Annotated in this window: 108 protein-coding genes and 2 pseudogenes (2 of these 110 only partly in view); 66 read left to right on the top strand and 44 right to left on the bottom strand. The window is 39.0% G+C overall.

What is annotated here, in order from left to right:
- On the top strand, positions 1–263 hold the 3' end of the coding sequence (pepE, locus tag HCN54_RS11855; protein ID WP_167597955.1) for a dipeptidase PepE. Its footprint begins 442 nt before the window's first position; the window shows 263 of its 705 coding nt (coding positions 443–705); the start codon falls outside the window, past its left edge; it ends in the stop codon at positions 261–263.
- Here pepE and HCN54_RS11860 read toward each other — a convergent pair.
- Complete coding sequence (locus HCN54_RS11860) at positions 260–688, bottom strand: GNAT family N-acetyltransferase (RefSeq protein WP_167597956.1); 429 nt, start codon at positions 686–688, stop codon at positions 260–262. The two genes, pepE and HCN54_RS11860, sit on opposite strands and share 4 nt — an antisense overlap.
- Before the next feature lie 205 nt (positions 689–893).
- Between HCN54_RS11860 and HCN54_RS11865 the strand changes: the two genes are divergently transcribed.
- From HCN54_RS11865 to HCN54_RS11930, 14 genes and pseudogenes are all read left to right on the top strand, one after another.
- A complete protein-coding gene (locus HCN54_RS11865; RefSeq protein WP_240924878.1) occupies positions 894–1139 on the top strand; it encodes a GNAT family N-acetyltransferase in 246 nt (81 codons plus the stop codon).
- A 15-nt stretch (positions 1140–1154) separates the two neighbouring features.
- Positions 1155–1601, top strand: coding sequence for a GNAT family N-acetyltransferase (locus HCN54_RS11870; RefSeq protein WP_167597958.1), 447 nt, complete (start codon positions 1155–1157; stop codon positions 1599–1601).
- Complete coding sequence (locus tag HCN54_RS11875; RefSeq protein WP_167597959.1) at positions 1598–2335, top strand: M15 family metallopeptidase; 738 nt, start codon at positions 1598–1600, stop codon at positions 2333–2335. The genes HCN54_RS11870 and HCN54_RS11875 overlap by 4 nt, the downstream gene beginning before the upstream one ends.
- Positions 2336–2347: 12 nt before the next feature.
- Positions 2348–3112: pseudogene (locus tag HCN54_RS11880) on the top strand (M48 family metalloprotease).
- Between the two features lie 122 nt (positions 3113–3234).
- A complete protein-coding gene (gene gpmI, locus HCN54_RS11885; RefSeq protein WP_167597960.1) occupies positions 3235–4752 on the top strand; it encodes a 2,3-bisphosphoglycerate-independent phosphoglycerate mutase in 1518 nt (505 codons plus the stop codon).
- 12 nt (positions 4753–4764) lie between these two features.
- A complete protein-coding gene (locus HCN54_RS11890; RefSeq protein ID WP_167597961.1) occupies positions 4765–5352 on the top strand; it encodes a thioredoxin family protein in 588 nt (195 codons plus the stop codon).
- A gap of 161 nt (positions 5353–5513) precedes the next feature.
- Positions 5514–5900: a hypothetical protein gene (locus HCN54_RS11895; protein WP_167597962.1), complete on the top strand. Its 387-nt coding sequence runs from the start codon at positions 5514–5516 to the stop codon at positions 5898–5900.
- Positions 5893–7227, top strand: a complete 1335-nt coding sequence (locus tag HCN54_RS11900; protein WP_167597963.1) for a hypothetical protein — start codon at positions 5893–5895, stop codon at positions 7225–7227. Before HCN54_RS11895 ends, HCN54_RS11900 begins: the two co-directional genes overlap by 8 nt.
- Before the next feature lie 192 nt (positions 7228–7419).
- The gene (locus tag HCN54_RS11905) at positions 7420–7650 is read left to right on the top strand and encodes an NAD-dependent dehydratase (RefSeq protein WP_167597964.1); all 231 of its coding nucleotides are present in this window, start codon (positions 7420–7422) and stop codon (positions 7648–7650) included.
- 280 nt (positions 7651–7930) lie between these two features.
- Positions 7931–8149, top strand: a complete 219-nt coding sequence (locus HCN54_RS11910; protein ID WP_167597965.1) for a hypothetical protein — start codon at positions 7931–7933, stop codon at positions 8147–8149.
- 339 nt (positions 8150–8488) lie between these two features.
- On the top strand, positions 8489–9280 hold the full coding sequence (locus HCN54_RS11915; protein WP_240924880.1) for an RluA family pseudouridine synthase: 792 nt from the start codon (positions 8489–8491) through the stop codon (positions 9278–9280).
- A 73-nt stretch (positions 9281–9353) separates the two neighbouring features.
- Positions 9354–9965, top strand: a complete 612-nt coding sequence (locus HCN54_RS11920) for a hypothetical protein (protein ID WP_167597966.1) — start codon at positions 9354–9356, stop codon at positions 9963–9965.
- Positions 9966–10135: 170 nt separating this feature from the next.
- On the top strand, positions 10136–10996 hold the full coding sequence (locus tag HCN54_RS11925) for a helix-turn-helix domain-containing protein (protein ID WP_167597967.1): 861 nt from the start codon (positions 10136–10138) through the stop codon (positions 10994–10996).
- A gap of 87 nt (positions 10997–11083) precedes the next feature.
- Positions 11084–12103: an alpha/beta hydrolase family protein gene (locus tag HCN54_RS11930; RefSeq protein ID WP_167597968.1), complete on the top strand. Its 1020-nt coding sequence runs from the start codon at positions 11084–11086 to the stop codon at positions 12101–12103.
- Between the two features lie 299 nt (positions 12104–12402).
- On the opposite strand, the gene HCN54_RS11935 is transcribed toward HCN54_RS11930, so the two are convergent.
- On the bottom strand, positions 12403–13035 hold the full coding sequence (locus HCN54_RS11935) for a DUF6266 family protein (RefSeq protein WP_167597969.1): 633 nt from the start codon (positions 13033–13035) through the stop codon (positions 12403–12405).
- A gap of 296 nt (positions 13036–13331) precedes the next feature.
- Between HCN54_RS11935 and HCN54_RS11940 the strand changes: the two genes are divergently transcribed.
- From HCN54_RS11940 to uvrA, 15 genes are all read left to right on the top strand, one after another.
- Complete coding sequence (locus tag HCN54_RS11940) at positions 13332–14489, top strand: tyrosine-type recombinase/integrase (protein ID WP_167597970.1); 1158 nt, start codon at positions 13332–13334, stop codon at positions 14487–14489.
- A 46-nt stretch (positions 14490–14535) separates the two neighbouring features.
- Entirely contained in the window at positions 14536–15018 is a 483-nt protein-coding gene (locus HCN54_RS11945; RefSeq protein WP_167597971.1) for a hypothetical protein, read from the top strand.
- A gap of 155 nt (positions 15019–15173) precedes the next feature.
- The gene (locus HCN54_RS11950) at positions 15174–16832 is read left to right on the top strand and encodes a HEAT repeat domain-containing protein (protein ID WP_167597972.1); all 1659 of its coding nucleotides are present in this window, start codon (positions 15174–15176) and stop codon (positions 16830–16832) included.
- Positions 16833–16971: 139 nt separating this feature from the next.
- Entirely contained in the window at positions 16972–17403 is a 432-nt protein-coding gene (locus HCN54_RS11955; protein ID WP_167597973.1) for a hypothetical protein, read from the top strand.
- A 159-nt stretch (positions 17404–17562) separates the two neighbouring features.
- Complete coding sequence (locus HCN54_RS11960; RefSeq protein ID WP_167597974.1) at positions 17563–18207, top strand: hypothetical protein; 645 nt, start codon at positions 17563–17565, stop codon at positions 18205–18207.
- Positions 18208–18386: 179 nt separating this feature from the next.
- On the top strand, positions 18387–19478 hold the full coding sequence (locus tag HCN54_RS11965; RefSeq protein WP_167597975.1) for a nucleotidyltransferase family protein: 1092 nt from the start codon (positions 18387–18389) through the stop codon (positions 19476–19478).
- 156 nt (positions 19479–19634) lie between these two features.
- On the top strand, positions 19635–20888 hold the full coding sequence (locus tag HCN54_RS11970) for a hypothetical protein (RefSeq protein WP_167597976.1): 1254 nt from the start codon (positions 19635–19637) through the stop codon (positions 20886–20888).
- 134 nt (positions 20889–21022) lie between these two features.
- Positions 21023–21496: a hypothetical protein gene (locus tag HCN54_RS11975; protein ID WP_167597977.1), complete on the top strand. Its 474-nt coding sequence runs from the start codon at positions 21023–21025 to the stop codon at positions 21494–21496.
- Positions 21483–21722, top strand: a complete 240-nt coding sequence (locus HCN54_RS11980; RefSeq protein ID WP_167597978.1) for a hypothetical protein — start codon at positions 21483–21485, stop codon at positions 21720–21722. Before HCN54_RS11975 ends, HCN54_RS11980 begins: the two co-directional genes overlap by 14 nt.
- Before the next feature lie 154 nt (positions 21723–21876).
- Positions 21877–22428: a hypothetical protein gene (locus tag HCN54_RS11985; protein WP_167597979.1), complete on the top strand. Its 552-nt coding sequence runs from the start codon at positions 21877–21879 to the stop codon at positions 22426–22428.
- A 156-nt stretch (positions 22429–22584) separates the two neighbouring features.
- On the top strand, positions 22585–23118 hold the full coding sequence (locus HCN54_RS11990; RefSeq protein ID WP_167597980.1) for a hypothetical protein: 534 nt from the start codon (positions 22585–22587) through the stop codon (positions 23116–23118).
- Positions 23119–23284: 166 nt separating this feature from the next.
- Positions 23285–25669 carry a glycogen debranching protein gene (locus HCN54_RS11995; protein ID WP_167597981.1) on the top strand — a complete coding sequence of 795 codons (2385 nt, stop codon included), beginning with the start codon at positions 23285–23287 and terminating at the stop codon, positions 25667–25669.
- A gap of 24 nt (positions 25670–25693) precedes the next feature.
- Positions 25694–26524: an alpha/beta hydrolase gene (locus HCN54_RS12000; RefSeq protein WP_240924881.1), complete on the top strand. Its 831-nt coding sequence runs from the start codon at positions 25694–25696 to the stop codon at positions 26522–26524.
- A gap of 14 nt (positions 26525–26538) precedes the next feature.
- Positions 26539–27279 carry a DJ-1/PfpI family protein gene (locus HCN54_RS12005; protein ID WP_167597983.1) on the top strand — a complete coding sequence of 247 codons (741 nt, stop codon included), beginning with the start codon at positions 26539–26541 and terminating at the stop codon, positions 27277–27279.
- Between the two features lie 318 nt (positions 27280–27597).
- Positions 27598–30111 carry an excinuclease ABC subunit UvrA gene (gene uvrA / locus HCN54_RS12010; protein WP_167597984.1) on the top strand — a complete coding sequence of 838 codons (2514 nt, stop codon included), beginning with the start codon at positions 27598–27600 and terminating at the stop codon, positions 30109–30111.
- A 12-nt stretch (positions 30112–30123) separates the two neighbouring features.
- On the opposite strand, the gene HCN54_RS12015 is transcribed toward uvrA, so the two are convergent.
- Positions 30124–30687, bottom strand: a complete 564-nt coding sequence (locus HCN54_RS12015; protein WP_167597985.1) for a Crp/Fnr family transcriptional regulator — start codon at positions 30685–30687, stop codon at positions 30124–30126.
- Positions 30688–30757: 70 nt separating this feature from the next.
- On the opposite strand from HCN54_RS12015, the gene HCN54_RS12020 reads away from it, so the two are divergent.
- Positions 30758–31384, top strand: a complete 627-nt coding sequence (locus HCN54_RS12020) for a CatA-like O-acetyltransferase (RefSeq protein ID WP_167597986.1) — start codon at positions 30758–30760, stop codon at positions 31382–31384.
- 47 nt (positions 31385–31431) lie between these two features.
- On the top strand, positions 31432–31650 hold the full coding sequence (locus tag HCN54_RS17580; RefSeq protein WP_317171970.1) for a DUF1801 domain-containing protein: 219 nt from the start codon (positions 31432–31434) through the stop codon (positions 31648–31650).
- A 188-nt stretch (positions 31651–31838) separates the two neighbouring features.
- Here HCN54_RS17580 and HCN54_RS12030 read toward each other — a convergent pair whose 3' ends face one another.
- Positions 31839–32576: a DUF5995 family protein gene (locus HCN54_RS12030; protein ID WP_167597987.1), complete on the bottom strand. Its 738-nt coding sequence runs from the start codon at positions 32574–32576 to the stop codon at positions 31839–31841.
- Positions 32577–32747: 171 nt separating this feature from the next.
- On the opposite strand from HCN54_RS12030, the pseudogene HCN54_RS12035 reads away from it, so the two are divergent.
- A pseudogene (locus HCN54_RS12035) lies at positions 32748–33740 on the top strand (2-hydroxyacid dehydrogenase).
- 46 nt (positions 33741–33786) lie between these two features.
- On the opposite strand, the gene katG reads toward HCN54_RS12035, so the two are convergent.
- Complete coding sequence (katG, locus tag HCN54_RS12040; protein WP_167597988.1) at positions 33787–36033, bottom strand: catalase/peroxidase HPI; 2247 nt, start codon at positions 36031–36033, stop codon at positions 33787–33789.
- A gap of 230 nt (positions 36034–36263) precedes the next feature.
- On the opposite strand from katG, the gene HCN54_RS12045 reads away from it, so the two are divergent.
- Positions 36264–36644 carry a MauE/DoxX family redox-associated membrane protein gene (locus HCN54_RS12045; RefSeq protein WP_167597989.1) on the top strand — a complete coding sequence of 127 codons (381 nt, stop codon included), beginning with the start codon at positions 36264–36266 and terminating at the stop codon, positions 36642–36644.
- A gap of 89 nt (positions 36645–36733) precedes the next feature.
- Positions 36734–37225 carry a nuclear transport factor 2 family protein gene (locus HCN54_RS12050; RefSeq protein WP_167597990.1) on the top strand — a complete coding sequence of 164 codons (492 nt, stop codon included), beginning with the start codon at positions 36734–36736 and terminating at the stop codon, positions 37223–37225.
- Here HCN54_RS12050 and HCN54_RS12055 read toward each other — a convergent pair.
- Positions 37222–38130, bottom strand: a complete 909-nt coding sequence (locus HCN54_RS12055; protein ID WP_167597991.1) for an AraC family transcriptional regulator — start codon at positions 38128–38130, stop codon at positions 37222–37224. The genes HCN54_RS12050 and HCN54_RS12055 overlap by 4 nt on opposite strands.
- Positions 38131–38363: 233 nt before the next feature.
- Between HCN54_RS12055 and HCN54_RS12060 the strand changes: the two genes are divergently transcribed.
- Entirely contained in the window at positions 38364–39887 is a 1524-nt protein-coding gene (locus HCN54_RS12060; protein ID WP_167597992.1) for an aldehyde dehydrogenase family protein, read from the top strand.
- Positions 39859–40272 (top strand): DUF779 domain-containing protein, encoded by a 414-nt coding sequence (locus HCN54_RS12065; protein WP_205881688.1) that lies wholly within the window; start codon positions 39859–39861, stop codon positions 40270–40272. The genes HCN54_RS12060 and HCN54_RS12065 overlap by 29 nt, the downstream gene beginning before the upstream one ends.
- Positions 40273–40342: 70 nt before the next feature.
- Here the strand turns inward: HCN54_RS12065 and HCN54_RS12070 are convergent, their stop codons facing one another.
- Positions 40343–40681 (bottom strand): tRNA-binding protein, encoded by a 339-nt coding sequence (locus tag HCN54_RS12070; RefSeq protein WP_167598905.1) that lies wholly within the window; start codon positions 40679–40681, stop codon positions 40343–40345.
- Positions 40674–40985 (bottom strand): phosphoribosylpyrophosphate synthetase, encoded by a 312-nt coding sequence (locus tag HCN54_RS12075; protein ID WP_072983457.1) that lies wholly within the window; start codon positions 40983–40985, stop codon positions 40674–40676. The genes HCN54_RS12070 and HCN54_RS12075 overlap by 8 nt, the downstream gene beginning before the upstream one ends.
- 126 nt (positions 40986–41111) lie before the next feature.
- Here HCN54_RS12075 and HCN54_RS12080 point away from each other — a divergent pair, with 126 nt between their 5' ends.
- The 3 genes from HCN54_RS12080 to HCN54_RS12090 all read left to right on the top strand — a co-directional run bounded on the left by HCN54_RS12080 (position 41112) and on the right by HCN54_RS12090 (position 44169).
- Entirely contained in the window at positions 41112–41684 is a 573-nt protein-coding gene (locus HCN54_RS12080) for a thioredoxin family protein (RefSeq protein WP_167597993.1), read from the top strand.
- The gene (locus HCN54_RS12085) at positions 41685–42338 is read left to right on the top strand and encodes a uracil-DNA glycosylase family protein (RefSeq protein ID WP_167597994.1); all 654 of its coding nucleotides are present in this window, start codon (positions 41685–41687) and stop codon (positions 42336–42338) included.
- A gap of 73 nt (positions 42339–42411) precedes the next feature.
- Positions 42412–44169: a M14 family metallopeptidase gene (locus tag HCN54_RS12090; RefSeq protein WP_167597995.1), complete on the top strand. Its 1758-nt coding sequence runs from the start codon at positions 42412–42414 to the stop codon at positions 44167–44169.
- On the opposite strand, the gene HCN54_RS12095 is transcribed toward HCN54_RS12090, so the two are convergent.
- Positions 44137–44760 carry an NUDIX hydrolase gene (locus HCN54_RS12095; RefSeq protein ID WP_167597996.1) on the bottom strand — a complete coding sequence of 208 codons (624 nt, stop codon included), beginning with the start codon at positions 44758–44760 and terminating at the stop codon, positions 44137–44139. The two genes, HCN54_RS12090 and HCN54_RS12095, sit on opposite strands and share 33 nt — an antisense overlap.
- Before the next feature lie 7 nt (positions 44761–44767).
- On the opposite strand from HCN54_RS12095, the gene pyrE reads away from it, so the two are divergent.
- Positions 44768–45421, top strand: a complete 654-nt coding sequence (gene pyrE, locus HCN54_RS12100) for an orotate phosphoribosyltransferase (RefSeq protein ID WP_167597997.1) — start codon at positions 44768–44770, stop codon at positions 45419–45421.
- 41 nt (positions 45422–45462) lie between these two features.
- On the top strand, positions 45463–45855 hold the full coding sequence (locus tag HCN54_RS12105; protein WP_167597998.1) for an SRPBCC family protein: 393 nt from the start codon (positions 45463–45465) through the stop codon (positions 45853–45855).
- Here the strand turns inward: HCN54_RS12105 and HCN54_RS12110 are convergent.
- The gene (locus HCN54_RS12110; RefSeq protein WP_167597999.1) at positions 45852–46580 is read right to left on the bottom strand and encodes a biotin--[acetyl-CoA-carboxylase] ligase; all 729 of its coding nucleotides are present in this window, start codon (positions 46578–46580) and stop codon (positions 45852–45854) included. The genes HCN54_RS12105 and HCN54_RS12110 overlap by 4 nt on opposite strands.
- Positions 46581–46665: 85 nt before the next feature.
- Between HCN54_RS12110 and rsfS the strand changes: the two genes are divergently transcribed.
- The 6 genes from rsfS (at position 46666) to HCN54_RS12140 (ending at position 51466) form a co-directional block, all read left to right on the top strand.
- Positions 46666–47037 carry a ribosome silencing factor gene (gene rsfS / locus HCN54_RS12115; RefSeq protein ID WP_072983443.1) on the top strand — a complete coding sequence of 124 codons (372 nt, stop codon included), beginning with the start codon at positions 46666–46668 and terminating at the stop codon, positions 47035–47037.
- A 9-nt stretch (positions 47038–47046) separates the two neighbouring features.
- Complete coding sequence (gene ftsH, locus HCN54_RS12120) at positions 47047–49020, top strand: ATP-dependent zinc metalloprotease FtsH (protein WP_167598000.1); 1974 nt, start codon at positions 47047–47049, stop codon at positions 49018–49020.
- Between the two features lie 107 nt (positions 49021–49127).
- Positions 49128–49742: an LUD domain-containing protein gene (locus tag HCN54_RS12125; protein ID WP_072983438.1), complete on the top strand. Its 615-nt coding sequence runs from the start codon at positions 49128–49130 to the stop codon at positions 49740–49742.
- Position 49743: 1 nt separating this feature from the next.
- A complete protein-coding gene (locus HCN54_RS12130; protein WP_072983436.1) occupies positions 49744–50547 on the top strand; it encodes a phosphatidate cytidylyltransferase in 804 nt (267 codons plus the stop codon).
- Complete coding sequence (locus HCN54_RS12135; RefSeq protein ID WP_167598001.1) at positions 50537–51190, top strand: phosphatidylserine decarboxylase family protein; 654 nt, start codon at positions 50537–50539, stop codon at positions 51188–51190. The genes HCN54_RS12130 and HCN54_RS12135 overlap by 11 nt, the downstream gene beginning before the upstream one ends.
- 6 nt (positions 51191–51196) lie before the next feature.
- Entirely contained in the window at positions 51197–51466 is a 270-nt protein-coding gene (locus HCN54_RS12140) for an acyl-CoA-binding protein (RefSeq protein ID WP_072983432.1), read from the top strand.
- 27 nt (positions 51467–51493) lie between these two features.
- Here the strand turns inward: HCN54_RS12140 and HCN54_RS12145 are convergent, their stop codons facing one another.
- On the bottom strand, positions 51494–54127 hold the full coding sequence (locus tag HCN54_RS12145) for a valine--tRNA ligase (RefSeq protein WP_167598002.1): 2634 nt from the start codon (positions 54125–54127) through the stop codon (positions 51494–51496).
- 197 nt (positions 54128–54324) lie between these two features.
- Between HCN54_RS12145 and HCN54_RS12150 the strand changes: the two genes are divergently transcribed.
- Positions 54325–54711 carry a DUF1573 domain-containing protein gene (locus HCN54_RS12150; RefSeq protein WP_072983427.1) on the top strand — a complete coding sequence of 129 codons (387 nt, stop codon included), beginning with the start codon at positions 54325–54327 and terminating at the stop codon, positions 54709–54711.
- 180 nt (positions 54712–54891) lie between these two features.
- Here HCN54_RS12150 and HCN54_RS12155 read toward each other — a convergent pair whose 3' ends face one another.
- On the bottom strand, positions 54892–56244 hold the full coding sequence (locus HCN54_RS12155) for an aspartyl protease family protein (protein ID WP_167598003.1): 1353 nt from the start codon (positions 56242–56244) through the stop codon (positions 54892–54894).
- Between the two features lie 112 nt (positions 56245–56356).
- Between HCN54_RS12155 and HCN54_RS12160 the strand changes: the two genes are divergently transcribed.
- Positions 56357–57547 (top strand): pyridoxal phosphate-dependent aminotransferase, encoded by a 1191-nt coding sequence (locus HCN54_RS12160; protein ID WP_167598004.1) that lies wholly within the window; start codon positions 56357–56359, stop codon positions 57545–57547.
- Positions 57548–58564 (top strand): UDP-N-acetylmuramate dehydrogenase, encoded by a 1017-nt coding sequence (gene murB / locus HCN54_RS12165; RefSeq protein WP_167598005.1) that lies wholly within the window; start codon positions 57548–57550, stop codon positions 58562–58564. It begins immediately after the preceding gene.
- Between the two features lie 52 nt (positions 58565–58616).
- On the opposite strand, the gene HCN54_RS12170 is transcribed toward murB, so the two are convergent.
- Positions 58617–59255 carry a fasciclin domain-containing protein gene (locus HCN54_RS12170; protein ID WP_167598006.1) on the bottom strand — a complete coding sequence of 213 codons (639 nt, stop codon included), beginning with the start codon at positions 59253–59255 and terminating at the stop codon, positions 58617–58619.
- A 184-nt stretch (positions 59256–59439) separates the two neighbouring features.
- On the opposite strand from HCN54_RS12170, the gene HCN54_RS12175 reads away from it, so the two are divergent.
- From HCN54_RS12175 to HCN54_RS12190, 4 genes are read left to right on the top strand one after another with little or no spacing between them, the layout of a single operon-like run.
- Positions 59440–59643: a membrane or secreted protein gene (locus HCN54_RS12175; RefSeq protein ID WP_072983420.1), complete on the top strand. Its 204-nt coding sequence runs from the start codon at positions 59440–59442 to the stop codon at positions 59641–59643.
- A gap of 11 nt (positions 59644–59654) precedes the next feature.
- On the top strand, positions 59655–60764 hold the full coding sequence (locus tag HCN54_RS12180) for a glycosyltransferase (RefSeq protein ID WP_167598007.1): 1110 nt from the start codon (positions 59655–59657) through the stop codon (positions 60762–60764).
- Positions 60755–61312, top strand: a complete 558-nt coding sequence (locus HCN54_RS12185) for an RNA polymerase sigma factor (RefSeq protein WP_167598008.1) — start codon at positions 60755–60757, stop codon at positions 61310–61312. The genes HCN54_RS12180 and HCN54_RS12185 overlap by 10 nt, the downstream gene beginning before the upstream one ends.
- Before the next feature lie 6 nt (positions 61313–61318).
- Complete coding sequence (locus HCN54_RS12190) at positions 61319–62533, top strand: Nramp family divalent metal transporter (protein ID WP_167598009.1); 1215 nt, start codon at positions 61319–61321, stop codon at positions 62531–62533.
- On the opposite strand, the gene HCN54_RS12195 is transcribed toward HCN54_RS12190, so the two are convergent.
- Complete coding sequence (locus tag HCN54_RS12195) at positions 62525–62992, bottom strand: Lrp/AsnC family transcriptional regulator (protein WP_167598010.1); 468 nt, start codon at positions 62990–62992, stop codon at positions 62525–62527. The two genes, HCN54_RS12190 and HCN54_RS12195, sit on opposite strands and share 9 nt — an antisense overlap.
- A gap of 114 nt (positions 62993–63106) precedes the next feature.
- Between HCN54_RS12195 and HCN54_RS12200 the strand changes: the two genes are divergently transcribed.
- Positions 63107–63490, top strand: a complete 384-nt coding sequence (locus HCN54_RS12200) for a hypothetical protein (protein WP_072983410.1) — start codon at positions 63107–63109, stop codon at positions 63488–63490.
- 91 nt (positions 63491–63581) lie between these two features.
- Complete coding sequence (locus tag HCN54_RS12205; RefSeq protein ID WP_009781428.1) at positions 63582–64109, top strand: hypothetical protein; 528 nt, start codon at positions 63582–63584, stop codon at positions 64107–64109.
- Positions 64110–64261: 152 nt separating this feature from the next.
- Here HCN54_RS12205 and HCN54_RS12210 read toward each other — a convergent pair whose 3' ends face one another.
- Entirely contained in the window at positions 64262–67681 is a 3420-nt protein-coding gene (locus HCN54_RS12210) for a methylmalonyl-CoA mutase family protein (protein WP_167598011.1), read from the bottom strand.
- Positions 67682–67845: 164 nt separating this feature from the next.
- On the opposite strand from HCN54_RS12210, the gene purU reads away from it, so the two are divergent.
- From purU to HCN54_RS12235, 5 genes are all read left to right on the top strand, one after another.
- Complete coding sequence (gene purU, locus HCN54_RS12215; protein WP_167598012.1) at positions 67846–68700, top strand: formyltetrahydrofolate deformylase; 855 nt, start codon at positions 67846–67848, stop codon at positions 68698–68700.
- Positions 68701–68742: 42 nt separating this feature from the next.
- Positions 68743–69444, top strand: a complete 702-nt coding sequence (locus HCN54_RS12220) for a DUF4197 domain-containing protein (RefSeq protein WP_167598013.1) — start codon at positions 68743–68745, stop codon at positions 69442–69444.
- A 6-nt stretch (positions 69445–69450) separates the two neighbouring features.
- Positions 69451–70431: a carbohydrate kinase family protein gene (locus HCN54_RS12225; RefSeq protein WP_167598014.1), complete on the top strand. Its 981-nt coding sequence runs from the start codon at positions 69451–69453 to the stop codon at positions 70429–70431.
- Between the two features lie 348 nt (positions 70432–70779).
- Positions 70780–73806, top strand: coding sequence for a SusC/RagA family TonB-linked outer membrane protein (locus HCN54_RS12230; RefSeq protein WP_240924882.1), 3027 nt, complete (start codon positions 70780–70782; stop codon positions 73804–73806).
- 10 nt (positions 73807–73816) lie between these two features.
- On the top strand, positions 73817–75181 hold the full coding sequence (locus HCN54_RS12235) for a RagB/SusD family nutrient uptake outer membrane protein (RefSeq protein ID WP_167598015.1): 1365 nt from the start codon (positions 73817–73819) through the stop codon (positions 75179–75181).
- 127 nt (positions 75182–75308) lie between these two features.
- Here the strand turns inward: HCN54_RS12235 and HCN54_RS12240 are convergent, their stop codons facing one another.
- The 11 genes from HCN54_RS12240 to HCN54_RS12290 form a co-directional block, all read right to left on the bottom strand.
- Positions 75309–76088: an ABC transporter substrate-binding protein gene (locus HCN54_RS12240; RefSeq protein ID WP_167598016.1), complete on the bottom strand. Its 780-nt coding sequence runs from the start codon at positions 76086–76088 to the stop codon at positions 75309–75311.
- Positions 76089–76105: 17 nt separating this feature from the next.
- Entirely contained in the window at positions 76106–76927 is an 822-nt protein-coding gene (gene pyrF, locus HCN54_RS12245) for an orotidine-5'-phosphate decarboxylase (protein WP_167598017.1), read from the bottom strand.
- Positions 76928–76954: 27 nt separating this feature from the next.
- Positions 76955–78031 (bottom strand): peptide chain release factor 1, encoded by a 1077-nt coding sequence (gene prfA, locus HCN54_RS12250; protein WP_072983865.1) that lies wholly within the window; start codon positions 78029–78031, stop codon positions 76955–76957.
- A 125-nt stretch (positions 78032–78156) separates the two neighbouring features.
- Complete coding sequence (locus tag HCN54_RS12255) at positions 78157–78891, bottom strand: hypothetical protein (RefSeq protein WP_167598018.1); 735 nt, start codon at positions 78889–78891, stop codon at positions 78157–78159.
- Between the two features lie 161 nt (positions 78892–79052).
- Entirely contained in the window at positions 79053–79586 is a 534-nt protein-coding gene (locus HCN54_RS12260; protein ID WP_139248998.1) for a hypothetical protein, read from the bottom strand.
- 400 nt (positions 79587–79986) lie between these two features.
- Positions 79987–82188, bottom strand: a complete 2202-nt coding sequence (locus tag HCN54_RS12265) for a PepSY domain-containing protein (protein WP_167598019.1) — start codon at positions 82186–82188, stop codon at positions 79987–79989.
- A 3-nt stretch (positions 82189–82191) separates the two neighbouring features.
- Positions 82192–82677: a DUF2271 domain-containing protein gene (locus tag HCN54_RS12270; RefSeq protein ID WP_167598020.1), complete on the bottom strand. Its 486-nt coding sequence runs from the start codon at positions 82675–82677 to the stop codon at positions 82192–82194.
- A gap of 21 nt (positions 82678–82698) precedes the next feature.
- The gene (locus HCN54_RS12275) at positions 82699–84198 is read right to left on the bottom strand and encodes an ankyrin repeat domain-containing protein (protein WP_167598021.1); all 1500 of its coding nucleotides are present in this window, start codon (positions 84196–84198) and stop codon (positions 82699–82701) included.
- Between the two features lie 45 nt (positions 84199–84243).
- The gene (locus tag HCN54_RS12280; protein ID WP_167598022.1) at positions 84244–85089 is read right to left on the bottom strand and encodes an alpha/beta hydrolase; all 846 of its coding nucleotides are present in this window, start codon (positions 85087–85089) and stop codon (positions 84244–84246) included.
- A 75-nt stretch (positions 85090–85164) separates the two neighbouring features.
- Positions 85165–86424: a DUF4374 domain-containing protein gene (locus HCN54_RS12285; RefSeq protein ID WP_167598023.1), complete on the bottom strand. Its 1260-nt coding sequence runs from the start codon at positions 86422–86424 to the stop codon at positions 85165–85167.
- Positions 86425–86436: 12 nt separating this feature from the next.
- On the bottom strand, positions 86437–88791 hold the full coding sequence (locus HCN54_RS12290) for a TonB-dependent receptor (RefSeq protein WP_410503565.1): 2355 nt from the start codon (positions 88789–88791) through the stop codon (positions 86437–86439).
- Between the two features lie 126 nt (positions 88792–88917).
- Between HCN54_RS12290 and HCN54_RS12295 the strand changes: the two genes are divergently transcribed.
- Positions 88918–89895 carry an AraC family transcriptional regulator gene (locus tag HCN54_RS12295; RefSeq protein WP_167598025.1) on the top strand — a complete coding sequence of 326 codons (978 nt, stop codon included), beginning with the start codon at positions 88918–88920 and terminating at the stop codon, positions 89893–89895.
- A gap of 125 nt (positions 89896–90020) precedes the next feature.
- Here the strand turns inward: HCN54_RS12295 and HCN54_RS12300 are convergent, their stop codons facing one another.
- Together HCN54_RS12300 and HCN54_RS12305 are read right to left on the bottom strand one after the other, a co-directional pair.
- Positions 90021–90650 carry an HmuY family protein gene (locus HCN54_RS12300; RefSeq protein WP_317171971.1) on the bottom strand — a complete coding sequence of 210 codons (630 nt, stop codon included), beginning with the start codon at positions 90648–90650 and terminating at the stop codon, positions 90021–90023.
- A gap of 6 nt (positions 90651–90656) precedes the next feature.
- On the bottom strand, positions 90657–92735 hold the full coding sequence (locus HCN54_RS12305; RefSeq protein ID WP_167598026.1) for a TonB-dependent receptor plug domain-containing protein: 2079 nt from the start codon (positions 92733–92735) through the stop codon (positions 90657–90659).
- A gap of 98 nt (positions 92736–92833) precedes the next feature.
- Between HCN54_RS12305 and HCN54_RS12310 the strand changes: the two genes are divergently transcribed.
- On the top strand, positions 92834–93724 hold the full coding sequence (locus tag HCN54_RS12310; RefSeq protein ID WP_167598027.1) for a DUF6607 family protein: 891 nt from the start codon (positions 92834–92836) through the stop codon (positions 93722–93724).
- A gap of 334 nt (positions 93725–94058) precedes the next feature.
- Here the strand turns inward: HCN54_RS12310 and HCN54_RS12315 are convergent, their stop codons facing one another.
- Together HCN54_RS12315 and HCN54_RS12320 are read right to left on the bottom strand one after the other, a co-directional pair.
- Positions 94059–94697 carry a nucleotidyl transferase AbiEii/AbiGii toxin family protein gene (locus HCN54_RS12315; protein WP_167598028.1) on the bottom strand — a complete coding sequence of 213 codons (639 nt, stop codon included), beginning with the start codon at positions 94695–94697 and terminating at the stop codon, positions 94059–94061.
- A gap of 2 nt (positions 94698–94699) precedes the next feature.
- Positions 94700–95212, bottom strand: a complete 513-nt coding sequence (locus HCN54_RS12320) for a HigA family addiction module antitoxin (RefSeq protein ID WP_167598029.1) — start codon at positions 95210–95212, stop codon at positions 94700–94702.
- A gap of 1502 nt (positions 95213–96714) precedes the next feature.
- Here HCN54_RS12320 and HCN54_RS12325 point away from each other — a divergent pair.
- Both HCN54_RS12325 and HCN54_RS12330 read left to right on the top strand, forming a co-directional pair.
- Positions 96715–97509: an RNA polymerase sigma factor gene (locus tag HCN54_RS12325; protein ID WP_167598030.1), complete on the top strand. Its 795-nt coding sequence runs from the start codon at positions 96715–96717 to the stop codon at positions 97507–97509.
- Positions 97510–97511: 2 nt separating this feature from the next.
- The gene (locus HCN54_RS12330) at positions 97512–98609 is read left to right on the top strand and encodes a hypothetical protein (RefSeq protein WP_167598908.1); all 1098 of its coding nucleotides are present in this window, start codon (positions 97512–97514) and stop codon (positions 98607–98609) included.
- Between the two features lie 237 nt (positions 98610–98846).
- Here HCN54_RS12330 and HCN54_RS12335 read toward each other — a convergent pair whose 3' ends face one another.
- The 14 genes from HCN54_RS12335 to HCN54_RS12400 all read right to left on the bottom strand — a co-directional run.
- Positions 98847–99173, bottom strand: coding sequence for a BfmA/BtgA family mobilization protein (locus HCN54_RS12335; RefSeq protein ID WP_167598031.1), 327 nt, complete (start codon positions 99171–99173; stop codon positions 98847–98849).
- A gap of 464 nt (positions 99174–99637) precedes the next feature.
- Positions 99638–100087 carry a RadC family protein gene (locus tag HCN54_RS12340; protein WP_167598032.1) on the bottom strand — a complete coding sequence of 150 codons (450 nt, stop codon included), beginning with the start codon at positions 100085–100087 and terminating at the stop codon, positions 99638–99640.
- Between the two features lie 12 nt (positions 100088–100099).
- Positions 100100–100480, bottom strand: coding sequence for a DUF6876 family protein (locus tag HCN54_RS12345; protein ID WP_167598033.1), 381 nt, complete (start codon positions 100478–100480; stop codon positions 100100–100102).
- 71 nt (positions 100481–100551) lie between these two features.
- Entirely contained in the window at positions 100552–100893 is a 342-nt protein-coding gene (locus HCN54_RS12350) for a single-stranded DNA-binding protein (protein WP_167598034.1), read from the bottom strand.
- A gap of 600 nt (positions 100894–101493) precedes the next feature.
- Entirely contained in the window at positions 101494–102831 is a 1338-nt protein-coding gene (locus HCN54_RS12355; protein ID WP_167598035.1) for a TrkH family potassium uptake protein, read from the bottom strand.
- Between the two features lie 4 nt (positions 102832–102835).
- Positions 102836–103189 carry a hypothetical protein gene (locus HCN54_RS12360; protein WP_167598036.1) on the bottom strand — a complete coding sequence of 118 codons (354 nt, stop codon included), beginning with the start codon at positions 103187–103189 and terminating at the stop codon, positions 102836–102838.
- A gap of 242 nt (positions 103190–103431) precedes the next feature.
- Positions 103432–104109: a response regulator gene (locus HCN54_RS12365; RefSeq protein WP_167598037.1), complete on the bottom strand. Its 678-nt coding sequence runs from the start codon at positions 104107–104109 to the stop codon at positions 103432–103434.
- Entirely contained in the window at positions 104102–105184 is a 1083-nt protein-coding gene (locus HCN54_RS12370) for an ATP-binding protein (RefSeq protein ID WP_240924883.1), read from the bottom strand. The genes HCN54_RS12365 and HCN54_RS12370 overlap by 8 nt, the downstream gene beginning before the upstream one ends.
- 125 nt (positions 105185–105309) lie before the next feature.
- A complete protein-coding gene (locus HCN54_RS12375) occupies positions 105310–106761 on the bottom strand; it encodes a sulfatase-like hydrolase/transferase (RefSeq protein WP_167598038.1) in 1452 nt (483 codons plus the stop codon).
- Between the two features lie 14 nt (positions 106762–106775).
- Positions 106776–108050, bottom strand: a complete 1275-nt coding sequence (locus tag HCN54_RS12380) for a DUF4998 domain-containing protein (protein ID WP_167598039.1) — start codon at positions 108048–108050, stop codon at positions 106776–106778.
- Positions 108034–109248 carry a DUF5000 domain-containing lipoprotein gene (locus tag HCN54_RS12385; protein WP_240924884.1) on the bottom strand — a complete coding sequence of 405 codons (1215 nt, stop codon included), beginning with the start codon at positions 109246–109248 and terminating at the stop codon, positions 108034–108036. Before HCN54_RS12385 ends, HCN54_RS12380 begins: the two co-directional genes overlap by 17 nt.
- Positions 109249–109265: 17 nt before the next feature.
- Entirely contained in the window at positions 109266–111197 is a 1932-nt protein-coding gene (locus HCN54_RS12390; RefSeq protein ID WP_205881689.1) for a RagB/SusD family nutrient uptake outer membrane protein, read from the bottom strand.
- Positions 111198–111228: 31 nt separating this feature from the next.
- Complete coding sequence (locus tag HCN54_RS12395) at positions 111229–114420, bottom strand: SusC/RagA family TonB-linked outer membrane protein (protein ID WP_167598040.1); 3192 nt, start codon at positions 114418–114420, stop codon at positions 111229–111231.
- Between the two features lie 349 nt (positions 114421–114769).
- Positions 114770–115343 carry the final stretch of a sulfatase gene (locus HCN54_RS12400; RefSeq protein WP_167598041.1) on the bottom strand. It continues 875 nt past the right edge of the window, so 574 of the gene's 1449 nt are visible here — the last part of the coding sequence; its start codon lies off the right edge, out of view — the gene reads right to left on this strand; its stop codon occupies positions 114770–114772.

The raw sequence follows: 115343 nt of genomic DNA on the forward strand, positions 1-115343 counted from the left end.
CGCTGGGTGCGGTTCCTTTTAATATCAATCCGCATTATCTGGATCCCGTAGAAGGCAGTACGCATATGGGCGAAACCCGAGAAACCCGTATTAAAGAATTTCATCAATTTAATCAGCTTCCCGTTGTAGGATTACGGGAAGGCAGCTGGATCGAAGTTAAAAAACGCGTATACACCTTACGCGGTCCGCACAGCGCACGAATTTTTGAGGCTGATAAGGCTCCATACGAATTGCCTACTGATTCTGAAATTACCGTAAACTAAAGCTTCTTTAAAAAGTGATAGCCTTTGATTACATAGTTTTCATTCATATAAAACTTGTGACTGGGAAAGTTATGCACGTACGTATTTAATTCTGAAGTTTCACAGCCTTCCGCCCGCGCGTAGTCGTAGATCCATTGAAAAACCTGTTTTCCTAAACCTCGATTGCGGAATTCAGGTTTGATATACACGTGATCTACCTCGCAGGTTTTTCCGGCATAATGCCGTACGGCAAACCACAACCCAAAAACACCGGCGAGTTCGCCTTCAATATAAATACCGCGACATTGATACCGATGCTCAAACATTTGGGTAAAACGTGCTTTTAATAGGTTTTCTTCCACCGTGTGCTCCATCAATTCCTGAACCAGTGGTAAAAAGGTGTTAATGTCTTCTTTATACAAACGGGTGACCGTAATTTTGGACATAATTGCTATTTTTAAATGTATATCCTTTCAGTTGTATTAGAAAGGAAGTAAACGCGCTCAAGGCAAAACCTAGAGGTGTTTGTTAGAAACAAAATTTCAATTCAGCGGCTAGCCTCGGAGTATTGAACCCTTTGGCGGTGCCAATAAAAAACACGCAAAAGTAATGGATTATACAATTCAACATAGAGAAAATGACAAACGAGGAATGTTCTGGATAGAAGGTGAACATGGAAAAATCTCTGAACTCACCTATACCGTTCAGGATGAAAACACCGTCATTGTGGACCATACCGAGACAAAAATGGAACACGAACATCAAGGTTACGCGAGTAAACTGCTGGATCATACGGTTGCATGGGCACGTTCAAAGAACATCAAAATAGAGCCACTTTGCCCTTTTGCCGAAGTAAAATTTGATGAGAAACCTGAGTACGCAGATGTGCGTGCTTAATTTATATATGGCATTTTGAAAACAAATCCGTTTACCATTCACGAGATCACTTCGGCAGAAACCTATGCGGTACGCCACCCGGTACTACGCGCAGGCAGACCTATAGAAACCTGTGCAATGCCCGGTGATGATGCCGAAGATACGTTTCACTTAGGACTTTTTGATGCTGAAAAACTCATTGGGGTGGTTACCTTTATGAACGCTGCCAAACCGCAATTTAAAGGAAAGCAGTATCAGCTACGCGGGATGGCGGTTCTTGATGGTTATCAAGGTAAAGGCTTGGGAAATCTATTGGTCGCTGCCGGTGAAGCACGGCTTAAAGCTGCAGGCTACAAGCTTCTATGGTGTAACGCTCGTATCAAGGCTCTTAACTTTTATACCCGCAAAGGTTTTAAAATTGAAGGTGAACCTTTTGAGATCGATCCCATAGGCACGCATTACCTGCTTTATAAAAATTTATGATGAAACGAAGACGCTTTATACAAACCACGGCTCTTGCGACTGCCGCACTAAGCAGCTTCCCAAACTGGGCTCTTGCTCTGGAGACCTTGAGCACAGACCAACTTATAGGCAAAGGCAATCCTGAGCTTATTGAGAAAGACGGCTACCGCCTGCGCCCTGCTGCGGCTGAAGCTTTTGATAAGATGGTCGCTGCCGCACAACAAGACGGCATCGGTATTCAGGTAGTGTCTAGTTATCGGGATTATGCACATCAAAACCGCATCTGGGAACGTAAATTCAAAAGCTATACAGCTAACGGAATGAGCGACCTTGATGCGATCAAAAAGATCATCGAGTACAGCACCATCCCCGGGACTTCGCGACACCATTGGGCAACCGATCTTGACATTATTCAATCGGGAACCGGTGTGACCAGCAATGTGCTTGACCCTGATAAATTTCACGGTACCGGTCCGTTTTGTGAACTTAAAGCTTGGCTAGATGAACATGCGGAATCCTTCGGTTTTTATGAGGTGTACACTAATGATTATGGTCGCAAAGGCTTCAATTATGAGCCGTGGCATTTTAGCTACGCGCCACTTTCGGTTGGCTATCTTCAACAGTATAAAGAACTGGATGTAGCGAAGATCCTTCAGCAGGAACACTTACTGGGAAGTGAAGCTTTTACTTCAGCATTTATCGCCCAGTACCGTACAGAAAATATTTTAGATATTAACCCCGCTCTTTTGAGCTAAAATCCTTTCAATATGAAATTAGGCGGAAGAGCACTCAAGTTATTTTTAGGGGTAGCCATTGTAGCCTTTGGTGTTATCCGATATTGCGGCAGTCAGGAAGAAAACCCATACACCGGCAGAACGCAAGCCATTAGTCTCTCTACAGAATAAGAGATCGCTATCGGTTTACAGAATGCTCCCATAATGGCTGAGCAACACGGCGGCCTGTATCCCGATCAGCGTTTACAAGATCAGATTGATGCTGTGGGTAAAAAATTGGTAGACAACACCATCGCTCAGGAAACACCTTATCAATACGAATTTCATTTACTCAGCGATCCCAATACGGTGAATGCTTTTGCGTTACCGGGCGGGCAGATCTTTATTACCTACGCGCTTTATAAACGGCTGAACAGCGAAGACCAATTAGCCGGTATTCTAGGGCACGAAATCGGTCATGTGGTGGGGAGACATTCCGCCGAGCGTATTGCGCAAAGCGAACTCGCTAATACGGTGGCCACCGGGGCGCAAGTAGGCGCAGATGCAGGAATGCTCGCCAGTGAGTTAGGGCAAACCATCTTGCTTAAAAACGGTCGCGGCGACGAACTGGAAAGTGATGATCTGGGTGTAAAATTTATGCTTGAGGCCGGTTATGATCCAGAAGCGCTTATTGAGGTGATGCAGATTCTTAAAGAAGCTAGTGGCGGGCAGCGCGTACCGGAATTTCAAAGCAGTCACCCCGACCCTGACAATCGTATTGAAAAAATACGTGCCGCGATTGACAAGTACCGCGCTTAAACCCGTAACATTTCTAGCGTGATTGCCCCTTCTAGTTCTAGAAAACGCTAAAGTTATTAAAACGCAAAGTTTTCGTAATTCGCGTTAAGAGTGATTATCTTTGTAGTACAACTAGAAAAACCATGAATAAGAAAGTCATTTTAATGATCCTCGATGGATGGGGATTTGCACCTAATAAAGAAGTTTCTGCAGTAGATCTTGCTGAAACTCCGTTTATTGATTCGTTATACACCAAATATCCGCACGCGCAGTTGCTTACCCACGGTGGTAATGTAGGCTTGCCCGACGGACAAATGGGAAACAGTGAAGTAGGTCATATGAACCTGGGCGCCGGTCGCATTGTATACCAGGATTTTGCCAAGATCAACAAAGCCCTTAAAGAAGATAAATTACGCGAGCAAAAAGAGCTTAAAGATGCATTTGCTTACGCGAAAGAAAATAAGAAGCCTATTCACCTCTTAGGTCTGGTTTCAGACGGTGGAGTGCACGCGCACATTGACCACGTTAAAGGACTGATCAAAGCAGCGAACGAAGTAGGTGTTGAAGAAGTTTACGTACACGCATTTACAGATGGTCGTGACGTTGATCCGCAAAGCGGGGCCGGCTTTATCGAAGACCTTGACGGTTATGCTAAAGAGAATGGCGCTAAACTGGCGAGCATCACCGGCCGTTACTTTGCGATGGACCGCGATACCCGTTGGGAGCGCGTAAAGAAAGCCTATGACGCTGCGGTAAAAGGAATCGGGACCAAAACTACAGATCCTGTTGCTGCGATCAAACAATCCTATGCAGACGGTACTACTGACGAATTCCTAGAACCTTTGGTGATCACCAAAAATGATGCACCGGTTGCCACAATCAATGAAGGCGATGTGGTTTTATTCTTTAACTACCGTACTGACCGTGGACGCGAATTGACCCGTATGCTTTCTCAGGAGGACTTCCCCGAGCAGGATACCAAGAAACTCGACCTGTACTACGTGACGATGACCAATTACGATCAGACGTTTGAGAACATTCATATCATTTTTGATAAGGACAACCTGACCAATACGATTGGTGAGGTGGTTTCTAAAGCAGGTAAAAAACAGATCCGTATTGCAGAGACTGAAAAATACCCACACGTGACCTTCTTCTTTTCGGGAGGACGTGAAAAAGAATTTGAAGGCGAAACCCGTTTGATCGCAAAATCTCCAGATGTAGCGACTTACGACCTGAAGCCTGAAATGAGCGCGTATGAAGTGCGTGATAAGATCACTGCCGAATTGAAAAAAGAAGAAGTGGACTTTGTTTGCCTCAACTTTGCCAATCCCGATATGGTTGGACACACCGGAGTGATCGAAGCAGCCATCGCTGCCTGCGAAGCGGTAGACAGCTGCGCTAAAGATGTGATCGAGACCGGTCTGGAGCACGGCTACAGCACCATCGTGATCGCCGACCACGGAAACTGCGAAACCATGAAAAATGAAGACGGTTCGCCAAACACCGCGCACACAACCAACCCTGTGCCGATCATCGTGGTAGACAACGACATCAAGAGCGTAAAAGACGGTATCTTAGGAAACGTTTCTCCAACGATCTTAGATATGATGGGTGTTGACAAACCAGCAGAAATGGACCAGGAAAGTCTGGTTAGCTAAAACATACAAACTATGAAAACGTATAAAACAGGTCTTTTAGCCCTTGCATTGGGCGCACTGGTAAGCTGCAAGACCACCACAACCACCACGAGTACTGCTTCTAAAGCTCCCGAGGCTCCCGCAGCACCGGAAGCACCGGCTAAACCGGCAACGCCGCAACAACCTGAAATGCTCACCGGTGAGACGGAGCGTATGGAATTACAAACAGGTACTTTTGGTTCGTGGTTTAATCCCAATTACAAAGAATACAGCATTGATAAGGATGTGGTTTTACAGCTAAAACCCTTACTGAAAGATGTAGATGTCACCGTTTTTATGGGAACCTGGTGCAGCGATAGTAAACGAGAAACGCCTCGCTTCTATAAGATCTTAGATGCGGCAGGTAAAACACAAGACGTCGAACTCATCACAGTAGATCGTTCTAAAACCACACCTGAAGGACTGGAAAAAGGCAAAGACATCAAGCGTGTACCTACTTTGATCTTTAGTAAGAATGGTACAGAATTGGGCCGCATTGTAGAATATCCTATTGAAAGTCTTGAAAAAGATATGCTGAAGATCTTACAAGGTCAACCATACAAACACGCCTACGCCGATTAGGCCTAGCAAAACAAATTTTATTTAAAAGCGACAGTTCTTTAAGAGCTGTCGCTTTTTTTATTGCTTTTAGTTATAATAGTTGGCTTTATTGCTGATTTTGTAATAAGTATGATGTAGATTTATCCATATTTCATACCATTTAATAGCCTAAAAACAGTGAAATGAAATTGAAATTCCAAAAAGACATCGAGAAAATAAAAGATTGCCCAGCAAACAACGAGAAAGGGGAAAGAATTTTGTTTCGCTGTGTAGAAAGTGAATTGTCTGAAAAATCATTCACTCCAAATGCTGTACTTTTAAAACCAAAATTTCAAGATACCTGTATTGCTTGGGGACTTTCAGTATTTAGCACATTTGACTCTGCCAACGAGATGTTGAAAAATCTATCAAAAAATAAAAGAGTGAATTATGCAAACATTGCACAAGCTACAATTAGTGATGAACACGGCATAAAATATGGTTCCAAAAACAAGAAGCATTATACATTCTTTCCTAAGGAAGAATTTAATGTTGTGGACAATTTTAAAATAGTAGGCGATAATGAATAAATCAACTCACAATAGCGCCTTTGACTTAAGTCAATTTGAAAAGATTGAGGATATTATATATCTCGATGAACCAATATTAACACATCTTACTAGAAACGGTAAACACTTTTTACTTTACCTAGTTGATACAATCGAAAGAATTGATATCTATTTGATGTTTGAGCTAGAGGAAACTGTCATCTTTGCATATTTAACTAAGCAAATTAGCTTAAAAGATGTAATCACTTCAAACAAAAACTTTATTTATAAAATTGAGCAAGATTTTGAAGGTGTTATAAAGAATACTAGTTTGACTCAGAGCAATATTCTTCCAGATTCTTACCTACCAGCAGAAGATTCGTATTTAACATATGAGCCAACTAATGAATCTTATTATTATAAGTTAATTAAAGACTTTGAAAGTAAAAGTTATTTACGAACTCTTCAAAAAGAAGCTTTTTATATTCGTCTAGCACCAACAAATGACAAATATGCTGACACTATCGGTTTCAATGAATTAGCTGGATACCTTTTAAAAAATATATCAGCCTCATTCAAAAGCTTTCTAAAGGCTGATTTTTTTGAATCATTCAAACATCAAGTTTCAGATCAAAAGAAATTAAACTCTTTATTCAGTCGTTTATCTGAAGACCTTGATTATAGAATGGTCGATTTAAATTTTAGAAGTTTTGAAATCGGTCTTGCGGTAGATAAAATAATGAAAAAATCAATTCAGGACAATGAAGTTAGAGGATGGGCTATGAGTGTTGGTTATAAATACAAGGACATTGTTCTAGACGATTATGATGAAAAGGCTGTTAAAAACATAATATACAGCTACACGGAAGAAGATAGAAAAAAAATCTTTGAGCCTATTTTTAAAATCACAGAAAATCCAAACTTTCAACTACAAGTTAAAAATTCTAAATCAAAACCATACTCTCGAATAAATGTAAAAGACAAAGCTATAATTGAAAAAATACTACCCCCAATTACAACCGAACTAAAAGAAGACAAGCATAAAGAGTACGAAATCATTCAAGTAACTACAATAAAGGAGAAGGATAAATTAAGAAAAACGATCCGCTTAGATGAAAATACTCTATTTGAATCTTCAAATACTAAACAGTATATTTTAAAGAAAAATGATTTTGCCAAATTCAACTTTGATCTAAATTATAATGTAAATATACCGTTGGACATTTCTACACAAGATGGAAAAATTATACTAAGTACTAATTATCAAGGTATTGATTTTTCTAAAACTATAGATGCTGGGAAATTTGATGAAGGGCTGAGACAGATAATTAATTCTATTTATGAGTATATTGTAAATAAGGAGGAATAAAGAAAATATATCTAAAGTTTTACAATCTCCCTCACTCCGTTCAAACACTCTTCTAAAGAACAGACCTAAACAAAAACACCACCTATCTCTATAAAAACCAATCATTTAACCACAAACCCCACGCTTATCCTAAAGAATATGCTTAATTTATAGGTCCATCAAAAAACAGCCTATGAAACATATTCTTACCCTGTGTATCACATTTATGATCGTAAGTTCGACCTCTTGCGCAACCTAGTAGAAACCGACCTCAACCGGGTAGCTTCACCTTGGCATACCGACCTTGATCTGGGGCGACCAATCGAGGTGATGACGGATATGAGTAAATCCCGTAAACTAGGCTTTACCGCCTATCAAGATACTCGAGATTCCTTTTTTGAGCTTTTTGATACTCTGAAAGCAAAGCATATCATTCCGGCTTAAATGAGTTGATTTCTACAACAGCATTTAAAAGCGGTTTGCCTGATGTGGCATACCGCTTTTATGTTTAGTGAATTGGTTGTTTGTGATTCGATAACATATGCAATTGCAATAGACATCGCAAAGAGCTATCACGGAGTCCAAGAGGTTTATGCAGATTTGAGGCATAAAGGATTACCCGGAATACAGTAATCCTTAGCTGCTATAGTTCACGTATTAAATACAACAGCTGTAGATCTTTTTAAAAATCCTATCTTGAGCTATCAATCTCAAAATTCTTACCATGAACAGCTTTTACCTTCTTGCATGCTTATTTTTTATAGTGATCAGTGCCGCCTTTTATTTTGACACATATCCACATTTTAAGAAGATGTATGGCAAAAAAGAATGGAACACGTGGACGCGCCGTGTGTTTTACTGGCAAGGCACATTAGCCGTGGGAAGCTTAGGTACCTTTGCCGTACTTTATTTTTTACGTACTGCAGCAGTAGTTTCTTTTTAACCTATAGCACATAAAACAATCATGAAAAAATTTGAATACAAGATCATCACGGTGAGTGTAGCTCATTTTAGAAAAAAAAGCTTTCAAGCGGAAATTGATGAGAAATTTGACCGGTGGGTGAAGCCGGTTGGGAATTGATTAAAATGGAACCGATTTCTGAAGGTGGACTCTTCTTTCAAGGTGCCAATACCAAAAAATTCTTAGCCGTTTTTAAGCGAGAAAAAGCCGCATAAGCCTCAGTTTTTTTATAATCTCTTCTTTAAAAAGCAACACATCAGCACTTCCGAAACCCATACCGTCCCTCCTCAGGAAAACCCCTTACGGTTACAAGAATATGGCGTGGGTATTTTTAAGGCTGCAGCAACCAAATCGGCATTAAAGAAACTGCTGAAGAAAGGCTACATCAAGATTAACGGTGCCCCGGCGAGTACGGCTACCTGGATCAAAGGTGGTGAAGTGCTAACTTTGGAAGTTCCACAACAGCACAAGAACCAAAAAAAGCTTCGGTTAGCCTTAGATGTGCTGTATGAGGATGAATTTTTGGCCGTGGTACACAAACCTGCCGGAATTTTAGTAAGCGGGAATAGCTTTAAAACATTGGCGCGCGCGCTTCCTCAAAATTTAGAAGAAAGCAGCTTAGCTGATGCTTGTACACCGCAACCGGCACATCGTTTGGATTATGCAACCACCGGTGCTGTTTTAGTAGGTAAAACCCGTGAAAGCATCCGCCAGCTCAATCAGCTTTTTGAGAACAAAGCAATCAGTAAAACCTATTATGCGGTGACGGTTGGCGTGATGCCGACTTCAGGAATTATCCATACACCTGTTGATGGCAAAGTAGCCATTTCAAACTATACTGTAGAAGCCTCAGTAGCTTCACCCCGTTTTAAACAACTCAACCTCGTGCGTCTGGAACCCCAAACCGGGCGACGCCATCAATTGCGAAAACATCTAGCCGGAATAGGCCATCCTATTTTAGGCGATCGGGATTATTGCCCCAAAGAACTCCTGCTTCAGGGAAAAGGTATGTATCTACACGCGCATAAGCTTCGGTTTACACATCCTGCAACGCAAAAGTTTGTAGAACTAGTAGATCCGATTCCGCAGAAATTTTTAAAATTGTTTCCCTAAACAAACAGTTTTGTCGCTCCATACTTTTAACCATCCTTTTTTCGCTAAAACTTCTGCTGAACAAAACCGCGCTATGCTGTATGCCATAGGCATTACCGTTATGCTTGGTTTTTTAGCTGTATTGCTGTCCTGGTGGTTGCATTTGCTGTTTATAGGAATTTTGATCTGTTTTATACTCATCACACTTCTGGCACCCTTTGTAGATGTCCCCGGAATGGTCAAAGCCGAAAAGCTTACCTATCATTCTGTTTTCCTTTTAGCTGAAGCGCCAAAAGACGGCGTGCTCAATCTACACGGCGGCACCTTGTTTGACTATGTCTATGTCTTAGACTTTAAACAGTCGGGCAACGTGCGTACGGCATTTATTTTGCAACAGTATTTAGAAGGCCTTTTGCATCTTATTGAACACTATGAGGGAGAAGGACAACCGCTTACACTACGCTGGACGAGCTATATCGTGAATCAAAGCACCGCGGACCGTTTAGGCTTTAAACCCCAACCCAAAGACGGATTACAGCAGATGATTCTCGCCTTTAACTATGGAAACCTCTTAGTGAGTAACTCCCTAGCCAAAGGCAAACTGAGCTTTCCAAAACTGAGCGCCACACAGACTTATGAAGCCTCTCTAGATGATCTTATGGCCCGCAAAGCGTATATTATGCAATTGGTTAAGCGTGTACAGTAGACCCAGATCATTGTAGTATGGTAGTAGTTGGCGCGTAAGCATTCCATCAATAATTCAGAAGAATTCCCAACGCTATATTTTCGGTTTAAAGAGCACTTCTAAAATCAAGTTGTCTATGCTTTTCCTATCTTTAGAGCAAACATCAATCTAATTTAAGAATCACATATCCTTTGAGTCAAAAATTCAACATACCAGATTTTGCGAAGTACTTAAATATCACCGATTCCAAAGATGATGATCTCTTGATGATTCTTTATGATGATAAGAGTAAAATTCCTTTAAAATCAGAACCGGTAGTCATTGATTTCTATCTGTTAGCTTTAAAATTAGATTTTGACAATACCGTTGATTATGGTCAAACCGATTTTGACCACACCGAATCACTTCTTTATTTTGATGCCCCGAACAACCACATTGCCTGGGATCTTGATAAACCTATGACAGGCTATAATCTCCTCATTAGCGCTGATTATTTTGACACCTATGCGAAGCGGTATAGCTTTATGCATTATAATGATCATGAAGCCTTATTTGTAAAGGATGATGAAAAACAAATCTTATTAGATCTTTTTACCAAGGCTTATGCTGAATATCAGTCGACCCAATTTTCGAAGGCTATAGTTACTTCTTATGCAAATCTAATATTGACCTATATAGAAAAATATTATAAGCGCCAGTTTGATACCCGAAGTTTACTTTACAATCAAGTTGTGACTGATTTTCGCAAGAACCTGGAAGACTTTTTTAGCAGCGATGATACCATTAAGGAGCTTCCATCTGTAGGTTATTTTGCCCAGCGATCTAATCTCTCATCCAACTACTTCGGGGATGTCATAAAACACTTCACCGGAGAATCTGCTCAAAGCCATATTCAACATTACGTGATTAAACTTGCCAAATTAAAATTAAGGGAGACTTCACTCCCAATAAGCCAAATTGCGTATAGTTTGGGATACGATTACCCCACCTATTTCTCGAGATTCTTTAAGAAAGAAGTTGGTGTTACCCCTAGTGTTTATCGCAATCAGTAATTTGTTTCAGTCTTTAAGTAATCTGTTTTAGTAAGGAGCACGGGTCACCTTCTAATTTTGCTATAGTAATAATTAAAATCTACTACTATGGAAAATCAAGTGAATCTTAAAGGAGCCGAAAGAGCAGCTACGCATACGTCAAGAATGTCTAAAGAACGTATTGAGAATGCTGTTAAGCAATTGAATGAAATATCTGAATCAGACTATGAAAAAGTGCTAGGCTTAGCCAATGTTTGTAAACCTTTTAGAAGCGTTTTACACAAAACTCCAGATGATTATGGAATGACTCAGTGGGAAGATGTATTTCTTCACGGTATAGATGGTGTGCCTCTAGACGGCTGGTACATTTCTGCAAAAGGTGGCGAAAGCAATAAACTGGTTATTTTTAATCACGCATTACCGATGTGTCGCTCTGGCTTTCAAGGACATTTTGGATTGCCTTTTAGCGGGTATGACAATGTTGAAATTGATTTTGTAATCCAAATGAAACATTTAACTGATGCGGGTTACAATGTATTAGCTTATGACATAAGAAACCACGGAAGAAGTGGCGCTTCTAATAATGGGGTAAGCGGTATAGGACAATTAGAATGGCGCGATTGTGCCGGGGTTAAAACCTATGTGGACAATCACCCAAGGTTAAGCAAAATGAAAGTAGCGCTTTATAGCCAATGTATGGGTGGTAACTCACAATATGAAGCTATTAGCCGCAGACCAGAATTATTTGAAAATGTGACTTGTATGGTAAGCCCAATGGTTGTTTCTATGCGGGCTATTTATGAAGCGTTTTCAGAATTACAAGGCGTTAGTCAATATCTAGACCTAGTTGATTTTGAACTCATGAAAATGGGCGGATGGCTGATGGACGAAATGACCCCACATACGGCTGCACCCGATGTTAAAATGCCTGTGTTTATGATTCAGGTGAAAGATGATGCCTGGACTAAAAACCCTGAAGATGGTCAAAAGACTTTTGACCTTTTAGGAAGTAAGGAAAAAGAAATCCATTGGATTGAAAATACACCCTTACGCTTTAAAGATGGTTATAACTATTTTGGAAGACACCCGGAAAAAGTACTTGCTTTCTTAGACAAATATATGGGTTAACTGTAAATACATAAAAACACGCATTACAGTGCAATTATCAACCAGCGGTTTGAGTGAGTACTCAAACCGCTTTTGTATTTATTAGCAAGCTATGTGGAAATAGAACAACTATCTATACTACGCTAAACGACATATATCATAAATCAACGCACCACGGCACGTTTAGGCTATAACCCCCGACCCAGAACCTAGGTAAAGCGCAGACGTATGAAGCCTCGTTAGAGGATCTTGCTGCTCGTAAAGTGTATATTTAGCAATTACTTAAGCGCATACAAGTTAAGTCGTAGTTTCTTAAATCCTTAGAGCAAACCCAAATAAGTGCTATAGGCATAGCTATCCCCGCTAAAAGTACTGAAGGTTGCCCAGAGGTGCACCGGTGCCTCTGCGAGCGCTTTCGGAAGCTCCAATTGTACCTGTGCGGCAGCGCGTGTGGCACAAGCTTCAAAAAACACATACTCGCTGGTTTGCGGCGCATAACCCACCACGCTAAGCAGGTCGTCAGACTGGGCGAAGGCTTGGGTACTATCGGGCTGCCATTCTAGAACTAATTCCTTATCTGCGCGATGCTGTTGTACAGCTTGATAAGCTCTCTGCTTCCCGGTACTGATCAGGAACTTGGGATAGTCGATCACCGGCTTTCCCTGCTCTAGTTTCACTGCATTTTTAAGGGTATAACTGCGCACTGCATCCCGAGCGGTTCGCTTTTTAAGCCAATCTGTAAAACTCACTTTTAAAAAGGGATACATAGGTTTTATAAACGCACCCACCACCGCAAACCGGTCACAGCTTTGTTGCTTTTTGGGTGTTGGTTTGATCGTATTACGCATGGGCCTGCTACGCACGATAGCCTCTCCATTCTTACCTTTTACAAACACTACCGAACCCACCAGCCCGGTCAACATTCCTTTATTAGTATCTACCATCAACCCCATAACACAATTAATTTGTTGACTTTCAGTATTCTAAAATAAAAATAGTGGCGCTAATAACCTAGTTTTCAATTGATTTTGTTCGCTCCTTAAGCATAGAATGACCGTTAATTAAGCATTGTTTGCCCATAAACACTGGGGTTTAACGCTAAAACAACGGTTAAACTATGGTTAAACATTGGTTGAAGATGCACGTTGATAGTGCTGTTTTAGGAACACGCCTGCTAACCAGAAACAACTATCTCGCACAAAATCAATAATTTAAGAGTGTGTATTAAAGAAAAATGTATTCTAGTAATATGACACCTATCGTAAAGCTTTTGAATATGCGCCATCGCAATCTGAACCACATAGGTTTACAGTTTGCCTATCACGATGGGCTCAAAGCCGTCATCAAGCATGAGCTCCAAGCGCAATGGAGTCAAACCCATCGCGTATGGTATGTTTTAGATACCCCAGAAAATCTGAAGCGCATCTATTCTGTTTTAGCAGCGTTATGTACAATAGATACTTCCAGTTATACGGCGCGGCAATCTTCTAATAAAGAAACACAACCGCTTACAGCAACGCAGCGTTCGGTGTTAAATGGATATTACCGGTATTTGCAAGGAAAACGCTACAGCCAGAGCACGATCAAAACCTATACCTTCTTTGTTTCAGAATTTGTAAAATTTCAGCACAAGATCGCCTTTGAAGATTATACCAACCGCCAGGTTGAACTTTTTATTGAGCAGGTTTTTATTCAGCGTAAGTATAGCATTAGTAGTCAGCGCCAATTTATAAGCGCACTCAAACTTTTTACTACCTATTTTCCGCAAACGCAAATCGCAGCATTGAGTCTAACGCGACCCAAAAAGTCTAAAAAATTACCGGAGGTCATCTCGCAGGAGCAATTTCTTTCATTGGTTCAGGCAGCAAAGAATCTCAAGCACCGTACGATTATTTGCGTGCTTTATGGCAGTGGTTTGCGCATAAGCGAACTTTTAAACTTAGAGCTGAAAGATCTGGACCCAGACCGAAATCAACTCTTTATACGAAATGCCAAAGGCAGAAAAAATCGCTATGCTCAACTGTCGGCTTACTTGAAGCCACTTTTGTTTAATTATCTAAACACCCACAAGCCACAGCGGTATTTTATAGAGGGGCCTAACGGAAAAGCGTATAGTGCGAGCAGTGTGCGAAAATTTCTAGTGGTATATGCTCAAAAAGCAGGGATTGCGCAACGCATTACGCCACACATTTTGCGGCACAGCTACGCCACGCATTTACTTGAACAAGGCGTAGGCATACGGCATATACAGGAGCTTTTAGGCCATTCAAAACCTGAAACTACAATGATCTACACCCATGTAACGCAAAGAGATCTTAGCGCTATTAAAAGCCCGTTAGACTCGGTGATCGCCAAATTTAAACTGGATAAACAGGAACAAAAGTTCCTGTTATCCCGAAAATTATAAAGGGATAATAGGTATATTTATCCTGATATAACGAGTTGCCAAACATATGGAAAAGAACCCAGTAGCACATTGGATAAATACAGACAAGAAACTCAATAACCTAATCGTTGAAATCGAATCAACAGACAAAACTTTAACTGAAAAAGCGGAAATAGCTTTCGAGAAACTTTCGGAATTATACGAAATCCCCAGAATGCCAACTGACATTGAGGATGAAGAACTTGACGAAGATGATTTTGACGGAGTAACTGACCAAAGGTCACTTTTTGAAGAACACGCTCTGATTAAATATTTAGCGGATGAATATGAAGACCCTCGTGGAATGGTTCTATCTGCGGCATTTCATTTGCTAAACAACTATCGAGTTGACTTATTCCAAGTTGCGGAAAAAGAATTCGGAAAAAATATTCCTGAAAAATGTAGAATTGGAATAAAAGGAGAAGGTTATAATGGAGAAGTTGTTTTTCCCAAAAATGAAACTAAAAGTTGGACTGAGTTAGGTTGTAAAATAATGAAACAAATAAATTAAAAAATAACGATTTGCCAACACCGTGTATAGCTCATTGCGGCTGAATTCCTAATCGGAACACAATGCAATTTGCTATCTTAGTTTTACAGCGGAAAATTTTACCAAATTTCCCGCAACGAGCCATACACAAACCCGTTAGGGCACATTAGAACGAAATGAAGAAACACATCATAATTTTACTAACATTTTTAATTTCATTCGCTTCATTCGGACAGAATATTGACGAATTTAAAAAGGATTTTATAAAAGCCACCGAATCTGAATTTAGCGAATCCGAATTGAATGAGATGTTCAGAACATATTCTAATTTACTAACACCTCATAGTGACATAACTCAACTTACTGCAAGTTTCAAAAATGAACGAATAGTTCAATATCCACTTTCCGAGTTTAAAGAAACAGACGATTATAAAAATAATATCCAGACTATACTAAATTCAGAAAATCCAAACCAAAGACTACTTTCTTACTTAGTAATTGCTGGAGCTGGAGACAAGAATTATGAAAAGACACTTTTAGAAAAACTAAAAACAGAGGAAACCAAAGGAAACTTAATTTGGTGTGGAATGGCATTAATGTATTTACAATCAAGCCATACAACACCTCTTTTTGACTTTTTAATTGAGAACGAGAATTTTGGAGACAGTCATATGATACCTATGTATTTCCAACTAAACAAAGATTCACTTCAAAATACTGCTTACAACAGAATTAATAGTACAAACCTAAAGGCTAAAGTTCTTTCTGCACAATTACTTTCAAAAACTGGAAAGAATGAAAAGACTGTAAAGCTATTACTTGATGCTGTAAAGAATTGGGATTATAATATAAAAGGTTATGCAATATATTCCGTGAAAGAATTAGAAATAGGGAATCTAAAAGAGACTTTTATTCCCTTATTAGACAGTACAAAAACTCGTCCTATTGCTATAGAAGCTTTGGCAAATAGTCCAACAAAGGAAGATGTAGATTATTTAAAACAACTTGCTAGTTCCCAAGAAACTGTTGACAAAGACGTTTTAAATGGATTTTTAGAATCAAAGAACCCTGAAAGCGTCAAATATTGGCTTGAATTGGTTTCAAATAGAGAAATCCCTGAAAAGTACTATTTCAATACTTTAAGAAAACCACTTCTATTCTCTGACGAATTGTTAAATGATGTTCAAACAACTTTAAAAACAACAAAACATCTAACTATTCAAAAAGAATTAATTAGAGTTCTTGAAAATCGAGAAGATTCCGTTTCAGAAGAAATATTTCTGAACTATATGGACAACGAAGATTCTTCTGTTCGATATTGGACTGTAGATGCATTAAAAAATACTAAATCAAAAACAGTAATTGCAAAGCTTATCGAATTACTTAAAAAACCAGGAAAACGCGTCTCACCCATTACAGAAATCCTAATCAATAATAATGTAGACTCTCTTCAAACTATTTATGTAAATATTTACAATACATACGAAAGCTCTGAATGGAAAAGAACTGCAATAGAGTATTTGTCTAAATTTCCAAATGAAGAACACAAAGGAATTTTCAAAGATGTTATTCATAATGAAGATTCGGGATTTTCAATGAACCGAAATGCATCTATTGGACTTGCAAACCTAAATAACAAGAGTTCAATTGACCGCATTATTGAGATAAGCGAAAAAGAAAGAGAAGGAAGTGATGGAAATTGTTATTACTATCTAATGGCATTATCAAAAATGAAAGGCACAAAGGCGAAGAATTATATTCTAACTTTTGAGGATAGTGATTCAGAATATGTCTCTGAATTCGTAAATGAAACTATTAATAACTGGAATAAATAACGTGCCCAACAATGGCTATAAGTAATTGCTTGCTTTCGCTTACTTCTGAAAATCCTTGCGGATTTTCAGTTTGGTGTGTACTTGCAAAGTTAAGTGCTAAACCACGCAACTACTCATAGCCGAGACCGTTGTGCATAATATGAAAAAACTAATTCTTGTCATTTTAGCAATCGCTTTTACTTCTTGTAATCCATTCGATGAAAAAAGAGTTTTGGATTATAAAACTGAACTGTCCGATTTGACTTCTAAAATTGGCAAGTATGACAACGGCACTTATGACAGAGACGAAATAGACGAATTTATAATCGGAGATGTTCGAGACTTGGATATTGACTTAATTGTAAAAAATAGCGGAAGGAAAAATCTAAGTTATTCTGGTTTTATCGAGGAAAATGATAGTCTGATTATTTTTATAAAAAGGGCTGGAAACATATTTGGCCAAGAAAAACGGATAATCTATGACTTTAATAAAAAACCGCGGAATTTCGGAAATGATGAAATTATTGGAGCATCCTATAAAGTAATTCAATTGGACAAAAGATTATATTACTCTGAAATTGGATTTGACTAAAAAATACTATGCACAACACCGGCTATAATTCATTGCTGCGGTAATCCTCTCAGTTTATTTGGGCAACTTTACTATCTTTAAATCGGGCGGAAAAGTCCTGCGGACGTTTTCCGCAACGAAACCATAGCCAAGACCGTTGCCAGTAATTTGAAAAAAACATTGGAAATCACAAAAAAAGACATAGAAAAACTAATTGAATTGAGAAAAGAGAACACTTTTCTTAATCATTTATGGAATGTTTTTTCTCGTGATTTTAGACCAAAAGGAGAAATTGGTCGGAATGAAATAAAAGTTTGGAATCAAAGTATGTGGAATGTTGCTTTTTATCCAATTTTCACGTTTGAATTAAACGCAAATAATCATCTGACAAATATAACGGACAAATTAAATCCAATAGGGAAAACAATCGTTGGATTATTTTCAATCGGAATTCTATACTTTGTTTTTAGCAATTTCTCAACCTATTTTGACTTTTTGGAAAATTGGTTGCCAATATTAATTGTTTCGGTTTTCTTGCTGATTTTTATTACAGTTTTTAGAAAACTTTACCAATTCGAAAAGCAAAACCAACTTGACGAAATATTTGAGATTTTGGACATAGAAGTTGAGGAAAAGAAACCAGAAAAAGAATGGTCACTGAAAAATATATTAATCAGATTATTTACATATCCGTTTTGTCTGTTTTTAATCGGACTTAACATTTTTCTAATAATCCCGAATGGTCAATATATTTTAGCATTGGGAACTTTTGGATTTGTTGGATTTTATCTAATTGCGGATTTGAAAATGATATTTAAAAAATAAAAACTACTGGCAACAACGGCTATAGTTCATTGCTGCGGTAATCCTCACCCTTTATTAGGGCAACTTTACTATCTTTAGGTCTGGCGGAAAAGTCCTGCGGACATTTCCCGCAACGAAACCATAGCCAAGACCGTTGGGTGTAATTGCAAAAAAAAACATGCACGTAAAGATATTTAACTATGGAAAGAATTAACGATTACAGACATAAGTCAAAAATATTAAGACAGATTCACTCCAATAAATCTAAGAAATATGGACTTATTAATAATATTCAAAATGTGATTACTGTGGTTGTTTCTTCATTTATCACTTTTATTGGATTTTATGGTATCAGTAACTTGCATCTACTGATTAATAAATGGATAACAATCGATATATCAGTTTTTGAATTTCTATTTAATCTTTTCGTTTTTATCCTATTTATTAATGTTATACTGCATTTAGTATTTCATTTCAATAAGAAGCAGTCAGAGTCAGATAGAGCAATTGTTCTTCTAACATCGATAATAAATGAAGCGAATGATATTATTGAAAAATGGCGAATAAATTCTTCAGCAATAACGGAAAATATTGTCGATTCATTTCGTCATAAATACTTGACTATTACAAGTGTTATTCCTCCAAATTCGGACAAAGAATTTATTAAAGCAAAAAAATCATTCAGTGAAAAAGAAAAAATTAAAAATGAAACAACTCAATTGAGTGTTGACATTTTTGATGAAAAATTTTTAATAGAACATACTTCATCATTAATTAAAAATTCAATTCTTGATACGTTTCTTCGTAAACTGCGGGATACAAATCCAGAATTATATTTAGGTGGTGGAGCTGTTAGAAATTTGGTATGGGATGAATTGCATGGGTATTCACAAATAAGTCAAATAGCAGATTTAGATATAATATACTTTGACAAATTAAGTAATGCAAAGGAACATGATAAGAGGATTGAAGAACAACTTTTCAAAGTAGTTCCAAATATAAAATGGTCAGTAAAAAATCAGGCGAGAATGCATTTCTGGAATAATGAAGATGAATATGTATCGTTTAAGGATGCTATTTCAAAATGGCCAGAAACGTGTACAGCAATTGCAGTTAGATTGAAGGATGATGATAACCTTGAGTTTATATTACCATTTGGACTAAGTGACCTATATCGTTTGATTGTAGTTCCAACACCTCATTTTATGACAAAAATTGATAAGTATAAAGAAAGAATTGAGCAAAAGAATTGGATAAAGACGTGGACTAAATTGAAAATTATCGGAATTTAAAAAAAGCAACATACACCCAACACGCGGTATAGTTAATAAGGGGCTCAGTGGTTTTCGGGGCGTAGTAACCCGCTCCAAATTTCGCTTTACCTTGATAGGTAAAAAGCCCACAAACCCTTACTAACCATACCGCCACCGTTACCCACAATTTGAGAAATGAACGATAATGAATACGAATTAAGAGGGTTTTATAAACCTCATTTCTTTTCTATTTTCTTGAATGGAGAATTTGATATTGAATTTCAAAATTTACAGAAAAATGATTTGGGTACATTTGTGCACGAATACACTCACTATCTTCAAAACATAACAACCATTTTTGGATTAAACAATAGTATTTTATATTTCTATCATCTTTACGAAGTTAAAAAACATATAAAGGAATCTAAACATCTAACTGTTCCGATTGAGGAAATACCATTTAGTAATGGAATTTCGCAAGGAAAAGCAGTCTTTGATAGATACTACGGTACGAAAAATTCCTTTAGTCCTGAATACGACCAAATAAAAGTTTACCTAAAGGAAAATGTTGATAATGGCAGAACATTTAAAGTGGTGCATTTTGATTTGGTTAAGGGAGAGAAAGTTATAAAAACTATTCAATTAGGGAACTTATGTGTAAAGGAAGGAATGGCTAGATTATGTCAATTATATTATGATGATGAAGTTAATCATCCTACTTTTCCATATAAAAGTGTAGAATTACTTTGTAAAATTCTAAATCCAGAGCTGTTAGAGGATAAGCGAAAATTAATAGCATTATGTATTTTGGCATTAAACTCTCAAAATAGCGCATTAACACTTTATGAATTATTGATAGAAGTACGAACAGAACCCGAATTGAACGGGTTAGAAATTTACCAAAAATATATTGTTGAACGTTGGATTGTCCATAAAGGAGAAAAAATATCTATTCAAGATTTTTTGCTTTCCACTATCAATGAGTTTAAAGAAACTCTTTCTGGTTCTATTTATGCAGAGTTACATCATTTTGAAAAAATGTTTGAAAATATAATTCAATCAGTTAAAGCAAACACTTCACCTCTATTAGAATTATTATACTCAGAATTAGACAATAACGAAAAACTAAAAAATTTAATTGATTTCTATGGCATTCCACATATAAGAACGATTACAGGATACGAATTTTATCCATTAGGCTCTAAAGAAGGAAATGAAGATAATCCAGCTTTAGAATTCCTTGACCTTTTGGGACAAAGTATTGTTATTGAAAGAGTGCTAGAATATAATGAGGATACTATTTGTTCTCTATATGCTCAATGCCAAAGAGCAGAAGAAGATATAACTGACGAACATTGTTTTGGTACACAATGGATGAGGGATAATCCTTGTGCATTCAAAACGGTAAGTGATAATTGGAAATTAAACGAGAAAATAAACTGTGGGTAACACCGTATAAAATTAATTGCTAGTGCAAGCTTACTTACGAAAATCCTCGCGGATTTTCTATTCGGTTTGTATTTGTTAAATACGTAGCTTAACCACGCAACTAATCTTATACAATTCCGTTGTGGCACATATGAATGAAAACGAAAAAAGATTATAGCGAGAGAACTGATATTGAAAAAATTCAATCGAATTGGACTAAAATAAATGGACTTTTTTCACGAGAAGAATGGTCTTCGGCAATATTAAGAGCATCAACAGCTGTAGAAATATCAGCTAATTATGTAGTTCGACAAGAATTAGAACTTAAACGAAATCTTGAGCCTGAATTCGTGAACCATTTGCTAAAATGGGCGAATGGTGTACAAGGGAAATTTGACAAATTATTAGTCCCGATTTTTAAAGGTTCTGAATTTCAAAAAGAGCTTAAAAAACTGAATAAAAAAGTTCGGGACATAAATAAAGAACGGAACTTGATAGCACATAGTGGACAATTTAAAAAGAAAAGTACCGCAAAGCGCATTATTGAAGAAAGCGAAATTGTCATAAACACACTCATTAAAAAATATGACAACGATTTTAAACTAAAGAAACAGAATGGAAAGAGATAGTAAAGGCAATATATACACGGAAATTAAAAATATCAGGTTGACTTATGTAAAAAGTGCCAATAGAGCGCCAGATAAAGATTGGCCAGGTTCTGATGTAATTAGAATTCAAGCTTACAGAGATGGAACGAGTAAGTCGCTGCATCGTGGAGCTGAAATCCCTGTTGATAAAAAGGAAGATGTTATAGACATTGTAAGCGAATTATTAAAAATTCACAAAGCGTTATAAAAAACGTGCCACAACAATGTATAACCGCAATTACGGCGGATTCGACTACGTCCGAATCCACTCGGAATTGCTAACGTCAGTGCTTAACCGAAAAACATTAACTTTAATCCCGTAACTGACGGTTATACGAGACCGTTGTGGTTAATTTATAAAAATGCAGTTAACGTTTATATTTATTGGAATAATTGGAATTTTGCTTTTGATTTATTCAATCAGAATTTTGATAAAATCAAGTAAAAACAGACAGTTAGCCGAGTTTAATCTTGATTCCCAAACCAAACAAATAGAACTAAAATCAAACGGCCTTTATTCTCTTAGTTTTTTGGGAGTTGGATTTATTGACAATCAAGGAAATTTCAAGGCTGAACTTAAATCAGAAAATGGAAATCTAATTAAGCTCAATAAAACATTCCCTAATTATCGCTTTCGACAAAATGGAACAATTGGATTGGAATATTGGAGTTTTGAAATAAATAAAAAGGGTAAATACACTCTGACTTTTAAAAATTTGAATGATTTAATTGCTAAAAAATCAATGTTGAGTTCAAAAAGAATGTTTCAGAATAACATCAAAACAGATCCAATCAAAATAATTGTAAAAAAGACTACAGCCATAGAAACTAGGATTTTTTCAATAATAGGTTTAGTAATCGGAATAAACGCTTTGATTTGGGGAATTTTAATAGGACTAACAAATGTGTTCTGATAAAAAAAACTAACCACAACACCGGCTATAGTTCATTGCAGCGGTAATCCTCACAGTTTATTTGAGCAACTTTACTATCTTTAGGTTTGGCGGAAAAGTCCTGCGGACGTTTTCCGCAACGAAACCATAGCCAAGACCGTTGTGCGTAAGTTGAGAATGACGAAATATGAAACAAAATTATTAGTCGGAATTGGAGTTCTGATTTTTCTAATCGATATTTTCTTAATAAAATATTGGGTTAGTAATATTAAACCTCACCCATTCATATCTGTTGGAGTTGAATCGTACAGGCTTGAAATATTTGGAGTGAATATTCTGATTGGAATTATTGTTTTCTTTATTAGAAAAAGAATTTCGCTTTTGTTCTTTGTAAACACAATAATCTGCTATTGGATTTTTTCTTTTTTTTGGAATAGTTGGATTGAAAATCATCCATATTCATCAACAGAATATATTTTTCAGATTGAGAATAGAAAGTTTGTATTGAGAATTAACGAGAATCCTGACCATTTCGGAATTGACGAAATCATAACAGAATCAAAAGATTCTTTAATAACAGTTGGAATGTACGACAAGGTTGGAGACAGTTTAAAGCTGACAAGTATGCAAGAGACTATGTGGTTTTACAATAACAAATTAATCGGATTTTCGACCAACCCTGACACTATTGAACTGAATAAAATTGAATAAAAACCTACGCACAACAATGTACAACCCCAATTACGTCGGCGTCCACCACGCTATGTTTAATCCAGTTCTACAGTCAACCAGCGACAACTAAGTCATCCACACCACTACAGTCAACTCCTTAAGAATCCCTATATTTAGCAATTACAATTTTTAGATACTTATCCCTATGCGTATTATTCTGGCTACTATTTTGATGCTTGTTTTAGGTTGTACCAAAATCGCAACACCTCCCTCCTCTTTTAAAACTCTTGCTGCAGAAAGTCCCTCAATTGCCGGAAAGACAGCATACCTTGCTTCGCCTTTTGTAACCGCCGGAAATCGTGTATATATGGTAGGACATCAAGATGGCTCTTTTCCTGATCTGGGATGGCATATTAAAGGCGAAATGGGTGGCATTTGGGATCATCCCATCAAACTTATGGATGGCTTTGATCTTGCAGTACTACACGAAAACGATACCTTAACACTCAATAATGCCGATCGCTTTGTAAACTATCCGTTTACCAATATGCACGAGTTCGCTTGGGCTGAAAAAAACCTCAACATACAACGCTGGCAATTTGTACCCGATGATACCGAAGGGCTCATCATTCAATTGGCTTTTGAAAATACCGGTGAAGCCAAAAAAGTTCAACTTGATTTCACCGGAATAAGCGATCTGCGCCCTACTTGGCTGGGAGATCGTACGGGAATGATAGACAGTAAAGATCAAGCTGTTTTTGACGAGCAAAATAAAATATGGAAGGTTAACGATCAAAATAACCCGTGGTACGTACTTTTTGGATCTTCGGTAAAACCTACTGCGACGGCACAGACCTCAACTCAGGATGTTACTACACAAAGCAGCTTGAGTCACACGCTACAGCTTCCTGCTGCTTCTACTACAGTTTTCACCTATTACATCGCAGGCTCGTACCAATCGGAAGCTGCAGCACTGGCGACCTATAAAAAAATACAAGAGCGATCAACCGAATTATTTCAAGCTAAAAAAGAGCGCTACGAGCAGTTGGCTTCACAATCAAAACTTAGCATTCCTGATGAATCTATCGCGCAAGCTTTTAAGTGGTTAAAATACAATAGCGATTGGCTGGTGCGCCGCGTGCCGGAGGTTGGCACCGGTATTTCGGCGGGGATTCCTGATTATCCTTGGTGGTTTGGGGTAGACAGCGAGTATGCCTTAAAAGGACTTATGGCCATTGGTCAGACCGAAACCGCATATTCAAGCATTCGTCTGCTCGATAGCCTTTCAGAAGCTACTAATGGCAACGGCCGCATTGTACACGAAGTTTCTACTAACGGTGCGGTATTCAATCCCGGGAACATTAATGAAACTCCACAGTTTGCGTCGCTTATTTGGGAAGTATATCGCTGGAATGGCGATCAAAAGTTTTTAGAAACCTATTACCCTTCCATCAAAAAAGGTATGCACTGGCTACTGACCGAAAAGGATGCTGATCAAAATTTGTTTCCTGACGGCTACGGAATGATGGAAATTCACGGCCTCGATAGCGAAATGATTGATGTAGCAAGCTATACGCAACGGGCACTAGTAGATGCTGCTAAGATCGCTGAAGTTTTAAAGGATACCGCAACTGCGGAAAATTATAAGGCGAAGGCAGCCGTGCTAAAAGAACAAATAAACACGCAAATCTGGTCTGAAGCATTCAACTCGTATGCAGATTTTATAGGCACCGATGCGCAAGCTTTACACTTGATTGAAGATGCGATCGTACGTGCAGACACGCTTGAGAAACCCTGGGCAGTGACCGAATTGAAAGAGACGCGCGAGTACATCAAGAATAATCCTTCAACGGCAGCGCGACCTTTTGTCTTGTATCATAATTGGGTGGTAAACACACCTATGGAAATGGGGATCGCTCCTCCCGAAAAAGCAAAAAAAGCATTAAAAACAGCGGAGCAATTTGTTAATCCGTTTGGAGTTTTTGTTACGGGTATTGACCGTGACGATTCTGCAGGAAGTGATGAGGGTTCTTTTAAAGGCAGTTCGAGTTTTAGCTATACAGGTGCTGTGATGACCTTGCCCACAAGTGTACAGGCAATTGCCGAAAACAACTACGGAAATCCCGATGCTGCGCTAGATTACATCAAGCGTATGACCCGTTCTTTCAGCTTTGCATTTCCCGGTAGTATGTATGAAGTTTCGCCAGATTACGGGATGATCAGCCAGGCCTGGAATATTTATGGCTTTGCGATTCCTATCGTTCAGCAGTTTTTTGGTATCGATCCTGATGCTGCGAGCAAAGCCGTGACGATAAAACCACAAATGCCCAAAGATTGGAACGATGTCGCTCTGGAACACGTGAAAATTGGGGACAATGCTGTTTCGGTCTTCTATACTAAAACAAATAACCAAATAAAATTACGTGTCACGCAAACGCAATCAGATTGGACGCTAAAGCTTATTTTGCCCAAAGAACTAGGCGGAAAATCATTCCGTAACAGTTCATCTTCGAGTCAAACTACAACCGACAAAAATAATTTTATACTTTCCGGTAAAGGAGAACTTGAATTAATTTTAGAGGAAGAATAGAAGATGTATTTAAAACAGTGCACAATGAAAGCTAGCCTAGTACTCCTACTCTTCTGTAGCTTTAGCCTTCTTGGTCAAAAGCTTCCTAAAAAACTGAGTGAAACCGATTTTACTATCGGAAAAACCATAAGCATTCAGTCTAAAATTTTAAAGGAAGAACGTGTGCTCAACGTGTATCTCCCGCAGCATTATTCGGCTGATAGCACCAAAACATATCCGGTCATTTATTTACTCGACGGTTCTAAAGACGAAGACTTTATACATATAGCCGGGATCGTTCAGTTTGGTTCGTTCTCTTGGATCAATATGCTTCCGGAAACGATTGTCGTAGGCATCGCCAATGTAGACCGAAAACGAGATTTCACCTACCCTTCTCAAAATAGCTTAGATCAAGAGGAATTCCCCACTTCAGGAAAATCGGCACATTTTATTCAATTTTTAGAGGAAGAATTACAGCCTTTTATAGCGGCCAATTTTAAAACTTCAGAAGAAAAAACGCTTATTGGTCAATCTTTAGGCGGACTTCTAGCCACAGAGATCCTCTTAAAGAAACCGGAGCTTTTTGATAATTATGTTATTGTGAGTCCGAGTTTGTGGTGGGATGATGAGAAACTTTTGAATGCGGCAACGCCTTTTTTTGCTTCTTCAAAATCTATTTTTATCGCAGGTGGTAAAGAAGGCGAAGTCATGGAACGTACGGCAAAAGCACTATACACAAAACTGAAGCAACAACAAGATGAAAAGACGCGTATCTTCTATGAATTCCTTGAAGATAAAGATCACGGTGACGCTTTGCACATTGCGGTATATCACGCGTTTGAAAAGATCTTTGGTTCGCAGAAAAACACCCAATAAAACAATTCCATTTTATGCTCAAAATCCTATCCATTCTCAGTATTGCCCTTCTCCTAACAAGTTGCAACACCCAAAGTAAAAAGGCAGAAGTCGCTACAGAAGAAAATACAACAAGCACAGACACGCTAACCAAACATCTCAAGCCTTTCAATCCTGAATTACCAACTATTGGCTTGCTGATGTATAATGGCGTTTTACAAAGCGAGGTGGTCGCAACTTCAGATGTGTTTGCAAAGCCTACAGAAGCAGGTGAGCAACTTTTCAACGTGATTACCATTGCTGAAACTACCAACCCAATCACTACCGAAGAAGGCTTGCATCTCGTTCCTGATTATACTATTGAAAATTGCCCTAAACTAACCGCGCTATTTGTACCCAGCGCGTATGATATGTATGCGCAGGTGCATAATGAAGCACTTGTGAATTTCATTAAGCAGAAAAATGAAGAAACCCAATACACCGTGAGTAATTGTGCGGGGGCTCAACTTATAGGTGCTTCGGGTATTGCAAAAGGACATAAGATCGTTACCTGGATTGGCGGCGGAACACAACTACAAAAAGACTATCCTGAGCTGCTCGTGCAAAACGACAGCTTAGTCACTTTTGTAGAAGACGGTAAGTTTTTATCCTCTAACGGAAACTTGGCAAGTTATATTTCGGCCTTAGAACTGTTAGAAAAAATGACCGATGCACATCATCGGGAATTTGTAGAAAGCTACCTGTACTTAGACCGACTTCAAAATTGGGGTAAATAATTGATCAAACTTCGCTCGCAACGTTAGCATTCTCGTAAACTCCCTCAGAGTAAGCCTGTAAGGCCTTGATTGAAAACGACTTTTGAATTTCGTGGTATCCCGAAAGATTTCGGGACGAGTATCAAACCCTTTGGCGGCGCCAATAAACTTCCAAATCCGGCAGGTAAGCTAAACAGTTCTTGTTATATTCGGCGCTATACGTAAACTACCTCGAGCCAAGATCGTGAGGTAGGCGTAAGAAAAATATCAATTGCTAGGCATCCCGATAGGTATCGGGACGGGATTTAAACTCGTTGAGGATGCCCATAAAACAAGCTAATGGCTAAAGAAGGATATGTGGTCGTGCAAGGCGCCCGCCAGAATAATCTCAAGAATGTCTCTGTTGAAATTCCGCGGGATGCCCTCGTGGTGTTTACCGGTATTTCAGGCTCCGGAAAATCATCCTTAGCCTTTGGTACCTTGTACGCCGAAGCACAACGCCGCTATTTAGAATCGGTTTCACCCTATGCGCGCAGGTTGTTCAATCAAATGCCCATTCCTGAAGTAGATGGTATTGACGGACTACCGCCTGCCGTGGCGTTACAGCAGCAACGCAGCTCGGGTTCTACCCGATCTACAGTAGGTTCGGTGACCACGCTTTCTAACTTGCTGCGTATGTTATATTCCCGCGCAGGAAACTATCCGGAAGGTCAAGAACTTTTATACGCCGATGCCTTCTCTACCAATACGCCCGAAGGAGCTTGCCCGGAGTGTCACGGTCTGGGGAAAGTGTATTCGGTTACTGAAAAAAGCTTGGTTCCTGACGACAGCTTAACCATTAGAGAACGGGCGATTGCTGCCTGGCCCAAAGCCTGGCAAGGCAAAAACCTAAGAGACATTCTGGTGACTTTAGGGTATGATGTAGATATTCCGTGGAAAGAACTTCCGCAGGAAGAAAAAGACTGGATTCTATTTACTGAAGAAACTCCTACCGTACCGGTCTTCCGTGATCGCAGTCCGCAGGAAGTGCAGCAAGCGCTAAAGAACAACGAGCAACCCAGCTACAAAGGCACTTACACCAGCGCAAAAAATTACATTTTACACACCTATGCCAATTCGCCCAGCGCATCGATGAAAAAGCGCGTGTCTGAGTATATGGTGGGCAGCACTTGCCCGACGTGTAACGGTAAGCGTCTACGCCCGGAGTCACTTTCGGTAACTTTTGCAGGTTATGATATTGCCGAGATCGCTCAGCTTCCGCTGAAAAAGTTGTTTGAGATTTTTAAACCCTACAGAGAAGGTTCGGCTTCAGCATTAAGAAAACTGGCAAAAACCAATCAGGAAAAAGTTTTGGTCACTCAACGCATCGCCGAAGATTTTGTAAGCCGTATTGAAGTGCTGCTCGATCTGGGCTTAGGCTATCTGGCACTTGACCGAAATACGCCAACGCTCTCTCCCGGAGAACATCAACGCCTGCGACTTGCAACACAGGTGCGAAGTAATTTATTTGGAGTCGTTTATGTTTTAGATGAACCTTCGGCAGGGTTGCATCCGGCAGATACGGCTGCTTTATTACGCACGTTGACAATGTTGAAGGATGGCGGGAATTCAATTTTTGTGGTAGAACACGAACTCGATGTGGTCCGCCAAGCCGACTGGATCGTTGATGTAGGTCCCGATGCCGGCGAAGGTGGCGGTACAATTTTATACAGCGGCCCACCAGAAGGTTTAAAAGACTGTGCCACTTCAAAGACCAGAGCGCATCTATTTAACGAGAATCCTTTTCAAAAGCCTACACGCAAGCAACCTCAACATTGGCTGAAACTTGAAGGTATCACACGCAACAACCTCAACCAGCTCGATGCAGCTTTTCCCATTGGGTCGCTGACCTCAGTTACCGGAGTTTCCGGTTCAGGAAAAAGTAGTCTGGTTAGTCAGGCGCTGGTAGAGTTGATGAAGGTACACCTGGGAAACCCCACTTCTGAAGAAAACGAAGAGTCGGAAGAACTCTTGCAACAGGAATCTGAACAGCCTATTTCAGGAAGTATAACTGCAGGAAGCGAGCATCTCAAACGTATGGTGCTCGTAAATCAAAAACCCATAGGTAGAACGCCGCGTTCTAATCTTGCGACATACACCGGACTTTTTGATACCGTACGCAAACTTTTTGCTAAGACCGATCTGGCGAAATCGAGAAAATACAAGGCCGGACGCTTTTCGTTTAATGTTGGTAAAGGCCGTTGCCCCAATTGTGAAGGCGAAGGTGCGGTAATGGTAGAATTGTTGTTTTTACCCAGCGTCTATGCACCTTGCCCTGTATGTGATGGCACACGCTACAATGCCGAAACTTTAGAAGTCACTTATAACGATAAAAACATTGCCGAAGTTTTAAATATGACCGTAACCGAGGCAACCGATTTCTTTAAAGCCGAAACTCGAGTGCATAAACCACTTCAATTGCTAGAAGATGTTGGCTTGGGGTATTTACGGTTGGGACAACCCGCTACCGAACTTTCGGGTGGAGAAGCGCAACGTATCAAGTTGGCCAAAGAACTTCAACGCCAAAATAACGGTAAAACGCTATACGTACTTGATGAACCTACAACCGGCCTGCACCCTACCGATGTTGAAAAATTACAATTGCAACTCAATCATTTGGTGAAAGCAGGAAACACTGTAGTTCTTGTGGAGCACGATATGCAGGTGATCGCAGCAAGTGATTGGGTGATCGATATGGGACCCGGCGCAGGAGACGAAGGAGGTACTATTGTTGTTGCCGGCACTCCCGAAGAAGTTGCTGTAAGCAGTACAAGTAAGACAGCACCGTATCTACAAGAGGTTTTGAATCCCTGATTATGAAGTATTTTACGAATCTTTGCGTTGCTTCAATAAGCGATTTAAACTACGCACCGAAATTCCCAGGTAAGCAGATAGGTCTGCTTTTGATATCTCGATATTTTCAGTCTCTTGAAGTTTTAGAATGCGTTGCAATCCGTTTTCAGTAGTATATAATTTCTGAAAAGAAGCCTTTTTACTGGTATTGGTAATGCGTTCTGCATAGGCATTTATGATGAGGCGATTCAGCTTAAGATCAGTATTCAACAAGTTGAGAAAACACGCTTTAGTGAGTTTATAAGCTTCCACTTTATTCAATGCCTGCACCGAACATAACCGCGGTTCGTCGCGAATCAATTCTAATTCTCCTAAAATTTCCCCTGTACTCAAAAAAGCCAGAATATATTCTTTCCCATTTTCTTCCTCTAGACCTATTTTACAAAGCCCACTTTTCAGAATAAAAACATGTTGCGCAGCAGATCCTTGATGCATCAGCATCTGTTTCGCATTAAAATTCACCAGCGATATTCCCGCTGTGTCCTGCGCATAGAGCTCTTCTACAAAATCCAGAAAATTAGAAGCTTCTTGAAACATAGTTTAGGTGGGACAAATGTCCTTGTTTAGGGTTTGTGGGCTTTTGAAATTTGCACAAACAAAATTAAGCATGATAGAAGAAATAGCCCTAGAAACCTATACACGAAAAGAACAATTTAATTTTTTCAAAGATTTTGAAGAACCTTTTTTTGGAATAACCACCACCGTAGACCTTACCAAAGCTTACGGCTATTGCAAAGCCAACCCAGTACCCATTTTTGCCTATTATTTGCACGCGGCGAATACGGCTATAAATGCGATTCCTAATTTTAAGCAGCGTATTCATAAAGATAAAATCATCGCTTACGACCGTATTGATGTCTCTACGACAATAGCCCGACCAAATCATACTTTTGGTTTTTCCTTGATCCAACACGCAGCGGATTTCAACCATTTTAAAACCAATTTTTCTGCGGAAAAAGAACGCGTTCAAAACACAACCCAACTGATGCCTGATGGAATGACAGATCAGGTAGTTCACTATTCTGCGCTGCCGTGGTTTACGTTTAGTGCGGTTTCTCACGCCCGTAAGTTTTCAATCAACGACAGTTGCCCGAAGATCACATTCGGTAAAATTCAGCAGGAAGCAGGACAGGTGACTTTACCCGTTTCTGTGCATGCGCACCACGCTTTAGTTGATGGATATCACGTAGGACTTTTAATGGAAGCAATGCAAAACGCACTTGACCGCCAGTAATTTGCAATTGAATTTTTCACTAGCTTTAGGAGTTTAAACTTAAACTTATGAATACCACAGAAGACACCAATGTAACTGAATATATTACCGAATTTCCTGAGCCGGTTCAAGAAAAAATGAAGTTGATACGCAGCCTTATCAAAAAGGCTGCGCCGGAGGCGACTGAAGGTATTTCGTATCATATGCCGGCGTACAAATTGAATAAAAAGCCGTTGGTTTATTTTGGTGGATTTGTAAATCACATAGGTTTTATGCCACTCCGGTAACTCACGAGCATTTCAAAGATCACTTATCAGGTTATAAAAATGGCAAAGGATCAGTACAGTTTCCGCATAGTGAACCTCTCCCGGAGCAGCTCATATTAGCTATGATCCAGTTTAAGGTAAGTGATCTATCAAAATTGTTAAAGCTCTAGAGATAAGCCTTAAAGTCTTTAATTTGGATTATAAATAAATCAACGTTCTAAAATCGCTGCAACGCGCTGCACATCTTTTACCTCAAAAAAGCGCACCACCTTTGCAACCACTTGTAACAGCTTACTCTTTGGGTTTACAAGTTGCACGGCTAAAGCTGCAATTACCTGATCACGGTCAGCGATCGCATCTTCTTTTTTAACCGCTGCGGCATATTGATTAGCAAATAGCCAAGCACCATCCCGAGCAATATTAATGCTGAAAGAGACCAACTTATCTTCCTTCCCTTTACCTACCAATTCCAGTAATTTGAACAGCGGTGACACTTTACCAATCGCAGCTTTTACATCAGCAACCATCGCTGCGAGAACTTCGTTGATCTTATTAAAATCTTGTTCAAAATCGGCTAAAGCGTGAGCTCCCGTGGTTTCTGCAGCTGCAATACCCAAGTCGAGATTGATGTGTGCGTTTATACCTAAAAGTAAATGTTGCATCACCAGCGCTTCAGAAATTTTAAAGGCGTTACGCCAACTTTCAGTTGTAGGATTTCCTGCTTTGTAGTGTTGATAAGCTTCGATATAACGATTGGCAAAGATGACATCTAATTGTTCCATCCGCGCGTTATCGTCAAATTCTTCAGCTTCTATTCCGGTTTTAATGCGTTTAGTGACTCGATTGTAAAGAATAGGAAAAAATGCCATAGGGCTATTGTTTTGCTTTTCGGTAAGAATAATGGCGTCAAGTTGCTCAATGACTTCGTCTATGGTTGTAGCTTTCATAAGATGGAAAATGTGGTTTCCTGCTTTGGCAACCAGGAATTAGTTGTTAAATCGCTAAAGTTCTAAAATATTCATAAACCACACTTTAACAAACACTTATATTCTACAAACGTTTAAAACTTTGGTTTAAAGGCGAAATAAAATAACTTAGAGTGCTTAAATCTTCATCTTATGAAAGTAGCCTTCTTCAGTACAAAAAAATACGATCAGGAATTTTTTGAAAGCATCAATACCGATTTTAATCACCAACTTACCTTTTTTGAAACTGCGCTGAATGCGCACACGGCTTCTTTGGCCAAAGATTATGACGCAGTATGTGTTTTTGTGAACGACGACCTTAACGCTGAGACCATTAATAAATTAGCCGATGCCGGCCTGAAAATCATTGCCCTGCGCTGTGCTGGATTTAATAATGTTGACCTAAAAGCAACCGAAGCTCAAAATATTCCGGTAGTGCGCGTGCCTGCTTACTCACCACAAGCGGTCGCCGAGCACGCAGTCGCGCTTATTCTTACGCTCAATCGCAAAACACATAAGGCCTATAATCGCGTGCGTGAAAACAACTTTTCATTAGAAAAACTTACCGGTTTTAATCTCTACGGAAAAACCGTTGGCGTAATTGGCACCGGGATTATTGGGCAATGTTTTGCCAGAATTATGTTGGGGTTTGGCTGTAAAGTTTTGGCATATGATATCAAACCGAATGCGGAATTAAAAGAGTCTGGCGTCACTTACGTTGACCTTGATAAACTTCTAAAAGAAGCTGATATTATCTCACTGCATTGCCCGCTTAACTAACATACACATCACTTGATGAATGCTGAAGCTTTTGAGAGAATGAAAGAAAGCGCTATGCTTATCAATACCGGGCGCGGCGCTTTGATTGACACCACTGCCGTGGTTGAAGCTCTAAAAAGCGAGAAACTAGGGTATTTAGGAATCGACGTTTATGAGCAGGAATCGGGTTTATTTTTTAACGACCTTTCTGAAACAGTAAACAAAGACGATGATTTTTTAAGACTGATGTCCTTTCCTAATGTCCTGATTACAGGACATCAAGGTTTTTTCACTGTAGAAGCGCTTGAACAGATCGCACAAGTAACGCTAAGAAATCTAACCGATTTTGAACAGGGAAAGCAATTAGAAAATAAAGTCAGTACATAAAAAAAGGCGACCTGTGGTCGCCTTTCTTATTATTCTAATCTTACCATTATTGAAGATCGTAACGATCTAAGTTCATTACTTTAACCCAAGTTTTCACGAAGTGTTTTACAAAACGCTCGCCAGAATCCTCAAGCGCATAGGCTTCTGCTAGCGCTCTTAACTCTGAATTTGAACCAAAGATCAAATCTACACGGGTACCGGTCCATTTTTTCTCTCCGGTGTTGCGGTCACTTCCTTCAAAGAGTTCATCTTCTTCAGAAACTGCTTTCCACGTGGTATTCATATCCAACAGATTTACAAAGAAATCATTAGTTAAGGTTTGCGGTTTATCAGTGAAAACTCCGTAATCAGAACCGTCAAAATTGGTATTTAATACGCGTAAACCTCCTACTAATACAGTCATTTCTGGTGGTGTCAAGGTTAAAAGCTGTGCGCGATCTACCAAGAATTCTTCCGCTTTAATTGCAAAACGATCTTTCATATAATTTCTGAAACCATCAGCTACCGGCTCTAGCGCATCAAAGGCTGAAGCATCGGTTTTTTCTTCTAAAGCATCTGCGCGACCAGGGGTAAAAGGCACATTGATATCGTGACCGGCATCTTGAGCCGCTTTCTCTACTGCAGCACTACCTGCCAGCACAATAAGGTCTGCTAATGAAACTTTCTTATTTCCGCTTTGCGAATCATTGAAAGATTTTTGAATCCCTTCTAATGTTTTTAAAACAGCGTCTAACTGCTCAGGATTGTTTACTTCCCAAGTACGTTGTGGTGCAAAACGTATGCGTGCACCGTTAGCTCCTCCACGCTTATCAGAACCTCTAAAGGTTGATGCAGAAGCCCAAGCTACAGATACCAATTCTGAAATTGAATGACCTGATTCTAGAATATTCTTTTTAAGATGCTCTACATCTGCATCTGAAACCAACTCGTGATCTACTGCCGGAATTGGGTCTTGCCAAATCAATTCTTCCTGAGGTACTTCAGGACCTAGATAGCGCTCCTTTGGTCCCATATCACGGTGTGTTAATTTAAACCACGCGCGAGAATAAGCATCTGCAAACTCCTCTGGGTTTTCCATAAAATGTCTGGAGATCTTCTCATATTCAGGATCAAAACGCAGCGATAAATCTGTAGTCAACATAAACGGTGCGTGCTTTACATCGGGTCTGTGCGCATCAGGCACGGTACCGGCACCGGCATTATCTTTTGGTTTCCATTGGTGTGCTCCTGCAGGACTTTTAGTGAGTTCCCACTCATAACCAAATAAATTTTCAAAATACTTATTACTCCATTGTGTAGGCGTATCCGTCCAAGCTCCTTCTAATCCACTGGTGATTGTATCTGCTCCTTTACCAGAACCAAAGTTGTTTTTCCAACCGGTTCCCATAGCTTCCATTCCTGCTGCCGCAGGCTCTGCACCCACGTGCTCTTCAGGATCTGCTGCACCGTGTGTTTTTCCGAAGGTATGACCACCGGCAATTAATGCTACAGTCTCATAATCGTTCATTGCCATACGCCCAAAAGTCTCTCTAATAAAATGTGCAGACTCTACCGGATCTGGATTTGCGTTGTGCCCTTCAGGATTTACATAGATCAATCCCATATGTGCAGCACCTAGTGCTTTCTCTAGTTCGCCGCCTTCATAACGTTCTTTATTGCCTAACCATTCGGTCTCTGCTCCCCAATATACTTCTTCAGGTTCCCATACATCTTCACGACCACCGGCAAAACCAAACATTTTAAGTCCCATAGACTCGTGGGCGCAGTTTCCTGCTAAAATCAATAGATCTGCCCAAGATAGTTTGTTACCGTATTTCTTTTTAATAGGCCATAATAGTAAACGCGCTTTATCTAAGTTGGCGTTATCAGGCCAGCTGTTTAGCGGTGCAAAACGTTGTTGCCCGCTTCCTGCTCCTCCTCTACCATCGTGAATACGGTAGGTTCCGGCTGCGTGCCAGGCCATACGAATGAAAAACGGACCGTAGTGCCCATAATCTGCAGGCCACCAATCTTGACTGTCAGTCATCAGATCGTGTAAATCTTGTTTTACTGCAGCAAGATCAAGACTTTTAAAGGCTTCGCCATAATCAAAATCCTCATCCATTGGGTCAACTAATGAAGAATTTTGCTTAAGAATATTAAGATTTAATTGGTTAGGCCACCAATCTCTATTTGTCGTTCCTTGACCGGTGACGTGATTCATCTCACCACTAAGAAACGGACATTTAGAAGATTCGTTTACATCCCAAACCTTACCATCTGTACCGTGATCTTTTCCGTTTTTATTTTCCATTTGTCTGTTGAATTTTAAATGTTATTCGAGTGTAAAGAACTTCAATAATTCACTAGCTTTTCAATAACTTTGATTTATAGTTTTTATAAATCAATAACAAAAAACTATATACAACGATTGAGTCCTTATTATTTTCCTTCAATTTACTTAATTTAGAAGAAATAGAAAACCCAGGCTATTTGAAAAAATAGTTAGTAAAACTCTACTAAAGCGTTATTAAACTTCTGCATATGAAATCAAAATTCTTATTTATCATAAGTGTGCTTTTTGGCTTATTATTCATCAATTCAGGTTTGAATAAATTCTTCAACTATATGCCCTTGCCGGAAGATATGTCTCCCGAAATGCTTGAACTTTTTAACGCGTTTACTACTATAGGCTGGTTAATGCCGCTCATCGCAATTGTAGAAATTATCGCAGGAATTCTGGTGATGTTCAAACCTACCCGTGCTTTAGGCGCAATTATGTTGTTCCCCATTCTAGTGGGCATTTTACTGCTACACCTTCTAAACGAACCCAGCGGTTTACTTATGGCAATTGTATTTTTTGCTTTGGATATCTGGTTCCTTTTTGAAAGCCGAAATAAACTCAAACCTTTATTTAATAAGTAACAACCTGCTTTTTTAGATAGCATTTAAATTAGGTATGCTGCAGAAAAACGCTAAGCTTTGACGTAATTTTAAGTCTTAAACTGGTTTTGATGCACCCCAACGAACAATTGATTACCGATTTCTACCTGGCTTTTAAGAATCACGATCCACAAGGAATGACCGCTTGCTATGCCAAAAACATCATCTTTGAAGATCCCGCTTTTGGAAAAATTCAAGGGAAACGTGCTTTTGCCCTGTGGTATATGCTTATTGAGCGCGGTGGCGATGCGTTACATATTGAATTTAGTGAAGTTCAAGCCAATGATTATAACGGTAGTGCAAAATGGACTGCGACCTATACCTATGGGCCGCAAAAAAGAAAAGTGGTCAATCACGTGGTGGGAACCTTCAGCTTTCAAAACGGAAAGATCGTACAGCACACAGATCACTTTGATCTTTGGCGCTGGTCACAACAAGCACTGGGTTTCAAGGGCTACCTCCTAGGATGGACGAGATTTATGAAATTGAAAATTCAGCAAAATACGAGTAAAGCGCTCTCTAGCTACTTACACAAAATGAAGTCGTTTGATGTAGCGTTTTAATGCTGCGCTGCCTTCGCCTGAAATGCTCCGGGCGAAATCTGGTTCATACGTTTAAACACGCGGTTGAAATATGATCTACTCTCAAAACCACACTCCAAATACACATTTTTTATCTTTTTGTTAGGGTCCTGAAGTAAGCTGACAGCAAGTTTTATACGTTCGGTATTGATAAAATCAACCGGAGAAATACCAAGTTCGTTTTTAAATACTCTGTAAAAATTAGATTCACTCATACATGCTTTTTTGCTCAATGTTTCTACGGAAAGCGATTCGTGCAGATGTTCGCGGATGTATTGAATTATAAAGGCCAACCTATTATCATTGCTTAATTTAAGCGCCTTATCGGTATATATTTTTCGGTTATTGGTTTGCAGAATGCGTACAATCAATTCTTGCAACATATTATCAACAAAAAAATCTTTTGACGGATGATTTTCAGTAAAAAGAAAAAGCAAGCGTTGCAAGATCTGAAAGATTCCGGCATCGTTGGTAAAATGAAAATTATAATCCATTAAGCTCCACTCCTGCCCATCAGCCTTGCCGATATTCTCATTCATCAAGGTTACCACATTTTTGATTTTATCTTCAGAAATTGCCATAGCCAAACAACGCGTAGGATTGCGGTGTTCAGCATCCGGAAAATCTATACACATCAGTTCGTCTGCAGGTAAAATCAAAGATTCTCCGGGTAAAAAATCAAAACTATTATGATCGCGCAGGTGCATAATTTTCTTTCCGTGAAGCATACTCGCCAAAACCGGTTTATCAAACTGTAGCAACACGCGTTCTGCCTGTTGATGCGTTTCAAAAACGTGCATTGCAGCATTATTCAAAGTATAAGAAGTCTGATTTTCCACCAGATTCTCAAGCTTTCTGTTTTTATAAAACGCGTCGGGCAAATGCATACTTAAATTATAATATCCTTAAACGAACGAAGTTTATGTATTAAATATACAATTTAATACACCTATAATTAACACATTAACAATTTTTGAGAGGATCGTACACTTATTTGATAGAATTGGTCAAAGTCTAAGAATATGTGTTCGTTAACTTTAGACAACATAAAAATGCTAATAGCATTACCTCGAATTTCTAAGCAACAATTTTAGTAACGTATAATTTAAAAAACAATCTTATGAGTGATGTACAGACTGCTTCCGCAAACGTTGTAGAGAAGCCAAAATTTAAAGATCAGTATGAAAACTTTATTGGCGGCAAATGGACGTCGCCTGTAAAAGGGCAATACTTTGATAATGTTTCACCGGTTGACGGTGCAAATTTTACACGCATTCCGAGATCTACCTCAGAAGATATCGAAAAAGCAATAGATGCCGCTTGGGAGGCTGCTCCAAAGTGGAACAATTCTGCTGCAGCATACCGCAGTAATTTATTATTAAAAATTGCGGATGTGATGGAACAAAATCTAGAAGCGCTTGCCCGTGCCGAAACCTGGGATAATGGTAAAGCGATCCGCGAGACGATGGCTGCAGATTTACCGCTTGCCGTAGACCACTTTAGATATTTTGCCGGGGTGATCAGAGCAGAAGAAGGTTCGGTAAGCGAGCTAGACAGCAATACGGTCTGTATCAATGTCACAGAGCCTCTAGGGGTCGTCGGGCAGATCATTCCTTGGAATTTCCCAATTTTAATGGCAACCTGGAAACTCGCTCCTGCACTAGCCGCCGGAAACTGTGTAGTGCTTAAACCAGCTGAGCAAACTCCAGTAGGAATCTTAATTCTTATGGAATTGATCGAAGATATTTTACCGGCCGGAGTACTTAATATCGTAAACGGTTTTGGCGCCGAAGCAGGAAAACCGCTTGCTTCTAGTCCGCGTATTAATAAGATCGCATTCACCGGTGAGACCACTACCGGACAATTAATAATGCAATATGCTTCTAAGAATATCACGCCGGTCACCCTTGAACTTGGAGGAAAATCTCCTAATGTATTTTTTGAAAGTGTAATGGATGCTGATGATGAATTCTTTGATAAATGCCTTGAGGGAGCGACCTTGTTTGCCTTAAATCAAGGTGAAGTATGTACTTGTCCATCTCGCTTACTCGTACAAGAAAGTATTTTTGATGCTTTTGTGGAGCGTGTAGTAGAACGCACCAAAGCTATAAAACTAGGTCATCCTCTAAGTCCCGATACTATGATGGGTGCACAAGCCTCTAATGATCAATATGAGAAAATCTTGAATTATATCAATATTGGTAAAGAGGAAGGCGCCGAAGTACTTTGTGGTGGTGATGCCGCGTATAACGAAGGCTTAGAAGGAGGATATTATATTCAGCCTACGATCTTAAAAGGAAATAATAAAATGCGTGTTTTTCAAGAAGAAATCTTTGGTCCGGTGCTTTGCGTGACTTCTTTTAAAGATGAAGCAGATGCTATTGAAATAGCAAATGACACCCTGTATGGATTAGGTGCCGGCGTTTGGACGCGTGATACGCACCAAGCCTATCAAATCTCAAGAGCGATTAAAGCAGGTCGTGTTTGGGTAAATAATTATCACAATTATCCTGCGCACGCTCCCTTTGGCGGATATAAAAAGTCTGGTATTGGCCGTGAGAATCACAAAATGATGTTAGCACATTATCGCCATACCAAGAATATGCTGATCTCTTATGACAAAAAAGCAATGGGCTTTTTCTAAAAATCAAATGATGACACCACGTGTAGAAGCAACAGATGCTGCAAAGAAAATTATAGATCAATTACGGGAAGAGCACGGCGAACTTATGTTTCACCAGAGCGGCGGCTGCTGTGACGGCTCGTCCCCGATGTGTTTCCCAAAAGGAGATCTGATGATCAATGAAACCGATGTATATCTGGGAACGATACACGACTGTGAGTTTTATATGTCTAAAGACCAATTTGAATATTGGAAGCATACGCAACTCACTGTAGATATTACCTCGGGAAGAGGCTCGAGTTTCTCATTAGAAATTCCGCTTGGGATTCGGTTTGTTATTAAGTCTAGGATGTACACCGAAGAAGAAGCAAAAAACCTCAGCCTAACACGCAGCGGTGAACCATAGTTGTCACGTACATCTGCTGCATAAAAAAGCCTCCCACTTGGGAGGCTTTACTATTTTTCAGGCGTCAACTTTAACCGATACGCAAACCATTAGGCACAGGCAAATCTGGATTGAGCACTGTGACTTCTTCACCATTTACGGCGCCTAGCAACAGACATTCACTCATAAAATTCGCGATCTGCTTTTTAGGAAAATTCACCACCGCTATCACTTGTTTGCCTACAAGTTCTTGTCGCTGGTATCTTTTTGTTATTTGCGCCGAAGTTTTTCTAACACCTATTGCATCGCCAAAATCAATATTGAGTTGAAAAGCGGGCTTGCGCGCTTCAGGAAAATCGCTGACACTTATAATGGTCCCTACACGCATATCTACGCGTTCAAATTCAGACCATTTGAGATCATTATTCATTATGCTCAATCTTCAGTTTTTGAATCATTTCTTGAGAGATTTGACCACTGTATGCGCCATACGCATCGACTAAAAGGCCTTTCTCGCCACTATCAGTATTGATCACATAGAGTACACTATTATCTCCGGGATTGGTCATTCCTTCAAATCTAAAAGCTTCTTCAACTTCGATCTGTCCTGCTTTCCAGGTTTTTTTATGGGCTTTAGATTCGATTCCTTCGTCTACCAGATTAAAATCGGTATCATATCCTTTTTTCTGTAATTCTTCGATCGCTACGGAAAGCGAACTATATGTATTTTTCATAATTGCTAGTTTTATTTAAAGTTACAAAGGCTCTTTTCTGAGCCCAAAGATTTAAAAGAACTTTAGTATTTGTAACAAGTTTAGCCTATATACGACCTATTTAACATAGGAATTAGAAATAACAGTATGGCAAGAATACCTTCAAATATGCTTCCGTTAGGAACTCAAGCTCCGTTTTTCACGCTTCCTAATCCACTCACTAATAAACAAGTGACGCTTACTGAGGTTGCCGGTGAACGTGGAACGGTAGTAATGTTTATTTGCAATCACTGTCCTTTTGTAAAGCACGTGAATGACGAGGTTGTCCGCATTGCCAATGATTACCGTGTGCTGGGTTTTGGTTTTGTTGCTATAAGCAGTAATGATGTTGAAAATTATCCTGAAGACAGTCCGTGGTTGATGCGGGAGACCGCAAGAAAATACAATTTTAGCTTCCCTTATTTATACGACGAGACGCAGCAAACGGCTAAGGATTATGACGCTGCGTGTACCCCTGATTTTTATTTATTTGATGCGGAATTAAAACTTATATATCGCGGTCAGTTAGACGATTCTCGCCCAGGAAACGGCATTCCTGTAAACGGAAGGGACCTGCGTGAAGCTCTTGATAATGTGTTTAATAATCGTCAACAAAACGAACTTCAAAAGCCCAGTTTAGGCTGTGGGATCAAGTGGAAGCAGGACGCAAATCCTTCTTAGATGTTTGAGCACACACATCCCTATCCTCCTTTTAATCTTGAACACGCAACCAAACTCATTGTAGGCACGTTACCGCCTCCGCGGTTTACTACAGGTGATTTGCTACCAGAAGATGTAGATTTTTGCTACGGAAGTAAAAACGGAATGCTGTGGCCCATTCTCGATCAAATTTTTGATCTGGGTTTGGTTTATGAAAATACTGCTCACGCCATTGAGCAGCGCTCCCATTTTCTCAAAAGCCGCAACATTGGCGTTTGTGATATTGTAGCTGCTGCAAAACGCGAAAAAGTTGATGCTTCAGATCTAGGAATGCAAGAGGTAGAACTACGTGATTTGATAGGCTATCTTGAAAGATTTCTGCAGATCCATACGCTAATCTTTACCGGAGGCGCTAGCAAAAACGGCCCGGAGTATTTTTTTAGAAAACAACTCAAGGAACACCACTTAAAACTTAACGTTATTTCTTCAGAAGTACCGCGTATTCATCAGTTTCAAATGGGAGAGCGATCTGTAAAAACTGTTTCCTTAACTGCACCTTCCGGCGCTGCCAATCGCGCAATCGGTAGTATGAAAAGTTATAAAGAGCAAAAACTGAAAGATCCACAATTTTCAACCTTTGATTTTAGAATTCAGCAATACCGCCCGTTCTTCTAGTTTCTGAACAAAGTTCAGAGTGCAAACTTCAATTAATTAGTAATTTTAGCAATTCAACCTTTTTACAATTTATATGAAAGCATCCCTACTCAGCCTCTTGTTTCTTTTAACTATTGCCTGTGCCGAAAAACCCAAGCCCGAAGATTTTGATCTCGTAACTCCCTTTGAAAAAGGGAATGGCAATCAAACACCAACCTATGATGAGGTAATGGCTTATTATGAAGATTTGGATGCTGCTTACGTTTCGATCAAAACCTATAAAATTGGCAGAACCGACAGTGGTGAACCACTCACCTTAGTGACCTATAATACCAACCGTACGTTTGATTCAGAATTTGCTGATGCGAAAGAGGTGACGCGCATTTTGATCAATAACGGAATTCATCCCGGAGAATCAGATGGTATTGATGCGACGATGATGATGATGCGCGATCTGGCCAACGGCACGATTGAAACACCCGAAAATGTATGGATCGGTGCTATTGCTGTGTATAACATTGGCGGTGCGCTCAACCGAAATACCGGAACACGCGCCAATCAAAACGGTCCTGAAGAATATGGTTTTAGAGGAAATGCTCAAAATTATGATCTCAATCGTGATTTTGTAAAAGCTGACACCTACAATGCACGTGCTTTTGCAGAGATCTATCATATGGTAAATCCAGATGTCCTGATCGACAACCACGTGAGCAATGGTGCAGATTATCAATATGTACTTACGCATTTGTTTACACAGCACAACAAGCTGGGAGACGAATTAGGCGATTATCTTCATACAGAATTACAACCGCAATTGGAGCAAGATCTAGCCGCTAAAGATTGGCCAATAACACCTTATGTAAACGTATTTAATCAAGTTCCTGAAATTGGTTTTTCTCAATTTATGGACTACCCCCGCTACTCTACGGGTTATAGCACTTTGTGGAATACCTTCGGGATGATGGTAGAAACACATATGCTTAAACCGTATAACGATCGCGTTGCCGGAACCTATGAGTTGATGAAATCAATGATTAAGATCACGGAAAAAGATGGTGCAAAAATGCAAGCCTTGCGCAAAGCAAAAGATTCATTATACCGAAGCGGCGCGCTAACCGGACAAGCATACACGCTTCAATTTGAGATTGACAGCAGTAAAACGTCTACGCTTAATTTCTTAGGCTATGAAGGCGAACAAAAAACAAGTACCGTAACCGGAATGTCGCGTTTAAAATATGACCGCAACAAACCTTTTGAAAAAGAAGTCACGTATTACAATTATATGAAACCGGTCAGCGATGTTAGCATTCCCGCAGCATATATCATTCCGCAGGGATGGCGTCATGTGATCGAACGTTTAAAAGAAAATGAAATCGACTTTGAGCGTTTTCAAAAAGATAGCACGTTAACTGCTGAAGTATATCATATTGCCGATTATAAAACCCGCAACCAAGCGTATGAAGGACATTATCTGCATTACAATACAGAGGTTGAAACTTCAACTCAAGAAATAAAAATTAGAAAAGGAGATTACTTGGTAAAAACCAATCAGTCTGGACTGCGCTACATTATGGAGATGCTTGAACCTTCAGGGGTAGATTCGTTTTTCAACTGGAATTATTTTGACACGATTCTTCAGCAGAAAGAACACTTCTCCCCTTATGTTTGGGAAGACCGCGCCCAAGAACTACTGGATGCAGATCCTGAACTTAAAGAAGCTTTTGATACTAAAAAACAAGAAGATGCTCGTTTTGCTCAGAACTGGTACGCCCAGCTTGAGTGGATCTACGAGCATTCTGATAACTATGAAAAGGCCTACTTACGCTACCCGATCTTTAGGATTACTAATTAAGTATTCCTTCGGAAATAGAAGTTTGATGTTTTCGTAAGACATTGTCAATGCCTTCTGAGATTTTTCAAAATTTTTCCAACGTACTTTTTTGATTCCCTCAGAAGGTTGTGGTTCTAAAGGACCGCTGTAAGACGTAGTCATTTTGTACCAATAAGTTTCCTTCAGCTTAAATTTACCATTGCGCTTAAAAACGTGATAGGTTATCGTGATAAGATCGCCTAAAACTAAATCCTGACATCCGGTTTCTTCACTCACTTCACGTACGGCACATTCTTCAATAGTTTCCTTTTTCTCAAGCTTACCTTTTGGGAGATCCCATTTTCCGTTGCGTTTTATAAAAAGAATTTCAGAGTGATCGTTAAATACCATTCCGCCTCCGGCAACTACTACCGGCAACTTTTTCTTTAAAAACTTGAGCAATTTTTTACCCTTAGCGTGATATAAATTAATGTGCGTGAGCTGACCACGATTTACCTGTTTAATAATGCTTTTAATTTTTGCACGTTTTATGGGAATGGATGTGTAATTTTCGCCAATATACTTTTCAGTTGAAAGTATAATGGGCACATCATTTACAAAAACTTTATACATTTGTACCATGATCTTAAAAAAGGAAACAGCTAAAAAAACAGCTGAGTTGTTGTTGCAAATTAATGCAATTAAATTACAACCACAAAACCCCTTCACGTGGGCCAGCGGATGGAAATCTCCCATTTATTGCGATAACCGTATAACGCTCTCTTATCCGCAGATACGCAATTACTTAAGAGAGAACATTGCAAATCAAATAGAACAGCTCTACGGAAAACCTGACGTTATCGCAGGGGTTGCTACCGGTGCAATAGGAATAGGGATGCTCGTGGCAGATTTTTTAAACTTGCCTTTTGTTTATATCAGACCTGAAGCTAAAAAGCACGGGCGTCAAAATCAGATTGAAGGAAAGCTAGAACCCGGTCAATCTGTGGTGGTGGTTGAAGATTTGATCAGTACCGGCAAAAGTAGCCTTATGGCAGTAGATGCTCTAAAAGCCGCAGAAGCCAATGTAAAAGGAATGCTTGCCATTTTTACGTATGGTTTTGATATTTCAAAGTCTAACTTTGAACAGTATGGTGTTGACCTACATACATTAAGTGACTATGACCACTTACTTGAGCAGGCTTTGGATACCCAATATATTTCTGAAAAAGAAAAACTTACCTTGCAGACCTGGCGTCTTTCTCCAGACACTTGGCAGGCTGCACCTATTAAATAACAAAAAATCACAAAAATTAAATTTACAGACGTACTACAACTATGCATATAGAAAGCCCTAAAAAAACTATAGAAAAAAGTCCTGAAACCATTTACAATTTTTTGAACGACGTAAACAATTACAAAAAACTAATGCCTGACAGCATTAGTAAGTTTGAAATTTTAAATGAAAAGCGCTTTTTATTTGCCTTAAAAGGAATGCCCGATATTGTCTTGGAGTTAAAAAACAGCGTTCCTTACAACAAAGTGGTGCTAGGAGCTGCGAGCGATAAACTTCCGTTTACACTAACGGCAAACATTAAAGAGCTTACTGAAAACAGCAGCGAAGCTTCTTTTGAATTTGAAGGAGAATTCAATGCCATGATGTCTATGATGATCAAAGGGCCTATAACCAAGTTCATACAGACTTTGGCAGAAAACCTACAAACGATTTAATACAGAAGTTTTAATTCTTTTAGATCGAATGCTTTATAAAGCTCATCTTCTAGCTGAACGATGAGCTTTCCTGTTTTTGAGACTTCCTTAATGATCCCGGTAAATCTATTTCCTGAAGGGTCTTCAAAGGTCGAAGCTTTATCTCTTCTAAAAAGTTTCTGCTCATATTCAGCTTTCAAAGCTTCAAAATCTCCAGAAACTATGCGGGCTACAAACGTGTAAAACTTTTGTATCAGCATGTCTAATATTTCTTCCAGGTCAAAATACCTTCCGGTCTCAAGCGCAATAGAAGTCGCTCTGGGAGCTCTGGAAAACTGCACTTGATTAACGTTGAGTCCGATGCCAATAATCACCGCTGTTAGATCCTTTCTAATTACACTTTCTATGAGAATACCACAGATTTTTAATCTGCCTGCCAATATGTCGTTTGGCCATTTAACCGAAAGTTGTTGCAAACCTAACTGTTCTAGCACTTCAAAAACGGCTAACGAAGTAGCCATGGTGATGTAAAAAGACTGGTCTAAAGACAAGGCTTCAATGCGCTTAAACACACTAACTGTAAGGTTTTTACCCGGTTGAGCTTCCCAGAAAGCACCACGCTGCCCTCTGCCCGATCGCTGCTCTACCGTCCACACCAATACATCAGTATCGGGGTTCAATTCTTTAGTATAAGATCTTAGATAACTATTTGTAGAAGTTGTGGCATTAAGTTTGACTATTTTCATACAACAAATAGAATGGCTTAAATGTGATTACAAGAAACACTATCAAACAAAATTGTAATAACTTTGTCAGACTAAAAAAGATTTAATGGCAAAAAAGGAAGTAAGTACAGATCAATTAATAACAACTATTCTAGAAGGGATTGAGGAAGTGAAGGGTCAAAACATTGATTTATTAGACCTTAGGGAAATAGAGAACATGGTTTGTGACTACTTTATTGTATGCAATGGTACCTCAAACACGCAGGTTGCCGCTATTGTCAATTCCATTCAAAAAACAGTAAGTAAAAAATTAAAAGATAAGCCCTGGCACGTAGAAGGTATGCAAAATGCAGAATGGGTTTTGATGGATTATGTGAATGTAGTGGTTCACGTATTTCAAAAACACATCAGGGAGTATTATGATATTGAAAGCCTTTGGGGAGATGCCAAAGTAACTTCAATTGAATCCAACTATTAAAAAAATTCGATGGCAGAAAAATCTAAAAAGCCCACCCCAAATAAGCCAAAATTCAGTGCTTGGTGGATATACACAGCAATCATTCTTGTTTTTTTCGCAATTAATTACTTCAGCAATAGCTCTGACTATGGAAGTCCTAAAGAGATTTTACAAGATCAACTCGTTACATTTGCAAAAGATGGGGATATAAAGCGAATAGACATCAATAAAACCTCGAGCAATCAGGTTGCTTATATCTATTTGACTGAGGACGCAAAATCTAAAGAGAAACACAGTAAGCCAGCTGACAATGGTATGAATGTATTTTCTAATACCGGTGGCGCTGATTACGAGTTTCGCTACGGTACCTTAGAGAATTTCGAAAATTCACTATCAGAATTAAAGGCAGAAAATGATTTTCAAATACAATACCTGCGACCTGAGAATAATTATTTCGGAGATATTTTACTAACTCTTCTACCTATAGTTGTGATTATCGGTATCTGGATCTTCATTATGCGAAGAATGTCTTCTGGAGGTGCTGGTGGTGCCGGCGGACAGATTTTCAACATAGGAAAATCTAAAGCAAAACTTTTTGACGAAAAGACTGATGTTAAAACATCCTTTAAAGATGTTGCCGGTTTAGAAGGTGCAAAAGAGGAAGTTCAAGAAATTGTAGATTTCTTAAAAAGTCCGGATAAGTATACTAATCTAGGTGGTAAAATTCCTAAGGGAGCCCTTTTAGTGGGACCTCCGGGAACCGGTAAAACTTTATTAGCGAAAGCTGTAGCAGGCGAAGCTAAAGTGCCATTCTTCTCGCTTTCAGGTTCTGATTTTGTGGAGATGTTTGTTGGTGTAGGTGCATCACGTGTACGCGATCTATTCAAACAAGCAAAAGAAAAATCACCTGCAATTATTTTTATTGATGAGATTGATGCGATTGGTCGTGCCAGAGGTAAAGCTAATTTCAGCGGCTCTAACGACGAGCGCGAGAACACGCTAAACCAACTTCTTACGGAGATGGATGGTTTTGGCACCAACACTAATGTAATAGTACTTGCCGCAACGAACCGTGCTGACGTACTTGATACTGCATTAATGCGTGCCGGTCGCTTTGACCGACAGATTTATGTAGATCTTCCTGATGTTCGCGAGCGTAAAGAAATTTTTGAGGTGCATTTGCGCCCTTTAAAGAAAGTTGCAGACGAACTTGACACAGAATTTATGGCAAAGCAAACACCGGGATTCTCTGGTGCTGATATTGCCAATGTATGTAACGAAGCGGCGCTTATCGCTGCACGTCAAGGTAAAGCTGCGGTAGGTCGTCAAGATTTCTTAGATGCGGTTGATCGTATCGTTGGAGGTCTCGAGAAGAAAAACAAAATCATAACTCCAGAAGAAAAACGCGCTATTGCCTTTCACGAGGCCGGTCACGCAACTGTAAGCTGGATGCTTGAACACGCTGCACCGTTGGTTAAAGTTACGATCGTTCCGCGTGGGCGTTCCCTTGGAGCTGCTTGGTATTTACCTGAAGAGCGCTTGATCGTGCGCCCTGAGCAGATGCTCGACGAAATGTGCGCCGCAATGGGTGGTCGTGCTGCTGAAAAAGTGACCTTTGATAAAATTTCAACCGGAGCTTTGAGTGACTTAGAAAAAGTGACTAAGCAGGCACGTATGATGGTAACCACATACGGATTAAATGATAAAATCGGAAACCTGACGTATTACGATTCTTCAGGTCAGAATGAATATAATTTCAATAAGCCTTATAGTGAGAAAACTGCAGAACTTATTGATAAAGAAATATCAAAAATAATTGAAGAGCAATATCAACGTGCGATCAAAATTCTTGAAGACAATAAAGATAAGTTGCACGAGCTCGCTGAAGTGCTTTTAGACAAAGAAGTGATTTTCAAAGACAACCTTGAAAAAATCTTCGGAAAACGCCCTTTTGAGAAAACACAAGAGGCCGAAGTGAAAGACACTCCGGTTAGTGAAAGCTAGAAAACACTAGTTCTCAAAACAATATAAAATCTTAACTTGACACGCTGTTGAGTTAAGATTTTTTATATTTGATAGAATCCTAAATTTAGACGAATACACACTCATTTATGAGTATTTTTAATAAGCTTTTTAAACAGAAAAGTTCATCTAGTTCTGAGAGCCCCAGCAACAAAGGTCCAGAACGCGGCAAATATATGCCAGACATTACTGCGCCGGCCGATGAACGTTTTACCAAACATTTTATACTTAATGGTGGTAAATTCTTGTATTGTATTGATATGGATGAGGTTCACGAGAGCTTTGACAATATTTTACTGGAAAACGACTGGTATGAGCAAGAAGCCTATTGTATGGACGATAAATTGCAAAAGCTTTTTGACGGTTACAATCTAGAGTTTGGCCACAACAAAGAGTCTAGCTTTTTTCTGTCTACTTGTGAAAATCTGATTGCTGACGACGGTAGTTTACTCGTTTCTTCCAATCAGATCAAAGAGAAAAAGTTAAAAGAATTACCGCAAAATTTTGTCATTTTTGCGACCACAAGCCAAATTGTAAATAATATTGGTGAAGGCCTAAGAGGTATTAAAAAGAAAAATACCGGGCAAATCCCTACCAACATCACCACCATCAAGAATTTTGAACCTAAAGAAGGTACTAAAGATTTTATGTCTTACGGAAGTAGCGCAAAAAATCTTTACTTGTTACTACTAGAAGATTTGTAGTATGCGTGAACTTAGCGTAAGAGCACTCTCGGGCTTTTTATATGTTATTATCCTACTCTTTTCTATTTTTTATTCTGAAAAATGGTACATACTCCTGTTCTTATTATTCGGGATCATCACCCTTCGTGAATTCTTAAGACTTATAGGATTTCAGTTCTGGTACACCTACCTCATTTTAATAGGCTTCATTTTATTCTTCAGCTATTATAAGCTGTCAAAACCCGCTACTTTAGTATTGTTAGGCTTGACGGTAGGCACCGGATTGTATTTGATGAAAAATCTTTTCAGCGAAAAGATCAGAAAATATAATAAGCTTCAAAAGCTACACATTACGGTTTTTTATATCATCGCAAGTTTTGTGTTCCTGACCTTGCTCCCAACCCACGGTGATGATTTTTCTCCTTACACCGTAGCAGGGCTTTTTGTACTCATTTGGACTAATGACACGTTCGCATATATTGTAGGTAAAAGTTTTGGGAGGCATAAACTTTTCCCTAGTATTTCGCCCAAAAAGACCATAGAAGGATTTTTTGGCGGACTCGTTTTTGCTTGTATCGCCAGTTATTTTATTCATAAATTTACGCATAGCCTCAACTTCAATATTTGGCTATCGCTCGCTGTAGTAATGAGCACTTTAGGAACCTTTGGCGACTTGATCGAGTCTAAGCTCAAACGTGAAGCCGGGGTTAAAGACAGCGGAACGCTAATGCCGGGCCACGGAGGCTTGTATGATCGTCTTGACAGCATACTTTTCGCCAGCCCTTTTATTTATTTGGTTTTAATAGTATTTGAATATGTTTCATAAAGAAGGATATACCATAATTATCGTAACGCTTCTGGTGGTAGCCATTGGCTTTGTTTCAACTCAAACCTGGGTAAGTCCTGTTTGGCTTCAATACGTATGCTATGCCGCGCTTGTGATTTTTTTAGTTCTGATCCTTCAGTTTTTTAGAAATCCTAGCCGCAAGGCTGCCGGAAATATAGAAGAGATCGTTTCTCCCGTTGACGGAAAAGTAGTGGTTATCGAAGAAGTATTTGAAAAAGAGTATTTTAACGAAAAACGTCTGCAAGTTTCCATTTTTATGTCGCCGCTCAATGTACACGTTACGCGTTATCCCGCAGGCGGAAAAGTAGTTTACAGTAAATACCATCCCGGAAAATATCTGGTTGCTTGGCACCCTAAAGCCTCTGAAGAAAACGAGCGCACTACTGTGGTTGTTCGTTCTACGAGCTTTGGTGATGTGCTTTATCGCCAGATTGCCGGCGCTCTCGCAAAACGTATTGTGAACTACGCTAAAGAGGGCGATGAAGTTTTTCAGGGAGAAGATAGCGGTTTTATCAAATTTGGTTCTCGAGTTGACGTATTTTTGCCGTTAGATACTCCAATTGCTGTTACGCTTAACCAAAAAGTAAAAGGAGCACAAAGCGTGATAGCAACCCTTAAGTAATTTGGTTTGACAAAAGAAGAGTTAGATAAAGCATTTCAGGCGGCATACGAGAAGGCAAGCGCCACAACCGTTGCCTTACCACAAGACATTCAACTTTTGCTTTACGCCTACTACAAACAAGGCAATCACAAAAGCAAACTTATTCCTCTTGAAAATATAAAAGAAAACGACCTGCGAAGCGCATTTAAATACAACGCGCTCATACAGATTAAAGGTCTTTCTGCCACAGAAGCAAAAAAGGAATACATTAAGCTGGTCGCTCAACATATTCCTTAGTTTTAGAATTTCTATTTAATTTCAGAATTAACTTAACGCCGCCAAGCGCTTTTCGAGTGCTTCGATCTTCGCTTCAGCATCTGCCTGTTTCTGGCGCTCTATAGCCACAACTTTTTCTGGAGCATTGTTTACAAAACGCTCGTTAGAAAGTTTCCCGGAAACTGACTTTAAAAAACCTTTGGTGTATTTCAACTCTTCGTTGATCTTAGCCAATTCAGCTTCTACATCAATAGCTCCCGTAAGCGGAATAAAATACTCATTAGCTTTTACACGGAAAGAAAGTGCACCGTCTACACTAGCGTCTGTACTTTCAATTTTAGATAGGTTACATAACTTAGTAATTACTGTATCAAAACTATCTGAAAAACCTTCGGTATTCAAAACAAAGAGCTCTAGTTCATCTTTGAACGAAATATTCTTTTCTTTACGAATCGCGCGCACTCCTGTAATAGTCTGAGCCGCCAAATCAAAATCTGCTAAAATCGCTTCATCAGGCTCAGTGATCTTTGGCCATTCATTGATGATCAAAGCTTCTTCAGGGGTACGGTCAGCGATATTCTGCCAGATCTCTTCCGAAGCAAAAGGAGTAAATGGATGTAAAATTCTAAGGTTGTTTTCTAAAGCTTCAATCACCGCATCAAAAGTGACTTTATCAATAGGCTTACCATACTCAGGTTTTACGATTTCTAGCAACCAACTACAGAAATCATCCCAAACCAACTTATAAGTAGTCATCAACGCATCACTTATACGGTATTTACTAAAGTGATCCTCGATCTCAACCGTTGCCTGCTTAAAGCGCTCGTTATACCAAGCCAATCCTTTCTTGCTCGATTCCGGCTGCGGAATAGTGTCATCAACCTCCCAACCTTTGATCAATCTAAAGGCATTCCAGATCTTATTTATAAAGCCTTTTCCTTGCTGACACAAATCTTCATCAAAAAGGAGATCATTTCCTGCCGAAGCACTCAATAATAGCCCTACGCGCACACCATCTGCACCATAATCATCAATAAGCTTCATGGCATCAGGAGAATTCCCCAACGATTTAGACATCTTACGACGCTCAGCATCACGCACGAGTCCGGTCAAGTATACATTGGTAAATGGCTTTTCACCGGTATATTCATAACCTGCCATAATCATTCGAGCCACCCAGAAAAATAAAATATCAGGACCGGTCACCAAATCATTGGTAGGATAGTAATATTTAAAATCTGCATTATCAGGATTTGCAACCCCGTCAAACACACTCATAGGCCATAACCAAGAAGAAAACCAAGTATCTAAAGCATCTTCATCCTGACGCAAATCTGTATCAGTGAGTTGCGCATTTCCGGTTTTTACTTTAGCCGCTTCAAGCGCTTCTTCTCGAGATTTAGCAACTACAAAATCCTCACGCCCATTACCGTAGTAATACGCGGGAATTTGCTGTCCCCACCAAAGCTGTCTAGAAATATTCCAGTCTCTGATGTTCTCCATCCAATGGCGATACGTATTCTCAAATTTCTTCGGAAACAAGTTTACCTCGTCTGACTCTAAAACTGCTTTGATTGCTGGCTCAGCAAGTTCTTTCATCTTTAAAAACCACTGATCAGAAAGTTTAGGTTCTATTACCGCCTTAGTACGCTCTGAAGTACCAACTTTATTCGAATGCTTTTCAGTTTTTACTAAAACCCCAGCAGCTTTGAGCTCTGCAACAATTTCTTCACGAACTACAAAACGATCTTTACCTTTGTAATGCAGACCGTGCTCATTTAAAGAAGCATCATCGTTAAAAATGTCGATCACTTCAAGTTGGTGCTTGTCGCCTAACATTTTATCATTTTCATCATGCGCCGGTGTCACTTTTAAACAACCGGTACCAAACTCAAGATCTACATATTCATCTTCGATTATAGGCACCTCTCTATTTGCGATAGGCACAATGGCTTTCTTACCCTTTAAATGGGTAAATCGATCGTCATTAGGATTGATACAGATCGCAGTATCCCCAAAAATAGTTTCCGGTCGTGTAGTGGCAATGGTTAACGTTTCATCACTGCCAGCCAACTTATAATTTAAATAGTACAAAAATCCTTGGCGCTCTTCGTGAATCACCTCTTCATCAGAAAGTGTGGTTTGCGCTTCGGGATCCCAATTTACCATTCGATGACCGCGATAAATAAGGCCTTTGTTATATAAATCAACAAAAGATTGAATAACGCTCGCTGACATGGTGTCATCCATGGTAAAACGTAAGCGCTCCCAGTCGCACGAAGCACCCAGTTTTTTAAGCTGTTCTAAGATGGTTCCGCCGTATTTATCGGTCCACTCCCAGGCGTGTTTTAAAAACTCCTCGCGAGTAAGTTCGCTTTTATTAATTCCTTCGGCTTTTAATTTAGCAACCACCTTAGCTTCAGTAGCAATAGAGGCGTGATCGGTTCCCGGAACCCAGCATGCATTAAATCCTTTAAGACGCGCGCGTCTTATGAGTACATCTTGGATCGTGTTGTTCAGCATATGCCCCATATGCAATATTCCGGTTACGTTAGGTGGCGGAATTACAATCGTATAAGGCTCTTTTTCATTAGGTTCTGAATGAAAATAGTTATGTTTCATCCAGTAGTCATACCACTTTTGCTCCACATCTTTAGAGCTATATTTTGAAGCTAATGCCATTATTGGTCTAATTTTTGTCTTTAAGAGTGCAAAAGTACTTATAATAGTAAGTATTCTGAAAAAATCCGACCGATTAAAACGTAGGGTTTTGAAAAGTTATGCTGTAAGAAAAAACTTAAGATTTAATTAAATAACTGCTACTTTTTGCACATACTTTAGAATAAGCTTACTTTTATATCTCATTAACACTTAGAATTATGAAAAAAATTGTTTTGATTCTTGCTGTTGGTCTAATGACTTTAGGCCTGCAAGCTCAGGATAAGAAAGCTGCAATTACTTTTGAAACTGACGTAATCGATTATGGTGACGTTGCACACGGAGGTGATGGCACCCGAGAATTTAAATTTACAAATACCGGTGATGCCCCGCTAGTAATTTCTAAAGCCTACTCTACTTGCGGCTGTACAGTGCCTAGCCCACCTAAAGATCCTATTGCTCCCGGCGATACCGGCGTGATCAAAGTAAAATATGACACCAACCGCTCTCCCGGACCAATACGCAAAACCATTACGGTATATACTAATGCTTCGGCAGAACCGTATACTTTAAAAATCAAGGGAACCTTATTACCGGCAACCAATTAAAACCGGAAAATATATTAAAGCAAAAGCGACCTAATGGTCGCTTTTTTATCGGCTCGTAGATAGGTTTAACACACTATCTAAATGACTACTAGGACACTTCTAAATTGAAAATTTGCTTCCATTTAGTGCCTCCTAAATCGGTTTCTTAGAAAGTCAATCGATTTAAAATCTTGAAGCAATTTACTCCTCTACTAGTAGCTTTTTTAATTTCAGTCTCCTGTTAAATTCAACGCCATTACGCTCAATTCTTAGACGTAAGACTTCTCCCTCATCTTTAAAAAAGTGTTTAGTAATATCGCTCAGCTCTAATTTACGCACATCACGACCGTTAATCTTCAGCAGCTTATCGCCTACTACCAATCCCGCATCAGCTCCCGGAGAATTCTCCCGAATTGCTGCAATCTCAAAATTGGGTTTTAATCGCAATTGCGGAAACTGCACAACATTTGTTTCTAGAAAGACACTTCGGGTACTGCCATCTGCAGTGGTTATGGTTCTCGATTTTGCTATTCCGTAATCAATATCAGCCACCAACTCAAAACCTGTATGCTCTACGACCAGCCCGCTTCGATTGTATCTAAACGGATCATCAAAGTAGTGGTTTTTTCGCAAAAACAGCCTTTTCTTACCATAGTCAAGGTATACCGTAAATCTTCGCAACACCGATGCACCAATGCTTCCATTTCTAAAATTCATTCCATTTAAATACGTTAAGGATTGATCATCAGGATAAGCGACATTCACCTTATCTAACTCATAATCGCCTAAGGAAAGCCTGTTTATTCTAGATCGATATCCTGTTACCTCCCCATTAAGTCCCAAACCCAAATGATCTTTAAAAGCATTCTCTGAAACTGCAATATCCTCGTGGGTATTGTGAAACAACCACAACGCGTCGCCACTGCCCGAATCGAGCAAAAGCTTTGCATTGAAATCTTTTTGATTTTGATTCAGACCAATATTTAGATAGGGTTTTCCTTCTTTAAGTTCGAAATTTAACGCAGTAGAGGATCGAAATTTCTTTGAGCGAAAATATTCAGGATCATATAGTTTTATAAAGCCGCGCTGATAATTGAGCTCTACACAAAGGTCTTTTAGAAGCGCATACCCAATGATCCCGTGTACGGGAAATCCAAGTCGGGGCGAGAAGTTTTGGGCGCTATCCGGAATGTAATAAACCGTTTGATTGATCGCTGCCGAAGCACCGATATTTATAATATTCTGAGTTGATTTTATCGCCTTACTAGGCTCACCATCCCCAGAACCGCGTAGCCAGACCGTAGATTTATTATTCAGCTCTAATGGGTAATCTGCTTCGGCATCAAAAAGAATTGTAGAACGCACACCGGTATCGAGCAAAAAAGACAATTCAACACCATTGATCTGCACAGGAATGATCATTAGATTATTTACAACATCAGCTTTTATTTTTATATGATTTTTACCATCAGGCAAAAGAAATGCACCTTGAGGAAAAACCTCAAAATTTACCATATAAATAAACAGTGCCGATATTAAATAAACATAACGCATAATTAACGTGCAATTACTGTTAATTTAGTAATTAATACGGATTTATGCTAGTTCATTCTTTAAATTTTTTTCTCGTTTTTAATTTGCAACTTTACAGACTAAATTAAATGACATGCCGCAGTTATCGCAAAAAGGGCAATTAATGCCACAATCTCCTATAAGAAAACTTGTACCCTTTGCTGAAGCAGCAGAAGCTAGAGGGGTCCAAATTCACCAACTCAATATAGGCCAACCTGATATTCAAACGCCACAGCCTGCGCTTAATGCAGTAAAAGAGGCCAATATCGAGGTGTTGTCGTACAGCCATTCGGCAGGATTTTTAAGCTATCGCCAAAAATTAGCTGCTTATTACGCTAAACAAGGCATCGAGATGGATGCAAATGATATCATCATTACCACCGGCGGATCTGAAGCGCTCTTATTTGCCATGGGAAGTATTACAGACCCTGGAGACGAGGTTATCATTCCTGAGCCTTTTTACGCCAACTACAACGGTTTTGCAACCGCTTCTGGAGTGACTGTAAAACCGGTAATTTCATCATTTGAAAGCGGTTTTGCACTACCTCCTATCGCTGAGTTTGAAAAACAGATCACTCCTAAAACTAAAGCGATCATCATTTGTAACCCGGGAAATCCTACAGGTTACTTGTATAGTAAAGACGAACTCGACCAACTTTCTGAGTTGGTAAAAAAACACGATCTGTTTTTAATAGCAGATGAAGTTTACCGTGAGTTTGCTTATGACGGGTTGCAACATAATTCTGTTTTAAATCAGCGCGAGATTGACGAGCATACAATTATGATCGACTCGGTTTCTAAGCGTTTTTCTATGTGCGGCGCGCGTATAGGATGCATCGTAAGCCGCAACAAAGAACTTATGGCTACAGCGATGAAGTTCGCTCAGGCGCGTTTGAGTCCGCCTACACTTGCTCAAATTGCGAGTGAAGCTGCTCTTGACACTCCACAGTCTTATTTTGACGAAGTAATTTCAGAATATGTTGATCGTAGAGATACGCTGGTTGCAGGTTTAGAAGCCATTCCTGGTGTGCGTGTTGCCAAGCCTAAAGGTGCATTTTACTGTATTGCCGAGCTTCCTGTAAAAAATTCTGATGATTTTGCGCAGTGGCTCTTAGAGTCTTTTGAAGTCAACAAAAAAACAGTAATGGTAGCGCCTGCAGCAGGTTTTTATTCTACTCCCGGCGAAGGCTTAAATCAAGTGCGTATCGCTTATGTACTGAAAAAAGAAGATTTGATTGAAGCTGTCGAACTTTTAAAAGAAGCTCTAAGCCAGTATAAAGACTAAATGCAAATTACTCATAATGCATCTTTAAAGTCGTATAACACCTTTGGTATTTCAGCAAAGGCGAAAGCGTTTATTTCGGTTACTGATATTGAAATGCTCAAAGAAGCATTGCACATAGAAGCTTATCCTGAAAAATTTATTTTAGGCGGCGGAAGCAATATGCTATTAAAAAGCGATGTGCAGGCTTTAGTAATCCACGTTGCGCTCAAAGGAATTAAAACGGTTAAGGAAACTGCTGACAATATTTGGCTAGAAGTTGCCGGCGGCGAAAACTGGCACGAGTTTGTGATGTATTGTGTGAACCACGGTTACGCCGGGGTCGAGAATATGGCATTAATTCCCGGAAATGTAGGTACAGCGCCAGTTCAAAACATTGGTGCTTATGGGGTTGAACTTAAAGATCATTTTTACAGTTGCACGGCGATTCACAGAACGACTTTAGAACAAAAGACCTTCTCGCTTAAAGACTGTCGTTTTGGGTATAGAGATTCGGTTTTTAAAAATGAGTTAAAGGATCAATATGTTATTACTTCGGTAATCTTTCAATTGGATAAAAACAAGCACGAATTGCATACCGGCTACGGAGCAATTCAACAGGTTTTGAATGAAAAGAAAATCAGTGATCCTTCTATTAAAGATATCGCTCAAGCCGTTATTGCTATCAGATCATCTAAACTTCCTGACCCTAAAAAATTGGGCAACAGCGGAAGTTTCTTTAAGAATCCGGTAGTACCTAAAACTATTTTTGAGACCATACAGCAGAAATATCCTGAAATGCCTTTTTATCCTGTTTCTGAAGCAGAAGTCAAAATTCCCGCGGGTTGGCTTATTGAACAAGCCGGATTTAAAGGAAAACGATTTGGTGATGCCGGCGTTCATAAAAATCAAGCTTTGGTTCTCGTAAATTACGGCAATGCCAGCGGCAACGAAATCTGGGATTTGGCGCTGCAAATTCAGAAAGAAGTTCATCAGCAATTTGGAATTGAGATTCAGCCCGAAGTCAATATTATTGAGTAAAAAATAAAAACCCCGCAGAAAAGCGGGGTTTTTGTTTTATGAGTGTATCAACTTACTTAGACATCAATACTTTATTTACTTCGTGTACCACACCGTTTGATGCTTCGATATTACCTAGGACGATTTGGGCTTTTTTACCTTTTCCGTCTCTGATCACAATTTGATCTCCATCACGCATTATGGTGAGTTCCTCTCCTTTTACTGTTTGAATTTTAGCTTTTCCGTTGCCGGCATCTATCGCTTTACCAAGATCTTCAGATCTCATAATTCCCGGGATTACGTGGTATTGCAGCACACTTACTAATTGTTCTTTGTTTTCAGCTTTGGTCAAATCTTCAAGCGTACCTTTTTTCAATTGAGAAAAAGCATAATCTGTAGGAGCAAAAACGGTATACTCTCCTTCTGCCATCAACATTTCAGATAAACCTGCTGCTTTCAAGGCAAGAACTAATGTATCTAATTCTTCTGCCGCCATCGCTTTTGAAGCAATACTGCTTGCACGCGCTTCTTCTTTCATCTGTTGAGCTTTCATCTCTGCTTCTTCTGCTTCCTTCGCGGCTTTATCAGCTTCAGCGGTTTGCATCTCCTGCTCCTCTAGTCTTATTTCTTCTTCATTCTTTTTTCCGTCGTTACAAGAAACTAAAACACCGGTGCTTACTGCAAGAGCTATAATTAACTTATTGAATTTCATAATCATTTTTTTATGGTTAATGTAGAAGCCAAATTAAACAGAATATCAAGCACTTAAACGGCTGCGCTACTAATCTTTAGTTAAATAAACCGGGGATATGTTAGAAATATTAACGCTTTACGACAAAGCTATAACTTGGGGCTCAAAGCTTCATTTTGTATCTTTGTATCATATATTTTGAGTTATGAAACTGCTATTAATCACATTACTTTTATTAGGACTTGCATTTGCCGGAATTGCTATTAAAATTTGGGCAAAAAAAGACGGTAAATTTGCCGGAACCTGCGCAAGTCAGAATCCTTATTTGAATAAAAGTGGTGAAGCCTGCGGGATGTGTGGTAAAATGCCAGACGAAATAGGCGACTGCTCTACCAGTAAAGCATCTTAATCTTCACCGGCTTGGTTGCACTAAGCCCACTTTTCTTTTATGCGTTTGTAGCCATTGGCATTGTCAACATAAGTTACTTCGCGTATTTTTCAATTTTCCCATTTAGACCACAGCGGTCCATTAAAACAAATTCTGAAGAAGAAGGTATTTCTGTAATTGTTTGTGCTCAGAACGAGATCAACAACCTCAGAACGCTTATCCCAAAATTGCTGGAGCAGGAATTTTCTGTTTTTGAAATTCTGATCGTGAATGACCATTCTACAGATGGAAGTTTAGAACTTCTGCGTGAATTGGATCAAAAACACCATAATTTTAAATTCCTTAATCTTACAGAGCAAACTGGTAAAAAAGCAGGAATCACAGCAGCAGTTGCTATGGCGCAATATGACCGTCTCGTATTTACAGACGCAGATTGCATTCCGGCTTCAAAACACTGGCTGAGAGCAATGCATTCAACTTTTACACCCAATGTTGAAATTGTTTTGGGTTATGGTGCCTATCTCAAATTGAAGAATTCTTTTTTAAACAAGTTGATCAGATTTGAAACCTTGCTGACTGCTTTGCAATATTTTGGGTATGCCCTGCACAAGAATACTTATATGGGTGTTGGTAGAAATCTAGCGTATACTAAAACTCTTTTTACTACGAGCGGCGGCTTTGAATCCCATAAGCACGTTAAACCGGGAGATGATGACCTTTTTGTCAATCAAAATGCAACACCTACCAATGTAGCACTCTGCATAAATCCGGAAGCTTTTACGATCTCACAACCCAAAACCACTTGGAAAAGCTGGTTCATTCAGAAGAGAAGACACGTTGGCATAGCGCACTTATATCAAGCAAAACATCAAGTACAGCTCGCTCTTTTTTACTGCTCTCAAGTACTATTCTTTTTATTTTTTTTAGGAGCCGCACTCACTGCCACTGCACATTTTTATATAATCTTGTGTTTATTTGTTGTGCGGGAGTTGTATGTTTGGGGCATATATGCAAGCACCGCTAAAAAACTTCAGGAGCGCGATTTAATCCCTTTTACCCTCTTGTTAGAACCGTTTTTAGTGAGTCTGCAAATGCTTATCTTTATATCAAACTCTCTGGTAAAACCCCGCCGTTGGAAGTAAATCAAGACATCGTAAATCATAAAATTACACAGGCTAAGAGTGGCAGTCAGAGCGCTTTTAATTACCTGCTGAACACCCATTGGAATATGGTTTACCGTTTTCAGCTAGAGCGTACGCAAGATGATTTTAAGGCAGAAGAAATTACCATTCAAACTTTTGCCAAAGCGTTTAACCAACTGGAGTCTTACGATAGTACGTATAAATTCAGTACGTGGCTTATTACGATCTCTAAAAATCTTCATATTGATTTGCTTCGGAAAGAAAACAGCAGGCAGCGGCATTTCAGTAAAGATGAAAAAGTAAATAAAGTAGCTGACGACAATCCTACTGCCGAAGATGCGCTCATCACAGAACAAAGTCTTTCTGAACTGAAGGGGCACATTAAAAAACTTAAACCACATTATCAGGAAATGATAAATTTGCGCTACTTTCAAGAGATGAGTTACAAAGAAATGGCGCAAACCTTAAATGAGCCTATGAGCAACGTGAAGGTTAAATTATTGCGGGCTCGCCGCCTTCTTTCAGACTTGATCGAAAAAGAGCATTAAGTACTCATGAAGCATTTTTTTAGACAGTTGGGTCCCGGCCTTTTGTTTGCCGGTGCTGCCATTGGCGTATCACACCTCGTACAATCTACCCGAGCGGGAGCTGATTATGGCTTTGGCCTGGTCTGGGCGTTAGTGCTAATTCACGTGATTAAATATCCGTTTTTCCAATTTGGTCCACGCTATGCGGCAGCTACCGGTCAGAGTTTGCTTGACGGTTACAAACGTCTGGGTAAAGCTGTTTTAATCCTATACTTCTGTATCAATATGCTTACCATTTTTACAATTCAAACTGCGGTAACCATCGTAACCGCGGGTATTGCTACCTATATCTTTGATGTGAACTGGGATATCACAATCTGGTCTTTGATCATTACCGCGATCTGTGCCGTGATACTCATTATTGGTCGCTACAATCTCTTAGATCGTTTAATGAAAGTCATTGTGATCACACTTACGATCAGCACACTCGCTGCGGCATATATGGCAGGCTCACAAACGTCTGAAGCAGTTAGCCTAACTCAAATACTCCCTAAAGATTCAATAGGAATTGCATTCTTGATAGCCTTCATGGGTTGGATGCCGGCACCTTTAGATATTTCTATCTGGCATTCCTTATGGTCTTTGGAAAAAGCTAAAAGCGGAGCTATAACTCCAAAATCTGCTGTTTTTGATTTTAATATTGGCTTTTTAGGCACTATAATCGTAGGCACTTGTTTTGTTGCGCTGGGGACCTTTATTATGTTTCATAGCGGAAGCAGTTTTAGTTCCAGCGGCGTTGCTTTTGCCAAACAATTGATAGACATGTACACCAGTAGTTTAGGCAACTGGGCGTTTTATCTGATCGGTATAGCAGCATTGACTACGATGTTTAGCACTACGCTAACAACGCTGGACGCTTCTCCCCGATCTATGGCAAAAACCTTAGACCTAATCACTGATAAAAAGATAAAGCACAGTTATTTTATCTGGATCGTGATTCTCATTCTGGGCACTGTAGGTATTCTGTTCTTTTTAACCAACGAGATGGGAACATTGGTGCAAATTGCGACCATACTTTCTTTTTTGACTGCTCCATTTTTTGCGATAAGTAATGTGCTGGTGATGAACAGCAGCGTAGTACCTAAAGAACATCGCCCCGGCAAACTGCTTAATTATTTCAGTTGGTTTGCGATCGTTTTGCTTATTCTTTTCAGTTTGTGGTATTTGAGTACGCTATTCTGATTTTTTCTTTCGGTCTTCTTTGCGGGTTCTTATTGGTGCATTTTCGATCACTGTAGAAAGAACTATGTGTGTTTTGGTTTCCCCATAGGTAATCAATTTATCAATAAATTCTTCCAGATGGAATTGATCAAAAAGCACCACTTCCATAAAAATATTTTCATTACCCGTGATGCGATAGCAATTGAGCACTTCACTAAAATCGTGTACCTTTTCTAAAAAAGGTTTTAACCTTCCCATAAATGCGCGCAGCGTGATGATCGCTTTAAGCTGATGACCTGATTCTATATGCGAGATTTCAGCCTTGTAACCAATGAGTACCCCGGCGTCTTCCATCTTCCTAATACGCTCTGCAACAGCAGGCGAAGTGATGCCAATTTCACGGCCTATAGCGCTCACGCTTATACGTGCATTACGCTGTAATAGTTGAAGGATTTTCCAGTTTACAGAATCTATATTCATTTTTAAATAAATTATAATTATTTCTTTAAAAATTAAAGTAAATACAAACTTACACTTTAAATACAAAATATATAAGTTGTAGAATACCGTTAAATTTGAACGAATATTAAAGCAATGACGTATATACCTAGAAATACACATCTTTATAACCAAGCTATTGAAATTCTGAGACTTTCGCGCTCAGTTTCTAACTATTTGGTTTATGATCTTGCACATCTTAAAAAAGATGGCAGCGAAGATCCCTATGTGTATTTTACAGGAGATATTGTACGTCAATCAGACTCACTGGCTCCTGAAATTTTAAAAGCTGAAAATATGGCTTTTCAAGACGACAGGCTAAAGCAAGCTGCTTCTATAGAACGACTGACTTCTAGTTTATATCGCACTTGTGAACGGCTGGAGCGTGCAGAAAGCAACGGAAAAGACTTTGTACGCATTTTACGCCGCGAAATACGCAAATTTAGAAAGCTTCAGCACAAATGGATGATGACCTTATAGTCTCATCTGTTTCTTTGAAAAGAATGTTTTGTATTTTTAAATCAATCCTTTCACCCCTATATTAAGGCACAGATTTAAAGCTAGAAAACACATGCCATCAGAAGACGATTTTAATTCGCAAAATGATTATCAAGACAGCGAACTCTTTAAAAAAGCAACCGAAATTTTAAAGTTGGCTAATCGTATTGCAGAGATTGCAGCGTCTTATGAGATTGACTCAAAAGACAAAAATGAACAAGAGATTTTGCGTAGTCAAGCCTTGTTTATACGTGAAGATGCATCAATCATTCCTTCAAAGATTGCTGGAGCTTATCATTGTGACCTTTATGACATTAAGATGGAAAAGGCCACCATCATTCGCAAATGCGCACGCGATCTCGCCACGCATATGACCGGCCTGGAAATGTTCGGTTTTAAAGAAACCGAATACCTCAACTTACTTCGCAATGAGATTGAAGACTTCAGGATTTTATTTGCAGAATGGGTAAAGACTTTTGACCCGTGGAATTATATGATAGACCGCTGGGGACTGTTTAATCCGCCGGGAATCAACTATAACGACCCTGATCCTGATGACGATTTACCCTTTGATCCTGACGATCTTGATTTTGAAGATTGAAAACAGTAAGCTACCTCGGTAATTCCTTAGGTTTTGGATAGAAACGAATTATCAAACCCGAGGCAAGCCCGGTGTATTTAACCTTTTGGCGGTGCCAAAAAAAATACCCTTTGAAAAAAGGGCATTTTTTTGTCATAATGTTTGATTCGGTCTTACATATTTCGTCTGTACTGACCTCCAACCTCAAAAAGTGCTTCGGTAATTTGACCGAGCGAACAGATTTTTGTCGCTTCCATAAGTTGCTCAAAAATATTGTCGTTTTTGATCGCCGCCTCTTGTACTTTGCGCAAGGCATTTTCCGCTTGATCTTCGTAGGCTTTATGAAGCTTTGTCAACGTATTGATCTGTGCTTGCTTCTCTGCTTCGGTTGCTCTGATGACTTCGGCAGGTTTTACAGTTGGCGAACCTTTACTACTCAAAAACGTATTAACCCCAATGATCGGGAAATCTCCATTGTGTTTGAGCGTCTCATAATACAAACTTTCTTCCTGTATTTTACTTCTCTGGTACATGGTTTCCATAGCACCTAGCACGCCGCCGCGTTCGGTAATACGGTCAAATTCAGTAAGCACAGCTTCCTCTACCAGATCAGTAAGTTCTTCAATTATAAAAGCTCCCTGTATAGGATTTTCATTTTTAGCTAAGCCCAGTTCTTTATTGATTATCAACTGAATTGCCATCGCTCTACGCACGCTTTCTTCAGTTGGCGTGGTGATCGCTTCGTCATAAGCGTTTGTGTGTAACGAATTGCAATTATCATAAATCGCATACAGCGCCTGCAGCGTCGTACGGATGTCATTAAAATCAATTTCCTGCGCGTGTAAAGATCTTCCTGAAGTTTGAATGTGATACTTCAGCATTTGAGCTCGAGGATTGGCTCCGTATTTATGCTTTAGCGCTTTAGACCATATTCTACGCGCCACACGACCGATCACGGCATATTCGGGATCAATACCATTACTGAAGAAAAACGACAGGTTGGGACCAAATTTATTGATATCCATTCCGCGGCTGAGATAGTACTCCACATAGGTAAATCCGTTTGCTAAAGTGAACGCGATTTGCGTGATGGGATTGGCGCCTGCTTCAGCAATATGATATCCTGAAATAGAAACCGAATAAAAATTGCGCACCTGATTCTCAATAAAATATTCCTGCACGTCACCCATAAGACGCAGTGCAAATTCAGTTGAAAAAATACAGGTGTTTTGCGCCTGGTCTTCCTTGAGAATATCTGCCTGAACAGTACCACGCACTTGCTTGATGGTTTCCTCTTTGATTTCCTCGTACACTTCCGCCGGCAAAACTTGATCTCCGGTAACGCCAAGCAGCATCAAGCCTAAGCCATTATTTCCTTCAGGAAGTTCGCCGTTGTAAACCGGTCGGTCTAATCCATTTTCCTTATAAATCGACTGAATAGTTTGCTCGACTTCGTCTTCTAAATTGTTCTCCGTGATGTATTTTTCACAAGCCTGATCAACCGCTGCATTCATAAAAAAACCAAGTAACATCGGTGCCGGGCCATTAATGGTCATACTTACCGAAGTCATCGGGTTTGCCAAATCGAAGCCTGAATACAGCTTTTTTGCATCATCAAGGCAACAGATAGAAACACCCGCATTACCGATCTTGCCGTAAATATCCGGGCGATGATCAGGGTCGTTTCCATAAAGCGTGACACTGTCAAAAGCGGTAGAAAGCCGCTTTGCAGGTAAGCCCATGCTCACGTAATGAAAACGACGATTAGTACGTTCCGGGCCGCCTTCTCCTGCAAACATTCGGGTAGGATCTTCTCCCGTGCGTTTAAACGGATACAAGCCTGCAGTATAGGGAAATTCTCCCGGCACATTTTCTTGCAACACCCATTTCAATATATCGCCCCAAGCTTGATATTTTGGCAACGCCACTTTAGGAATCTGACTGTGCGACAAAGATTCAGAGTGCGTTTCTATCTTGATTTCCTTATCACGAACCTTAAACGTGTACACAGGATCTTTGTAACGACTCACTTTATCTTGCCAACCTATGATCACTTCCCAATTATAAGGATCCAGATTCATTTTTACCTTATCAAATTCAGCCAGAAGTAGTTTTGCCAAATCAAGATCTTCTGCTGTGTCGCTAAGTACAAGGCCGCTTTTGTCAAGTTTAGGCAACTCACCTGTTACGGTATCTAAGGTTTTAAAAATCCCGTAGAGCTTTTGTGCAACTTCAGCCTGAGTAGCTGCGGTTTCATCATAACTGCGATTGTTTTCAGCGATCTCAGAAAGATATCGCGTGCGCGCCGGGGGAATCACAAAAATCTTTTCAGACAACTCATCGGTAGCGCTGAAGGTACTTTCAAAATTTGCTTCGGTTTTTGCATTGAGTGTTTTGATGATTTCAGAATACAATTTATTCATTCCGGGATCATTAAACTGCGAAGCGATAGTTCCGTAAACCGGTAAATCTTTTTGATCAACTTCCCACAACTGATGGTTGCGCATGTATTGTTTTTTCACATCACGCAACGCATCCTGAGCCCCGCGTTTGTCGAACTTATTTATGGAAACCAGATCAGCAAAATCAAGCATATCTATCTTCTCAAGCTGTGTTGCCGCGCCAAATTCAGGAGTCATTACATACAAAGACACATCGCTGTGCTCAAGAATTTCGGTATCACTCTGGCCGATTCCGCTGGTCTCTAAAATAATGAGATCGTATTGAGCCGCTTTCAATACATCAACCGCTTCTTGCACGTGTTTAGAAAGTGCCAAATTACTTTGACGAGTCGCCAGCGAGCGCATATAAACGCGAGGCGAATTGATCGCATTCATACGAATACGATCGCCTAAAAGCGCTCCACCTGTTTTACGTTTTGAAGGATCTACCGAAATAATTCCAAGATTCTTCTCTGGGAAATCATTTAAAAATCTTCTTACGAGTTCGTCTACCAGCGAGGATTTTCCCGCACCTCCGGTTCCTGTAATTCCTAATACCGGAACGCTAGAAATCGCCTCAGCCTCTTTGAATTTCTCTAGAAATACGTCGTGATTATTTTCAGCCATGGAGATGAGTCGGGCTAAAACATTCACGTTTTTTTCCTGAAGTGCATTTTGAATTTCCACAGTTTTCGGCAAAGCTTCAGCGGATGGAGCAAAATCTGCTTTTTCAACAAGATCGTTGATCATTCCTTGTAATCCCATCTCACGCCCATCGTCTGGCGCATAAATACGCGTAATCCCGTAATCCATTAATTCTTCGATTTCTTCCGGAAGAATTACTCCGCCTCCACCGCCAAAAATCTTGATATGCCCTGCTCCTTTTTCCTGAAGCAAATCATACATATATTTAAAATATTCGGTATGACCGCCTTGATACGAAGTCATCGCTATCGCCTGAACATCCTCTTGAATTGCAGTATTCACTACCTCTTCTACACTCCGATCGTGACCAAGGTGTATCACCTCAACCCCGGTCGCTTGAATAATGCGTCGCATAATATTTATTGCAGCATCGTGCCCATCAAAAAGAGAAGCTGCGGTTACAATACGTACTTTATGTTTAGGGATATAAGGCTGAATTTGACTCATTCGTAATTTTTTGCTTTTTTAAGACCACTAATTTAAATAATTACTAATTAATTGATAATTATTTTGTGTTATTAATATTATAATTTGAAGGTTTATTTTCTAGCTTAGCGTTGCGTTAATCTACATGTTGTACGTTGAAAATCAACCAACCAAGTTTTCAAATTATGCAGAAAATTACACTTTTAATCAATTGTCCGGATCGTAAAGGTATCGTGACTACCATCACGCAGTTTATTCTTGAGCGTCAAGGAAATATCGTTTATCTCGACCAGCACGTTGATCGCCAAGAAGGCATTTTCTTTATGCGTGTTGAAAGTGAATTTGATCAAGAAGATTTTAGCATTGCCGATTTTGAAATGCAGTTTATTGCGCAATTTGTAGATGATTATCAATTGACCTATCAACTTTTTGATGCGTATTACAAACCACGCTTAGCGCTTTTTGTGTCTAAATACGATCATTGTTTATACGATCTACTCGGGCGCTATGCTTCGGGTGAATTACCTGTTGAAATCCCGCTGATCATAAGTAACCATCCTGATCTGGAAATCGTAGCCAAGCGTTTTGAAATTCCGTTTAAATATATTCCGGTTACTAAAGCAACAAAAGCAGAAGCCGAAGCAGAACAAATCACGGCGATTAAAGAGCACCAAATAGATTTGATCGTACTTGCGCGGTATATGCAAATCATTTCTGATGAATTTGTCGCGCAGTTTAAGAATAAGATCATCAATATTCACCATTCATTTTTGCCGGCGTTTATTGGTGCAAAACCCTATCACGCTGCTTTTGAACGCGGGGTAAAGATCATAGGTGCGACGAGTCATTATGTAACGGCAGACCTGGATGAAGGTCCTATCATTGAACAAGAAATCGTACGTGTATCTCACGTGCACTCGGTTCAGGATTTTATTCTTAAAGGAAGAGACCTAGAAAAAATTGTTTTAGCACGAGCTATCAAAGCGCATGTGGAACATAAAGTACTAGTATTTGGTAATAAAACAGTGATTTTCTCCTAAAGCACATTTTTTAAATCTTCAAGAATAGCCTAACTTAACACTATGAAAAAACTAGTTGCTCTACTTTCGATATTAATATTAAGCAGTTGTGCCGAATTACAATCTGTGGTTGATAATTTACCCAATCAAACGGGTATTGACAATGCCACCATCGCCAGTGGTTTGCGTCAGGCTTTAGATTTTGGTATTGAAAAACAAGTGACCAAGCTCACCCAAAAAGACGGTTTCTACGGAAATAGTTTAGTAAAGATCTTACTCCCGGAAGAATTACAAAAAGTGGATCAAACCTTAAGAAATGTAGGTCTTAGCAGTCTTGCCGATGAAGGTCTTAAAGTACTTAATCGTGCTGCTGAAGATGCTGTGAGTGAAGCAACACCCATTTTTGTTGATGCAGTAAAGGGCATCACATTTGCAGATGCAAAAACTATACTGCTGGGAGCAGATGATTCGGCAACCACGTATTTACAAAACAAAACCAGCACGCAACTGTATGATAAGTTTAATCCTGTGATCAAATCATCTTTCAGCAAAGTAGGTGCAGATCAAATCTGGAGTAATCTCATCACTAAATATAATGCACTACCCTTAACGAATGACGTAAATCCTGACCTTACCGATTATGTCACACAAGAAGCTTTAAAAGGGGTTTATACGATGATCGCTGTAGAAGAAAAAGAAATAAGAACTGATTTTTCTGCCCGCACCACTACGCTCCTTAAAAAAGTTTTCGCACTACAAGATTAGAAGCTTATGGCAAATCCGCTAAAAATAGTTGTCGCCGGGCCTATTCCCAGAGATACGATTTCGACTTACGAAAACGATATAATTATGCGCTATGGTTGTGTTACACATCCCGTAATTGCATTGGCCAAACTGTTAGATGCTGAAGGTGTCGTTGTTCCTGTAAGTAATATGCATAAAAAAGACGAAGCAGGAATCACCGCGGAATTTACTCCTTTTAAAAATATTGATCTCAGCGGAATCAATACCAAAGAAGACAGCGGCACCGTGATTCTTCTTGATTTTAAAGACCAAAATAATCGGGAAGAAAAACAATTGGCGTGTATGAATCCTATACGCCCGAAGCATATTAAGAAACATCTGGATGCATCGGTTTTTGTATTTGTACCCATCACCGATTTTGAAATCAGCCTCAGCACATTAAAACATATCAAAAAGCACAGCGATGCAACGATCGTGTTTGATGCGCACGGAGCAACCACCGCAATGGATGTCAAAGGGCATCGGCATCGCAAATTTTGGGTAGATCGTGACGAATGGCTGCCCTATATTGATGTTCTAAAAATGAATTTAGAAGAATCGCAGTGCATGTCTTTTGCCAATGAGTATGAGCACGAGATCCCTTCAATCTATGACGAGAACGCAACAGAACATCTCGACGATCTTGCCAAACACGTTTTGAAAAAGGGCGTGTCGTATTTCTACGTTACTATGGATTCCAGAGGATGTATTCTTTATTCACTGCAGGACAACCAACTCAAAAAAGACTGGATCGCTTCGGTTAAAGTTGACAAAGTTGTAGATACTACAGGCTGTGGAGATAGTTTTGCCGGCGGCTTAGCCTATGGCTTTGCAAAATATGACGACCCCATCAAGGCGGGTCAATTTGCCAATATTTTAGGCGCACGCCGCACACAGGGCAAAAACTGGGACGTTTTTAAAACTGCTGAAGAGACAGAGAACATCCGACTACAAAATTACGGGGAATAGCTCCTTACACCCATTGAAGCATAAATTACCACCAAAAACATTGCTATTTTAACAGTTAACGTTTTCGGCAAAACCTACTTGCTAAAAAGTAAATTTCACCCATCTATTTTTATCAAATCTTCATTTTAAGGTTTCAAACCATTATAAAAATTCAGACTTTCGCAAACTTCCAAATTCTTACAATATTCCAAACCGACGTATTCTGTGTTAAATTAACCTAATTTAACGTTTTTAAGGGGTTCATTACAATATTTTAGCATCGTATAATGACAATTTCACTCCTCCCCTAAAAGTTTTCACTTCATTTTTAGGGTTGGTACGCGAAATTATAATCTTAAACCCTTTAATATGAAGAATAGAAAATTACTATTTTCTTTTAGCATTTTAATGATGCTTACCTGCTACTTTTCTTTTGCTCAGTCCAAAACAGTTTCAGGTACCGTAACCGACGATCAGGGCTTACCGTTACCTGGCGTAAACATTACCATTCAAGGCACCACGACCGGTACACAAACCGATTTTGATGGAAATTATTCCATTAGTGCTGCCGAAGGTGAAACTCTTGTTTTTTCCTATTTAGGCTTTCAAAATCAACAAGTCATCATCACGTCTACCTCAACCTACAATGTTACGATGGCGGCTAGCACAGATGAACTAGACGAAGTACTTGTGGTAGGATATGGAACTCAGAGCAAGCGTACCTTAACAGACAACATTGTTAAGCTGAGTGCTGAAGACATTGATGAAGTTCCGGTTTCTAACTTCCAGAGTGCTTTGGTAGGTAAAGCCGCTGGTGTACAAATCACTCAAACTAACGGTAAAGTTGAAGGTGGGTTAAATATACGCGTTAGAGGTGCTACCAGTATTTCAGCCGGAACACAACCTCTTTATGTATTAGACGGGATCCCGCTATACAATGCAAACGAGTCCAACAATGGCGCTCCTACCAACCCCTTATTATCGATTAGCCCTAATGAAATTGAGTCTATCGAAATTTTAAAGGACGCTTCTTCTGCTGCGATTTATGGTTCACGAGGAGCAAACGGTGTTGTAATCATCACCACTAAAACCGGTAAAGAAGGTAAAGCAGAATTTTCGGTGAATTTGAGCCACGGATTAAGCGAGCCTACAAACACGAGAGATTGGTTAAGCTCAGCACAATATATTGAGTTATTTACAGAGGCTGCTATCAATGCAGTAGGAACTTCTTTTGCTGATGAAGCTTCTGCTATTGAATATATTGAAGGTACTTTTGACTTTCTAGCTGCGGGCACTGATTGGAGAAATGGTGCCGTTGATACAGATTGGCAAGATCTTGCTTTTCAAAATGGTTATGTATCTGATGCCGATTTCTCAATGAGCGGCGGAAATGCTAAAACTTCGTATTTCTTCTCAGGATCTTTAAATGAAACCAGAGGTATTGTTCGCGGAAACGAATTAAGACGTTTTAATGGTCGTACCAATATCACTCATAAGTTTAGTGATCGTTTTAATATAGGTATGAACTTGAGCTATTCACGTTCAGATATTGATCGTATCGCCAATGACAATGCTTTTGTGACACCGCTTCAGGCAATTGCACAACCGCATATTTCACCGGCGTATAATGAAGATGGTACTCCTAATGCAAACACGATTTACCCTAACTTCTTACTTCAGGAAGAAAATGCATTTTACAACACCATTATACGCAGAGTAAATGGGCGTACTTTTGGTGATTACGAGATTTTAGACGGCTTAAAGATTAACGGAAACTTTGCTTACGATCTTTATTACCAGACCGAAGATAACTTTACCGGTAGAAATGCACCATTTCAATCAACCAATGGCGAAGTGTTTGCGAGCAGTGTAAATGCTGAAAACTACATTGTATCAGGATTTTTAAGCTATGATAAGCAATTGGGAGATTTACATACGTTAGGGCTTGTTGCCGGTACAGAACTTAATGAAACAACCCGAAGATACGAGAGTGTTACTGCAAACCAGTTTCCGTCTGATGATTTTCAAACCGTAGACGGCGGGGCAGATATTGTTGCTGGTAGCGGTAACCGCTCGGCAAACGCGTTCTTTTCTTTATTTGCGCGAGCTACTTATGACTACGCTAATAAATACCTATTGAAGGCTAGTATTAGACGCGATGGCTCCTCTAGATTTGGTGCAAACGAGCGCTACGGAGTATTCCCTGCTTTTTCTGCAGGATGGGTGATTTCAGAAGAAAGCTTTTTGCAAGACTCACAAACCTTATCTTACTTAAAACTACGCGGTAGCTGGGGTAAAACCGGTAACGCAGATATTGGTAATTTCCCTTCTAGATATTTATTTGGTGCGATTTCGTATAATCAGCGTCCCGGTATTTCATTAAGCCAACCGGGTAACCCAGATTTAACTTGGGAAACCACCACTCAAACTGACTTCGGTATTGAATTTGGCTTCTTAAATGGAAGAATCTCAGGAGAGGTAGATTACTATCACAAAAATACTGACGGGCTATTATTCAACGTTCCTCTGATCCCTAGTTCTGGAGCTTCAAGCATCAGCAGCAATATTGGTGAACTTGAAAATAAAGGTTTTGAATTTGTATTGAATGCAGATATCATTCAGACCGAAGGTTTTCAGTGGAGCACAAGCTTTAATGCCGCATACAACAAAAACGAGATCCTTTCATTACCTAATAACAACAATGATATTGTAAGTGGTCAAAACATTCAGCGTGTAGGAGAACCTGTAAATGCATTTTATATGTATGAGTATGCAGGTGTAGATCCTGACAATGGAGATGGCTTGTACTACATCAATAGCACGAACGAAGACGGAAGTTTAAACCGAGAAACTACCAACAACCCTAACGAGGCAAATCGTGTGGTTGTGGGGAACCCGTTTCCTGAATGGTATGGAGGTATCACCAACACCATCAACTTTATGAATGTAGATTTATCATTTACATTTCAAGGAGAATTTGGTTCGGCTATTTATAACGGTGGTGGCCGTTTTCAATCAGCCAGTGCAGATTATTTTGACAACCAAACGCTGGACCAATATACAGACAGATGGCAGCAACCGGGTGATATAACAGATGTTCCGCAAGCACGTTTATTTGGCGGAAACGGAACTGCACAATCTACCCGCTATTTAGATGAAAATGATTTCATCAGATTACGTAATGCTACCTTAGGATATACCATTCCGGATGAGATAATAAAGCGTTACGGATTTACCAAAATACGCGTTTATGTTACCGGCGTTAATTTATTAACCATCACAGATTATGAAGGTTACGATCCTGAAGCACGAAGTGATGCAGGTGGTGTAGGCCAAGCTTTTTACTCGGTACCGCCGGCAAGAACATTTTCTGTAGGACTTAACGTGAAATTTTAAAAAACAGACTATGAATAATTTATATAAATTTTCAATATTAATGTTTATCGCAGTTTTTACGTTTAGCTGCGATGACAATCTCGAAATTGATCCCGAACAAAGCATTGATGGATCTCAGGCTTTAAATTCTGAACAAAATATTGCCGCTCTTTTATTAGGAGTTTATGAAGAAGCAGGTCAAGGTGTAAGTTTTGGTGGAGATATACAGATAATGGCAGATTTGCTTGGAGCTTCTGACCAGATTAGCTGGTTTGGAACCTTTCTTGCGCCGCGTCAATTGATTCAAAAGAGTCTTTTAGTAGACAATACTTTTGTGCGTGACACGTGGTTTAATAATTACGAAACCATCAATCAAACCAATCTGATAATCGATAATCTAGACGTGATTACCAGTAGTGATGCGTATCGTGCTCAAATAGAAGGCGAAGCAAAATTCTTAAGAGCGATGAGCTATTTTGAATTGGTAAGACTTTGGGGACTGCCTTACGAAGCAGGAACTACAAACAGTCAGCCTGGTGTTCCTTTGCGTTTAATTGGCTACGAAGATTATTCTCAACCCTTGCCTGCAGAACGCGCTAGTGTAGAAGAAATTTATGCGCAAGTTTTAAGCGATCTAGAAGACGCCTACACCAATTTACCGGCATCAAATGACATATTTGCTGATAGATATGCTGCTCAGGCGTTACGCGCAAGAGTCTATCTACAAATGCAAAATTATGCCGCTGCCAGAGATGCTGCAAATGATGTTATTGAAAACAGCGGAGCATCACTTACCGGAAGCTTTGCTGACGCATTCAACAATGACGCTGATTCTTCTGAAGATCTATTTGACTTTCAAGTAACCAATCAAACAGGAGATAGTGACCTAATCACCTTTTATGCTTCTCAAGACAATGGTGGTCGTGGTGGTGACATCGTGCTAAATCCGGCGTATTTTGCGCTATTCCCAGATGCTGATGATGAGCGTGCAAACTTTACTTACATAGGTGATTATGGTGATAACCTGACCGGAAAATACACCAATCAGTTTGCTAACATCGCCATATTCAGACTTGCTGAAATGTACTTAATTCGTGCTGAAGGCAACATTATGGAGAATACGGCAGTAGGACAAACTCCGGCAGAAGATGTAAACTTATTGCGTTTAAGAGCAGGTGCCGAAACTGTTAGTGCTCCATTGACGCAAGAAGATATTCTTTTAGAGCGTCAATTAGAATTGGCTTTTGAAGGTTTCTTGCTTCACGATTTAAAACGCACGCAAAATGACGTAGACGGCTTGCCGTATAACGACCCTAGTTTGGTATTACCTATTCCGCAAAATGAAATGGACACCAATGATCTAATTGGAGATAATAACCCGGGTTACGGTTCTTAACCTTCTTGATTATAAACAACACGAAGCCGCCCAATTGGGCGGCTTTTTTTATCAGCACTTCTTAAAGTTTAATCCTAGACTCGCTGTGAAATTTTAAGTTGATTTTAAATAAAACTTTTAAGCCAGCTTAATTCATCTTGAGTAGCAAGTGCTCAAAATAATCAAAAGCTTTTAGAAGCCTACTTCCATACCAACTGAAATATTCGCCGTCTACACAAAGTATTTGCGCTTCTAATTCGCTTTTAAATTCAGCTTTATGCTTTTCAGAAAATGGAAACGGTTCTGAAGCGAGCAATACAAAATCTGCTTTTTTAAGCAATTCTAAATCTACTTCAGGATAACGTGAATCCTGCTCAATGATCACATTATTAAACTTACAAGCTTCTAACAACACATTTATAAAGGTGGCTCTTCCGGCAGCCATTAAAGGATTTCTCCAGATAAGGTAAAGCACATTACGAGTAGGCTCAGTAAGCACGTGCTTTCTAAATTGAGCAAACCGATTTTTAACAGCGCTATTTAAAGCTTCGGCTTTAGGTTGGCAATTTAAGAGCACTCCCAGATCACTAACCAAAGTGTAAAAAGCATCAAAGTCATTGATATCTGACACATAAACCGGAGCGATTTGTTCACAAGCCGCAACAATTTCCTGTGTGTTTTCTTCTTTATTGCAAAGAATAAAATCAGGCTTCAGAGCTTTGATACGATCAATATGTATAGACTTGGTACCGCCCACTACAGTCTTTTGATCTTTGAGATTTTCAGGATGCACACAAAATTTAGTCACACCGCATAATTGATCGCTCAAACCTAAATCTACCAATAATTCAGTGAGACTAGGAACGAGACAAACAATACGGTTAGGAGTATTATTGAGATTTATTTTACGACCTAATTGATCTACCATAGGTCAAAAATACAGGTTTAGTTGAGTTTTGCCAGATGCGATGCCATTTGCTTTTGAAGACGTTCCGCTTCGGCAGCTGCTGCTTGAGCAAAATCTTCAAAAGAAGATGCATAGATAATTCCGCGGGAAGAATTGATGAGCAGTCCGGCGTTACTATTCATTCCATATTTAAAAACCTCATCCATACTTCCGCCTTGCGCACCCACGCCCGGAACTAGCAAAAAGGCATCAGGAATGATATTACGAATTTCCGCTAGATATTCAGCCTTTGTTGCACCTACCACATACATCAAGCGCTCACTGTGCTCCCAAGTGGTTGATGTCGCAATAACTTTTTTATAGAGCTCAGTCCCTTCAATTGTCTGCGTTTGAAAATCGAATGCACCGGGATTAGACGTGAGCGCCAGCATTATGGTGAATTTCTCTTCAAAAGCCAGAAAAGGCTCTATGGAATCTTTTCCCATATACGGTGCTGTGGTCACCGAATCAAAACCTAGATCTTCAAAAAAAGCTTTTGCATATCTACTAGAAGTATTCCCGATATCTCCGCGTTTTGCATCAGCAATAGTAAAAATATCAGGATGCTTCTCGTTTAAATAATTTATCGTTTTTTCTAACGACTCCCAGCCTTTTAAACCATAAGCCTCGTAAAACGCCGTATTAGGTTTATAAGCAACGGTAAAAGAATGTGTAGCATCAATGATCGCTTTGTTGAACGCAAAAATAGGATCTTCTTCCTTGAGCAGGTGTTTTGGGATTTTATCAAGATCTGTATCAAGACCTACACATAAAACAGACTGCTTTTTTTTGATTTGCTCAACAAGCGTATTGATGTTCAAAACTATGTATTTTAGTAATTTGGAAAATTAAATTTGATCTCCGCCTTCGGCTAATTTTTCAGTGTTGCTTACAAGCTGAAGTTCGTCTATTATCTTCTGAATATCTCCGTCAATAATATTAGCCAAATCATAAAGCGTTAAGTTAATACGGTGATCAGTAACCCTTCCTTGCGGATAGTTATAGGTACGTATTTTTGCGCTTCGGTCACCACTGGTTACCATCGAACCACGCTTTGCTGCATCTTCTTCTTGCTTTTTAGCAAGTTCCAGATCATAAAGACGCGAACGCAATACTTTAAATGCTTTTTCTTTGTTCTTATGCTGTGATTTCTGATCTTGACATTGCGCCACCAAACCGGTTGGTTCGTGAGTTAAACGCACAGCAGAATAGGTCGTGTTTACCGACTGACCACCTGGACCAGACGAACAGAAATAATCAATACGTACATCTTTAGGATCAATTTCTACATCAAACTCTTCAGCCTCCGGAAAAACCATTACTGTAGCCGCACTGGTATGTACACGACCTTGCGTTTCAGTTTGCGGCACACGCTGCACGCGATGCACTCCGGCCTCAAAACGTAAAGTTCCGTAAACATCTTCACCGGTTACCTCCACCTGAATTTCTTTATAACCACCGCTGGTACCTTCGCTGTAGTCAATCGTACTGGTTCTCCAGCCTTTGCTCTCGCAATATTTCATATACATACGATACAAGTCGCCGGCAAAAATACTTGCCTCGTCCCCACCGGTTCCTGCTCTAATTTCCATAACGGCATTTTTAGCATCTTCAGGATCTTTAGGAACCAGCATAAAACGTATTTTTTCTTCCAAAGCCGGCATAGCCTCTTTAGCTTCTTCAAGCTGAAGTTTTGCCATTTCGGTCATTTCAGGATCACTTCCATCGGCAATAATTTCTTCGGCTTCTTCAATACGCTGCGTATGCTTAATATAGTTTTCGCGCTCATCCATAAGTGCGCGTAAGTCTTTGTATTCTTTATTCAGCTCTACATAGCGTTTTTGATCACTGATGATATCTGGCTGAATTATAAGGTCGCTTACTTCGTCAAAGCGTTGTTTTATAAAGTTTAATCGTTCTAGCATGAGCATTTTTAATTGCTTGCGAATTTACATAAAAAAAAAGCGTTTTACTTTTTTTCTATTTCTGAAAAAGTCACAAAATATTTTGAGAATTTACGGACTGTTTTTGCTGGGTTTTAAATCGTTTATCAGCTGTTCTGAAGTTCGCGATTGAGGAGTTTGGTGTTTAATCCGTAGTGTAATAAGAGCACTAGCGCGCCAATGTAAGTCAAGCGCTCAAGATAATACAAGTTGTAGGATGCTGTATAGTATGCAACGGTGAAAGCCACATCGGTAACCATCAGGTTGAAGACTAAAAACCCAAAGCAAATAGAGCGCCGGCTTCCCACTCGATAATAATAGTAAAGTGCCGAAAGTAAAGTAACCACTATAAATGATCCAAAAATATAAAATATCAAAAGAACGCCTGTGGATTCCAATCCCGGGGCGATAATATCCTTAAGACAAGTTATTAAGTATATAAACGCCATCGCTAACAATACTCCTACAACAAGAGACGGACTTATAAATTCGATTTTAGCTAATCGCCGCCATTGTTTCAACAACAAAACGCCATAACTCAGAATGCTGAACAGAAAAAAGTAATAAGCAGCATTACCTTGCCAGTAGAATACATAGAATACATCTCTAACAAGAAGTAAAAGTAAGATCGCCAGTACATATCTGTTTCTACCTACGATGAAAAAACTATAGTAGGTCAAAAAGAACACTGTTGTTAGCAACCTGATGCTACGCATAGGAATCGTAGGCAAAAAGCTAATTGCCACAAAGTTTAAAACAACCAGCAAAAGTGCGTAGTACAAGAGTTTATTGAGCTGTAGGTCTTGCCGAACAATGGAGTGGTGTACACGAGAATTACTCATAATATCATTTTTCGGGGAATTGTTTTTCAGTTATCGCTGATAAGCTTGGAAACATCTGGGGCGACATCCTAAGAATACCTCTGAATTGTATTCCGTGAACTTTTGATAACGCTGAAAAACGTATTAAATATACAATTTTCTGATAATCAGAAAAATAAAAATCACCGAAGCATTTTTAAATCCTTCCGTTCACGTTTGGCACCGTGAAGATTTAACCCAAAATGCGTCAACATCGCCATGCTTAAAATGAAAAATCCACGATCTACATAATATAGACTTGTGACTTTATTGTAGTAAGCTAAACACGCTGCGATATCAGACATCATAAAACCAAAAACCATAAAAGTATACAGTAAGGAACGCGTACTATTAAGCACGTGATTATAATAAAAGGCGGCCAGAATGAGAAATATCAATGCAATACCATAGCCATAGAAGAAAATCAGTTCAGCGTGTGAATTTAAATTCGGCCGGGCTAATTCTCCCAAGGTCACTAAAATAGTAAGTGTGGCTGCTATTAAAATCAGCGCCAGAACTATGATCCAAATGCTAAAGCCATATTTGATGAAAGGCAAACGATCTAAAAAAAGAAAGAGATAGCCAAGCATTGCCGAAGCCATATACCATTCGGTTCCCCACAGGCTTTCAAAAAATTGGTAGCCCACCTCTCTGCTCATAAAAAATGCAAAGGCCATAACCAGCAATAAACCCTTTACTCGTTTATGAAACAGAAAATAGAGTACTAAGACTGCTAAGGAGATCATTCGGGTTAACCGAAAGGTTTCCAGTTCAAATGAATAGGTTGCAAAAAAGTTGACTATCAGCAATATAACTGTAAGCCATTCAAGTTTTACGACGCGTTGTGGAGAAGGCCTCAATTGGGCATATTTTAAATTTAATGCAATAAAAATAACATTAATATCTAAAAATTAACACTTTAGAGAAAAACATCGTAAGTCCGAAATGACTTTATTCATTAATCGAAACTGAGACAGTCGCTAAAACTACTTTAAAATTATGATTATATTCAAACTAGTCTCCCACTATCGACTCTTAATTAGCGCTAAGTACAGCTGTGGAATCTAAATCAGTAACTTAGTAACAATCCATTTTTACTTGACCGCGGTTTTGGTAGTAACTCAACGGCTTCAACTCATAGGTTTGGCAAATTTCCTGAAGTGCGGCGATCACTTCTTTTTGCATACTTATCGAACCGCAGATCATCAACACAATACCATCTTTTAATGCGTTTGCAAACCTAAGATGATCACTTGCTATCAAGTGCTGCACATAGATTTTATCATTTCCAACACGGGAATATGCGGGAATGAATTTAGAAAGTTGCCCTTGATCTACTGCAGTATCAATTTGCGGTTTATAGAGTTCAAAACTTGCTTCGTTTCGGGCACCCCAATAGAGTATGCGTTCTTTCTTTTTGTGATTGTCGGCAAACATGCCTAAAAACGGTGCGATCCCGGTACCTGTAGCAATCATAATTGCTTTTTGGGATGACTTAAGGTGAAACTCCGGATTCTTAACGCGTACAGCATTCAGGGTAGAACCCACCGAAAGATCATTAAGGAAATTAGAACAAAGTCCGAATTCGTGCCGCTTAACACTCAAAAGCAATTCGCCTTTTAAATTCTTTCCTATAGAATATAAGCGCTCGTGCGCATCTTTTTCGGGATAAATCGCTAATAAATCTCCTGATTTAAATTTCACCGATTTTTCAGACTGAAGCGTTACTAAAAACGTATCATCCGCACTGTCTTGCGCTTGGGTCTTAGCTATAACTTTAAACTTTTTAGGCTTCTTTCGAGGTTTGGTAACTGCGTTATCCCTTGGCACGTCAAGAGCAAGGCCCAAGCGTTCTCCCCATTGATCTACCCATTGATCAAAAGCCTCCCAAGATTTATTATTTATAGTATACACCCCAAGCAATTCTTGAGCACCAGAAGAAGCTTTTAAAGCATCATCAACATCAAAGGCAAACTTACAGTAGCTGGGATACGCTAAGGATCCAAAACCTACCACGCTATAATTAAAGTCTTGACTTTGGTTAATTTTCTGAAGCTGGCTCATAAATTTAGTAGCATTCGCCGGCGGTTCGCCATCTCCATAAGTCGAAGTAAAAATTACCAAATGCTCCATTTTAGGGAACTTCTGGTACTTATCCATTTGGGTTAGGAATACCCTTTTTCCTTTATTAAGCAATTCGTTATAAAACAATCCGGCAAAAGACATCGTACTTCCCGTCTCTGAACCCACTAAAATGACGATTTCACATTGAGCTGCTTTGAATTTATTCTTGATACGACCTTTACGTCGCATAAAGGTCATTTTGAATCCAGAATAGATAAAAAACAAAATACTTATACAAGCCGCTGCAAGCACTATTGACCACAGGACGCTTCCTCTACCGGTGTGTAAGACCGTGCTATAATGTGACATCATATTCACAAAAGGATATGGCATCTCACTAATGATTTCACCCGTGACTTGGTTAACTAAAATTTCTTTATCAGTAAGACTTATTTTATACGGGTCTTCTACATCAGGACTAAAAGGAAACTCGATGTATCGCACATCGCTGAGTGTGATATTCTGTAAAGCCGGAAACCCTGCCAGAGGACGCTGCGGATCAGCAGTAATTGCCGCATAATCTACATCGTGACTGAGCACGATATTGGGTAAGATTTCAAAACGTTGCAGGGAAAGATAAACTCCGGTTAGCGTAATGATAATTATAGGCAGAAGCAATAGCCTGCCTAGATAAATATGATAATAAGAGTAAAAATTATCCTTGATTATTCGGTTGAAGAAGGCCTTGATACCTTGCTGACGTTTGATAATCAGAATCAACCCGGTAATGCTGATAAGAAAAAGTAAGAAAGATGCCAGTCCTACAAAAAAACGCCCGGTGCTTTTAAGAAATAAGCTTCGGTGCAAACTGGTAGCAAATTGAAAAACTTCAGCTTGCTTTTCAATTTCGCCTACTTTTTTTCCGCTTAGCGGATTAATATAAAAATCACCGCTATCGCTATCCATACTTAGCACGGAAGCCTTTACAAAACCTGCTTCATCAATCTCTACGCTCAGCACTTCATCATAAGTTGACTTAAGCGTATCTATCAATTGAGTTACCGGCAGATCTTTTTGACCTTCACTGTAATTGAGAGCAGCGTGATCAATAGGTTCAAAGGCTAAAACAATACCTGTAAGCGCGGCGAGAAGTATAAATAAAAAAGAAGATACAGCCAAAACTAAATGACTGTATCTCCAGATGGATAATATCATAAATTAATTACTTGCCATCAATCGTACATATCTTATGTATCCTTTACCTGCAAATTTCCCGTTAAGGCTTGCCTGATCAAGTGGAATCATAAGATCATCCTGATAATACTTTTGATCTTCAACAGCGGTCTCAAATCTCAGTTTGTAACCACTATCTAGTTTATCCTGAGCAATTTTAAAGGAACCAATGCCACGCCCTCCAGCACCTACAGTAGCACCGGCGATTCCGTCTATATTCTCATTTTTTACCTTTTGTTGCTCCCACCATCCGGTAAGGTCAGGATACCACTCCTCGTCATCTCCTTGCACCAAAAGCGTTTTCTCATATTCTCCCTGCGGATTGATGAGCGACACCACAACATAAGCACCTTCACCACTATAATTAGTGATCTGAATCAGACACTTGAATGTAGTTTCTGCCGAATCATTTTTCACAAAAGAAAAAAGTGTAAAACAGAACAGTCCTAATATTAAAGTTTTAATTCTCATAATTTTAATTGAAATGCAGGCTTATTTCAGAAAATCTAAACGCGCCTTGCTGCTGGTTAAAATTTCGTTTTCATTAGCTAAGTCTAATACGCTTTCGCCAAAATCAGTAGTCACCGTAGTATCGGCACCATTAGCCACAAGCAATTCTAAAATCGCCGTGTCATCTGCGCGTAAGGCTGCAATTTGAAGTGGCGTGCTTCCGTCTGCATCAGCTTGGTTCACATCAATATCTAACGCCAAAGCTTTTTTAGTTAATGGTAAACTGTTTTTCTTAACCGCTAACAAAAGCATATTCTCTTGATTCTTTTGAGTTGCCGAAAAGTCAACACCTTCTTTTTGGAGCAACGCCATTTTTGCATCAAAATCTGTAGCGCTACGTGGGTTGTAAGCGTCTACCAAGTAGGTCATTAACGTATTTCCTTTTTCATCAACAATACTTGCATCTGCACCTTCGGCTAATAAATAACTAATTACTTCAGGAGAATTTCCTGCAACGGCCATACACAAAGCTGAAGCACCTTCTTCATTAGTATGGTTGATATCCTCAGTTTTTTCTTCAAATAATTTTACCACTTCTAAGTCATTACGCATAGACGCATACATCAGCGGTGTATTGCCTTCCCCATCAACCGCAGTAGGGTCAACACCTTGTGCTAAGAAATAAGAGAAGATGTCCATATCTTTATTTCTTCCGGCAAGTATGTGAAGTGGGTTAGTTCCTGAAGTCGTGGTAACATTAGGATCAATACCTAAACCTTCTAAATATTTAAAAACAGAAAGTGGGCTAGAACCTCTGCGCGTACCTTGTGCCGCTGCTAAAATTGCATTACCACCTTCTTTATTGATCACTTTAGGGTCAATTCCTTTTTCCACAAGCTTGTTCATCAACTCCACATTTCCTGCTCGTGCCGCATAAACAAAAGCATTGTTCCCCTCATCATCAGTATCTTGAAGGGATAAGCCTTTAGATTCAAAATATTCGACCATTTTAAAATCATTCTGACTTGGAAGGTTTAACAGAAGTGCGTTAGCGCCGTTGTGGTTTTTTTCCGTTTTAGGATCAGAACCTTTAGCGATCAAATAATCAAAAATTTGTGTATCAGTCACACCGGCATTTGCTGCAAAGTTCAATACAGAGTAACCGTGATCGTCTACCAAATCCATTTGTGCGCCTGCATCAGCAAACTTTTTTACTAAGGGATAGTTTCCGCGGTAGGCTGCCCAGAAAATATAGGTTCTTCCGTCGTGAGTAAGTTTATTTACAGAATTACCTTCTTGTTCAAAAAGATAATCTACAATCTCAATAGGAGCATCGTTAGTGATAGCAAGAACCACCGGATCAAAGTTACTACCGTTAGGCTCTGAAGGATCATTGCCCGCAGCAACAGAAGCCTTAACATCTGCTAATGACGGGTTATTGCTCCAGAAGTCTCGAGAAAGTAATTGGTTAGACTCTTGTGCACTAAGGGTTAAACCGACAAAAAGCATAAGAGCACCAAAAATATGTTGTGCTGATTTCATTATCTATTCTTTTTTAGATTAATTATAAATAGTTGGTAAATTTAATTATTTTTTGATTTTATGTCTAGGGGTACGCTGAATATTTTTGCCTTTATCTCTAAGAATATCAACCAATGCCGGTAAAATTACCGAACCGTGATTTTCATTTTGATACAGAAAGTTGGTATAGGCGATTTCATGCTTGTCAAAAATACGCGCTAGACTTGCCATTTTTGCGTTGTTGTTTTTGATCCCATCTTCGTGAGCGAGATAAAAATGTATTTCGTTTCTTTCCTTTAATCGCTCTATATGGGTCTCGATTTGCTGCAGTGCTTCGCCATTATTGTACCACAAACTGGGATCGATCAAAATATATTCTGAAATTTTATCTTCAAGCGTACTGTTATACAAGGCAAAGCAACCACCAAATGAGTGCCCAAAGATCCCGAACTGCTTGACCTGAAACTCTTGCGATAAATAGTTTAATACTTCTTCATTTAAAAATGCAGCAAACGCTTCGGCTTTTCCTGAATTCTCACTTGTATAGCGTGTTGTTGCTTCTCCCTTCTGATCTACTTCAGAACTACTAAAGGTTAGATTGCGAGAGCGCTCCTCCATATTAGGGTTAGAAATTCCGACTAGGATTGTGGGGTTTAATTTGCCGTAGTGCGTTCTGTTGTCTACGAGCATGCTTGTTAGCTCAAAATACTTTTCAGCATCTAACACGATCATTACGTCATAAGCTTCCGCTGGGTCAAAATTAAAAGGAAGCTTGACCCACAATTCTCGTTCTTGATTTAAAGAAGCACTAAAAATTTGCTGTTTATTGGTTTCAGCGTGATGCTGACTGTAGCCTAAAGCACACGCAAAAAAACCAAGTAGAAACAGGACCATTTTTGATTTGTACATCATCTTCGTATTTAAAAAAGGTCTCACAATTAAAATAAAATGTGAGACCCTGAATGAAACTAAAAATCGACTAACGTATTATTCTTGTGGCGTTAGTTTACCAATAGCGCTGATTCCTTCGGCAATTACTTCAATACCTTCACTCATTGTTGCAGTATCTGCATTGACAATAAAGATTGTTGGATACAGGTTTGTTTCGATAGGAAAAGCTACTTCGTTATTATCTTCGTCAATGTAAGGCGCACCTATTGAAGTGATTCCTTCAGGAACACCGGTCACCCATTCAAAAGTTTGATCTACAACATTCACAACAGCAAACTTGTTACGCGTTGCAGCAGGGAGCGCACTACCTGAACCTGGCTCTGTAAACATTTGTAATACAAAAGTGTTTTCACCTACATAAAAACTGCGGTATACCGCATAACCTCCTGAAGCTGCGGTGATATCAAAGAAATAATCCTGGTCAAAGGCTAAGGTTCCGTTGTTAATTTTTAAAACTCCTGAAGGTACTTCACCTTCAGCATCAATAGCCGAAGAGAACACATACACATCCCCATTTTCAACAGGCTCTACTCCTGTTTCTCCTTGCGATCTTGACTGGCCAGCAACGGCACCGGTTCTTCCTTCATCTTCGATCACTGTTTGAAGTTCTAAAGCTTTATTGAAAACCCCTACATAGGTATGATCATTAAAATCACTATTAAATGCACTGTCGCCATTATCAGATCCTGCTTTGATAGGTCTAAAACCTAATAAAACATAATCTCCCCACTGCGCAACATCAGTAACATAAGCATACTCGCCATTTCTGGCTAAAGCTTCGGTATCAATGGTATAAGGACCGCTTACAACCTGAGTGTCGCCGTTGATGGTGTAAAATATAGATACCGGCTCCTCATAATTACGAGAAGAATACTGCACATACATCAGGTTATCTACAATTCCCCTACTCTGAATAGAAACATTAAGATTGATCTCATTTCGTGCCTCTACCTCTCCTGCACTGTTAAGCGCAAAAGACTGTGTAGTACCGGGATCACCTTGGTTATACACAAAGCTATACGCAGCAATATCATTATAGAAATACCAAGAAGGTGTACCAATCACCTGAGTTGCTGTACCGCCTAAAGGAGATACTGATCCTTGCGAAATATCGCTCGTGGTATTCAAATAAGAGTTCTCACTGTCTGTTGATGCGATCAGGTATTGTGCTCCGGTCTCTACAGGCGTTTCTCCTCCGTCATCTACCACGGTGTCATCATCACTACACGCAGCAAGGCTCATTAGCGCGAGCACGGCTAAAGAAAATCTATTGGTTTGTTTAAAGTTGAATTTCATAGAAATTTGGTTTTAATTGAATTTATCTAAAAAGTATCTCAGCTTAACCGCAAAGCTCCTTCCGGGTTTTTGCAGGCTAAAATTGTCATATAAGTCTTCGTTTAGAATATTTCGGCATTCTAAAGAGATGTTGTATTTACCATTTTTAAGGCTATAGTTTACCGCCAGATCGTGTGCGATTTGTGTTGGCACTTTAATTCCGCCGTAGCTTTCATAACTGTAGTCAAACTCGTGAATGTAAAGCAGGTTATAGCTTACATTCATGCGGTCTTGCTCTTGCCATAGCTTGCTAAAGTAAAAGGTCAGATCTGCGTTTCCGTACAGGTAAGGCATATTGGGGATGCGGTCGTTATAAATCGTGCTCACCACATCTCTCCCGGCGCGATATTTTAATTTGTTCCGAAGGTTTTGATAGGTAAAACTTCCGCCTAAAGAAAATAAACTGGCGTAGTTGTAGCGCATTTCTAGATCTATACCTCTATTTTTTACCGAAGCCTCATTGCCGGGCTGCATTACCCCATTTGTTGGGTTAGGGACTTGACGAATAAAATCTTTAATATCACGGTAGATAAAACTAGCATCAATAGTAAACTGATGATTTTTTGCGATCAGCCAGTTGTAGTTAACACCAAAATTAAAGTTGTCACTGCTTTCAGGTTTTAAATCTGAATTTCCCAATTCAAAATCATTACCGGCACCAAAGAGTTCGCGTCCCGTAGGCAAGCGATACGCTTTTTCGTAAGAGGATTTAAGCTGAAGGTTTTCTAATAAAAAATACGAAGCGGCGAGGCCATACCCGTGATCTTCTGTTGAAGCACCTAGGTTTTCAAACTCCCCAGAACCCGTAGGGTCTGCATATTGATTTACCTTGTTGTAATAGTATTTATAAAAAGACGAAATACTCAAATCATCTGTAGGCTGGTATTTATATCCCACTCCTAGAATATTTTTGATAGTCTCGCTAGGATAAGCATCGGCAGCACTAGGCTCTACTTCGTTTCTACTTTTTCTTGAAAAAAGATTGAGTACATTATTTACGGTAAACGCGTGTTTTTCGGCCAATGTATAAGTAACATTGGCATTTGCTGAACCATTTCGGTTTCTGAAATAGGTTTTAGCATAATTGAATTCTCCCGGAGCATCGGTCTCAATAAACTCGCCCAGCCAGTTATATCTTCGGTAAGAATCATCAATATTTGAACTCTCCCCAAAATTATAATTAGCCGTCAGCGAAACGTTTAAATTCTCAGTAAACAAATTGCGTTTTCTATACGATAAAGTAGGCATCAAAGTCTCTGAAGTTCCGTAGCGCTGGCCAAAGGCTATTTTCATATAAGCCGGATGCTGTTGCTCATCGTACTCGTCCCCGTAGGTAAAGCCCAGTAATAATTCGTCTGCATACGACGTATTAACCACCCCAACTTTAGCCATTACCGTGTAATTACGATACATATCGTGAAAACGGCGTACCTCGCGAACATCTCCCGTAAACTGCGAAGTTTCAAGGTCAACGATCTCTGTGGTCACCTTATAATCGTTATCTGAGTAATTTTGAAAAGCAGTCAAACGCGCGGTAAATCCGGAGTCTGCGGTATAGGCCGCGTTTACAAACGACTTATGAGTATTAAAGCTTCCGAAGGAATACGAAGCGTCAACGAAGTTTTGTTTCCCATTTTCGGTAACAATATTGATCGCACCGCCTAAAGCATCAGACCCAAAAGTGATGGGCACAACCCCTTTATACACTTCTATACGCTTAGCAAGATTTATAGGAATATTATTCAGTTGAAATGCTGAACTAAAGCCTTCCATCGGGATTCCGTCAATAAAGAATTTTACGTGCCTTCCGGTGAAACCATTCAGCATCACATTATAGTCAGATCCCACACCACCGGTTCTACGCACGCGCACTCCAGACACGCGCTCAAGTGCTTGAGAAACATCAAGCGTGGTATTGTGTAAAGGTTCTGCGTCTAAAGCCACCACATTATAAGAAGACTCCTGAACGTCACGAATTGCAGATCGTCCCTTAACCAAAACATCATCTAAAGTCATCTCAGGATCCTCTTCAAGCTGAATGTTTAAGGTTTTGGTTTCCGCAGCGCTTAGGGTAATGTTTTGCGTCTGGTCTAAATACCCCATCAAACTCACTGTAAGCTCATAGGTTCCCGGCGCGATACGCAAACGGTAATCTCCATTGGCATCGGCCATCGTGTAGGTGGTTGTCCCTTTTATATAAATGTAAGTTTCCGGTAGCTTCTCTCCAGTAGTATTGGACACGTGGCCCTTTAACGTTGCTTTTGTGCTTTGCCCAAATGCCCAAATACTTGAAAGCAGGAGGATGCTAAAAAAATAAAATTGCTTCACCTTTAGTTATAATGTATCTTCGTTATTACCATTATTTAAACTAAGTCTAAATAACAATTGCAAAGCTAACGTCTGACTTCAAGGGGCTTTATACGGTTTTGGAAATAAAAGTAGCGGTAAACATATATGAAAATTCAGTCTATACTTAATGAAGATGACCTTCTGTATGAGGAAAACTTATCAAAGCTGTCTGAAGGTGAGTTGCTTGAAAAGTCTATTGAAACACAGCCTAAGCATACCGCAAGCGCCAAAGCCTCTTTAAAACTTTCTCGCGATTTTTGTATCATAGATACCCGCTTTGATTTTATAAAGCCCACGGTTGACAAGTTTAGTATTTCGGGAGATTTTATAATGATCAGCTGTGTGGTACGTGGGGAATCTGTGCGCCAAAACCTCGAAAAGGATCGAAATCTAGAGTTGGGACAAGTGCATTTTTCCTACAGTAAAAAGATCAATGAACGCGTACGGATGCCACAATCAAAAACGCGATACATCTGCCTTCTTATTTCACGTACAAAGTATCTTGACCTACTTAAAAATGAATCCTGGGCGGCACGAGATCCCTTTTACAATGCGATCAAAACCAGCAAACGCATTCCCTTAGGCACTTATAGTTTTCCGTTAGGATTTCAGATGAATCAGATTATTAGCGAAATATTGGAATGCAAGTGGGAGCACCACATTCAGCTTGAATTCATTCAGCTTAAAATAAAAGAATTGCTGCTACACGTGTTCAATATCAGTGTAGAAAACCCTTCTAAAGAGCAAGCAAACCTAAGTGAACACAGTAAAGAAAAGATCGAAAAAGCAAAAGCCTACCTTACGGTCAACTATAAGAATCCGCCTACTATAAAAAAGCTTTCCCGAATTGTATTGATCAACGAAGTACACCTTAAAAGCGGATTTAAAAAGCTTTACGGCACCACGATAAAAAAGTTTGTGATAGACTTACGCATGCAAAAAGCTTATTCGTTACTGAAATCAAAATCAGTCAATGAGATCGCCGAATCTACCGGGTATAAGAGCGTACCTCACTTTATAGCCACCTTTAAAAAATACTACGGTCAAACGCCCAAGCAGGTACTCGTACAGCAAAACCCATAGCTGAAAAACAAGTCTATTGCGCCTTGAAAGCGTATTATGTTCATTGGAGATTTACGGCATTAAAAAAGCCTGCACTAGGCAGGCTTTTCCCCGATAACAATTAATTTACTGTTTACTAAATCAAATTAGAAGGTCGTAACACCTGCATTGGGTTGATACACATAGTTAAACGTGTAGTAAGGCGTTGCATCTGAAAATGCGTCTGGCTCTGCCGGTGCGTTCTCGTAATAACTGATAATCTCAACTTTTGCGTAGAGTCCGGCTGTGGTTCTAAAAACTAAGATTTTCCCCGGAATCGGATTGATCAAGTGTGAAGGAGCACCGGTATAATTGTACCATCCGTTACCGCTGCCTGTTGCGATCGCAAAGCCCGAAGCACTATCTTGAGTGAATAAGCTAGCATCTACATCAGTTACCGTACTCATTGTTCCGTCTGCAATATAAACTGCTGCATCGCCTGTACGTTCAGGTTCATCAGTAGTACCTTGCGACTCCCCGCCGTTAACAATGATCGTCGTTCCTCTAAAGGCAACGTCCCAATCAGTCTCACTAGTCGTTTCTGCTCCCGTTTCAAAATCAAAACGGGTAAAAGCTCCAGAAACCGGTTGGCCCTGCCCACCAGATTGTGGTGCGTGTAAATTGGCTACCGTTTCAGTCTCTACTTCAAGTAAAGGTGTTGCATCATCATCATTACTACAGCTTACAAAGCCAAGGATTAAAGCAATTGCTGCTAAGGTTTTAAACGTGTTCATCATTTTGTATTACAGTGTTAAGTTTAATTTTGCGAAATAAAGCCGACCGGGAATGTTGGTAACATTCTGCGTATCGGTAAAATTTAAAAGGTTGTCAATGCCTGCTCCCAGCGTAATATTTTTGTAAAGCGCTTTGTTTACTGCAAAATCTACGATCGTATAGCCGTCAACAAAAGTGTCATAGTTGTCGAGATAGACATTACCGTTGGTATCACTCAAACCGTATTTACTGCGGTAGGTCGCACGCATATTTACATCTGCTTTATACTGCGGAAGGTTGTAAAACACTTTAAAATTTGCAGTATGTCTAGAGCGATTATATAAACCGAAATAATCCTTTTTATCCAGCACAAAAGCCGAAGCATTCGCCGAAGTTCTTCCGTAAACCGTACCGGCTTCAAAAGCTTCGACAGCCTCTTTATCTTTTGCAAATAACAATTGATAGCCACCGGAAAACCTGATGTTTTTAAACGGATTATAGGTATAACTAAATTCTAAGCCTTGCGTAAAAGACTCGTTGACATTCACGTAGCTAAAAACGCTTTGACCATTGGTTTTTGTAGCAATAATCCGGGTGTCGATAAGGTTGTTCAAGTTATTTCTAAACAAGTTTAGGCTAGTAGTGAGTAGTTTAGAAAATTTATAATCAACACCCAGATTTATATTTACTGAAGTTTCGGGTTTTAGGCTATCATCAAATTCAGATACCGGCACAATTATATTTGCTAGTTCTCCTCTGGCTTGCATTTCGGCAATTGCGGTAGGTACTGCTTCATAACCCAGAACCGTATATCCTACCGTAGCATTTGTAAAGTCAAAATAAAGTTGTCTAAATGCGGGAGCTTTAAAACCGCTACCCACCGAAGCTTTAAACGCCAAGCTGTTATCCACTTTATATCGAGCAGCTAGCTTAGGACTCAATTGGGACCTATACACATTATGCATATCATATCTGGCACCGGCAATTATATTTAGATTATTCAGCAGGTGGGTATCGTATTGCACATACACGTAAGGCGCTTTAAACACCGGATCTTGACTGAAGTCCGTGCGTTCTAACGACTCATACGTATATCCTATTCCGCCTATAAAATTATGTTTATCATTAAGTGCGTAAACCGTGCGTAACTCTGGACGCAATAAAGTTTGATCATAAAAGCTTCGGGAGTTTTCTATACCTTCTTCATCTTGCAAATAAGATTCTGTACGGTAGTTGGTTCCGTATAATTCTATAGTCGAAGTGATCTTATCAGTAAACTGCTGAGAAAATAACACTTGACCATTCCACTCTCTGATATCACTTTCACCCGAAAGAATTTCAGAAGCCCTATACTCTTGAGTTTGTGTAAAAAATCGGCTAGAAAGCAACAACGAAGTAGCTTCAGAAAAGTCATATTTTCCTTTAACCTGTGCGGTATAATTAGTAAACGGTTCTACAGTTTGTAAAGAAGTGGATTCATCAAGATCATAACCATCAGAACTGTATCTATTTGCAAATAAACTCAGGGCCAACCGCTCTTCTTTTACACCCGTGTTTAAACTAAGGTCGTGGCTGTTAAGACTGCCACCTCGATAGTTGATCGCTGACTGAAAAGGCTTTTGCGGACTTTCTGTAATTATATTGATCACACCACCTAAAGCATCGCTTCCGTAAAGGCTTGATGATGCACCTTTAACCACTTCAATTTGTTTAATGTTACCTACGGTGATTCGGCTAAGGTCAAGTGTCCCTGCCGAACGCCCAACCAAAGGAACGCCATCAATAAGTATCAAAATATATTGAGAATCTAAACCTTGAATTTGAATGCCCTCGCCCCCTCCATAATCAGGAACGGTAATTAACCCGGTTTGCTCTGCAAGAATATCAGATAAGCGCACTGATCCCGATTGAGCAATGGTTTCTTTAGAAATAATTTGAGCCGGTAAGGGAAGAGAACTCAATTGTCGTTGTGTTCGCGTTGCTGTAATTAAGACTTCTTCCAGCGAATCGGTTTGCTTTTCTACACGTAGCGGAGTTTGTGCCTGAACGCGATAAAGGCCCAGCATCCCCACGATGAAGCATAATATATATTTGCTGTTTAGAATCATTCTTAATTATTTTCCGCAGCAAATATATATTTTATTTTTATTTAATCTAAATAATAAAAATGATTAATTTTGAATTTCTTAAAAACTAGATAAACTATATGAAGCCTATTTTACTTGTTAGTGCCGGCCTTATTTTAAGCACCTTTTCGGCCCAAGCGCAATCAAAAAAAGATCTTGACCGTCAAGCCATTAAAGATATGTGTGGCTGTTATGAAGTAACCTTCAAATATGCTGAAACCTTTTCACCTGACGGAAATTATGAGAAGCACGACGATTATACTGCTTCTGCTTTAGAGTGGGGACAACTTGTTGAGGATGCAGAAAACAAGATTTCTATTCAACATTTACTTGTTATTCAAGACACCATGGTTATTAAACATTGGCGTCAAGACTGGACGTTTGAAGATCAGGATCTATTCTTCTACGACGCTAATAATACTTGGGATATAGTAAAAAAAGATGCTAGCGACGTTAAAGGGCAATGGGCACAAAAAGTGTATCAAGTTGATGACAGTCCGCGGTATTCGGGTTCTGCCACTTGGGTTCACGTAGATGGAAAAAAGGTTTGGAAAAACACCACGCCGGCGCCTTTACCGCGAAGAGAGTATACTAAAAGAAGAGATTATAACATTATGGAGCGCAATAATCAAGTGGCGATTACAGATTACGGGTGGCTTCACGAGCAGGATAATAAAAAAGTATTACATGCCGAAGATGCTGACGATCGCATTATAGCCGAAGAGAAAGGTTATAATATTTATGAGCAAGTTGCCGATGAGCGCTGTGCTGCAGCTCAAGCTTGGTGGAAAGAAAACGAAGCTTTATGGGCAAAAGTTAGAAAAGAATGGGATGCTGTTTTTGCATCAAATGACCGTCTTAAACTAAAAGACAAAGTAGATGGTCAACGGCTTTACAGTGTGATATTTGCACTAGAGCCTGATGCTACTTCGGCAGATATCAAAAAAATCATCACTGATTTTATTGAATAATTTTCCCTGAAGAGTGTTTGTTTCAGCGAGAATATTGCTGTTGAATTTTAAGGTGGTTAGTTTAGGCTAATCACCTTTTTAATTGACCTACAAAAAAACCACGTATTTAATAAAATACGTGGTTTTTGAATCTATTTATTCGGACCTTTTGTGACCCCGGAGGGATTCAGTATTTTTAGTAAAACCCTAGAAAACAGCGTCTCTAGGCGATTTTCAAATTTTTTGCTTGTCGGATTGCTACCTTATATTTTGATGCTATTTGCCTGACATTCAATTCAAAGGTAGTATTTTCATCTAAAACAACAAGCCTGTCTGCAAAAATGCTCATTTAAAATTATATTTCAACTAGTTCTTCAAGGTCCAATTTAATCAGTTCCCAAATTTTACCTTTATAACAATTAGGCGTAAAATCATCTTCTGCTAAAGAAAAGTCAACAATCTTATTCATCAGTTCCTCTTTTGATAAGTTGTAAGGATATCTCTTTAGGTAAAAACCAATCAGTTCATTCAACGTATAACTTTCGAGAAGCTCATGAATATCCCAAAAGTCCTTCTTGCGGCCTCCTTGCCCTACAACTTCAAATTTCATTGCAGCTATTTCTTGAACACTAGCAAAACGAACCTTTTGTTCCATAATTAATGGAAATACAAAAGGATCTGTATAGAATAAATCCAATTTTACCAAGTCATCCTCGGTATTCCCTATAAAATAAGATTTACCAAGTCCCACAAGCTCAGAAGAGCTACTAAAATATGGAAAAGTAACTCTAAGAATAGATTCAATTTTTTCAAAATCTATGCTTCCATATGGGGCATCGCTGAACAAATCAATATCAATAGACTCTCGATGACCCCGTTGAAGACTTAATGCGGTACCTCCTACTAATCTAAATGAATGTAATTCTTGAATCTCCATCAATTTCTGGAGTGTATTCCACAGCAATTCAGATACCGTATTTAACTGAAGTTCCATTGCTACTCAATAAGATTATAATTCTTGAGATTTTCTTCAAAAGAGGGTAAATAACTTTTCTTGATCGATTGAACAATCTTCTTAACAGTCTGTCTCCCGTAAAATGCAAGAAGCTCTTGTATTTCTTTTCCGTTTCCGCGCTCAAGTACGCGTTGTATTACAGCACGCTTGTTTTTATCCCAATCTATTTGCTCTAATTGAGTATCCCAAAAGAGCGCTTTTCTAAAATGATTGAGATTGGGAATTCTCCTATAGTTTGCCGCAACTTGTTGCTGCACATCATAGCTGGCTTGCAGGAGCATAAAGTAATCTGCCTCTACGCTAAAAACCTCTCCAAACTTAATAGATAGTTTCGCGTTTACTGCTCTTCGCCGGTTTAAAATTGCGCTAATGGTTTGTTTATGCTCATTAATAGTTCGCGCTAAATCACTTGCGGTAATCCCGCTTTTTTTTAAAGCACGTTTTAAAACAGCTCCGGGATGTACGCCCTTTATTTTATCAAGATCAGGTAGCATTGCAAAAACTTTCAGCAAAGATAGCAAATAAAGTAAACAAAAATGTTTACTTAAAACCACCACCTACTTTACCTATTAAATAGCGCTTATAAATAGCATTAAAACAGTCCCTATCCTTTTCAATTTTAATTTTGGTAACAAGTTTTCTCAAGAGATAGGACATAACTTCCAAACGATCGAGTAGTTATTAGCAAAGGTTATTTTATTTCTAACACATTTCCTTTTAAATCTACTGTCGCTTGAATAGTGTTAACAACTAAAGTGCCGAATGCATTTTTTCCTCTGAATTTTGTATAAACGATCAAATAGCTTCCATTATCTGTATAGCTATTTCAGGACGGGTCATCAGCATAGCATCCCTCAGGCAAAGCCCACTCAAAGGCCATGATAGAGTATGAAGTTATATAAAATTTATTCTCCGATTTTGGAAAAGAAATCCGATAGTTTTATTTGACGCGCATCACAAATCTTTTTAAGTGTCTCTACGGGAATACGATATTCCTTCTCGTCAAGAATTCTTCTTACAATTTTCTCATCAATGTCATGATTAAGTCCGAAATCTCGGTTTGATTTGGCGTCTTTAATCCATTCGGAAATGGCATTACTTATGAGAAAATTGATGTTCATACATAACAAAGGAAAAGTATCAATCAAAATTTAATGCGGAAGATCTTCCGCATTAAATAAAAGAATACTATATTTGACTCATAATTATATATTTGCGAAACTTCTTAGCATAACATATTAGAAGCATTCGCTTTGAATCTCGAATCAAAAACTGGTAATTTTTAGCAACGAGAGGATAAGCAGGGATGCTCACGACCCGGGCGTGGGCTCTCGCTTATTGTTGCGCGGTATACCAGTACCTTGATTCAATAAGTTGAGACCTGCGCCTTTTTGTATTAGGCCCACTACTTCACGTTCAGAGCCATTGTTTCTTCTCTATCAAGCTTCGCACCCTTTTTCCCCTACATCATATAGGCCATAGTGGCCGGCAACTTGTATGAGTTGTAGTTAACGAACAGTAAAAGCACTACTGCCTATGCACAAAGCTCGTGTTTCCGGGTAAACATCATAATCCGCTAAGTCACCCGTGGGTTATGGGTTGCTTCCCTACCAAGTAACCTGTAGTTGGGTGGGAAATGCCGCTTTAACAGCGGCCTGGGCTTATACCGGGTAGGTTTAAGCACACCGGTGAATTAGCCATAAAAAAGTGCTGCAGCCCCTAGGTTCTGCGAAAAAGAGAAGCTGTTAAGTTCAAAAACCTTCCCGGTTGTGATTGGAGTCCGGCGGGAAGGCTTGAGCTTAACTCAAACGATTGGTTTACCTAAAATAGCTATGAAGTATTAAAAAACGATGCTACGCCAGGTATAGAGGATGCGTTACCGCGCCATAAAGCCTTTTGGAGCCTAAATGCTGAAGCCGGTTCCCGGCAAACACAGCCTAAACCGAAACGCCCTTAAAAAGAATAGAATGTAAACGGAATACAGAACACTTAGCTTATGAAACGATTTCAACTTGATACTCACTACAATGCCTATAAAAATGGTTGTCCACACGCATTTAAAGCGATTTACAGGCAGTATTACCATAGTGTCTACTGGATGGGCAGGAGCATACTTAAGGATGTCTATGCAGTTGAAAATATCCTTCAGGATACCTTTCTCATCTTATGGGAAAAAAGGGATCGCATACAATCTCCAGAACATCTAAATGCGTTCGTACACTTTGTAATGAAAAGCGAATGCATTTACCAGTATAGCAAGCCCCGAAATGCGTTTCAACGCAACCTAAGCAGATTAGACTATTTAGAGAATTATCAGGATTATTTAGGCGGCTATGACGAGGATGAAGAAGCTGCTCACCTACAAAGACAGGAAGCAGATCAGAAGGCTTTAGACCAAATTCAAAAGGTACTTCCCTTACTAAGCAGTGAGAGAAAGCTTCTGGTGGAACTGTGCTTAAAATACGGCTTTCAATATAAAGCTATTGCTCAGGCAATGGGAACCAGCACTGCTAAAACCAGTATCGAAGTAAAAGGTGCTATTAAAGATATTAAGAATATCATTACTAACGGAAGTACACCGGAAGCTAAAACCACACCGATCCGGGCATTAAAGGCTCAGGCTAAAATGACCCGCAAACAGAAAAAAGTCTTGCAGCTTCGTACAGAAAAGCAGTATTCCTTTGCAGCCATTTCCAAGGAGCTAAACCTTTCTATACGGGAAGTACATCAGGAATTTATGGCTGCCTATAAACTGTTACAGCATAAACAAAATCAACAACAATGCGCTTAGTCATGGGAAAAGAAACGATAAAACTCACCCGAAAGATCCAGCTACAGGTAAATGCGCCTACCAAAGAGGAAAAGAAGGAGGTCTACGACACGCTCTACCGCTGGCAGAACAGAAGCTTTAGAGCGGCCAATCTCATTATTTCACATCTGTACATACAGGAACGGGTCAAAGAATTCTTTTACTTATCAGAAGGAATACGCTATAAGTTAGCGGATGAAAAAAAAGTGGAAGACGGCATGCTCAATAGGTCAAAAATGAACTGCACATACCGGGTGGTATCCGATCGTTTTAAAGGGGAAATCCCTACTAATATTTTAGCCAACCTGAACAATACCATAATCAATAACTTTCGTAACAACCTGTCGGAATATAGTAAAGGAGAACGCGCGCTTGCCAATTTTAAAAGGAATATCTCTTTTCCTTTTGGGCCGGTAGCCATTCATGGATTATTCTATAACGAAGACCAAAAAGCATTTAGTTTTAGTTTGTTTTCCATTCCCTTAAAAACCTATTTAGGGAAGGATCATACCGATAAACGAAAATTGCTGGAACAGTTAGTCTCGGGCAAAATCAAACTATGTACTTCTAGAATCCAACTCAAGAAGCAAAAAATTTATTGGTTAGCCACCTTTGAATTCGAAAAAGAAATACATAACCTGAAACCGGAAGTAATTGCGGAAGCTTCTTTATCCCTTGAATATCCTATCACTGTGAAATCCGGAAAAGCTACACTTCGTATTGGCAACAGAGAGGAATTTCTATACAGAAGGCTAGCCCTGCAGGCTGCTCAAAAAAGAGCCCAAAGCGGAGCCACCTATTGCAGACCGGGAAAAGGCTTTAAACGCAAAACTAAAGCAGTAGAAAAATTTTACGAACTGGAAAAAAACTACGTAAGTAACCGCTTACACGTGTACAGCCGAAAGCTCATTGATTTTTGTATCAAACAACAAGCCGGCACCTTAATTCTGCTCAATCAGGAAGCTAAGATCAAGGCAGCACAGCAAGAACGTTTTGTGCTTAGAAACTGGAATTATTATGAATTGACTAAGAAAATAGAATACAAAGCCAAAAAAGCAGGTATTGAATTACTTATCGATTGATACGAAAATAAATAATTGGCCCTTAGGGTCTGAGGGTGCTTGTACACCCGTAAGGTGAGGTATTTTAATAGCACTCACTAAATGCAGGCAGCATATACAACCCTTCCCTTAAAGATTAAATAAACAGGGAGTGTTATAAACAGATAAACGACATAAAATTCAAAAACTTTTACAATGGATGTGAGCGAACTATCCATTTAAAGAGTTGAATTATAAACGTAGAACAAACTTGTTCATCTACCTAAATTTCCGCTCAACAAGCTTGGGTCGTTTCTCTTCCTGTTGATTAAAAAGTTGATCCAATAGTGCTTTGGTTGGTTTGGTTTGTTCGGTTTCTATTCTTCGTAATATAGCTTCTACCCCATCCATGCGTTTATTGATTAGTGTTTCCAAGCGCTGTTTAGAATCATCAAAAGGCTCAAACGGACTGATGGAATTCCGCTCAAAAAAGTCCAAAATAGCCTCCAAGGTTTCGGTATAATTCGCATCATTTGCTAGGGCGTACTTTTTAAAGCGCTCCACGGTTTCGGTGTGAAAATTTATTCGGGAAAATCGTTTAGGCATCACTAGATTTTTAAAGATTAGGATAATCACTCGCCCTGTTTATAAGGGCTTTGAAGCGTTTCACGGAAAATCGCTACAAAGCAGTTGTTTTCAATACTTTACAAGAATCACGCAACTCACTTAAAAACAGTTGTTTACAAACAAAAATGAGCTGTATAACCTCGCGCAGCGGGTTACCCTCTTGCTTTTCCTTTTCGTTCGCCCCAGGCGAACAAAATTTCAAACCAACGGATTCCATTTTCGATTGCATTAAAATGGTCCATTTTTTGCGTCGAGGAAATAATTTCTGGTATGTAAAATGGTATAGGTAGGTTATCAGCGAAAGTCAAAAAAGGGATATACCTACATAATTTAGTTGCTGTGATCCAGCCTTTTAAAGATACTTTATTTTTAAAAAACTCTTATCGATATTTCATAAAAATGACCTCTAACTAGTTAGAGGCCTTTGATACGGTTAGCTGTTTTTACAAAATCCCTTCATCAGCAAAACTATAGTAGTCCCCTTTGGGATTGATGATGATATGGTCTAAAATTTTGATGTCTAAAAAGTCGCCACCTGCTTTTATTTTACGGGTCAGCTGCTTATCGGCTTCACTAGGTCTTAGGGTTCCACTCGGGTGGTTGTGTACTAAGATTAGTGCTACGGATAAAGATTTCAAAGCTACTGCGAAAAGCAATCTAAGATCCACTAAGGTGCCTGTGATTCCTCCTGCAGATATCTGATAAATACCTTTTATTTTGTTGCTATTATTAAGCAATACGATTTTAAAGGATTCATAAACGGCAATGGTGTTTTGGTCCCAATTCTGATAAATCACGTGGGCGGCTAGTGAAGAAGAACTAATTTGCGGCCAATGCTCCGCCTTGCGTTTTGGTCTATAACTAAGACTAATTTCATTGATACGTGTTTCCATAGTTTCTAGGATTTAATATTCGTTAGGGAGCATCAACATATCATCTACAAAAAACAGTCGTAGTTCATCTAAAGGAAAGTCTGTGTACTCGTATTCCTGTTCCAATAGAATGGTTCCGTTACCATCAGCATAGGTGATCTTCGCCTCTTTATGAGTCCGCTCTTGTACGCTCTTAGGATTGCGTTTAAAAAGAATCACAATAAAGTTGCTCTTGTTTTTAAGGCTTTTACACACTACTGCGGTGTCCGTAACTAGCCAGTGACATTGGGCTTGTTCTGCGAGGTATTGAATACCCTCGGTATATTTTGCTTTTACAAGGGGTATTTTATAACAGGTTGCACTCCCAGAAAACCCTTGTAGCTGTTCTATTAATTGTTTACTTTGTGCGCTCATTTTAAGTTATTTAAAGTGAATAATTAGAGGGCGTTAATAGTGGAACATCTTCGCCCTCTTTTTTTAGTGATTTACTCGGCTTTACTTCCCAGTAATACAATTTCTGAAGCTTCTACTTCAGTTACATAGCGTTTAAGCCCTGCACTATCGGTATAGCTTCTGGATTTAAGTTTTCCGGTCAATGCCAGTTCTTTGCCCTTGGGTGCATAATTCTCAATAAGCTCGGCGGTCTTCCCCCACGCCACAATGGTGTGCCACTGGGTATCCTGTGTTTTTTCGCCTTTGGCATTTTTGTAAAATTCATTGGTCGCCAGTGAAAAGCGCACCACTTTTTTACCGCTTTCTAGGGTCGTTAGTGTAGGCTCTTGCCCTACGTTTCCGATTAACTGAACTTGATTTCTTAGTGTACTCATAACTCTAGTATTTAGATGATTTAAAATGCTGCCCAAACCTTTTGGACAGTTTGCGTTTGTATCTTTAAAAAATGATTTACTTATGTTATCCTGAGCGTTTCCCTTTTTTGTTTTTAAGGTTTTTGATTCCGCTTCTCTTTTGATGTTTTGAACTGATTTCATAAGATTTCTTTTTGATTTACTTCCATTAGTGCCTATCGCTGTTCCCTTTTTTTGTTGCTGATACGTTTTCAAGAGTTTGAATTAGTAAGGACATATAAAAGCGAGGCACGAGCGGTTATGCTGTCCGGCTAACTTCAAACTATTGGTATTTTGCTTTCAAAAAAAGAGAAGTACAGCGATGCTGCTTAAGGGAATTCAAAAAGCTAACGAGAGAAGTTTTAAAACTTGAGAAGGGGAATTAAACTATAATAATCAAAGCTGCTTTCTCTATGCTCTATAAAGCTAAAAAAGCTGATAGAACTTTTCGATCTATCAGCTTAGGGTTATAAACATTAAAACAGTGCTTAAATCAGAATTTATCCTGATAATTAAAATAAAAAGTCAATTAAGTTGTGATAGTAAAGTACATATCATCGATATACAAATAGAACCAGCTACTTAAACTGCAAGATCACTTTCTGCTGCTACTGAGGTTATTTTCTTTCGTCTTGCGAGCAAGGCTAGGCCAAAAGTCAGTATCCCCAACCTACCAACAAACATTACAAAGATAAGTACTACTTTACCCCAGGATGTTAGAGTGCCGGTGATGCCTGTACTCAAACCTACAGTTCCTATTGCAGAAGTTGTTTCAAAAAGTATTTGTTCCAAAGTCAAGTCCTCTGTCAAGGTCAGTAAAAAAGTAGCCGCAAAGAGAACTGTCGCATAGAGAATAAAGGTTGAAGTTGCCACCGAAAGACGCTCTTTTGGTATTACTCTCCCAAAAAATGTCACCTGCTTATTCGCACGTATTCGATTCCAAATCACCGCGATTAAAGCAGTTAATGTGGTTGTTTTTAACCCTCCACCGGTACCTGAAGGAGAGGCTCCCACATACATTAGTAAGATTGTGGTAAGTAAGGCGCTTAGCGAGAAACTACCTATAGGCACCGTATTAAACCCAACCGTCGTAAGTGCTGTCATCGACTGAAAAAAGGAAGCCATCAATCTGTTTTCTTCTAAAGCAACTACTGTAGGTTCAAAAAAGTAGATGACTAAAGTTCCAAGGGTAAGCAAGAGTGTAATAGCTGCAAATATGATTTTGGTTGTAAAAGTAATTTGATGAGATTTCCGTGTAATCTTATTCCACAGGTCTGTCACTACTATAAACCCTAAAGAGCCACAAATCGCAAGAGTTGATATGATTATGTTTATTGAAGTGTTTCCTGCAAATTGCTCGAAACTATTGTTATACAAACCAAATCCTGCAGTACAAAATGCCGAAACACTGTGAAAAATACTGCTCCAAATTGCAAAGTTGTGATCAACTCCTGCTTGCGTGAATGCGATATAAAAACACAAGGCTCCTACCACTTCTATAATTAGCGTAAACATGATTACAGACTTTAAAAAGTCTTTAATTTCAAAACCTTTGGGCATGGTGAATTCTGCACTAAGCACGCGTTGATGCCAATGAGTAAGGGGACTCTTTCTGGATAATAAAATAAACGACGTAAAGGTCATGTACCCAATACCTCCTATTTGAAATAACAGCAGTACCACAAATTGGCCAAACCCGTTATAAGTATCAAAAACACTTGCTGTAACTAATCCGGTGGTTGAGATCGCCGAGGTTGCTATGAATAAATTATCTAAAGCAGAAATGGTTTGTTTATGAAAAAAAGGTATACATAATAAAGCCCAACCTAATACTGTGTAGGTTAAAAAACCATACAGTAAGTTTTGCTGTGGTGATAATCTTAATTGAAATTTACGGTATCTTTTTAGTAGATTTTTCATAGTATTAGATTGCTTGAACCTCCATAATTAGTTCTTGTAAATGGTATTTGAGTTCGTAAAGTTGTGCTTGAATTTTATCTTTATGACCGGGGTCTCCGATGAGCTCTTTGTAGTGCTTGCGCAACATTTCAACTTGCTTTATTATCAACTGTGTTTTATTTATGAACTCAGTCTTATTTTCAGTGTTTAGAAACTCGATGATCCCTCCGAAAGATTCTTCAGAAAACAGAGCAAGTCCTAGATTGATTTTAACTGGCTCTGCGTGCAACTCACTCAAGCGTAAGAATTCCCTAACATCTTGGCAGACTTGAATAAGCGTATGTGCTATTTTTTCAGATATGATTAATCTATTCGACATGAAACACCTTTTAGGACCTCTTAAAAGTCAGTTAGGTTTTGTCGTAGAATACTAGAAATACGTCTTAAACAGTTTATGGATTATTTAGAGGTGCTGACTGTTTTCAGCGATCCTTTTAATCAAGTATCTCTTAAGAAAGTTACTCCCTATTTTCTACTGCGTTATTTACGACACAAAGTTCAAGGGAAACTGATAAGTAAAAAATCAAAGTTGGCTAGGCTGAGATAAAGATTTTATAAAGATTATTGAAAACGATACCCTACGCCACTTTCTGTAAGTATATGTAAAGGATTATTAGGGTCTTCTTCAATTTTCTTACGAAGCGTACCTACAAATACGCGTAAGTACTGTGTTTCTGTCACGTAACCCATACCCCAAATTTCTTTAAGAAGATATTGGTGAGTTAAAACTCTCCCTTCATTCTTAGCGAATAGACAGAGTAGTTTATATTCGGTAGCGGTAAGTTTAATAGGTATATCATTACGCATTACAGACCTTGCGACAAGGTCAAGAGTAATATTACCTATTGATAGAACAGCATTATTTTCTGATTGGTTAGATCTTCGAAGTGCCGACCGAATTCTTGCTAATAATTCACCTGTTCGAAAAGGTTTGGTTAAATAATCTGTTGCTCCATTATCTAAGGCTGCAATAATATCATCTTCACTATCAATTACCGAAAGGATGATAACAGGCTGAGTATACCATTCGCGTAAGTCTTGAAGTACCTGATGACCGCTTTTATCTGGTAAGCCTATATCCAGTAAAATCAAATCTGGAGGATGACTCGCTGCTAAGATTAAGCCCTCTTTTGCAGTTGAGGCTTTAAGTACTTTATAATCATGACTCTCCAGATTGATTTGAAGAAGCTTTCTAATTTGTGGTTCATCATCTATTACCAGTATTTCAGCCTTATTCATGTTCCAAATTTAAACTATTAGAGAATTCACAAGGAATTTCTAATGTGAATTGCGCACCACCCTGTTTCCTATTTTTTAGATATATCTTTCCATTCATAGCTTCAGTAAACCCTTTTACTATAGAAAGGCCCAATCCCGTTCCTCCTACCGATGTATTGGCAATACGATAGAATTTTTCAAAGACTTTATCAATCTCGTGTTCCGGAAAACCTGATCCGTTATCTGAAATTGTAATTATACAATGAGTTGAACTAATCGTTTGGTCTATCGTGATAATTGATTGTTTGGGGGTATGCTGAAGGGCGTTATGAATTAAGTTATAAAGAATGTGTTCTAAAAGTCCGGCATCAAGTTTAGCTAGTGGCATATCGTCTTGAGTATTCACTAAAATTTGGTGTGTAAAACCATCATCCTTGCTAAGCTTGACCGTTTTAAAAATAAGCTCGTTCAAATCTATCCAGTCGTATTTAGGTTGAATAAAACCTGCTTCTAGCCTGCTAATACTCAAAAGGTTTTCAACTTGCCTATTCAAACGAAAACTTGCAATTTCAATCTCTGTATATAAAGCTTCGCGATTAGTTGTAGAGAGCTTAATCTGCTGGTCTCGTAGGGTATCCAAAGAGCCTATAATGGTTGCAATTGGTGTTCTAAGTTCGTGAGAAAGTGAATTAAGAAGTGTATTGTAAAGCTTAATTGCTTTTTCCTTTTCTATCTGATCTCTTTCATTACGCTCTACCTGCCTTATTTTGTAGGTAAGCACCGCATTGATAGAAGCAATAACAAAATACATTAAAAACATTAAGGCATCTTCTGGAGTTGCTATTTGCAAATACCATATAGGAGGAATGAAAAAGAAGTTCCAGAACAATGCGCTTAGCAGTGCTGAAAGCATCACCGGCAGAATATCAAACAAAATCGCATTGAGTGAAACTACCAACAATAAGATTAGTGCTACAGCCCTATACCCTATCAAACCGGCAAACGGAAAGCAAATACCACCAACCAAAAGCACTGCGATGAGAGCAATAAAGTATTGTGTTCTTTGGCTATATGCCCTGGTTTTTAAAATTAACAACGATTAAACGATTTGAGTTTCAATATTCGATAGTCATTTGCACAGTATTGTATAACGGACAAAGTAAAATCAGAATATTCTGAAGAGCAAGCGCTGAAAACAATATTTTTAAATCAGTTAAATGCTCAATTATGTTGGTAATATTCTCGATTTAATCTAAACCCAACGTCCCAAATATCTTTATACATGGGTTCTTTATTTTGTAACAAGCGCTTATGAATATGATAGGTTACATCCATCCAGTCATCTCCTTCGTCCCAAAGCGGTTGTATTAATTGACGTTCCCAAACCATATAAACTTCTTCAAGTTTATTAAGAATATTATTTTGTGAAAAAGCCAAATTAACTTCTTCTTCCAAATCGTTATTTAGGTTATAAAGATTCACTCCAAACCTATCTAGCCGCACTGTTTTAAAATTTCCTAACCGCACACCAGACTGTTCTAATTTACGCCAGAATAATACATTATGGGGATCACCGATATTTTTGAATGTCAAATACGGCAATAGGTCGACTCCATCTAGGATTTGGTGTTCTGGCTTCTTTATGTTCGCTGCAGCAAGTGATGTAGTAAAAATATCTAAAGATGATGAAAGTCCTTTAAAATGATTTCCTCCTGGGAAAAGTTTGGGGTAACTAATGAAAAATGGAACTCGGTGACCTGCTTCAAACTGATTTCCTTTCCACCCTTTAAGCTTGCCTGAACTTGAAAGATTATTGTGTGCTCCGCCATTATCGCTCAAAAAATAGATTAATGTGTTCTCACGAAGATTTAGGTCTTCCAGTTTATTTATTAATTTTCCAATATTTTTGTCCAAAGACCAAGTCATAGCTGCAAGCTTTTGACGTGGATGTGATTTATATTTTTCTAAATCTTCTGCCTTAGCATCCATTGGAGTATGCACGGCATTGTACGCTAAATACATAAAAAAAGGATGCTCCCCATTTTGCTCCACATAATGTACAGATTGATCGCCTAGTACATCAGTCATATAACCATCGAAAATTACCCATTTACCGTTGTGTTGTAACATTTTTTCTTTGGTTGGATTTACTAATGGAAAATAGGAGCGACTACCAGCCAAAAACCCATAAAATTCATCAAAACCCCGCTGATTGGGATGATCTGATATATCACTTCCTAAGTGCCATTTACCTAACGCATAGGTATTATAACCGTTCTCTTTAAAAACATCAGCCATAGTCATAACCCCATCGCTTAACCCAATACCTCCAGTTCCGTTTGCTTCAAAACCAAAACGTTGTTGATATCTTCCAGTAATTAGCCCTGCGCGAGAGGGAGCACATACTGTGGCACTAACGTGTGCATCTGTAAATACAGTCCCGCTTTCTGCAAGCTCATCAATATTAGGAGTTTGTAAGTCTTTGCTTCCCATAAATCCAAAATCGATATATCCTGCATCATCGATAAGTATGATAATGATATTCGGAGGATTTTTATCAATTGGATCTTTGTTTATTTCTTTAAACGAAGTAATTCTGGTAAATCCTAATGCTTGAGTGATTACTAATAAGTATAAAAATTTAAATACAAGCAATTTGTAGAAATATGTCAATGTTTAAAACTCTCCTAATTTTTAACTAAACTAAAATTTTTGATTGGCATGTATTTATTAGTCCCTGGTTTATTAGAAGCAATAATGCCTAAAGTTACCTGAGATAATTCACTGAGTTCAAAATTAAATTGATATACGTAATTATTCATAGCTCCTATATTTTCACTTATTTGAATGAATTCAAGGGTTTTATCAGAATCTTCAATTTCCGAAACATCTGGCAATTCTGATCCTAAAGCAGCTAATATGTATAATTGGTCCTCAGTATTCCAATTTCCTGCTGAAGTATGAACTGTATACGTATAAGTTCCAGCATTTAAATTTAATCGTTGAAAAATTTTTGCATTCACGAGGTCTGGAACTCCACCATAACCGCTAACCATATTCATTACATCACCACCTTGCTTATCTATATTACCATAGCTACCGTGATAAATTAAAGCTGCAGTATTATGAATCCAGGAAGCAGGAGTAGAATAGCGCTGTCCAGAGTCATTCGCTATTTTAAAGGGTTGTGATGAATTTTCAAGATAAGGAGGCTCGCTTATTGGGAGTGATGGCACAATTGAATCATATGCAGTAAAAAAAGAATCAATGCTTAAAGAATCCGGTTTATAAACAGATCGATATTTAAATGCATTTCCTTCCATAAAATTACGTAATGTCAAGCTTGAGGTTTCAAGTGGTATTTTAATTAATTCATTACGACCAAGACTATTTTTGTACTCAATTTCTGTGGACACAATCCCAGAAGTAACATCTGCCTCTACAAAAGCTATTTGAACTGAATCTCCCATCAGCGAAGATTGAGTTAATGGCCTATTACGCAATGATGCCTTGTAGCGCTCTCCATAGACTTTACCAGTGACGTAAGTAGGTACCGAACTATTGTTTGCTGTATCATATGTCCTAATCTCAAAATTATAGATATTTTCAGGTAGGTCTTCGATAACCTGGTTAATACTATCATTAATTCTATTTTTATCGATAGGAAATTGAACACTATCACGTCTATTAGCCCAAAATACGGTATAAGAAGATAGTTTTGGATCAGGAGAAAGTAAACCTCTTAATAGAATTCGGTTGTCCCCTGAAAAGGCCATAACAGAATCCATTTTACCAGAATATATTCGCTCTCCCTCGCCTACATATTTAAGAAATTCATCTTCTTCAGCACAGCTAGAAAGAATTAAAAGTGTACCGAAAAAAAAACAAATATTGTAAAGATAATTATATATGTTGCTGTTCATTTTTACTGTTATTAAATTAAACCTATCTAGGATCACCATATACGCGCATTTCGGCAATGGCTAGTCTACCTGTACCTCCCCAGTTTTCTAAATTATTTATGCGTAAATAGCGATATTTAGGTGCTGTGATTGGTATAGGCCAATTAAAACCGTCTTGGGCAAATTCTATATCTTCATTATTTTGCTGAGTCAATGGAAGACCTGAAGGTTTAATAACTTCATAAGTGCCTAATTTATCCCAACTATCAAAACTACCATCCGGCGATGGGTTGTTTGACCCCCAAATCTCAAACTCGCGCATATTGAAATGCCAGTAATATGATAAACCGGAACTTTGTTGTGGATAATCCCAGATTTTGACTCTACTAAGTTTAATTTCTTGACCGAGATCAATTGTAAATGAATGTGGTGCTGGTGGGGAAGCATCGGTAATGTAAATTCTAGGCCAGCCTCTAAAGTTATTGTCAAAAAGCCTATCTAATCCAAAGCCAAAATCATTTGTTGGAGCATCTCCTGGCAATGGGTATCCGGCATATTGACCGGCGGGAATTTCTGCCTCAAAAATAGGTTTAATTGTTGTGAATAAAGTATCTGAGGTATTTAGAAACCTATCTCTTATAGTAAAGGCAAGCTCATAATTTAAGGTATCTAGACCTCTGACATTTCTGTTTATTTCGTTGGTAGATGTATAAATACTATTACCGTTAGCTACCCAATCATCATTATCATCTTTTTCCATAACCAAAATGGCAATTTCAGCACGGTCAGGGTTATCAGCCTCTATAAATAATCCACCAAAATCTGCTCCAACTTTTAGGCTTCTAAAAACATCAAACAAAGCTGATTCTTTTGGGTTAATTGTAACAGTGATAGGATCTGAGGCTACCTCACTTCGATTAACAGTATACAATTTAACTTCATACTCACCAGCATTAGCATACCCATCAATCATCACGCTTCTATTATAGTAAGTAGCTTTAACTTCCATTTCACGTCCTGTTTCTAAAACGTAAGTAGCTTTAACATATAAGAGATTAGGATCATCGGGTAATTTATATTTGATTTCTGACTTTCCTGCAAGATTGACAACAGTAACCTCAGATACCTGATTAGGTGGATTACTATTATTTACAAGTGGTTCATTTGCATTCTCGTCGCTTGAGCAAGCTGAAAGGATAAATACAAAATACACTAAAAGACAACCATTTTTAATTAGTACGTTTTTCATAATTTTCATCTTTACATTTAACATCATTACCAACCTGGATTTTGAACTAGATTTGGATTTTGCAATAAGGTGTTTTCCGACAAAGGCCATAAATAATCCCTAGGTGAGACGAATCTTTGTTGATTTAGGGTACGGATTTGATAGTATTCTGAGTCCTCATCACCTAAATAATTCCAACCAGAAATATCTTTATTAAATTCTTCTGAAGCTCGCTTCCACCTTCTTATATCCCAAAACCGCTTACCTTCAAAAGCAAATTCAATCAGACGTTCTTGTTGTATAATATCTCGCATTCCTTCTTTAGAGGTGTATTTATTAGGGTTAGATGAATACGTAGACCACGATTCAACTACACCTTTTAGACCGGCCCTGCTCCTAATACGATCTACATAATCCAATACGGTAGACGATGGTCCTTCAACTTCATTAAGTGCCTCTGCATAAATTAAATATAAGTCTGACAGTCTAAGCATGGGCCAAGCATAACCCCTATACGGTGTTCCTGTTGTATTTGTCATTCTCCAGTCAACCAATTTTCTAATATAATACCCTGTTACATTGTATAGTACCCCAGCATTACTACCAGCATAATCACTAAATTTCGCACGAACAACCCAAGTATTTTCATCTGATCTAGAGGGGCTATCTTGCTTATAAAAAGTACTACCATCAAATGCTAAACTTGCATAAAATCGTGGCTCTCTATCAAAATTGAGGCGAGCCGAACGATACCCTTCAAGAATATTGTATCGATCTTCACTTGTTGCGACTCTCAGTTCAGTTTCATCATTAAAGTTTAGCGTTTTGTCCTCGTTAATTGGTACACCGTTTTTTGAATGAAATTCCTTAGCTATTTTAATAGGTGGTGATAAAATCTTTTGACATAAAGAATGGTTATAATCTGGACTTACAGGAACCATGCAGTAGTACTGAAGAGTATTGGTTAGGCTGTTTGGATTAGACCAAATTATTTCTGGATTCCAACGTTCTGTAAATGCTTGACTATAACTTAATTTTGTAAGGGTAGTATCTGATAAATCAAATTGATTTTGTTCAAATTCGTACAGTTTCGCTCCCACACCTTCTGCCATTTGTATAGCTTCTAAAGCTGCATTTGCAGCGATTTTCCACTTTTCTGGATTGGGTGTTGTATTAACCAGTTCGATTCCTCTACTATCTATAAAACCAGCATAATCTGGATTACCATTGAAAAGCGGGCTTGCGGCTAGTAAGAGTACCTCAGCTTTAATTCCTAAGGCAATAGGTTTTGTTATTCTCCCTAGTTCATTTCCGGTGTCAAGTATCTCAGAAGGTAAATCTGCAACACTTTCATCTAGAAGATTGACGATAAAACTAACTACATCATCAACTGGTTCTCGATAAATATTAATTTCTTCTGTAGAAGCTTCAATAGGTATATTTTTATCTATTATAGGAATTGGGCCATACATTCTCATTAAATAATAATGATAGTATGCTTTTAAAAATTTAACTTCTGCTATCCATCGACTACGTTCATAATCTGGTAAGTCAAGAACTTTAGATTCATCCTCCAAGTTTTCAATGAAAATATTGCAATTACGAATTCCCTGAAAGATGGAATAATTATTACTAGGGCCTGCTCCCCAGTTGTTCCCATCCCATACATTAAATTCTGGAGTTCCTACATTTTGATTACCCTTGGCAATTTCAAAATTAGCAACATCCTCAAGAGTTAATTCATTTTTCCACATTTCGTCTCCAGCAAGCATTCCTATGTTAAAACGAACATCTCCTTCCTGAGGTAGGTAAGAATAACAAGTAAAAAGAAACTTTTCTGCCTCATTACGAAGTGTAAAAGCATTATCAATTGTTGCGACATTATCAGGAACCACATCCAAATGAGGTTCACAAGATTGGAGCATTACGGTTAATATTAACGTAATTACTAAATATAATTTGATTTTTATTGAGCTCATATAATTTTAAAGATTAAGATCCTTACACTAATTAAAGTTTTGCGGTTATACCAACATTGTATACAGATTGAATTGGATATCCCAAACCGTTTGCTCCCTGTTCTGGGTCCCATAGGTCAAATGCACTCCACACCGCTAGATTGATTCCGCTTGCGTAAATTCTAAAGCTTTTTAAGCCAAATTTTTTAATTAACTTCTCAGGAGCGTTATATCCAACCTCCACATTTTTAAGTCTTAGAAAATCACCGCTACGCATCCACCAAGTAGAAGCTTGATTATTATTCACCTCCTGTTGAGTACTCAGCCTAGGCCAGAAAGCAAAGACATCTCTATTTTCTTCAGACCAATGGCTATCAGCAATAGCTTGTAATAAGCCACTCTCCGAACGTCCGTTAATAAAAAAAGGCTGAATGAGAGAAGGATTAATAAAGAAAGAAGAACCTGCAGACCCTTGAAGAAAGAAACTTAAATCAAATGCTTTATACCCAACTGTACCTCCAAAACCATAAATTAATTCAGGGGTTTGGGGCTTTCCGATTGGCACACGATCTGAGTTGGTAATTTGCCCATCACCATTAACATCAAGATATTTTATATCCCCTCCTCGTACATCACCAAATTGTGTAGGAGAGTTAGCAACTTCTTCATCATCGACAAATAGTCGCTCTGCAATTAGACCATAACCCTGCGATACGTTATTACCTTTACGTTGCAAATAAGATAAATTTTCAGGATAATTAATCTCTGCAAATTCTTTAATCTCGCTTGTCGCAAAGGTGAAATTCCCTCGAAGACTCGTCCACCAATCACTAGAAATTTGTTTATTGAATTCTATTGCTCCGTCTATACCTCGACTTTGAACTTGCCCAAAATTTGTTGAAGGAATTGCCTGTAGTCCCAGCGTTGGACTTACATCGGCGCGCTCTTGAAGAATGTTTGTTCTGTTTTGTATAAAGGCATCAAAAATGAAATCAACAGAATTAAAAAGTTCAAAATCTAATCCAAGATTAATCTGTTCTGAACGTTCCCACGTAATTCTACTATTTGCATAGCGGTTTATTGATACACCAGGTCTCGAAAAACCAAAATCTTCTCCAAACCTCGCACCGTAAGTTGTATTATTAAGATTAACATTTGACAAGTAAAAAAACCGATCCTCAGTTCTTCCTATCTCATCATTACCAATAAAACCATAAGTCAATCTTAGTTTTAAATCTGTTATAATGTCCTTATTCTTAAAGTTTTCAAAGTAAGCTTCATTAGATATGCGGTATGCTACGCCAAAAGAGGGAAAAAAACCATAACGATTACCTTCTGAAAACTTTTCAGAACCATTATATCCAAAATTTAACTCGGCAAGATAACGATCATCATAACCATAAGTAAATCGACCTGATATACCGTGATTTCGGGTAGGCAAGGATGCCTGAACGCTCCCATTATTACCTGTTTGATAACTACTAATCAAATTTAGGAGTAACCCTGAAACAGCATGTTTATCATTAAAAGTGCGGTTATAATTGATAGCAGTCTCATTATAAATACGAGAATCAAGATTTTTACCTAATTCTTGAAAATCTAGAAATTCGGTTCCTACTGTACCAATTGATGCTTCGCTACCATCATTAATCACTGATAGTATAATTTCTCCCGTTTCTGGGTTTCTTCTTGAACTATAATAAAATGGATTGTATTGTCGCGCCGTACCGAAGTTAGAGAATCTTCTAATATAGCCCATGGAACGTGCACTTAAACCCTCGGTTATAAAATCAAGCTTTTGTTTAATTTCAAATTGGGCCTGAACTGTTGAATTTTTAAATTCCTGATACCCCCTGACCATCTCCGCGTAAGGATTAAGTGCCAATACACCACTTCCAGGTCTGGTTTCAGCTCCTCCGAAAAGAGGATGCGCAACAAATGGTTTAAAATTGGACGGGTATAAGTCTGGAAATAATACAGGGTTAGAATATAATGCTAGATTAAAAATACGCTGCCCCCCTCCTACAGGTCCTGTATAATCATCAAACTGACCATAAACCCTAATTGTTGCTTTAGTAGTCTCAGTTAAATCAATATCAATATTGCTCCTAATAGCATAATTAAAAAGCTTAATATTATTATTAAAATCATTTATTCCATTAACATTAAGTAGGCCATTGTCGATATTTAACGTCCCTGCAATATAATAACGAGCGCGTTCACTACCTCCGCTAGCACTTAAATTATAAGCCTGATTCCAAGTATAGTCTTTAATGAGCTGGTTTATCCAATTGTTATTAGGATATAGTAAAGGATTATCGCCAGCGATTGTTCTGTCTATTTTATTTTGAGAATAGGGTAAGGGTGCTAAAGGATCTCGTGTTAAAGTCGCCTCATTAGCCAGCCTCATATAAGTTATATTATCGGCAATTTGAAAATTATCGGTATTAGAAGAAAACCGATTTTCTATTCTGAAATCAAATTGAACCTTCCCTACTTTACCACTTTTAGTGTCAACAAGTATTACTCCATTAGCCCCTCTCGCACCATAAATTGATGCGGCAGCGGCATCTTTAAGTACAGAAAATGATGCAATATCATCAGGTTGTAATCGAGCAAGATCTGTAGAATTTGACTCTATACCATCTATTAAAATAAGAGGGTTTCGTTTACCTTGTCCGAATGACCCCAAGCCCCTGATAAAAAAATCTGAATTATCAGCTCCTGGCTCTCCGGACCTTTGATACCCTATAAGCCCAGCAACCCGACCTGCCAGTACGTTAGTTAAATTGCTTGTTGGCGTCTGCAATTCTCCTACTGGAACTGTAGCTATTGAACTAACTAAACTTTCTTTTTTTTGCGAGCCTCCGAAACCGACAATAACCAATTCTTCAAGGGATTCAGTACTAGGTTCTAGCACAACATCTAATGTGCTTTTGTCTTCAACTTTAATTTCCAATGTTGTAAAGCCTAAGTACGAAAAAACTAATATAGCGTTTGGTCCTGAAACCGTAAGCTCAAAATTACCATCAAAGTCAGTATCGACCCCGTTTTGCGTTCCTTTCTCTAAAACAGAAACCCCGGGTATCGGTCCATTCGAGTCTGATGATCGAACAACTCCTTTTATTGTCTGTTGAATATTCTGAAATCCATTGCGAGCCTTTTTAGTTTCGGCAAATACAGAATTATTAAAGACTAAGATTAAGCTTATTAAAATTATTGAAGCACGTAAAAGTTTTACCATTTATAAAAAATTTATTATTCAAATACAAAAGCATTATCATATCGACACTCAAATAGTTAAAAGCTAACATTATACGCATCGAAATCGTTTGAGTAAATGTATTATTAAATATTCGTTAAAAAATGGACGTTTATAGCCAATAGATGGAAAATAATACGGTTTTGCAGGAATATCAAATGGTTACATAACAAGTGTATACAATTACACTTAATTAGTAATATGCTACTTAAATACAATAAATAGTTGTAGGCTTTTTAACAGCCTAATTTAATGGATAATATTACTGCATAAAAAAAAGCGCTTAGTTGTAATTAATACTACTAAGCGCTAAACAGGGGGTGAATTATATCTAATGCGGTCTCTTAATAGGATAAGAAGCGTTTATTTTCTCTAAGTGCTTAAAAAGTTTAACACTTAAATCTTTGACCATTTTAGGATTATTATCGGCTAAATTATGTTGCTCAGAAATATCATCGTGAAGGTTATAAAGTTCATAGCTATCAGTTTCGTAAAAATAAATCAACTTTAGCGCTCCCATTCTAATGGCTGAAGCTGGCCCTCCCCCTTGTGGACTATAATGCGGATAATGCCAATAAATACATTCTCTCTCCAAAGGTTGACCGTTTAAAACCGGCACAAGGCTTTTACCCTCTAATTCATTTGAGTAAGTATTATCGATTTCCGAAAGCTCCAGTAAGGTTGGATAAAAGTCATAACTGATCACGGGTTCTTGAATTATTGAACCAGCTTTACTTTTAGTAAGAGGGTCATATTTTATAATCAAAGGTTCTCTTATACCGCCTTCATAAATCCACCCCTTACCTCCGCGCAATGGTTTATTTGAAGTCACACCATATCCGGGATTCGATAAGCCTCCATTATCTGAAAAAAATACAATTGCGGTATTATCAAGCATACCCAAT

It is taken from the genome of Leeuwenhoekiella sp. ZYFB001, assembly GCF_011784865.1.
Lineage (GTDB): Bacteria > Bacteroidota > Bacteroidia > Flavobacteriales > Flavobacteriaceae > Leeuwenhoekiella > Leeuwenhoekiella palythoae.

Bases quoted from the DNA above. Each gene is read 5' to 3' on its own strand.
- HCN54_RS12270 (WP_167598020.1), bottom strand. From the start codon at position 82,677: ATGAGAATTAAAACTTTAATATTAGGACTGTTCTGTTTTACACTTTTT.
- HCN54_RS11900 (WP_167597963.1), top strand. From the start codon at position 5,893: ATGAATAAATCAACTCACAATAGCGCCTTTGACTTAAGTCAATTTGAA.
- uvrA (WP_167597984.1), top strand. From the start codon at position 27,598: ATGGCTAAAGAAGGATATGTGGTCGTGCAAGGCGCCCGCCAGAATAAT.
- katG (WP_167597988.1), bottom strand. From the start codon at position 36,033: ATGGAAAATAAAAACGGAAAAGATCACGGTACAGATGGTAAGGTTTGG.
- HCN54_RS12110 (WP_167597999.1), bottom strand. From the start codon at position 46,580: ATGAAAATAGTCAAACTTAATGCCACAACTTCTACAAATAGTTATCTA.
- HCN54_RS11935 (WP_167597969.1), bottom strand. From the start codon at position 13,035: ATGGGGTTGATGGTAGATACTAATAAAGGAATGTTGACCGGGCTGGTG.
- HCN54_RS12075 (WP_072983457.1), bottom strand. From the start codon at position 40,985: ATGAAAAATACATATAGTTCGCTTTCCGTAGCGATCGAAGAATTACAG.
- HCN54_RS12395 (WP_167598040.1), bottom strand. From the start codon at position 114,420: ATGGTAAAACTTTTACGTGCTTCAATAATTTTAATAAGCTTAATCTTA.
- HCN54_RS11940 (WP_167597970.1), top strand. From the start codon at position 13,332: ATGACACCTATCGTAAAGCTTTTGAATATGCGCCATCGCAATCTGAAC.
- HCN54_RS11950 (WP_167597972.1), top strand. From the start codon at position 15,174: ATGAAGAAACACATCATAATTTTACTAACATTTTTAATTTCATTCGCT.
- HCN54_RS11955 (WP_167597973.1), top strand. From the start codon at position 16,972: ATGAAAAAACTAATTCTTGTCATTTTAGCAATCGCTTTTACTTCTTGT.
- HCN54_RS11920 (WP_167597966.1), top strand. From the start codon at position 9,354: ATGCTGTATGCCATAGGCATTACCGTTATGCTTGGTTTTTTAGCTGTA.
- HCN54_RS12355 (WP_167598035.1), bottom strand. From the start codon at position 102,831: ATGAAAAATCTACTAAAAAGATACCGTAAATTTCAATTAAGATTATCA.
- HCN54_RS12275 (WP_167598021.1), bottom strand. From the start codon at position 84,198: ATGAAATCAGCACAACATATTTTTGGTGCTCTTATGCTTTTTGTCGGT.
- HCN54_RS11910 (WP_167597965.1), top strand. From the start codon at position 7,931: ATGAACAGCTTTTACCTTCTTGCATGCTTATTTTTTATAGTGATCAGT.
- HCN54_RS12070 (WP_167598905.1), bottom strand. From the start codon at position 40,681: ATGAATAATGATCTCAAATGGTCTGAATTTGAACGCGTAGATATGCGT.
- HCN54_RS12210 (WP_167598011.1), bottom strand. From the start codon at position 67,681: ATGAGTCAAATTCAGCCTTATATCCCTAAACATAAAGTACGTATTGTA.
- HCN54_RS12385 (WP_240924884.1), bottom strand. From the start codon at position 109,248: ATGAAAATTATGAAAAACGTACTAATTAAAAATGGTTGTCTTTTAGTG.
- HCN54_RS12335 (WP_167598031.1), bottom strand. From the start codon at position 99,173: ATGCCTAAACGATTTTCCCGAATAAATTTTCACACCGAAACCGTGGAG.
- HCN54_RS12060 (WP_167597992.1), top strand. From the start codon at position 38,364: ATGAGTGATGTACAGACTGCTTCCGCAAACGTTGTAGAGAAGCCAAAA.
- HCN54_RS11875 (WP_167597959.1), top strand. From the start codon at position 1,598: ATGATGAAACGAAGACGCTTTATACAAACCACGGCTCTTGCGACTGCC.
- HCN54_RS12315 (WP_167598028.1), bottom strand. From the start codon at position 94,697: ATGGAACTTCAGTTAAATACGGTATCTGAATTGCTGTGGAATACACTC.
- HCN54_RS12190 (WP_167598009.1), top strand. From the start codon at position 61,319: ATGAAGCATTTTTTTAGACAGTTGGGTCCCGGCCTTTTGTTTGCCGGT.
- HCN54_RS12145 (WP_167598002.1), bottom strand. From the start codon at position 54,127: ATGGCATTAGCTTCAAAATATAGCTCTAAAGATGTGGAGCAAAAGTGG.
- HCN54_RS12155 (WP_167598003.1), bottom strand. From the start codon at position 56,244: ATGCGTTATGTTTATTTAATATCGGCACTGTTTATTTATATGGTAAAT.
- HCN54_RS12305 (WP_167598026.1), bottom strand. From the start codon at position 92,735: ATGATTCTAAACAGCAAATATATATTATGCTTCATCGTGGGGATGCTG.
- HCN54_RS12310 (WP_167598027.1), top strand. From the start codon at position 92,834: ATGAAGCCTATTTTACTTGTTAGTGCCGGCCTTATTTTAAGCACCTTT.
- HCN54_RS12330 (WP_167598908.1), top strand. From the start codon at position 97,512: ATGGGAAAAGAAACGATAAAACTCACCCGAAAGATCCAGCTACAGGTA.
- HCN54_RS12085 (WP_167597994.1), top strand. From the start codon at position 41,685: ATGTTTGAGCACACACATCCCTATCCTCCTTTTAATCTTGAACACGCA.
- HCN54_RS11860 (WP_167597956.1), bottom strand. From the start codon at position 688: ATGTCCAAAATTACGGTCACCCGTTTGTATAAAGAAGACATTAACACC.
- HCN54_RS17580 (WP_317171970.1), top strand. From the start codon at position 31,432: ATGAATACCACAGAAGACACCAATGTAACTGAATATATTACCGAATTT.
- HCN54_RS12265 (WP_167598019.1), bottom strand. From the start codon at position 82,188: ATGATATTATCCATCTGGAGATACAGTCATTTAGTTTTGGCTGTATCT.
- HCN54_RS12380 (WP_167598039.1), bottom strand. From the start codon at position 108,050: ATGGTGATCCTAGATAGGTTTAATTTAATAACAGTAAAAATGAACAGC.
- rsfS (WP_072983443.1), top strand. From the start codon at position 46,666: ATGGCAAAAAAGGAAGTAAGTACAGATCAATTAATAACAACTATTCTA.
- HCN54_RS11895 (WP_167597962.1), top strand. From the start codon at position 5,514: ATGAAATTGAAATTCCAAAAAGACATCGAGAAAATAAAAGATTGCCCA.
- murB (WP_167598005.1), top strand. From the start codon at position 57,548: ATGCAAATTACTCATAATGCATCTTTAAAGTCGTATAACACCTTTGGT.
- HCN54_RS12205 (WP_009781428.1), top strand. From the start codon at position 63,582: ATGCCATCAGAAGACGATTTTAATTCGCAAAATGATTATCAAGACAGC.
- pyrE (WP_167597997.1), top strand. From the start codon at position 44,768: ATGATCTTAAAAAAGGAAACAGCTAAAAAAACAGCTGAGTTGTTGTTG.
- HCN54_RS11965 (WP_167597975.1), top strand. From the start codon at position 18,387: ATGGAAAGAATTAACGATTACAGACATAAGTCAAAAATATTAAGACAG.
- HCN54_RS12005 (WP_167597983.1), top strand. From the start codon at position 26,539: ATGCTCAAAATCCTATCCATTCTCAGTATTGCCCTTCTCCTAACAAGT.
- HCN54_RS12135 (WP_167598001.1), top strand. From the start codon at position 50,537: ATGTTTCATAAAGAAGGATATACCATAATTATCGTAACGCTTCTGGTG.
- HCN54_RS12095 (WP_167597996.1), bottom strand. From the start codon at position 44,760: ATGTATAAAGTTTTTGTAAATGATGTGCCCATTATACTTTCAACTGAA.
- HCN54_RS11945 (WP_167597971.1), top strand. From the start codon at position 14,536: ATGGAAAAGAACCCAGTAGCACATTGGATAAATACAGACAAGAAACTC.
- HCN54_RS12295 (WP_167598025.1), top strand. From the start codon at position 88,918: ATGAAAATTCAGTCTATACTTAATGAAGATGACCTTCTGTATGAGGAA.
- HCN54_RS12125 (WP_072983438.1), top strand. From the start codon at position 49,128: ATGAGTATTTTTAATAAGCTTTTTAAACAGAAAAGTTCATCTAGTTCT.
- HCN54_RS12055 (WP_167597991.1), bottom strand. From the start codon at position 38,130: ATGCATTTGCCCGACGCGTTTTATAAAAACAGAAAGCTTGAGAATCTG.
- HCN54_RS12170 (WP_167598006.1), bottom strand. From the start codon at position 59,255: ATGAAATTCAATAAGTTAATTATAGCTCTTGCAGTAAGCACCGGTGTT.
- HCN54_RS12225 (WP_167598014.1), top strand. From the start codon at position 69,451: ATGGCAAATCCGCTAAAAATAGTTGTCGCCGGGCCTATTCCCAGAGAT.
- HCN54_RS12080 (WP_167597993.1), top strand. From the start codon at position 41,112: ATGGCAAGAATACCTTCAAATATGCTTCCGTTAGGAACTCAAGCTCCG.
- HCN54_RS12235 (WP_167598015.1), top strand. From the start codon at position 73,817: ATGAATAATTTATATAAATTTTCAATATTAATGTTTATCGCAGTTTTT.
- HCN54_RS11865 (WP_240924878.1), top strand. From the start codon at position 894: ATGTTCTGGATAGAAGGTGAACATGGAAAAATCTCTGAACTCACCTAT.
- HCN54_RS12325 (WP_167598030.1), top strand. From the start codon at position 96,715: ATGAAACGATTTCAACTTGATACTCACTACAATGCCTATAAAAATGGT.
- HCN54_RS11975 (WP_167597977.1), top strand. From the start codon at position 21,023: ATGAAAACGAAAAAAGATTATAGCGAGAGAACTGATATTGAAAAAATT.
- HCN54_RS12000 (WP_240924881.1), top strand. From the start codon at position 25,694: ATGAAAGCTAGCCTAGTACTCCTACTCTTCTGTAGCTTTAGCCTTCTT.
- HCN54_RS12030 (WP_167597987.1), bottom strand. From the start codon at position 32,576: ATGAAAGCTACAACCATAGACGAAGTCATTGAGCAACTTGACGCCATT.
- HCN54_RS12320 (WP_167598029.1), bottom strand. From the start codon at position 95,212: ATGCTACCTGATCTTGATAAAATAAAGGGCGTACATCCCGGAGCTGTT.
- HCN54_RS12045 (WP_167597989.1), top strand. From the start codon at position 36,264: ATGAAATCAAAATTCTTATTTATCATAAGTGTGCTTTTTGGCTTATTA.
- HCN54_RS12280 (WP_167598022.1), bottom strand. From the start codon at position 85,089: ATGATGTACAAATCAAAAATGGTCCTGTTTCTACTTGGTTTTTTTGCG.
- HCN54_RS12285 (WP_167598023.1), bottom strand. From the start codon at position 86,424: ATGAAATTCAACTTTAAACAAACCAATAGATTTTCTTTAGCCGTGCTC.
- HCN54_RS12050 (WP_167597990.1), top strand. From the start codon at position 36,734: ATGCACCCCAACGAACAATTGATTACCGATTTCTACCTGGCTTTTAAG.
- HCN54_RS12260 (WP_139248998.1), bottom strand. From the start codon at position 79,586: ATGGCCTTTGCATTTTTTATGAGCAGAGAGGTGGGCTACCAATTTTTT.
- HCN54_RS12390 (WP_205881689.1), bottom strand. From the start codon at position 111,197: ATGAGCTCAATAAAAATCAAATTATATTTAGTAATTACGTTAATATTA.
- HCN54_RS12175 (WP_072983420.1), top strand. From the start codon at position 59,440: ATGAAACTGCTATTAATCACATTACTTTTATTAGGACTTGCATTTGCC.
- HCN54_RS12130 (WP_072983436.1), top strand. From the start codon at position 49,744: ATGCGTGAACTTAGCGTAAGAGCACTCTCGGGCTTTTTATATGTTATT.
- HCN54_RS12195 (WP_167598010.1), bottom strand. From the start codon at position 62,992: ATGAATATAGATTCTGTAAACTGGAAAATCCTTCAACTATTACAGCGT.
- HCN54_RS12160 (WP_167598004.1), top strand. From the start codon at position 56,357: ATGCCGCAGTTATCGCAAAAAGGGCAATTAATGCCACAATCTCCTATA.
- HCN54_RS12240 (WP_167598016.1), bottom strand. From the start codon at position 76,088: ATGGTAGATCAATTAGGTCGTAAAATAAATCTCAATAATACTCCTAAC.
- HCN54_RS12365 (WP_167598037.1), bottom strand. From the start codon at position 104,109: ATGAATAAGGCTGAAATACTGGTAATAGATGATGAACCACAAATTAGA.
- HCN54_RS12360 (WP_167598036.1), bottom strand. From the start codon at position 103,189: ATGTCGAATAGATTAATCATATCTGAAAAAATAGCACATACGCTTATT.
- HCN54_RS12020 (WP_167597986.1), top strand. From the start codon at position 30,758: ATGATAGAAGAAATAGCCCTAGAAACCTATACACGAAAAGAACAATTT.
- HCN54_RS11990 (WP_167597980.1), top strand. From the start codon at position 22,585: ATGACGAAATATGAAACAAAATTATTAGTCGGAATTGGAGTTCTGATT.
- HCN54_RS11970 (WP_167597976.1), top strand. From the start codon at position 19,635: ATGAACGATAATGAATACGAATTAAGAGGGTTTTATAAACCTCATTTC.
- HCN54_RS12300 (WP_317171971.1), bottom strand. From the start codon at position 90,650: ATGATGAACACGTTTAAAACCTTAGCAGCAATTGCTTTAATCCTTGGC.
- HCN54_RS12230 (WP_240924882.1), top strand. From the start codon at position 70,780: ATGAAGAATAGAAAATTACTATTTTCTTTTAGCATTTTAATGATGCTT.
- HCN54_RS12340 (WP_167598032.1), bottom strand. From the start codon at position 100,087: ATGGAAACACGTATCAATGAAATTAGTCTTAGTTATAGACCAAAACGC.
- HCN54_RS12255 (WP_167598018.1), bottom strand. From the start codon at position 78,891: ATGAGTAATTCTCGTGTACACCACTCCATTGTTCGGCAAGACCTACAG.
- HCN54_RS12105 (WP_167597998.1), top strand. From the start codon at position 45,463: ATGCATATAGAAAGCCCTAAAAAAACTATAGAAAAAAGTCCTGAAACC.
- HCN54_RS12150 (WP_072983427.1), top strand. From the start codon at position 54,325: ATGAAAAAAATTGTTTTGATTCTTGCTGTTGGTCTAATGACTTTAGGC.
- HCN54_RS12200 (WP_072983410.1), top strand. From the start codon at position 63,107: ATGACGTATATACCTAGAAATACACATCTTTATAACCAAGCTATTGAA.
- HCN54_RS12220 (WP_167598013.1), top strand. From the start codon at position 68,743: ATGAAAAAACTAGTTGCTCTACTTTCGATATTAATATTAAGCAGTTGT.
- HCN54_RS12345 (WP_167598033.1), bottom strand. From the start codon at position 100,480: ATGAGCGCACAAAGTAAACAATTAATAGAACAGCTACAAGGGTTTTCT.
- HCN54_RS12015 (WP_167597985.1), bottom strand. From the start codon at position 30,687: ATGTTTCAAGAAGCTTCTAATTTTCTGGATTTTGTAGAAGAGCTCTAT.
- HCN54_RS12065 (WP_205881688.1), top strand. From the start codon at position 39,859: ATGACAAAAAAGCAATGGGCTTTTTCTAAAAATCAAATGATGACACCA.
- HCN54_RS11890 (WP_167597961.1), top strand. From the start codon at position 4,765: ATGAAAACGTATAAAACAGGTCTTTTAGCCCTTGCATTGGGCGCACTG.
- gpmI (WP_167597960.1), top strand. From the start codon at position 3,235: ATGAATAAGAAAGTCATTTTAATGATCCTCGATGGATGGGGATTTGCA.
- HCN54_RS11985 (WP_167597979.1), top strand. From the start codon at position 21,877: ATGCAGTTAACGTTTATATTTATTGGAATAATTGGAATTTTGCTTTTG.
- purU (WP_167598012.1), top strand. From the start codon at position 67,846: ATGCAGAAAATTACACTTTTAATCAATTGTCCGGATCGTAAAGGTATC.
- HCN54_RS11980 (WP_167597978.1), top strand. From the start codon at position 21,483: ATGGAAAGAGATAGTAAAGGCAATATATACACGGAAATTAAAAATATC.
- HCN54_RS11995 (WP_167597981.1), top strand. From the start codon at position 23,285: ATGCGTATTATTCTGGCTACTATTTTGATGCTTGTTTTAGGTTGTACC.
- HCN54_RS12350 (WP_167598034.1), bottom strand. From the start codon at position 100,893: ATGAGTACACTAAGAAATCAAGTTCAGTTAATCGGAAACGTAGGGCAA.
- prfA (WP_072983865.1), bottom strand. From the start codon at position 78,031: ATGCTAGAACGATTAAACTTTATAAAACAACGCTTTGACGAAGTAAGC.
- HCN54_RS11930 (WP_167597968.1), top strand. From the start codon at position 11,084: ATGGAAAATCAAGTGAATCTTAAAGGAGCCGAAAGAGCAGCTACGCAT.
- HCN54_RS12090 (WP_167597995.1), top strand. From the start codon at position 42,412: ATGAAAGCATCCCTACTCAGCCTCTTGTTTCTTTTAACTATTGCCTGT.
- ftsH (WP_167598000.1), top strand. From the start codon at position 47,047: ATGGCAGAAAAATCTAAAAAGCCCACCCCAAATAAGCCAAAATTCAGT.